The following is a 113,850-nucleotide window of genomic DNA, read 5'->3' as shown; positions in this document are numbered from 1 at the left end:
CGCCAGCGCGGAGCGAGCGGACGTGACCGGCCCGCCCGTCGACCGCGACCTGTGGCCGTCGCTCTTCGGCGAGATCCGTCCGCTGCTCCCCGGCAGCATCGAGGTCGCCGAGACCGACGACGTCTTGGAGTACGGGCACTTCGCGACCGGGATCTGCGTGTCGCTGCGCCTCGCGTCGGCGTGCGTCGTCGTCTCCGCGTCGTCCGAGCTCCTCGATCCGTCGTCGACGTCGGAGCTGATGAGCGAGGTCGCGCACCGCGTCGAGACGCTCGTCGAGCGCCCGGCCGAGCGGATCGACGCGCACTCCGCGGGATCGACGGGTGTCGACCACGCCTACGTCGTCGTCGGCGACGGTGGTGAGCGCCCCACCTCGTCACGCCCGGTGATGCTCGCCGCGCTGCCGTCGTACGACCGGCGCGGGGCGTCCGACACCGCCCCGGTCGGGCGCCGGCGCTGGTTCGGTCGCGACCGCCGCCGCTCCGGCTGAGCCACCGCGGTCAGAGACCTCCCCAGCGGGGCGGGCGCTTGGCCACGAACGCCTCGCGCGCCTCGGCCACGTCACCGGTCGACGAGCACATGATCTGGGTGCGGTTCTCGATGTCGAGGGCGTGGCGCAGCGACGGCGAGTCGATCGTCTGCCACATCGTCTCCTTGGTCATCCAGGTCGCGAACGGCGCGTTCGAGCGGATGAGCCGGGCGGTGTCGAGAGCCCGCTCGACCGGGTCGTCGTCGAGGGCGGAGAGCAACCCGATCCGGTCGGCCTCGTCGGCGTCGAAGATGCGCGCGGTGAGCAGCAGCTCGGCCGACCGGGACGCTCCGACCAGGCGCGGGAGGAAGTAGCTCGTGCCCATGTCGCAGTTGGACACGCCGATGCGCAGGAAGACCGCGCCGAAGGTCGCCGCCGGCGAAGCGGTGCGCACGTCGCACGCGAGCGCCATCGCGAAGCCGCCGCCGACGCACGGGCCGTCCACCGCGGCGATCCACGGCTTGCGCGAGCGGTGGATCCGCTCGTGGAGCGAGGCCAGGTGGTCCTGCCACATGAAGCCCGCGACCGTCGGGCGGACTCCCTCGGCACCGGGCGCGGCGCCCTGCTCCTGGAGGTCGAGACCGGCGCAGAACCCCCGTCCGGCGCCGGTGAGCACCACGGCGCGCAGCTCGCGGTCGAGGTCGACGGCATCGACGATGCGCTCGAGCTCGCCGATCATCGTCGCGTCGATCGCGTTCAGCCGGTCCGGGCGGTCGAGGGTGACGAGCGCGATGCCGTCGTCCACGTCGTCGACGACGACCCTCGTCAGGTCGTCGAGCCCGGCCGGATCGTCACGCAGCGCCATGCGGATCGACCGTAGCGAGGATCCGCCGGCTCAGCGCCAGTGGATCCAGTAGCCGTGGGGGTGGCAGGTGCCGAGGTGCTCGACGCGACGGGTCCCGTCGCGCCAGGTGACCCGGGTGAGCGCGGTCCGCTCGCGATCGCCGAGGTCCGTCGCGTGGGGCAGCTCGGGCGTCTGCGCCGGCGATTCGGCGAGCACCCACGTCAGGTCGATGTCGACGCCGATCCGGTCGAGCGCGCCGACGAACCCGATCCGTCGCGACGGGTCGAGGTAGCTGAGCACCCAGGTCGTGGTGACGACCGGGTGGCCTGCGTCGGCGACCGCCGCGACGACGGGGCCGAGGTCGTCGACGGCGTCGCCTCGCACGACCCGCGGCGGGTGCTCGCGTGCCACGGCGATGGCAGCGCGCAGGCGACGGGAGCGGTCGGCCTGATCCGGCCAGCAGCAGGCCTCGAGCCACCGGGCGTCGTCGGGGTCGGCGAGGTCGACGGGACGGCTGTCGATGCCGACGGCCGTCGCGACCCGCGGGACCTCGTCGACGTCGGGCCCGCCACCGCGGGTGGAGCACGGGATCTCGACCGGGGAGCGGCCGATCGGGGGTCGGTCGTCGAAGCGGTACGCGTAGCGGTCGAGGAGGGTGTTCAGCCCGGCGCTCGTGCCGACGTCGACGTGGCACAGCGCGCCGACGTCGGCGGCGATCGGCGCCATCGCCGCGACGAGGACGGCGCAGCGCCCCACCTCGTTCGTCTGCACCCGTCGCCCCCCGACCAGGTCGAGCACCGCGGCGGACCGCTCGCCGACGAAGGTCCGCAGCACCGGTGCGAGCTCGGGGTCAGCCGGGTCGCGCGGCGACTCGGTGAGGTTCGGGTACCAGGCCGCGAGGGGGTGGTGTGCGTCGCCGAGCACGAGGAAGTGGATCGCGGCCAGCAGCAGCACCGGGGTCCGCTGGCCGACGGGGGCGTGGCCGAGGAGCCCCGCGAGCGCGGCGTCGTCCGCGATCGCCGTGCTCAGCGCCGAGTTCAGCGGTGCGCGCGGCATCGAGGTCTCCGCGAGCGAGCGGAACCGGCGCACGAGCTCGGCGTCGTCCCAGGGGTCGCGCACGTCGCGACAGTAGCGTCGCTGCCCATGGCGCTCGTCGACGACGACCTGATCTCCGACCTCGAGGCGCGCGGCCTCGTCCACGACTCGACCGACCGCGAGCACCTGCGGGCCCGGGTCGCGGAGGGCCCGGTCGGCATCTACTACGGGTGCGATCCCACCGCGGACAGCCTGCACGTGGGCAACCTGATCGGTCTCGTGATGCTGCGCCGCTTCCAGGACGCCGGCCACCGGGCGATCGCGCTCGCCGGTGGCGCGACCGGGATGATCGGCGATCCCAGCGGACGCTCCGAGGAGCGCAACCTGCTCGACGACGCGACGCTCGACCGCAACGTCGCCGCGATCAAGGCCCAGATCGGGCGGGTCGTCGACCTCGACGACCCGGCCCGCGGCGTGCTGGTCGACAACCGCGACTGGACGCAGCCGATCACGATCCTCGACTTCCTGCGCGACGTCGGCAAGCACGTCACGGTGAACCAGATGCTCGCTCGCGAGAGCGTCAAGGTGCGCATCGCCTCCGAGCACGGCATCAGCTTCACCGAGTTCAGCTACATGCTGCTCCAGGCCAACGACTACCTGTGGCTGCACGACCACCTCGACTGCGTCGTGCAGGTCGGGGGGTCCGACCAGTGGGGCAACATCGTCTCCGGCGTCGACCTCGTGCGCCGGACCCGTCGCACGGCGGTCCACGCCTTCTCGTGGCCGCTGCTGACCGCGGCGGACGGCTCGAAGCTCGGCAAGACGACCGGGGCGCGCACCTGGCTCGACGCCGACCGCACGAGCCCGTACGCGCTCCGCCAGCACTGGATGCAGGTCGCGGACGACGACGTGCGTGCGCAGCTGCTGACCTTCTCGCTCCGCCCGGTGGCCGAGATCGAGGCGATCGTCGCCGAGCACCTCGAGGCGCCGCATCGACGGACGGCGCAGCGAACCCTGGCCGATGACGTCGTCGCCCTGGTGCACGGCGCACCGGCCGCGCGCGCGGCCACGGAGGCGGCCGACCTGCTGTTCACGTCCGACCCGACGGGCGCGTCCGAGCCGGCCCTCGAGACGCTGGCCGCGGAGATCGGGATCACGCGCGTCGAGCGGGCCGAGCTCGGCGATCCGGTCCCGCTGCTCGTCGAGACCGGGCTCGCGTCCTCCAACGGTGACGCGCGTCGCAGCCTCGAGCAGGGCGCGGTGGGCGTCAACGGCGACAAGATCGACGCGAACACCCTGCTCAGCGACCTGCAACCGCTCCACGGACGCTTCCTGCTGATGCGCAAGGGGAAGAAGGTCCACCACCTCGTCGAACTTTTTTCCTGAGCGGGTTGTGCGACCAGGGGTGCAGCAGTAACTTGGTTCTCCGCCTCACGGAGGGAGTTCCCACCGGAAAGGCGAGCGGCATCAACGCCCGCTGGAGACATCGTCCCAGCACCGAGCGCATGCCCGAGCTTCGGCTCCTTGAAAACGGAAGAGAAGACAGAACGCCAGTGCGGGCAGTCCGGTCGGCATCCCTCGGGGTGCTGCGAGAGACTGTCTGTCAATTTCGCTGTCGGCCTCCCAGCCGGCAGCAACACGGTAACCGGTCGGGCCCCTCGGGGTTCGACCTCAAAACAGCTGGACGCTCCACGCAACGGGATTTCCACCCGGTGGAGTGCTCATCTGACACTTCGTCGCCGAGTTCGCTCGGCCACGTTTTCGTTGGAGAGTTTGATCCTGGCTCAGGATGAACGCTGGCGGCGTGCTTAACACATGCAAGTCGAACGAAGTCCAAGGAGCTTGCTCCGGAAGACTTAGTGGCGAACGGGTGCGTAACACGTGAGAAACCTGCCCCGGACTTCGGGATAACAGTTGGAAACGACTGCTAATACCGGATACCACCGTCACCTCGCATGGGGAGACGATGAAAGGTCCGCCGGTCCGGGAGGGTCTCACGGCCTATCAGCTAGTTGGAGAGGTAACGGCTCACCAAGGCATCGACGGGTAGCTGGTCTGAGAGGATGATCAGCCACACTGGGACTGAGACACGGCCCAGACTCCTACGGGAGGCAGCAGTGGGGAATCTTGCACAATGGGCGCAAGCCTGATGCAGCAACGCCGCGTGCGGGAAGAAGGCCCTAGGGTTGTAAACCGCTTTCAGGAGGGAAGAAAATGACGGTACCTCCAGAAGAAGGTGCGGCCAACTACGTGCCAGCAGCCGCGGTAACACGTAGGCACCAAGCGTTATCCGGATTTATTGGGCGTAAAGAGCTCGTAGGCGGTTCAGTCAGTCGGGTGTGAAAACTCAAGGCTTAACCTTGAGAGGTCACTCGATACTACTGTGACTAGAGTGCGGTAGGGGAGCGGGGAATTCCTGGTGTAGCGGTGAAATGCGCAGATATCAGGAGGAACACCAGTGGCGAAGGCGCCGCTCTGGGCCGTAACTGACGCTGAGGAGCGAAAGCATGGGTAGCAAACAGGATTAGATACCCTGGTAGTCCATGCCGTAAACGTTGGGCACTAGGTGTGGGTCTCAACCAACGAGATCCGCGCCGTCGCTAACGCATTAAGTGCCCCGCCTGGGGAGTACGGTCGCAAGACTAAAACTCAAAGGAATTGACGGGGGCCCGCACAAGCAGCGGAGCGTGTTGCTTAATTCGATGCAACGCGAAGAACCTTACCTGGGTTTGACATGTAGGGAAAAGCTCTAGAGATAGGGTGTCCTTCGGGGCCTTACACAGGTGGTGCATGGCTGTCGTCAGCTCGTGTCGTGAGATGTTGGGTTAAGTCCCGCAACGAGCGCAACCCTTATCCTGTGTTGCCAGCAAGTAATGTTGGGGACTCGCAGGAGACTGCCGGGGTCAACTCGGAGGAAGGTGGGGATGACGTCAAGTCATCATGCCCCTTATGCCCAGGGCTGCAAACACGCTACAATGGCCGGTACAAAGGGCTGCGATCCCGTGAGGGTGAGCGAATCCCATCAAAGCCGGTCTCAGTTCGGATTGGAGTCTGCAACTCGACTCCATGAAGCCGGAGTTGCTAGTAATCCTGGATCAGCACGCCAGGGTGAATACGTTCCCGGGCCTTGTACACACCGCCCGTCACACCACGAAAGTCGGCAACACCCGAAGCCGGTGGCCCAACCCCTCGGGGAGGGAGCCGTCGAAGGTGGGGTCGGTGATTGGGGTGAAGTCGTAACAAGGTAGCCGTACCGGAAGGTGCGGCTGGATCACCTCCTTTCTAAGGAGTGCTTCGTCTGCCGATGATCAGCACGACGTCTGATCCGGTAGCACGACACACCTGTTGGTGCACTGGTGCGTCTGTCGAACGACCCGAGCACGGGTCGAGGGATTCGGTCCCTCCTCGTGCGACGACGTCCGACGGGCACCGTCTTCTCTTCCGTTTTGAGGGATTCGATCCTTCACGCCGCAGCGAGCGGCCTCGAGCTCCCACCGATCCACGTGATCGGTGGAGTGGCTCTGACGGCATCGCTGATCGGTGGCTCCTTGAGAACTGCAGAGCAAGCACGAGCATCTTTATTGGCCGGCCCGTACGGGTCGGCCCGTAACAACGAGGCGTCTTCGGACGTCTCGCCGAACGAGAAGATAGATCTTGTTCTTTCCAAGCTACAAAGAGCCAACGGTGGATGCCTTGGCACCAAGAACCGATGAAGGACGTGAGTGACTGCGAAAAGCTACGGGGAGCCGTCGACTAGGCCCTGATCCGTAGATGTCCGAATGGGGAAACCCACCACTCGTCATGGAGTGGTACCGCTGTCTGAACACATAGGGCAGCAGGAGGGAACCGGGGGAATTGAAACATCTCAGTACCCCGAGGAAAGGAAAGCAACCGCGACACCCTGAGTAGCGGCGAGCGAAATGGGTAGAGACTAAACCGTGCCAGTGCCAAGCCTGAAGGCGTTGCTGGTGCGGGGTCGAGGGACCAGGAGATACTGCTTCAGAAGTATCACGGGTTACAAGTGCTGCATAGGAGAACGGATCAGGAAAGGTCCGGCCGGAGTGGGTAACAGCCCCGTATCCGAAATGCACGTACTACCCGCCTGTCATCCCAAGTAACGCCGGAACCGTGAAAGCCGGCGTGAATCTGTGGGGACCACCCCATAAGTCTAAGTATTCCTTGGTGACCGATAGTGAACCAGTACCGTGAGGGAAAGGTGAAAAGTACCCCGGGAGGGGAGTGAAATAGTACCTGAAACCGTTGGTTTACAAACAGTCAGAGCGTCGTCGTACTCTTCGGAGTGCGATCGCGATGGCGTGCCTTTTGAAGAATGAGCCTGCGAGTTACGGTGTGTGGCAAGGTTAACCAGAGATGGGAAGCCGGAGCGAAAGCGAGTCTGAATAGGGCGTGAAGTCGCATGCTGTAGACCCGAAGCCAAGTGATCTATCCATGGCCAGGTTGAAGCGGAGGTAAGACTCCGTGGAGGACCGAACCCACGTAAGTTAAAAATTGCGGGGATGAGCTGTGGATAGGGGTGAAAGGCTAATCAAACTTGGCGATAGCTGGTTCTCCTCGAAATGCATTTAGGTGCAGCGTTGCGTGTTCAGTACCGGAGGTAGAGCACTGATTGGGTAAGGGGGCCCACAAGCTTACCAACCCCAGTCAAACTCCGAATGCCGGTACTCCAGAGCGCAGCAGTGAGACCGCGGGGGATGAGCTCCGCTGGTCGAAAGGGAAACAGCCCAGATCATCAGCTAAGGCCCCTAATTCAGGACTAAGTGGAAAACGATGTGGGATTGCACAGACAGCCAGGAGGTTGGCTTAGAAGCAGCCACCCTTGAAAGAGTGCGTAATAGCTCACTGGTCGAGTGATCCTGCGCGGACAATGTAACGGGGCTCAAGTCCTGAGCCGAAGCTATGGGTTCGTACGTTCCTTCGGGACCGTACGAGCGGTAGAGGAGCGTCGATGCAGCTGAGAAGCGGATCCGTGAGGGCACGTGGAGCGGCATCGAGTGAGAATGCAGGCATGAGTAGCGAGAGAGGGGTGAGAAACCCCTCCGCCGAAAGCCCAAGGGTTCCTGGGGAAGGCTAATCCCCCCAGGGTGAGTCGGGAGCTAACACGAGGCCGAGAGGCGTAGTGGATGCACAACTGGTTGATATTCCAGTACCACCGTGACCGCGCCAGGTCCAAGAGTGGCAACGTTGGGGCTGTTCACCTTCGGGTGAGCGAACCGACCGAGCCGCTGGCGGATAGCTGACGGGGGACGCAGGAGGATAGATGAACCCGGGCAATGGTTGTCCCGGGGTAAGCGTGTAGGTGGATCCTTTTGAGAGATCGGATCTCAACACTGAGACGCGATGCCGAGCGACATACTGCGAAGTCATCGATTCCATGCTGCCAAGAAAAGCCCAGCAGTGAGCTGTCACGGTGCCCGTACCCCATACCGACACAGGTGGGCGGGTAGAGAATACCAAGGCGAGCGGGAGAACTGTGGTTAAGGAACTCGGCAAATTGCCTCCGTAACTTCGGAAGAAGGAGGACCCTCTCTGGTGACGACACTTGCTGTCCGAGCTGAGGAGGGTGGCACAGACCAGGGGGTAGCGACTGTTTACCAAAAACACAGCAGGGTGCGAAGCCGTAAGGCGATGTATACCCTGTGACGCCTGCCCAATGCTTGAAGGTCACGGGGAACGGTTAGCTCTTCGGAGCGAAGCTGTGAACCTAAGCCCAAGTGAATGGCGGCCGTAACTATAACGGTCCTAAGGTAGCGAAATTCCTTGTCGGGTAAGTTCCGACCTGCACGAATGGCGTAACGACTTCCCCACTGTCTCAACCACAGACCCGGCGAAATTGAAGTACGAGTAAAGATGCTCGTTAGTTGCGGAAGGACGGAAAGACCCCGTGAACCTTTACTATAACTTGGTATTGAGATTTGACCTGCATTGTGTAGGATAGGTGGGAGACTTGGAAGCATTGGCGCCAGCCCGTGTGGAGTCGCTGTTGAAATACCACCCTGTGTATGTTGAATCTCTCACCTCGATCCGTGATCCGGATCAGGGACAGTTCCAGGCGGGTAGTTTGACTGGGGCGGTCGCCTCCTAAATTGTAACGGAGGCGCCCAAAGGTTCCCTCAGGCTGGTTGGCAATCAGCCGTCGAGTGCAATGGCACAAGGGAGCTTGACTGCGAGACCTACAAGTCGAGCAGGTACGAAAGTAGGGCATAGTGACCCGGCCATCACGTGTGGAAGTGTGGTCGCTCAACGGATAAAAGGTACTCCGGGGATAACAGGCTAATCTTTCCCAAGAGTCCATATCGACGGAAAGGTTTGGCACCTCGATGTCGGCTCATCGCATCCTGGGGCTGAAGCAGGTCCCAAGGGTTGGGCTGTTCGCCCATTAAAGCGGTACGCGAGCTGGGTTCAGAACGTCGTGAGACAGTTCGGTCCCTATCCTCCGCAACCGAAGGAACATTGACACCGGCTGTCCTTAGTACGAGAGGACCGGGACGGACGTAGCTCTAGTGTGTCTGTTGTCTCGCCAGAGGCATCGCAGATTTGCCACCTACGGAAGGGATAACCGCTGAAAGCATCTAAGTGGGAAACCCGGGTGAAGATGAGTGTTCCCATACGGTAAACGTAGTAAGGCCCGTGACGAGACCATCACGTTGATAGGCCGGAGGTGTAAGCGTGGCAACACGCTCAGCCGACCGGTACTAATCGGCCGAGGGCTTGGTTTGAACAATGCTCGTGCTTGCTCTGGAGTCATCAGGGAGTCATCCCTTTGACAACTGATTTGGGTGACCATAGCGACAGGGTCACACCCGTTCCCATCCCGAACACGGAAGTTAAGCCTGTCAGCGCCGATGGTACTTGGGGGTAGACCCCCTGGGAGAGTAGGACGTCGCCCGATCTCGACTCGAGAGCCCCACCTGACCCGTCGGTCAGGTGGGGCTTTCGTCGTTCTCGGCGCACGTGGCGAGTGGCGGCCCCTAGCCTTGACCGCCATGTCTGCAGAGCGCTCCGATCGTCCGTCGTCCGGTGGACGGGGAGGCGGATCGCGCGGGTCGTCCGGTGGTGGCCGCTCGAGCTCCGGGCGAGGCCGGTCCGATGGCCGTCGGCCCGGATCGGGCTCCCCGGGAGGAGCCGGGCGGGATCGAGATCGGTCGGGCCGGCGGCCCGATGGCCGTGACGGGTCGCGCGACTCCTCGGGAGGCGCCGGCGGCCGCAGCTCCGGTGGCGGTCGGCCCGACGGGCGGTCGCGCACCGGCGGGAGGCCGGGCGGAGCTGGCCGCGACGGTCGGTCGCGACCCGGTGATCGCTCCCGCAGCCGCGGCGACAAGTTCTCGCCCAAGTGGAAGGACACGGTCGACGCCCCCCAGACCGAGGCGCAGCGCCGGGCGGCCGAGGTCGACCGGCGGCGCGGGCCGCGCCCGCCCGCCGACCCCGATCGCGATCGCCGGTGGGCCGCCGAACGGGTCACCGAGCAGTGGGTCGACGAGGGTTCCGTGCGTGACGTGGCGTCGGCGGCGGCCGAGCGCGCCGCCACCGCTCCCGTCGAACGGCGCGAGCCGCGCCCGCTCGACCCCGACATCGGTGCCGAGCTCGTCGACGCCCTCGGCACCCAGCGCGGTGCGCGCCTGTCGGAGCGGCTCGCCCAGGCGTCGGAGGCGCTCGACCGCGAGCGCTTCGACGAAGCGCGCCGGCTGGCCGCCGCGATCGCCAAGGAGGCGCCGATGGTGTCGGCGGTCCAGGAGGTCCTCGGTCTCGCTTCGTATCGCCTGGGCCGGTTCAAGCCGGCTGTCGCCGCGCTGCAGAAGGCGCAGGAGCTCAACGAGAACCCCGCCCTGCTCCCGGTGATCGCCGATGCCTACCGGGGTCTGCGACGCTGGACGGCCGTCGAGCGCGTGTGGGACGAGATCAAGGCGGCCTCGCCCGCCCAGGACGTCATGGCCGAGGGGCGGATCGTGATGGCCAACTCACTCGCCGATCGCGGTGACGTCACGGGGGCGATCGCGCTCATGGAGGACGGCCGCACGCCGCCCAAGCGCGTGCGCGACCACCACCTGCGGGAGTGGTACGTGCTCGGTGACCTGCACGATCGCGCCGGTGACACGATCGCCGCGCGGCGGTGGTTCGGGGCGATCGCGCAGACCGCTCCCGACTTCGTCGACGTCGCCGAGCGGCTCCGGGGTCTCGGGCGGTGAGGGCCTCGGCTCACCCGACGACGGCGACCCCGCACTTCCGAGCGAACGTCGTCGCCGTCGTGGCCGGCGAGAAGGGCCGGGTCCTCGCCTTCGAGCGGATCGACCTCCCCGGCGAGTGGCAGCTCCCGCAGGGCGGGATCGATCAGGACGAGACCCCGCAGGTGGCGGTGTGGCGCGAGCTGGAGGAGGAGACGGGCCTCCGTGCCTCCCAGGTGGAGCTCGTCGGCGAGTACCCGGAGTGGACCGCCTACACCTGGCCCGACGGGCCGCGGCGGAACGGTCGACTCGGCCAGGCGCAGCGTTGGTTCTTCTTCGAGGTGCGCGATCGAGACGTCGAGCCCACGCCCGACGGCGTCGAGTTCGGTGCGTGGAAGTGGGTCGAGCGCACGTGGCTGGTCGACCACGTCGTCGAGTTCCGACGGGCGTCGTACCGGCGCGTCCTGCTCGACGAGCGCACGACGTGAACGACGCGACCGACCCCTCCGTTCCGTCGATCGAGTCGACGACCGTTCCGCCGCCCGGAACGGCGAGCGCGACGAGGTGGGGTCGACGTCGATGAGCGGCGACGACCTCTTCGGCGCGGCGGCCGATCGCGCCCGCCTCAGCAGCGCCCCGCTCGCCGCACGCCTGCGGCCGCGCACGCTCGACGACGTCGTCGGCCAGCGCCACCTGGTCGGCCCCGACCGCCCCCTGCGCCGCCTCGTCGAGTCGGACCGGTTGACCTCGGCGCTGCTGTGGGGCCCGCCCGGCACCGGCAAGACCACGCTCGCGCTCGCGGTCGCCGGCACGACCCGGCGCGCCTTCGAGCAGCTCTCGGCGGTCACCGCCGGTGTCAAGGACGTGCGCGAGACGATCGAGCGCGCCCGCCAGCGCCTCGGCGAGCGAGGCCAGGGCACCATCTTGTTCCTCGACGAGATCCACCGCTTCTCCAAGTCCCAGCAGGACGCGCTCCTCCCGTCGGTCGAGGACGGGACGCTCACGATGATCGGGGCGACGACCGAGAACCCGTTCTTCGAGGTCAACCCCCCGTTGCGCAGCCGCTCGACGCTGTTCCGCCTGGAGCCGCTGGAGCCGGGTGACGTCGAGGTGCTCGTGCGTCGGGGTCTCGAGGCCGAGGGGGCGTCGGCGACCGACGAGGCGATCGGTCTGCTCGTCGACCGCTCCGGCGGTGACGGGCGCCAGGTGCTGACCTCGCTCGAGGTGGCGTGCGCGCTGGCTGCGGACGGCCGGGTCGAGCTCGCCCACGTCGAAGCCGCCCTCGGCACGAGCGCCCTGCGCTACGGCCGCGACGACCACTACGACGTCGTGAGCGCGTTCATCAAGTCGATGCGCGGCTCGGATCCCGACGCGGCGGTCTACTGGTTGGCGCGCATGCTCGAGGCCGGCGAGGACGCCCGCTTCATCGCGCGACGACTGGTGATCTTCGCGAGCGAGGACGTCGGGCTCGCCGACGCGACGTCGCTCCAGGTGGCGGTGGCCGCTGCGCACGCCGTCGAGCACGTCGGGCTCCCGGAAGCCCAGCTGAACCTCTCGCAGGCGACGATCCACCTCGCGACGGCCCCGAAGAGCAACCGGGCGGCGCTCGCCGTGTGGAGCGCGCGGGCCGCGGTGCGCGACGGCGCCACCGGTGAGGTCCCCGCCCACCTGCGCGACGCCCACCACCAGGGCGCCGCCGCTCTCGGCCACGGGGAGGGCTACCGGTATCCTCATGACGATGAGTCCGGCCACGTCGATCAGCAGCACCTGCCCGACGCGCTCGTCGGGCGCCGGTGGTACGAGCCGTCCGAGCACGGCGAGGAACGGCGAGTGGCGGAGATGATGGCCCGCCGAACCGCCGGGGTGCGGTCGTGACCGCCGGCGAGCTCGTCGTCGTTCTGGCGGCCGTGCTGCTGAGCATCGGGTTCGCCGCGCTCGTCGTGGTGCTGCTGAGGGTGCTCGACGCGGTGCGCGACCTGCGTGGCGAGGTGGTCGAGATGCGCGAGCAGACGCGCCCGCTGATCGACGAGCTGCGCGAATCGGCCCACGTCGCCCGCCAGGACCTGGAGCGCTTCGACAAGGTGCTGGGATCGGCCGAGGCGATCGGCGACGCGGTCGGATCCACGGTCGCGCGATCCGCCTACTCCTCGCCGGCGATCAAGGCGGCCGGGGTGGCGCGCGGCGCCGGTCGCACCTGGTCGCGCCTGCGCGGCCGGCCCGTCGCCGCCCGCTCGACGCGCGGCGCGGACGTGATCGACGTGCGGCGCGGCCGTGCCGAGATCCCACGGGAAGCCAGGAGGCGCGCGTGATGAAGCGGATCTCGTGGTTCGTGGGCGGGGTGGCGGCCGGCGCGACCGGGGTCGGCTACGCCAGGCGCAAGGTGCGCTCGACCGTCGCGCAGGTGTCGCCGAGCGGGGTCGCCCGATCCGCCGCGACGAAGGCGCGCGGCACCGCCGGCCACGTCGTCGGGGCGGTGCGCGAGGGTCGCGACGCGATGCGCCAGCACGAGGACGAGCTCAAGGCGCGGCGTGACGGGCGCCTCGTGTCGCTCGACGACCACGTCGGCCCCCAGGACCAGGTCTTCGTCGACGGCGTCGAGGTCGACTCGGATCGCGTCGTCGTCCTGCGGCCCCGGTGAGGCACCCGCGTTGAGCAGCGTCGCGCCGGCAGGGACCGTCGACGTCGAAGCGGTGGCCGATCTCGAGGTCGTCGCCGCCGCGCTGCGTGCGCGCATCGACCCCGCCGCGGTCCGCTCCGGTGCGACCGAGACGCGGCTCTACCGACGCGACGCATCGACGATGAGCGGGGCGGCCGCGGTCGTCGTCTTCGCGTCCTCGACCGACGACGTGCGCGCTGCGGTCGAGGTGGCGAACGACCTCGGCGTGCCGTTCGTCGCACGCGGGTCGGGCACCGGGCTCGCCGGCGGGGCCGTGCCCCGGGCGGGCTCGATCGTCATCTCGACGTCGAAGATGGATCGGATCCTGTCCGTCGACCCGGTCAACCGGCAGGCGTGGGTCGAGCCCGGTGTGCTGAACCTCGACCTGTCGCGGCGGATCGCGCACCACGGCGTCCACTTCGCCCCCGATCCCAGCAGCCAGCAGACTTGCTCGATCGGCGGGAACGTCGCGAACAACTCGGGGGGACCGCACTGCCTCGCCGACGGGGTGACGAGCTCCCACGTGCTCGCTCTCGAGGTCGTGCTGCCCGACGGATCGGTGACCGTGCTCGGTGGAGAGGAGCCCGAACCCGACGGCCTCGACCTGCGCGGCGCCTTCGTGGGGTCGGAGGGGATGTTCGGGGTGGCCACGAAGGTGTGCGTCAAGCTCACCCAGGACGCTCCCGACGTCGCCACGATGCTGATGGAGTTCGACTCGGTCGCCGAGGGCGCGCAGCTCGTGAGCGACATCATCGCAGCCGGGATCGTGCCCGCCGCGGTGGAGATGATGGATCAGCTCTGCCTGCGCGCCGTGGAGGCCTGGCTCCACGCGGGGCTCCCCGTCGACGCGGCGGCGGCGCTGCTCGTCGAGTGCGTCGGGGAACCGGGGCAGGTCGCCGACGAGGTCGCGCGCATCGAGGAGCTCGCGGCCGCCGGCGGCGTCGCACGCATCCGCACCGCCGCCGACGAGGCCGAGCGCGCCGTGCTGTGGAAGGGACGCAAGGGCGCATTCGGGGCGGTGGCGCAGGTGAAGCCGAACTACTACCTCCACGACACCGTCGTGCCTCGCGCTCGGCTCGCCGAGGTCATCGAGAAGGTGTACGAGATCACCGAGCGGGCGGGGATCGACGTGATCAACGTCTTCCACGCGGGCGACGGCAACCTCCACCCGCTGCTCGTGTACGACGCGCGCGAGGAGGGGATGGTCGACAAGGTGCACGCCGCGGGGCGCGAGATCGTCCGCTTCTCCGTCGAGGTGGGCGGGGTCCTGTCCGGTGAGCACGGCATCGGCCTCGAGAAGCGCGACATGATGTCGCTGATGTTCTCCGAGGTCGATCTCGCGGCTCAGGAGACCCTGCGCACGGCGTTCGATCCGCGCCTGCTCGCGAACCCCGACAAGGTGCTGCCGAACCCGGCGACCTGCGGCGACGTCCAGGCCGTGCCGCCCGGCGCCTGGATCTGATGGACCGGACGCTCGACGACTTCGCCGCGTCCGTCGGAGCCGCCGGCGACGTGACCGTCGAGGGGACGGCCAGCCGCGGCGGGGGAGTGGTCGACGTCCGCTCGGTGGCGGCGCCGGCGGGGATCGCCCGCGTCGACGCCGCCGAGATGGTGGTCGAGTGCGGGGCGGGGACCCCCGTCACCGACGTCCTGGGGGAGCTCGCCGAGGTGGGCCAGACCGTGTCGGTCCCACCCGGGGGGACGATCGGCGGCGCGCTCGCCGTCGGTGCCAGCGACGTGACCCGGCTCGGCCACGGCCCGATCCGCGACGTCCTGCTGCGGACCCGCTACGTGTCGGCGACCGGACAGGTGACGACGGCGGGCGGCCCGACCGTGAAGAACGTGAGCGGGTTCGACCTGTGCCGGCTCCTGGTCGGATCGCACGGGACGCTCGGGTTCTTCGGGGACTGCATCCTGCGCACCCGTCCCCTCCCGCGCCACTCCGCCTGGTTCGCGACCTCGGGCGAGCCCGCGCGGCTGCTGCGCGACCTGCACCGCCCGGTCAGCGTCCTGTGGGACGGGGCGACGACGTGGGTCCGCCTCGACGGCGACGAGAGCGACGTGGACGCCGCCGCCGGGCGTTGCGACCTGATCGCGGCGGACGGGCCGCCTCCGTCGCCGGGGCCGCACCGCTGGTCGATGCCGCCGGCGGGGATCGACGTCCTGCGCGACGAGCCGGCGGGCTCCTTCCTCGCCGAGGTGGGCGTCGGCGTCGTGCACCACTCGCGCCCCCAGGAGCGACCGGACCCGCTGCCCGAGGTGCGCGCGCTGCACACCCGGATCAAGGAGGGGTTCGACCCCGCCGGACGGCTGAACCCCGGCGTCGACCCCCTGACGGCCCGTCGGCGACGGATGTGACCCGCGCCTTCGTCGACCGGCCCGTCGGCGACCACGCCGCCGCGCGCCGGGTCGCCGTCGCCGCGACCGAGCGGTGGGGCCTCGGGACGCCGACGCCGCTGAGGACGGCGATGAACGCCATCTTCACGGCCGGGGGTGCCGTCGTGCGCGTGTCGGCGCCGAGCGTGCCGGCCGTCGCCTCGATCCACCTCGCCCGGTCGCTCGCCGAGCGGGGGGTGCCGGTGCCGGCACCGGTGCGCGACGACGTGGTCGAGGTGTCCGGTCTCAGCGCGACGGCGTGGGAGCGCGTCGAGGACACGGGACGTCCCGTCGACTGGCACCGGACGGGCGAGGTGGTCCGCGCGGTGCACTCGATCGACCCCGCCGACCTGCCCGACGGGGTGCCGTGCCCGTCGCCGACGGATCTCCCGTGGTGGCGCCACGACGAGATGCTCGACGAGCTGGCCCCCACCCTCGACGCCGCCGCCGTCGACGGCCTGCGTGCGGCGATCGAGCGGCACCGGGGGTGGGGCGACCTCGAGGGGGCCGACCTCGTCACGTGCCACGGTGACGTCCACCCGGGGAACGTGATCATGAGCCCGGACGGGCCCGTGCTGCTCGACTGGGACCTGCTGTGCGTCGCGCCGCGCGGGTGGGACCACGCCCCGCTGATGACGTGGACCGAGAGGTGGGGTGGGCGACCGGGGATCTACGACGAGTACTCCGGCGGGTACGGCTGGTCGGCGCGCGGCGACCGCCACGCCGAGGCGTTCGCCGAGCTGCGGCTCGTCTCGGCCACCCTGATGAGGTGGAAGGCGGCCACGGTCGATCCCGCGGCGCTGGCCGAAGCCGAGCTGCGACTCGCGCACTGGCGCGGTGACCCCGACGCGCGGGTGTGGGGCGCGCAGTAGCCGGCGACCGGCCACCGTGCCGTCTCCGCTCCGTCACGACGTCATCGCCGCACGCGGCGCCGCCCCTGCTTGACTGTGGGATGGTGCCGGAGGGACTGAAGGTCGAGGAATCCCCGACGGGGGCGGGGCGCGGGGTGTTCGCGACCCGCTCGTTCGAGGAGGGCGAGGAGATCGAGCGGTGCCCGATGCTCGTCGCCGAGCCGGATCGCGGCGACGCTCTCGAGTCGGGAGCCGAGGGGTACGTCTTCGGGTGGGCGGACGGCCGCACCGCGCTCGCCCTCGGCTACGGCTCGCTCTACAACCACAGCTACGACCCGAACGCCACGACGCTCGAGACCGGTGACGAGCTGGTGATCACCGCGACGCGCGAGATCCGCGTCGGCGACGAGATCTACATCAACTACATGGGCACGGCGACCGACGGGGTCTGGTTCGACGTCCTGGAGTGAACGGGCCCCCGCCCGATCGGCCGCTCGTGCGGTGCGCCGGCGCCGGGCGTCGGGGATCACGGCCGCGCCGCTCAGCGCGGTTGGCACAGCGGGCAGTGGTACGAGGTGCGGTTCGCGATGTCGAGGCGCACGATCTCCGAGCCGCAGCGCAGGCACCGTTCGCGCTTGTAGACGTAGGTCGCCTCCGAGCGAGGGATCCGCCGGTTGCGCGCGACCCCCGACTCGTCGCGCCCGACGGTGACGATTCGGCCGTCCTTCACCCCCTGGCGCAGCATCCCCGAGATCGTCGCCCACAGCGCCTCGAGCTCGGCGGGGTCGCAGTCGGTCCCCGTCCGCAGCGGGTGGATCCCGCACACGAACAGCGACTCGGCTCGGTACACGTTGCCGACCCCCGCCACGACCGACTGGTCCATCAGCAGGTCGCCGACGCCACGCCGGCTGCGTGAGACCCTCTCGATCATCGCGTCCGGCTTCGACCGCCGACGCAGGGGGTCGGGTCCGAGGCGGGCGATGATCCCCCGACGCACCCCCGGAGGATCGATCGTGCACGCCGTCGGTCCGGCCAGGTCGATCGCCACGTCGTCGGTCGCGAGGCGCATGCGGACCTGCCCGCGCGGCTCGGGCAGGCCGTCGTCCCCGCTGCGCGAGATGCGGTACTTCCCGAACAGCCCGAGGTGGACGTGGCCGATCTCGCGCGAGTCCCAGTGGTAGAAGAGGTGCTTTCCGTAGGCCTCGATCCGTTCGAGGACGTGACCGTCGACGCGCTCGGCATCGGCGGCGAAGCGGCCCTGCGGGCTCGACACGGCCACCTCGCGCCCGACGAGCAGCTTCGAGTGGTCGCGGGCGATGCGGTGGATGGTGTGTCCCTCGGGCACGGCCGTCGACCGTACCGCTCGGGCACCTAGAGTTCGCCCCGTGCTCGAGCTGGACACCGAGAAGCTGTCGGCCTGCGTGTCGTGCGGCCTGTGCCTGCCGCACTGCCCGACGTTCCGGGTCACCGGGGAGGAGGCGTACTCGCCGCGCGGGCGCATCGACGCCATGCGGGGCGTGGTGGACGACGGGCTCGAGATGGACGACGAGTTCGTCGAGTTCATGGAGACCTGCGTGCAGTGCAGGGGCTGCGAGCCCGCGTGCCCGAGCAACGTCGAGTTCGGTTCGCTGATGGAGGCGACGCGCGCCGAGCTGGCTTCCACCGGGCGCTCGACACCGTGGTGGCAACGGCTCGCGCTGCGCGCTCTCGGCCACCACCGCCTGCTGCTGGCGGGCTCGTCCGCGCTGGCGATCGCGCAGCGGGCGCGGCTGGTGCCGAGGCGCCTCGGCCTCGGCGAGCTCCCGGTGCGGCGCCCGCCCGCGCTCACCTCGACCGGTGACGACGTCTGGCTGTTCACCGGGTGCGTGATGGACGCGTGGCAGCGCGGCACCCACCGATCGGCGGCCGCGCTGGTCGGCGCGGTCGGCGCGACGTACCGGGTGCCGGGCGCAGGCGCGTCGTGCTGCGGCGCGCTGCACCTCCACGCCGGGCTGCACGATCGCACCGTCGAGCACGCCCGGCGAGTCATCGAAGCGATGCCCGGTGACGCCCCGGTGCTGGTCGACTCCGCCGGCTGCGGCGCCGTGCTCAAGGAGTACGGCGACCTCGTCGGGACGCAGGAGGCCCGGCGCTTCGCCCGTCGCGTCGTCGACGTCGACGAGTGGCTGGCCGCGCGGGTCGACGACCTCCCCGAGCCCGGCGGGCCGCGGCCGGTCGTGCTCGTCCAGGATCCCTGCCACCTGCGCCACGTCCAGCGCGTCGAGAGCTCGGTGCGCACGCTGCTCGGCCACGTCGCGGACGTCGTCGAGCTCGACGACGACGGGCTGTGCTGCGGGGCGGGTGGCGCGTACTCGGCGCTGCAGCCGGCGATGGCCGGTGACATCCGCGAGCGCAAGTTCGAAGCGATCGACCGCGCCCTGCTGCGGGCGGCGCCGACCGTGATCGCCAGCGCCAACCCGGGGTGCGCGATGCACCTCGCGCGAGGAGCGGCGCAGCGAGGCCTGGGGGTCGCCCACCCGGTCGACGTGGTCGCGGAGTCGCTCGGGCTCGCCCAGCGCTCGTGATCGACGTCGCGCACCTGGCCGAGCGACTCCGCTCGCTCGCCGAGGAGCTCGACGAGATCGCCCTCGACCGACTCCGCGAGGCGTCGGCACACGGAGAGGTCGAGCGACCCCGTGGCGACAAGCGGTTGATGCAGGCGCGTCGAGCGATCGAGAAGGCGGCGCACCTGCTCGACGACGTGGACGCCTGATCCCGCCATCGCGGCCGACGAGTCACGCACGGTGATCGTCGCGGTCTCGATCGCTCGTCTCGACGGATCCGTGATCCGATCGCGGTCGCGGCCCGAACCCCACGCGCCGGGGAACGACCCCGGCGCGGAAGGATCCCACCGATGAAGAAGCTCATGATCTCCACCACGACGGCGCTCGTCGCCGCCATCGGCCTCGGCGGCACCGCCCTGGCTGCTCACGACCAGGTGAAGAACGACAAGGTCGACAAGTACACCTACTCGCTCGATCCCGTCCAGGACCCGAGCATCCCGAACTCGCAGGCCTCGGGGAGCACCACGATCACGGTCCTGCCCAACGGCGACGTCAAGGTCAAGGTCACGGCCACGGGTCTCGCCCCGAACCTGCCCCACCTGATGCACCTCCACGACGTGCTCGGCAGCGCCCCGAGCGACTGCCCCGCCGGCACCCCCGGCGACGTGGTGACGGTGGCCGACGGGCTGCCCGCCTACGGAGCCATCCAGCTCCCGCTCCCGACCCAGGTGGCCGACGCTGGCGGTTCGATCTCCTACAACGCCAAGTTCCCGGCGGACACCCCGCTCGCCACCGACGCGTCGACCACCCTCGGCGACATCGCCGGGACCGCCCAGGTCGTGGTCCACGGCATCGACTTCGACGGCAACGGCGAGTACGCCATCGTGGCCGGCGACCCGTTCGCCTCGCAGGAGTCGTCGATCGTCCCCGGGGCCCCGCTGGAGCTGACCGCTCCCGTGCTCTGCGGCGGCATCGACAACTGACCCCCACCGGTCGGCCACGCCGATCGGACCCCCGCTGCCTCCCGGTCGTGTCCACGACCGGGAGGCGGCGCGCCCGGGCGGCGACGTTCGGACCGGACCGGCGCGTCAGCCGTCGGCGTTGAGCGCCCGGATCAGCGCGAGCAGCTCGACGTAGCCGCGCTTGGTGAACTCGAACGCGATCCGGTCGAGCTCGACGTGGTCGTCGTCGCGCCGTTCCACGCGCGTCGCCTCGATCCGCTCGATCGCCCCTCGGGAGCACAGCCCCGAGAACGTCTCGTTCAGCTCCTCGAGCCGACCGTCGGAGGGCCCTCGACGCATCCGCACCACCAACCGGTCGCCGACGACGCGGATCGAGTGGTAGTTGGAGTAGAAGCGCTCGATCACCTCGCACGCCACCTCGCAGGAGTCGGTGATCGTGTACATCTCGGTGTCGCCGGGCGACACCAGGCCCCGCGCCGCGAGCTGCTCGCGCACCAGCTCGTCGACGCGCTCCCAGAACGGGTCACCCGGCGAGTCCAGCAGGACGATCGGGACCGGCAGGCTCTTGCCCGTCTGCACCAGGGTGAGCAGCTCGAACATCTCGTCGAGGGTCCCGAAGCCGCCGGGGAGGCAGACGAACGCCTGGGACTCCTTGATCAGCATCAGCTTGCGGGTGAAGAAGTACTTCATCGCGACGTGCTTGTCGTCGCCCGCGATGATCGAGTTCGCCCCGCTCTCGAACGGCAGCCGGATCGACACCCCGATCGAGCGGGCGACACCTGCGCCCTCCATCCCGGCCTGCATGATCCCCGGGCCGGCGCCGGTGACGGTCATCCAGCCCCGCGCCGCCAGGATGGACGCCAGGTCGCGGGCCTGGGCGTAGAGCGGATCGTCGGAGGTGGTGCGCGCCGAGCCGAAGATCGACACCTTGGACTCGTCCTTGTAGGGCGCGAACACGCGGTACGCGGCACGCATCTCGGCGAGCGCCGCGGCGGCGATCTTGAGGTCGAGGGTGTCGGGGGCGTCGGACACGAGCCCGATCGCCTCGGAGACGAGCGACTCCGCCAGCCGAACATTCCGGGAAACTCCGAGCTGCTCGACCACCGAACGGGCGGCGGGGTCGATGGGGTCGTGTACACCGGAGGACATGCAGAGGGGACTCTACGAGGCACCGGGCGACGAGGTGGTCGACGACGCACCCGGTGCGACGCCCCCGGACGTCGACGAGCCGGTCGGTCGGGACCCGCGCACCGAGGCCTCCGCGGACGGGGTGCGCCGGCGGACCCGCTGGGCCGGCGTGCTGCTCGGTCTCGTCGCCACCGGCGGGGGACTCGGCGTCGCCGAGCTCGTCGTCGCGCTGGTCCGGGGCTCGGCCTCGCCGCTGGTGCCCGTCGGCCAGGAGTTCATCGACATCACCCCGGCGTGGTTGAAGGACTGGGCGATCCAGGTGTTCGGCACCGGCGACAAGCTCGCCCTCGTCGCCGGAGCGCTGGTGGTGATCCTCGGGCTGGGGTCCGTGGTCGGGATGCTCGCCGTGCGCTCGGCGATGGGCGCCGCGGTCGCGCTCACCGGAGCCATCGGCTTCGTCGGCGCGTGGGCGGTGCTCGTGAGACCGGAGCCGTCGCTCGCCAAGCTGCTCCCCACGACGATCGGCACGGTGGTGTCGCTGCTGGTGCTCCGGTGGCTCGCCCCGATCGCCCGGGCGGCGTGCGGCGCCGGAGGCGGGGGAGCGATCTCGGTGCCGGCCCCCGCCTCGGCTCCCGATCGCCGGCGGTTCCTGACCGGTGCGGCGGGGATCGGCTCGTCGGCCGTCGTGTCGGCCGTCGTCGGACGGATCCTGCGACGTCGGTTCGAGATCGACGACGAGCGATCCACACTCGTGCTGCCCGACGTGGTCGAGCCATCGGCGACCGGCGCCGCCGAGGGATCCTCGCTCGACGTCGACGGGATCACGCCCTTCGTCGTCCCGACGGGCGACTTCTACCGCATCGACACCGCGCTCGTCGTCCCGCAGGTGTCGCGCGACGAGTGGTCGCTGACGATCGGCGGGATGGTCGACCGGCCGCGGACCTACACCTTCGACGACCTCCTCGCTCTGCCGCAGATGGAGCGCCAGGCGACGCTCTCGTGCGTGTCCAACCCGGTCGGCGGCGACCTCGTCGGCAACGCGGTCTGGCAGGGGGTGTCGTTCGCGGACGTGCTGCGCAGCGCCGGGATCCGCGACGGCGCCACCCAGGTCGTGTCGCGCTCCGTCGACGGGTGGACGGCCGGCTCACCGACCGAGGTCATCATGGACGGCCGCGACGCGATGCTCGCGTACGCGATGAACGGCGAACCGCTCCCGGCCGAGCACGGCTACCCGGTGCGCATCGTCGTCCCCGGCCTGTACGGATACGTGTCGGCGACGAAGTGGGTGTCCGAGATCGAGCTGACCCGCTGGGAGGACTTCGACGCGTACTGGGTCCCGCGCGGGTGGTCCAAGACCGGGCCGGTCAAGACGATGGCCCGCATCGACACCCCCCGCACGGGCGCGTCGCGATCGGGTGTCGTCCCCGTCGGCGGGGTGGCGTGGGCGGTCCACGTGGGGATCTCGGCGGTCCAGGTACGCATCGACGGCGGGGAGTGGATCGAAGCGGAGCTCGGAGACGTCCCGTCGCGGGACACGTGGCGCCAGTGGGTCCTGCGGTGGGACACCTCGAGCGTGGCACCGGGCGAGCACGTGGTGGAGGTGCGTGCCCTCGACGGCGACGGGCAGCCCCAGCCCGAGCAGCCGAAGGCGGTCGCACCCGACGGTGCGCAGGGGTACCACCGGATCCGGATCGAGACGAGCTGACCCGGTCGGTCGCGGCGCCGGCGGGTGGCGAGCGGCGGCCGGGGACGACTCAGCCGACGGAGGAGAAGAAGGCCCGGAGCTGGCGGCCGAAGGCGGCGTCGAACTCGTCGTAGAGCGGACGCAACGTCGGCGGAGTCCAGCTCGGCGGGGCGAGCGCGTCGGGCAGTTGCGGTTCGGAGCGCAGGAACCGCACGGCGGCCGCCGCCGCCGTGAACGTCGCCGGCAGCGTGTCGACGTCGCCTGCGTCGATCGCCCGTCGCTGGCGTCGCAGCGCGGCGGCGATCGCCACGGCGTGGCGCTCCAGGTCGTCGAGCGGCCACAGGCGTGCGACCAGGGCGGGCCCGCGGATCCCGGTGAGCGGGCCGACGGTCACGAGCACGCCCCGCTGGTCGGGGGGAGCGAGGTTGGCGGGGCGCATCCAGATGTCCGGTCGCAGCTCGGCCAGGCGCGCGGCGTGCATCGCGTCGCGGAACGCACGCCGCTCGGCCACCGGGCGTCGGTCACCTTCGGCGACGGCGGTGATCCAGGCCCCGTCCCAGGATCGCGTCGGGCTGACCCGCCCCGCGTCCTGCTCGCGCTGGCGGTCGAGGAGGCGGCCGGCGAGCGAGTAGCGCCCGTCGTCGCCGACCAGTTCACCGGCGGCCACCATCCTCGACAGCGAGGTGCGCGTCGTGCCCGAACGGATGCCGAACAGCTCGGCGAGCGCGACGAGCGCACGGACGGGCAGGACCGGAGGGTGGCTCCCGAGGAGGGCGGAGAGCACGACCGAGCGGGCGCCGAGCGGTTCGATCCCCAGCTCGGGGAGCGGGTCGTCCGACGAGGTCGGGCGCACCGGACGATCGAGCGCGTCACCCACGTCGCACGGGCACCCGACGTCGACACATGACATGATCGTTGTTCATGATGGACGAGAAGTGTAACATCAGGGCATGACCGCCGCGACGGCTCCCACGGCTCGCACCCTCGTCCCCACCGCCGACGACCTGCCCGACGTCCTTCCCACCGATCGGCTCAACTCCCGAGGGATGGCGACGCGGGCGTGGCGCCCCGAGCTGCGCCGGATCGCGGACGTGCGCAACGTCGCGACGGTGGCGTGGGCGCTGCTGCTCACCTTCGGCGTCGTCGCGCTGGCGGGTGTGCTCCACACCTGGTGGGCGTACCTCGTGGCGTTCGTGCTGATGGGCGCCGGGCACGCCCGGCTGAACATCCTCGGTCACGAAGCGGCGCACCGGCTGCTGTTCTCCGACCGTCGGGCCAACGATCTCGTGGGGCGCTGGCTCCTCGCCTACCCCAGCTTCCAGGCGATGCTCGCCTACCGTCGTTCGCACTTCGCGCACCACCGCGACGAGCTGGGTCCCGAGGAACCCGACCTCGCGCTCTACTCCGGCTACCCGGTCCCGCCCGACTCTTGGCGGCGCAAGCTCACCCGCGACGCAATCGGCATCAGCGCCTACAAGAACTTCCTTGGCCTGTACCGAGCGGTCCGCTCCGGCGCGCGCGAGGCGCGTCAGATCCTCGCAGTCCACGTCGTCCTGCTCGGCGCCTCGATCGTGGTGATGCGTCCGCTCACGTACGTGGTGTGGGTGCTCTCGTGGTCGACGCTGTGGCGGGTGTCGAACCGCCTCCGATCGATCGCCGAGCACGGCGGCATGGTCCGCTCGAAGGACCGGCGCCTGACCACCCACGTCGTCGAGCAATCCCCGCTGGCGCGCTCGTTCATGGTGCCCTACAACACGGGGTACCACCTGGCGCACCACGTCGACATGGGGGTGCCGTGGCGCAACCTGCCGCGGCTGCACGCCGAGCTCGTCGAGTCCGGCTGGGTCGTCCCCGACATCGTCCACCCCGACTACCCGTCGTTCTGGCGGGCTGCGTCGTCGGGCCACGCGGAGCTGCCCGACGCACCGGGAGCGGGGAGCGGACGGTCGAGCACGCTCAGCGTCTGACCCCTCGCGTCGCACCCGCGATCCGACCCCATCTGCGATGCGACGGGGAGAGGGATCCGGAGGCGCGTCGGGCCGTCAGCGTCGGCGCGAGCCCGAGCGGTTCGAGAACGCGTCCCACAGCTTCTTGAGCAGGGTGACCTTGGCGAACGACGAGAGGAGTCCCATGGACCATTCCTAGCCGAGCGACCCGGCGGTGGGCTCGTCCACCTCGTCGCCCGGCTCTCAGTCGCGCATCTCGGCGGCTTTGCCGGCGAGCGTCTCGATCAGCTCGTCGAACGCCTCGGCGAAGCTCTCGACGCCCTCGCGCTCGAGCTGGGCGGCGACGTCGTCCATGTCGACGCCGACCTCGGCGAGCTGCGACCACACCGCACGTGCCTCGTCGACGCCGCGGTCGACGGTCCGCTCGACCGTCCCGTGGTCGACGAACGCCTCGATGGTCGAGTCGGGGAGGGTGTTGACCGTGTCGGGGCCGATGAGCTCGTCGACGTAGAGCGTGTCGGGGTAGTCGTCGTTCTTCGTCGACGTCGACGCCCACAGCGGGCGCTGGACCCGGGCGCCGCGCTCGGCGAGGGGATCCCAGCGCTCCCCCGAGAACTTCTGCCGGAACAGGTCGTACGCGAGCTTGCCCTGGGCGACGGCGGCCTTCCCGCGCAGCGCGAGCGCGTCGTCGGTGCCGATCTCCTCGAGGCGCGCGTCGACCTCGACGTCGACGCGACTGATGAAGAAGCTCGCCACGCTCGCCACCGACGACAGCTCGGCGTCGGGATCGCCGGCGAACTTCTCGATGCCGGCGATGTACGCCTCGATCACCTGCTCGTAGCGGGGCAGGCTGAAGATCAAGGTCACGTTGACGTTGCGACCCTCGGCGATCATCGCCTCGATCGGGCCGAGGCCCGCCTCGGTCCCGGGGATCTTGACCATCAGGTTGCGCCGATCGATGCGCTGGTGGAGCTCGCGGGCGGCCGATTCGGTCCCGGCCGAGTCGTGAGCGAGATCGGGAGCGACCTCCACGCTGACGAAGCCGTCCGTCCCGTCGGAGTGGTCGTACACCTTCGAGAACACGTCGCAGGCGCCGTGGATGTCCTGCACCACCATCGCCCAGTAGACGTCCTCGGTGGAGGGGTCGTCACCGGACATCTCCCGGAACTGATCGTCGTAGTCGTCCGATCCCGAGATCGCCTTCTGGAAGATCGACGGGTTCGAGGTGAGCCCCCGGACCCCGCCGTCACGGAGCTCGACCAGCTCACCGGAGGTGAGGTAGTCGCGTCGGAGGTTGTCGAGCCAGGGGCTCTGACCCTGCTCGTCGTAGAGGTTCTGCAGTCGGTCGCTCATGAGGTGCTCCAGGGGTGCTCGCTGGTGGTTCCGTCGATCAGATCTCGGGCGTGGGTGACGACGTGGTCGGGGTTGATCCCGAGTCGGTCGAGCACCTCCGCTCCCGGTGCGCTCGCCCCGAAGCGCTCGATGCCGATCGAGTCGTCCGCGTAGCGACCCCACCCGAAGGTGACGCCGGCCTCGACGGACAGCACGGGGACGCCGTCGGGGAAGATCGTGCGCTTGAACGCATCGTCCTGCTCCTCGAAGCGATCGATGCTCGGCATCGACACCACCTGGGCGGCGATCCCGTCCGTCGTCAGTCGCTCCGCGGCCTCCACGCACACCGAGACCTCGCTGCCGGTCCCGACGAGCACCACCTGCGCATCGCCCTGCGCGTCACGCACGATCCCCGCGCCGCGCGCGACGGCCGAGCCGTCGGTCGTGACCGGGATGCCCTGGCGGCTCAGCACGAGCACGGAGGGGCCGTCGTGGCGGACGACGTCGGCCCAGGCGTGGATCGTCTCGTTGCCGTCGGCCGGGCGCACCACGTGCAGCTCGGGGATCGCACGGACGGCGGCGAGCTGCTCCACCGGCTGGTGGGTGGGTCCGTCCTCGCCGACGCCGACGGAGTCGTGGGTGAACACGAAGCAGACCTTCGCCCTCGACAGCGCGGCGAGGCGCATCGGCGGGCGCATGTAGTCGGAGAACACGAAGAACGTCGCGGCCACGGGGAGGACGCCTCCGTGCTGGGCCATGCCGACCGACGCGGCGCCCATCGCGTGCTCGCGGATGCCGTAGTGGAAGTACCGCCCGTCCGGAGCCGAGGCGGTGAACGGATGCGACTCGCCGAGCGACACCCCGTTGCTCCCCTGGAGATCGGCGGAGCCGCTGACCAGGCCCGGGAGGTCGGCGTACGTCGCGTCGATCGCCCTCTGGATCGCCTTGCGGGTCGCGAGCTCCTCACCCTGGTCGTAGCTGGGCAGGTCCTCGTCCCAGCCGTCGAGGCCGGTCGCCTCCCACGACGCGGACCACTCCGGGGTGGACGTCACCGACGACGACGCCTCGCTCCAGGCGTCGTGGGCGCCGAAGCCGCGCTCGGCGGAGTGGGTGCGGTAGGCGTCGACGAGCTCGTCGGGGGCCCAGAACGACTCGTCCGGGATCCCCATCACCTCCTTCGTCCTGGTGACGTCCTGCGCGGTGAACGGGTTGCCGTGCGCCTCGTGGTCGTCCTCCCAGGTGGGGGAGGGGCGCCCGACGTGGGTGCGCAGCACGAGGAACGACGGCTTGTCGGTCTCCTTGGCGGCGTTCAGCGCCTCCTCCAGCGCGTCGAGGTCGTCACCGATGTCGCCGAGCTCGACGACGTCCCAGTCGTATGCCCGGAAGCGCGCGGCCATGTCGATCCCGGTCGCGAGATCGGTCGAGCCGTCGATCGTGATCCGGTTGTCGTCGAAGACGCAGACGAGCCGACCGAGGCCGAGGTGTCCGGCGAGGTCGGCCGCCTCGTGGCTGATCCCCTCCATCATGCAGCCGTCTCCGGCGATCACGAAGGTGTGGTGGTCGATGGCCTCCGCGCCGAAGCGGGCCCGCAGGCCGGCCTCCGCGATCGCCATGCCGACGGCGTTGCCGAAGCCCTGGCCGAGCGGCCCGGTGGTGACCTCGACCCCCGCGGTGTGACCCGCCTCGGGGTGGCCGGGCGTCTTCGACTCGAACGAGCGGAACGCCTCCAGGTCGGAGAGCTCGAGGCCGTACCCGGAGAGGAACAGCATCGAGTACTGCAGGATCGAGGCGTGCCCGTTCGACAGCATGAATCGGTCCCGGTCGGGCCACGCGGGATCGGCCGGGTCGTACTTCATCACCCGGCTGTAGAGCACGTGCGCGAGGGGAGCGAGGGCCATCGCGGTCCCCTGGTGGCCGCTGCTCGCCGCGAGGGGGGCGTCCATCGCCATCCCCCGGATGAGATCGACGGCCTGGCTGTCCTGTTCTCGGGTCAACGTCACGCGCGGACCGTACCCGCGTCCGCGAGCCGCGAACCACGGACCGTCAGGTGGCGCCCGCCTCGCCCGCGACCGGCGGGAGCAGGGTGAACGGGACGACGTGCCACGGATCCCCGTCGACCCGGCAGTGGGCGAACACCTGGCCGTAGTCGTCGAAGTCGAGCTCGCCCTTCACCAACCGGTAGGTGAACTTGCCGGGCTCGACGGTGAACGGGCTGACGTTGCGCGCGACCTGCTCGGACCCCTCGTCGAGGCCACGGCGGAACACGACCTCGAACACCCCGGACCCCGATGCGCCCTCGGGGCAGAAGATCAGCGCGACGAGGTGCGGATCGAGCGTCAACGGCACCGGCGACGGGGCGGCCTGGGAGAACATGATCCCGGTCATGTCGATGCGCGTCGACGGGCCGGGGGCCTGTCGCATCTCGAAGTTCTCGACGAAGACGGCGGCGACGATCTGCATGGCGGTGGAGGGTAGCCACTCGCTCCACCCCACCCGCCGGGCCACGGCCGGTCCACCGCGGGCGCCTGGGCCCGGCTCGCATCCGGCGGACCGGCTCACATCCAGCGGATCGGGATCGCGACGACCACCCGGTACGACCCCGCCACCGGGACCTCGCCGAAGCGGCGCGAGTCGACGGACGCCACCTCGTCGTTGTCCGAGCGGACGCGCATCGTCGTCGAGGTGACGTCGACCGACTCGACCCGCTTGACGAGCCAGAAGCCCGGGCGCCGCGGGTCCTCGACGCAGCGGATCTGACCGACGCGGGCCCGCCGGGAGCGCACCGCGACGAGACCCTGGCCGGCCACGAGGGTCGGTTCCATCGAGCGGTCGGCGACCAGGAAGCGCCGGATGCCGACCCGGCCGGAGCGCAGGCGACGCAGCAGGGAGCGGCCCACGCGCGACACGGCCGCCAGCCTACGGCGACCGTCGGAGCGAGGTTTCGCGGCGGCGCGGCACGGGAACGGTCGCGCGGTTCGCACAACCGCCATCGAAGGAGACCTCCATGCTCTCACACCTGTTCGCTTCCGCGACCGTCGCCCACGCCCACTGCGACCTGTACTGCGGCGTGTACGACCCGGCACAGGCGAAGATCGAGGCCCTGTCCGTGGTCAAGACGGCGAAGAAGTACGCCGACTCCGACGACCAGGAGTTCCGCGCCCGCTGCATCATCATCAAGGAGCAGCGCGCCGAGGAGACCAAGCACCACCTGATGGTGCTGTGGGCCGACTTCTTCGCCCCCCAGCACTTCGAGGAGTTCCCGGAGCTGCACGAGTTGTTCTGGAAGGCGACCCACCAGGCGGGGGAGGCCAAGAAGTCGATGGATCCCGCCGTCGGCGAGCAGCTCGTGACCTACATCGACCAGATCGCCGAGATCTTCTGGAAGACGGACAAGGCGAAGGACATGGGCGTCTACCCTCCCAGCTGAGCCGTCGTCGCACGGCGACGTGACACGACACCGAACCGATGCCCGGGGCCGCCTTGGCCCCGGGCATCGTCGCGCCGGTGGCGCGCACGACGACCGGTAGCGTGAGGCTCCGATGACAGCGCCCGGCGAGCACTCCGACGGCCCGCCGGGGGACGCCGGGGATCCGACCGCACGGATGGTGCGGTCCGCGCTGGCCGTCGCCGACGGTCGGGCGTCGACGCGGGACCAGATCCTGGTCGCGGCGCGGGACTGCTTCGCGCACGGCGGCTACAGCGCCACCTCGCTGAACGACATCGCCGCCGAGGTGGGGATCCGCCGACCGAGCCTGCTGCACCACTTCGCCTCGAAGGAGGCGTTGTACGAGGAGGTCTTCGAGCGGTTGCTCGCCGACTGGTTCTCCCGCCTCGAAGCATCGATCACCGCCCCGTCGAGCGGACTCGAGAAGGTCGAGCAGGTGCTCGACGCCGGGTTCGGGTTCTTCGCGGACAACCCCGCCTACGTCACCCTCATGCGTCGCGAGGCGATCGACGGCGGGAGCCACCTCGCGATGGACCTCGCCGCCGTGTTGCGCCCGATCTTCGACGAGGCGGTCGCGTACTTCGAGCGCGAGATGGCCGCCGGCGTGTTCCGTGACCAGGACGCGGCGCAGATCGTGCTCACCGGCTACGGCGCGCTGCTCAGCTACTTCTCCGACACCCCGTTCCTCGGGGGGCTGCTCGACGAGGACCCGATGGCACCGGCCGCGCTGGCCCGCCGCCGCGACCACGTCATCGAGCTGTTCCGCGCCGCGCTCGAGATCTCGTCGTGAGCGACTTCGACCCCGGGCGAGCGGAGCGCTTCGCGCTGCTCGACAGCGAGACGAACGCCCGGTGGGAGGGGTTCGGCGCATCCGGCGAGACCACCTTCCCGATGCTGCTCGGCGTGCGCGTCGAGGAGGTGCGCGCCGACTACTGCCGGATGCGGCTCCCCTTCCGGACCGAGCTGCTGCAGGCGGCCGGTCTCCTCCACGGGGGGGCGATGGCGTCGCTGCTCGACCACGTCGTCGTCCCGGCGGTGGGCGCCCAGCTCGCGCAGGGCGTCAACTACTCGACGGTCGACATGCACGTCCAGTTCCTCCGCGGCGTCGTCGCCGGCGAGGGCGCCGAGGACGTGGTCGCCGAGGGGTGGGTCGTTCGACGCGGCCGCCGGACCGTGTTCTGCGAGGCGGAGGCCTTCGGCGGGACGACGGGGAAGCTGCTGGCGAAGAGCGTGCTGACCTACGCCGTCTCCGCACCTGCGTCCTGACGGCCCACGCCGTCGCGCCGACCCCTCGCTCGCCCGGACTCGGCGCCGCGCGCCTCGCCCCCGACGCGGCCCCGCCGAGGCCTCGAACCGGTGCCGACGCGCCGGCGGATCGCCGCCGGACCGAGGTGGCGAAACTACGCTGCTGCGCGATGTCGGCTCCCGTGACCCTGTCCGAACGCGCGTCGAAGGCGCTCCTCGCCGAGTACGGGGTGCCGATCGCCGCCGAGCGCGTCGTGACGTCGCCCGACGCAGCCGCCGCCGCCGCCGACGAGCTCGGGTACCCGGTGGTCGCGAAGCTGAACGGCGACGCCATCGCGCACAAGACCGAGCGGGGCCTGGTCAAGCTCGGCCTGGCGGATCGCACGGCGGTGACCGAGGCAGCGCGCGAGCTGCTCGCGGCCGCCCGACCCGACGACGGCGACGTCGACGTGCTGATCGCCCCGATGGTGCGCGGCAACCGCGAGCTGATCGCCGGGGTCCTCCACGACCACCAGTTCGGTGCCACCGTGATGCTCGGCGTGGGCGGGATCCTCGCGGAGGCCGTCGCCGACGTCGTGTTCCGCCCGGCGCCGCTCACCGAGGCGGACGCCGCCGACATGATCGACGGCCTCGCCACCCGGATCCTGCTCGGCGAGTTCCGCGGCGAGTCGGCCGTGGACCGCGACCAGCTCGCCTCCCTGCTCGTGGGGCTGGGGCGCCTCGCGACCGAGCGGGCCGACGTGCGCAGCGTCGACATCAACCCCCTCATCGTCGAGCCGAGCGGCACCCTCGTCGCGGTCGACGGGCTCGTCGAGACCGGCGAGCCGGCGGACGGCCCGGCGGCGCTGCGTCCCCGTCCCGACGACGAGCGGTTCCGCGCGCTCTTCGAGCCGCGAGGAGTCGTGGTCAGCGGCGCGTCGACCCACCCGGGCAAGTTCGGCTTCGTGTCGCTGCACAACCTCTTGTCGAACGGGTATTCCGGGCGCGTCTTCGGGACCAACCTGAAGGAGGAGAGCGTCCTCGGGATCGACACGGTCGCCGACGTCGACTCCCTCCCCGACGGCGAGATCGACCTCGTGTTCGTGTGCACCCCGGCCGCGACCAACCCCGACCTGCTGCGGGCGTGCGCACGCAAGGGGATCTCGGCCGCCTTCCTCACCTCGGCCGGCTACGGCGAGGCGGGGGAGGAGGGACGGCGGGCGCAGCGCGAACTCGTCGAGCTCGCGGACGAGCTGGGGATCCTGCTCGCCGGACCGAACGGCCAGGGGGTCGTGAGCACCCCGGTCGACATGTGCCTCCAGATCGTCGCTCCCTACCCGCCGGCCGGGTCGATCGGCGTCGCGAGCCAGTCCGGCAACTTCGTGTCGAGCTTCCTCAACCACGCCTCCGCGAGCGGCGTCGGCATCAGCCGGGCCGTCTCGGCCGGCAACGCGGCCGCTGTCGGCGTCGCCGACTACCTCGACTTCTACGCCGACGACGAGGCGACCTCGGTCGGCCTCGCCTACCTCGAGGGGGTGACCGACGGGCGCGGGCTGATGGACCGCCTCGCGGCCGCGGCGGCCCGCAAGCCCCTCGTCGTCGTGAAGGGCGGAGCGACCGCCGGGGGCGCCCAGGCCGCGGCGAGCCACACCGGTGCCCTCGCCGCCGATGACAAGGTCTTCGACGGCGAGTGCCGGGCAGCGGGCATCACCCGCGCCGACAGCATCGAATCCGCCTTCGAGGCGGCGGCGACCTTCGCGACCCAGCCTCTCCCGGCCGGCCCGAACGTGGCGGTGCTCACCACCGTCGGCGGCTGGGGGGTGGTCACCGCCGACGCGATCACCCGCGACCGCGACCTCGTGCTGCTCGACCTCCCCGACGACCTGCTCGCCGCGATCGACGACGAGCTCCCCCCGCGGTGGAGCCGGAACAACCCGATCGACTGTGCCGGCGGTGAGACCCGGGACACCATCCCGAAGGTGATGGAGCTCGTCGCCACCCACGACGAGGTCCACTCGATCGTGTACCTCGGGCTCGGGATCCAGTCGAACCAGGCGCGGATGATGCGGCGCGGCCGCTTCTACCCCGATCACGGGCTCGAGCGGATCGTCGAGTACCACGAGCGCCAGGACGCCCGCTTCGCCCAGGCCGCCGCCGAGCTCAGCGATCGCACCGGCAAGCCGATCCTGACCGCCACCGAGCTCGCGGTCACCGACCCGGACAACGCCGGGCCGGCGGCGGTCCGCGCCTCGGGGCGCCTGTGCTACCCCAGCGGCGAGCGGGCGGTGGCAGCGCTCGGGCACCTCCTGCGCCACGTCCGGCACCGCCGGGCCCACGCCACGTGAGCCGTGGAGGCGACCACCGGCGCGGCAGCCGCTCGTCCGGGGCGATGGGCGCGCTCGCCGCCCGCTCGCCACGCCCGAAGCGCCTCGGGGTGGGTCCGGTCCTCGTCCTCGCACTCGTCGCGGCGGTCCCGGCGATCGGGTTGCGCTCCCTCTCCGCCTGGGCCGACGACCGAGCACCCGGCGACGTGGCGCCCGTGCCGATCCCCGTCGTCGACCCGCCACCGCCGCCCGACCCGCTCGTCGAGCCCGTCGCGTCGCTGCGGCGCCTGCCCGGCGCGATCTCCCGCGACCTCAACGTCGAGCGCTTCACCGAGCAGGCCGTCGGGTTCCTCTCGTCGCTCAACGACCGCAGCTGCGCGTCGATCTCCGTCGACGGCGTGCCGATCGGCGGGCGCGGCGCCGACGCGGCCGTTCTCCCGGCGAGCACGCAGAAGCTCGTCGTCGCGGCGGTCGCGCTCGAGGTGCTCGGGGCGGAGCGCACCTTGCGCACCACCGCGCTGGCGGCCGCCGCTCCGTCGGGGGGAGCCCTCGCGGGCGACCTCGTGCTCGTCGGAGGTGGCGACCCGCTGCTGACCTCGGCGTGGTACCCCGTCTCCGACATCGAGACCCGGCCCGTCACGGACGCGACCTCGTTCGACGACCTCGCCGACTCCGTGGTGGCCGCCGGCGTCGAGCGGATCGAGGGCTCGGTGCTGGGTGACGGCGCACGCTACGACGACGAGTACTTCGCGCCGGGGTGGGGGACCGGGGTGGCGGGGCTCGAGGCCGGCCCCTACGACGCCCTGATGGCGAACGACTCGCGGGTCCTCGGGGAGGCGACGAAGGCCGACGACCCGGTCGTCGGCGCGGCGCGCGAGTTCACCCGGCTGCTGCGCGAGCGCGGGGTCGAGGTGGTCGGAGAGCCGGGCTCGGTCGTCGGTGCCGAGCTCCCCGCCGTGGAGATCGCGTCGATCGACTCGGCTCCGCTGACCGACGTGGTCGCCGAGATGCTCACCAACAGCGACAACAACACGGCGGAGATGCTGGTGAAGGAGATCGCCGTGGCGACCGACCCCGAGGCGGCGGCGACCTCGTCCCGCACGGTCGGCCTCGCGGCGATGAGCGAGCAGCTCGACCGCTGGGGGATCGACACCACCGAGGTCGTGCTGGCCGACGGGTCGGGGCTCGCCCTCGACGGCCGACTCACGTGCGATGCCCTCCTCGAGCTGCTCGTGCGCGCCGACGTGGACGGCCCGATCGGTGTCGGGCTGCCCGTGGCCGGCGAGACCGGGACCCTGAGCGACGTGTTCGGCGACGGTCCGGTCGCCGGCCGCTTGCGGGCCAAGACCGGGACGCTGAACAACCCCCCGTTCAACCAGGACCCGCCGGCGGTCAAGGCGCTCGCCGGCTACCTCCCCGTCGAGGGTGGGGGAGCGATCGAGTTCGCGCTGGTGCTCAACGGCCCGACGATCTCCGACCAGAGCGAGTACCGGCCGGTGTGGGACGCCTTCGTCGAGCTCCTCGCGGGATATCCCTCCGGACCGACCCCGGCCGAGCTCGGACCGAGGTGACGGCGCGCCATGATGGGGCCGACATGACCGGCGACCACGAGCGCAGCGACGACGCGGTCGCGCAGCCCGACGTCGGCGGCGACACCAGCGCCGGCGGCGGTTCGGGCGACGGCGGCGCGAGCGACGGCGGTCCCGCGGCCGCACGCCTGCGGTCCGGGTGGGGTGACGACGTCGAGCTGGTCGCGGAGCCGATCCGGTACCCACGTTCCCCGCTCGTCGCGCTGGCGCTGATCGCGCTCGTCCCCGCGATCGGGCTGCTGGTCCTGCACCGGTGGTCCGACACCCGAGCCGACGCACTCGGGTCCGACCGGTCGGCGACCGAGCTGCTCGAGGCTCGACTCGACGGCGACCTCTCCGTCGACGGCGAGCGCGTGGTGCGTGGCGGGGCGGCCGACGCGCCGGCCGAGGTCCGGTCGGCACCGGCCGGCCGGCTGGCGACCGGGCTGCTCGACTTCCGCCGCAGCCCCGACGTGGTCGCGACGGCCGCCGACATCGGCGCGCTGGCGGTCGCCGTCGACCCGGTCCTCACCTTCGTCGACGACCGATCCTGCGCCGCGGTGTCGCTCGACGGGGTTCCCGTCACCTCGACCAACGCGACCCTTCCGGTGATCCCGGCGAGCAACCAGAAGCTGCTCGTCGCGCTCGCGGCCCTGGAGGTGCTCGGCGAGGAGAGCACCTTCACCACCTCCGTGCGCGCGGCGCCCGTGGTCGACGGCGTGGTCGAAGGCGACGTCGTCATCGTGGGCGGCGGCGATCCCCTCCTCACCAGCGACGACTACCCGCGCGACGACCCGCGCCTCGACGTCGCGAACCCGACCTCGTTCGACTCCCTGGCGGACGCCCTGGTCGCGGCGGGGGTGACCCGGGTCCGGGGATCGGTGGTCGGCGACGGGTCGCGCTACGACGACGAGTTCTCGATCGACGAGTGGGGCGAGGGCGTGGCCTCGGTCGACGCCGGGCCCTACGACGCCCTCCTGGTCAACGACGCGCTGGTCCTGGGTCGATCCGAGCGCCAGGAGGACCCGAACGTCGCCGCCGCCCGCGAGCTGACGCGGCTGCTGGAGGACCGTGGCGTCACGGTCGACGGCGGCCCCACCAGGGAGTCGATCTCCGACGACGCGGCGCCGGCGACCGAGGTGATCGCGACGGTCGACTCGGCGCCGCTCGTCGACGTGGTCTCGTCGATGCTGCTGACGAGCGACAACAACACCGCGGAGATGCTGCTCAAGGAGATGGGGGTGGCGACGAGCGGCGAGGGCACCCGTGCGGCGGGTCTCGACGCGATGGTGGCCGCGCTCAACGGCCTCGGGGTCCCGATGGAGGGGGTCAGCGCGCGCGACGGCTCCGGGCTGAGCAGCTTGAACCGCGTCACGTGCGCGGCGGTGCTCGAGGTCGTGCGGCTCGCCGAGGGCGGCCCGATCGACGAGGCCCTCCCCGTCGCCGGTCGCAGCGGCACCCTCACCGACGAGTTCGAGGGCTCGCAGGTGACCGGTCGGCTGCGGGCGAAGACGGGCACCCTCGCGAACGAGCCCGTGGAGGCGGACCCGCCCGCCGTGAAGGCGCTCGCCGGCTACGTCGACCCACCGGAGGGAACCTCCGCCGCGACGATCGAGTTCGTGCTGATCGCGAACGGCGCCGACATCTCCGATCCCGAGGTCTACCGACCGCTGTGGATCGCGATCGGGGAGCGGTTCGCCACCCACCCGGGCGGTCCGGATCGCACGACGCTCGGGCCCCGCTGAGCCTGCGACGCCCGGCGCGCCTACGGTCCAGGCGATGGCCGTGATGGCGATGTTCCCGCTCGGCACCGTGCTCCTCCCGGGAGGGGTGCTGCCCCTGCACGTGTTCGAGGACCGCTACCGGAGGATGGTGATCGACTGCCTCGCCGCGGACGGGACCCCCGAGTTCGGGCAGATCCTGATCACCCACGGCCACGAGGCCGGTGGCGGCGACGAGCGGGCGATGGTCGGGACGGTCGCGCAGATGGTGCAGGTCGAGGCGCTCGACGAGTCGCGCTACGCGCTCGTCGCCGTGGGGACGCGCCGGCTCCGGGTCAACGCGTGGCTGCCCGACGACCCGTACCCGCTCGCCGACGTCGACGACCTCCCCGAGGTGGATCCCGACCCCGACGGACTGGCCGTCGACGTGGCCGCGACCCACGGGAGGGTGCGCGCGGCGCTCGCGCTCGCGGCCGAGCTCGGGGACGTCCACGTCGACCTCGCCGAGAGCGAGATCTCCGACGACCCCCTCGTCGCGACGTACCACCTGGCGGCGCTGGCGCCCATCGGCCCGGCGGACCGCTACCGGCTGCTGCGCGCCGCCGGGCCACGCGAGCGCCTCGACGTCCTCGACGAGGTGCTCGACGACGTCGAAGCGATGCTGAAGTTCCGGCTCTCCTGAGAAAGCCTGATAGAACGCTGGGCGTGGCAGATCGAACCCGTCCCATCGGCGAGACGCGTCCCCTGCGGGACCGACGTGAGGACACCTCCTTCGGGGAGGTGCTCGAGTACGTCAAGCTGTACGCGAAGCAGGAGACCGTGGGTCCGCTGCGCGGCGCCGGTCGCTGGATCGCGTTCGGGGCGGCGGCCGCGGTCGCGATGGGGCTCGGCCTGATGATGATCCTCCTCGGGCTCCTGCGCCTCGTGCAGACCGAGCTCGATCGCCTCGCCCGCGGCTCGCTGTCGTGGGCCCCCTACGCCATCGTCCTCGTGATCACCGTGGCGCTGCTCGCCGTCACGCTGACGCGCATCAAGAAGTCCACCCTGAACAACGAACCGAACTGAGCGGGAGCACCACGATGGCCAAGAACGACTCCACGGCGCGCGACGAGCCGGACGTCTCCGAGGACGATCTGCGAACCAAGCTCCGAGCGCTGCAGAGCGACATCCAGGGCGAGGTGGAGGACCGCAAGACGACGATCGCCTCCGTGGTCGGCGGGGTGGTCGTCGTGCTCGCGATCGCGATGTTCCTGCTCGGCAAGCGCGCGGGCAAGAAGAAGAGCGCCATCGTCGAGATCCGACGGGTCTGATCCCGCCCGTGGCACTCGTCCCCCGCTACCTCCGCCCGGCCCGGGTCATCCGGCGCCGCGCCATCCAGCGCGGCCTGCTCGGCCCCAGCGTGTTCTGGAAGGTCGTCGCGGCGTGGGTCTTCGGCAAGAGCACGATCAAGAGGTTCTTCGGCAAGCAGCCCGAGCCGCTGGGAACCTGGAAGGTCCGCTCCGACGCCTTCGTCAACGTGATCAACGTCGTGCCCCTGTCGTCGCGCGGCAAGCGCCGACGTGGGATCACCCGTGATTCGATGATCGCAGCCGCCCGGCGTGAGGTCAGCGCCGCCCGCCCGGACGCCGAGGTCGTCGTCAAGTCCTAGTCGCCAGCTCCCTGCGTGGCGCTGCGAGGCGCCGGGCCGCCCGCCGCCGACGAGCGGGCGTCGCGGGGCCTAGCCTGTGCCGACGATGCTGGTGAAGATGCGCAACCCGCGCCGTGAGATCGACGTGCGTGGCGACCGGACGGTGAACCACCTGCTCGACGACCTCGAGCTCGTGCGCGAGTCGCACCTGGTGATCTGCAACGGCACCCTCGTCCCCGGCGACGCACGACTGGCCGACGACGACGTCGTCGAGATCCGCCCCGTCATCTCCGGGGGGAGCTGAGCGATGGCCACCTCCGGTTCCAAGTGCCGATCCTGCCGCGCTCCCGCGGTGATCGACCTCCCGCGGCACAACGCCAACTTCTGCGCGGAGCACCTGCTGCAGCTCTGCCGCCGCCAGGTCGACAAGGCGATCCACGACCACGACATGTTCGCCCCCGACGACCGCCTGCTCGTGGCGGTGAGCGGGGGCAAGGACTCGCTCGCGCTGTGGGACATCCTCGTCGAAGCGGGCTACCGGGCCGACGGGCTCTACGTCGGTCTCGGCATCGGTGACTACTCCGACGCCTCGGGCGACCACGTGCGCGCGTTCGCGACCGAGCGCGGGTTGCACCTCGTCGAGGTGGACCTGCGCGAGCAGTACGGCTACGACATCCCCACCGCGTCGCGCGCGACGCGCCGGGTCCCGTGCTCGGCGTGCGGGATGTCCAAGCGCCACCTGTTCGACAAGGCCGCGATCGACGGCGGCTACGACGCCGTCGTCACCGGCCACAACCTCGACGACGAGGCCGCCGTGCTGCTCGGCAACGTGCTGCGCTGGGACGTCGATCACCTGGCGCGCCAGGCCCCGGTCCTGCCGGCGCGCGCCGGGTTCCCCCGCAAGGCCAAGCCGCTCGTGCGCCTCACCGAGCGCGAGACCGCCGCGTGGTGCCTGATCCGCGGGATCGACTACCTGGTCGAGGAGTGCCCCATCGCCGCCGGCAACCGCCACCTGCACCACAAATCGGTGCTCAACGCGATCGAGGAGGAGTCGCCGAGCTCCAAGTCGGCGTTCTACCTCGAGTTCGTCGACAAGATGGCACCCCTGCTGGCCGGGCGCTCGGCCGCCGACGCCGGCGAGCTGACCACCTGCGAGCGCTGCGGAGCGCCGACGACGTCGGAGGTGTGCGCGTTCTGCCGTCTCGTCGCGACCTCGGCGGCGCACGACCCGGTCCCCGTCGAGCTGGTGCTCGGCGGACGGGGTCGGCGGTGAGCGCCCCCTTCGCCGCGGGCGACAAGGCGGTCCTGCTCGACTCGAAGAAGCGCCGCTACCTGGTCGAGCTCGCCGACGACGGCGAGTTCCACAGCCACGCCGGCTTCGTCCGCCACGCCGACGTCATCGGGCAGCCCGAGGGGTGCCGGGTGCGCTCGACGAAGAACGGCGAGTACATCGTGCTGCGCCCCACCCTCGAGGACTTCGTCGTCGAGATGCCCCGTGGCGCCCAGGTGATCTACCCGAAGGACCTCGCGCCGATCTGCATGTTCGCCGACATCGGCCCGGGGGTCCGGGTGTTCGAGAGCGGGGTCGGGTCGGGGGCGCTGTCGACGACGATGCTGCGCTACGGCGCCGACATCGTCGGCTACGAGATCCGTGAGGACTTCGCCAACCGGGCACGCACCAACGTGCGGTCGTTCCTCGGTGAGTCCGTGATGGACCGCTACGACGTCCACGTCCAGAGCAGCTACGACGGCATCGAGGCCGCCCACGGACCCTTCGATCGGGTCGTGCTCGACCTGCCCGAGCCGTGGCAGGTAGTGCCCCACGCCGAGGCGGTCCTGCGTGCCGGGGGGATCCTGGTCGCGTACACCCCGTCGATCACCCAGGCCGCTCGCGCTCGGGAGGCGCTGAAGGGCAAGTGGATCGACGCGCGCACCGTCGAGGTGCTCCACCGGGGGTGGCACATCGAGGGGCAGGCGGTGCGTCCGGATCACCGCATGGTCGCCCACACGGGGTTCCTCAGCGTCGCCCGCTTCCTCGGTCGTCCCTGAGCGCGCCGGGACCGGCGGCGCCGCCGCGTCGACGGGCCGTCGGGCGCGCGCCGGTACCCTGACCGGCGTGCCGGACTGGACGCCCGAGACGTGGCTGGTGGCGGGTGCCCGGCCCCGACGACCCGGCGAACCGCTGAACGTCGCCCCGACCTTCGCGTCGAACTTCACCCTCCCCGGCGACCGCCTGTACAGCCGCAGCCACGGCACCCCCACCTCCGAGGCGCTCGAGGAGCTGCTCGGAGGTCTCGAGGACGGTCGAGCCCTGGTGTTCGCATCGGGGATGGCGGCGGCCTCGATCGTGTTCCAGCGACTCGGCGTCGGAGCGACGATCGCCGTGCCCGCCGAGCCCTACCACGGGGTGGCCGGCATCGTGGCCGAGGGGGAGGCGCAGGGTCGCTGGCGGGTGCTCCGCATCGATCAGGCGGACACCGACGCCTGGCTCGACGCGGTCGCGACGTGCGACCTGGTGTGGCTCGAGACGCCGGAGAACCCGTTGCTGACCGTCGCCGACCTCCCACGGATCTGCGGCGCTCCCCGTCCGTCGTCGACGCTCGTCGTCGTCGACTCGACGTTCGCGACACCCCTGGCGCAGCGCCCGCTCGACCTCGGCGCGGACGTCGTCGTGCACTCGGCGACGAAGTTCATCGGTGGCCACTCGGATCTGGTCGCCGGGGTGCTCGTGACGCGCGACGACGATCTCGTCGAGGAGCTCGCCGAGCGGCGACTGCTCCACGGCGCGACCATCGGCGCGATGGAGGCCTTCCTCACGATCCGGGGTGCGCGCACCCTCGCGCTGCGCGTCCGGCGGGCGCAGGCGACGGCGGGCGAGCTCGCCGAGCGCCTCGACGCCCACCCGCGGGTCGACCGGGTGCGCTACCCCGGCCTGGCATCGCACCCGACGCACCGGATCGCGTCGTCGTTCATGTCCGGGTTCGGCGCGGTGCTGTCGTTCGAGACCGCCGGGGGAGCGGCTCGAGCCGACGAGGTGTGCCGTCGCGTCGAACTGGTCAACCACGCCACGAGCCTCGGCGGGGTGGAGTCGACGATGGAGCGGCGGGCCGCGATCGTCGGCCAGGAGCGCATCCCGGCGGGTCTGATCCGGCTCAGCGTCGGGTGCGAGGACGTCGAGGACCTCTGGTCGGACCTCGACGCCGCACTCGGCTGACACCCCCGAGGCGTCGGGCGATCGAGGCTCCTCAGCAGGGCGGGAGGAGCCCGAGCGAGCCGGCCAGCCCGGCCAGCTGCTGATCCACCGGTGGCCAGCCGGGCCCGTGGCAGGCTCGGTCGAGGTCGACGATGCCGTGGATCCAGGTGTGCACCTGGACGGAGACGGCGGTGGGATCGCGATCGTCGTCGAGCTCGACGAGGACCGCCGACACGAGGTCGACCAGGACCTGGAACGTCGCGGCCGCGACCATCTCGGTCTCGCCCTCGAACTGGGCGTGGTCGGAGAACATCACCCGGTACTGGCCGGAGCGGCGCCGCGCGAAGTCGGCGTAGGCCCGACCGGCGGCGAAGAACTCCTCGAAGGGGTCGGCCTCGTCGTCGTGGGCGTCGTGCAGCGCGGCGGCGAAGTTGTCCCAGCAGTGGCGGACCGCGGCACGCACGAGCTCACCGTGGTCGTCGAAGTGGCGGTACACCGCGGTGGCCGACACCCCGGCCCGGCGTGCGACGGCACGCAACGAGACCGCGTCGACCGAGCCGTGCTCGGCGAGCAGGTCGGCGGCGGCGTCGAGCAGCTCGACGCGCAGGCGGTCGCCCTCGCCGCGTGCGTTGCGCTGGCGCACCGGTGCGACGTGCGCGGTCTCCACGGCCGTCACGGTACCGCCGGGGTCACCGGAGGCGGATCGACCGGACGCGGCCGGGGACGGGGCTCGACGTGCTCGCGAGCCCGCTCAGGGCTCGATGTAGATGCACTCGCCGGGGCACTCCTCGGCGGACTCGACCACGGCGTCGAGCTGACCGTCGGGGAACTCGGCGAGGCCCTCGGCGCCCTGGGGGTTGCCCTTCGCCTCGGCGAAGACCTTGTCCCCCTCCTTGACGTAGGCGAGGCCATCGTCGAGCAGGGTGAAGACGTCGGGTGCGATCTCCTCGCACAGACCGTCGCCGGTGCAGAGATCCTGGTCGATCCAGACCTTCATGTCAGTGGTGGCTCCTCGTTGCTGGTCGACGCGGGTGGCGTGTCGGTGTCGGGTCGCTGGGACGGATGGGGCGATCCGTTCGGGCGGATCTCGGAGGCGATGCGGACGTGCGACGTCGTGCGCCCGCCGGACCGATCTCCGTGGTGGTCTTCGTGGTGATCGCCGTTCGTGGACAGGAGTTTACACGGTGCAGCACGTGCAAACATCGTCGGTCCGTGGCGGTGTACCTTGAGCCCATGTCGACAGACCACGGTGCAACCGAGCGGGCTGAGGTCGAGGCTCTGAGCGAGGAGATCGGCCACCTCCGCCAGCGGCTCGCCGACGCCCCGCGTCGCGTCCGCTCGCTCGAGGAGCGGTTGCTCGAGACGAAGGGCCAGCTCGCCCAGGCCGTCGCGCAGAACGAGAAGCTGTCCTACACCCTGCGCGAAGCGCGCGAGCACATCTCCACCCTGCGCGACGAGGTCGACAAGCTCTCGCAGCCGCCCTCGGCGTACGGCATCGTCGTCGGCAAGAACGACGACGACACCGTCGACGTGCTGACCTCCGGCCGCAAGATGCGCGTCTCGCTGCACCCCGACATCGACCACGAGCTGCTCGACCGCGGCGCCGAGGTCGTCCTCAACGAGAGCTTGAACGTGGTGCTCGCACGCACCCCCGACGTCGGGGGCGAGGTCGTCACCGTCCGCCAGATCATGGACGACGGCGTGCGGGCGCTCGTCGTGGGCCGCGCCGACGAGGAGCGGGTCTGCGAGCTCGCCGACGCGCTGCGCGGGACGGTGATCCGCGCCGGCGACCACCTCCGCCTCGACACCCGCTCGAACCTGCTGCTCGAGAAGCTCGCCCGCCCCGAGGTGGAGGACCTGCTGCTCGAGGAGGTCCCCGACATCGCGTACACCGACATCGGCGGGCTCGACTCCCAGATCGAGGAGATCGCGGACGCCGTCGAGCTGCCGTTCCTGCACCAGGACCTCTTCGCCGAGCACCGCCTCCCCGCCCCGAAGGGGATCCTGCTGTACGGCCCTCCCGGGTGCGGCAAGACCCTCATCGCGAAGGCGGTCGCGAACAGCCTCGCCAAGAAGGTCGCCGACAAGGTGGGCGAGGGGAAGGGCCGCAGCTACTTCATCAACATCAAGGGTCCCGAGCTGCTGAACAAGTACGTCGGCGAGACCGAGCGCCAGATCCGCCTCGTCTTCCAGCGGGCTCGCGAGAAGAGCGACGAGGGCTGGCCGGTGATCGTGTTCTTCGACGAGATGGACTCGATGTTCCGCACGCGCGGCTCGGGGATCAGCTCGGACATGGAGTCGACGATCGTGCCGCAGCTGCTCGCCGAGATCGACGGCGTCGAGGGCCTGACGAACGTCATCGTCATCGGCGCGACCAACCGCGAGGACCTGATCGACCCGGCCATCCTGCGACCGGGTCGCCTCGACGTGAAGATCAAGATCGACCGGCCGAACGCCGAGGCGGCCCGGTCGGTCTTCGCGAACTACCTCTCCGACGAGATCCCGATCGCCGAGGGCTCCTCGGTCCCCGACATGATCGACGCGACGGTGGCCGAGATGTACCGCGACGACGAGGCGAACCGCTTCCTGGAGGTCACCTACCAGAACGGCGACAAGGAGATCCTCTACTACAAGGACTTCGCCTCGGGGGCGATGATCGAGAACATCGTGCGACGGGCGAAGAAGCTCGCGATCAAGCGGGTGATCGGCGGTGGCGCCCGTGGGGTGATGACCCAGGACCTCCTCGACTCGATCAAGCAGGAGTACAAGGAGCACGAGGACCTGCCGAACACGACGAACCCCGACGACTGGGCGAAGATCTCGGGCAAGAAGGGCGAACGCATCGTGTTCATCCGTACCCTCGTGTCGAAGGAGACCGACGACGACGTCGCCGGCGGCAAGGCGATCGAGCGGGTCGCCACCGGCCAGTACCTCTAGGTCGGCGCCGCCGCGGCCACCCCGAATCCGCGGCGCGATCCGACGGCGCACCACCGTGGGGCGAGCCCACGCCGCGGCCGGGTACGGTCGCCGCATGGCTCGCCGCACCCCCGCCCACGACATCGTCCTGTTCGGAGCGACGAGCTTCGTCGGTCAGATCCTGTGCCGCCGCCTGGTGGAGCGCCACGGGACGGACGGGGAGCTGAGCTGGGCGATCGCGGGTCGCGACGCGGTCAAGCTCGACCGGGTCGCGACCGAGACCGGAGCCGACGTCGAGCGGATCGTGGCCGATGCCGCCGACCCCGCGGCGCTCGCGGCGATGTGCGCGGACGCCCGCCTCGTGGTGTCGACCGTCGGGCCCTACGCCCTCCACGGCTCCGAGCTCGTCGCCGCGGTCGTCGAGGCCGGGATCGACTACTGCGACCTCACCGGCGAGCCGCAGTGGATGCAGCGGATGATCGACCGGCACCACGAGCGCGCCGTCGAGACCGGGGCGCGCGTCGTGCACGCGTGCGGGTTCGACTCCGTGCCCTCCGATCTGGGTGTGCGGTTCCTGCAGCAGGCGGCCGTCGAGCGGTTCGGCTCGCCGTGCACCGACGTGCGGATGGGGGTCGTGTCCGCGAGGGGCGGCGCGAGCGGCGGGACGATCGCGTCGATGATGAACATCGTCTCCGAGGTGGCCGACGACCCCGGTCTGCGACGGGTGCTGACCAACCCCTACGCCCTGGCCCCGGCCGGCGAGCGCGAGGGTGTCGACCAGCCGAGCCTCGCCGTGCCGGCGCTCGATCGCGGCCTCGGCTCGTGGACCGCCCCGTTCGTGATGGCCGCCACCAACACCCGTGTCGTGCTGCGCTCCCACGCGCTGGAGGGGTACCCGTGGGGGAGGTCGTTCACCTACGGCGAGTCGATCATGACCGGTTCCGGCCCGATCGGCGGCGCGAAGGCGCTCGCGGTCACCGGCGCGATGGGCGCGGCGATGGGCGCGGCGGCCGGCGCGGCGATGCTCGGGCCGCTGCGCTCCGTCGTCGAGCGGGTGCTGCCCTCGGCCGGCGACGGGCCGTCACCGAGCACGCAGGAGGCCGGCTCCTACGATCTCCGCTTCCACGGGACGACGGCGGCGGGGGAGGGGATCGACGCCCGGGTCACGGGCGACCGCGATCCCGGGTACGGGTCGACCTCGAAGATCCTCGCGGTCGCCGCCACCTCGCTGCTGGACTCCGACGTCGGAGGCGGGTTCTGGACGCCGGCGACCGCTCTCGGCGACGGGTTCGTCGACGAGCTGGTCGAGCGGGCCGGGCTCACCTTCGACATCGTCGATCGCGTCGATTGATCGGACGTGCCCGTCACCGTCGATCGGTGGCGGGATAGGTTGAGGTCATGGCACTGCCGAAGGTGTGCGGCATCGAGACCGAGTACGGGATCACGGTCCGCGGGGCGGAGAACAACCCGGTCTCCGCGTCCTCCCTGCTGATCAACGCCTACCTCGCCGACACCGCACGCGAGCGCGGGCGGGTCGGCTGGGACTTCGAGGACGAGCGACCCGCCAACGACGCGCGCGGCTTCTCCCACGAGGAGGCGATGGCGCCCGAGGTCGAGACCACGCTGGTGAACGCGGTGCTCACGAACGGGGCGCGGTTCTACGTCGACCACGCTCATCCCGAGATCTCGATCCCCGAGGTGCGCACCGCTCGCGAGGCGCTCGTGTGGGACCGGGCGGCCGACGAGATCGTCCGGCGCGCGATGATCGCCGCCCGCTCGGTGCTCGACGTCGGAGCCGAGATCGTGATCCACAAGAACAACTCCGACGGCAAGGGCAACAGCTACGGCTGCCACGAGAACTACCTGCTGGCGCGCGAGCTCCCGTTCGGTCGCATCGCCCGGCAGATCACCTCGCACTTCGTCACGCGCCAGGTGTTCACCGGCGCCGGCAAGGTCGGCTGCGAGCTGCCGGGTCGCCCCCACGACGACATCGCGTACCAACTCAGCCAGCGCGCCGACTTCTTCGAGGAGGAGGTCGGTCTCGAGACGACCCTCAAGCGGCCGATCGTCAACACGCGCGACGAGCCCCACGCCGACCCGCGCAAGTACCGCCGGCTCCACGTGATCGTCGGCGACGCGAACATGAGCGAGGTCGCCACCTACCTCAAGGTGGGGACCACCGCGATCGTCCTGTCGATGATCGAGGACGACGAGCTCGGCGACGACCTCGTGCTCGCGAACCCGGTCCCCGCGATCCGCCAGGTGAGCCACGACCCCACGCTGTCGCGGACCGTCCAGCTCGACGACGGCACCCGCGCGACGGCGCTGGAGGTGCAGTGGGGCCTGCTGGAGCGGGCGCGCAAGTACGAGCAGTCGCACGGGCTCGAGTCGGTCGACGAGGTCGTCGGCGCCGACGTGATGGACCGCTGGGAGCGGGTGCTCACCGCCCTGGAGGCCGACCCCGACTCGGCGGCCCCGGTGGTCGACTGGGTCGCCAAGAAGCGATTGGTCGACGGCTACGCCGAGCGCCACGGGATCGACGCCGCGAGCCCGATGCTCAAGGCGATCGACCTCCAGTACCACGACATGCGCCCCGAGCGCTGCCTGGCGCTGCGGGCCGGGCTCGACGTGATCGCCGACCCGGCCGAGTGCGACGCCGCGACGACCGAGCCGCCGACGTCGACGCGGGCGTACTTCCGGGGACGCTGCCTCGACAAGTTCGCGGACGACATCGTCGCCGCCAACTGGGACTCGATGGTCTTCGACGTCGGGCGCGACCCGCTGCGGCGGGTCCCGATGCTCGAGCCGTTGCGCGGCACCGCGGACCACGTTGCTACCTTGATCGACTCGAGCGAGACGGCGCGAGAGCTGCTCGACCGCCTCGGCGCCGATCACCCGACCCCCGACCCGAACGAGCCAGGAGCATCCTGATGGCAGAGCGTCAACGCAAGCCGAAGCAGACGACGTCGCGCGAGACCGAGGAGGTGGAGGAGGCCGCACCGCCGGTCACCGAGAGCGGTGACAAGCTCAAGGCGGAGCTCGACGGCCTGCTCGACGAGATCGACGAGGTCCTCGAGACGAACGCGGAGGACTTCGTCAAGTCCTACGTCCAGAAGGGCGGGCAGTGAGCGGTGGCGATGCCGTTCTTCCCCCCCGGTGACGACCCCGGCTCCAACTTCCCCGACCTCCTCGGTCGCATCCGGCGCCACGGCGCCGGCGACGTCCACCCGTCCTCGGGTGTCGATGTCGGCGCGTCGCTCGGGGTGCCCCACGCGACGACGTGCGTGGCGCTGCGCTACCAGGACGGCGTCGTCATCGCGGGCGACCGCCGTGCGACGGCGGGCAACCTGATCTCGCACCGGACCATGGAGAAGGTCCTCCCCGCGGATCGGCACAGCGCGGTCGCGATCGCCGGCTCGGCGGGCACCGCGATGGAGATGGTCCGTCTCTTCCAGCTCCAGCTCGAGCACTACGAGAAGGTCGAGGGCCAGGCGCTCAGCCTGGAGGGCAAGGCCAACCAGCTCTCGGCGATGGTCCGCGGCAACCTGCAGGCGGCGATGATGGGGATGGTCGTCGTCCCGATCTTCGCCGGGTACGACCTGCTGCGGGCCACGGGTCGGCTCTGGGACTTCGACGCCACCGGGGGCCGCTACGAGGAGCGCCACCACGTGGCGACCGGCTCGGGCAGCCTCCACGCCGGCACCGTGATCAAGGTCGGGTTCCGTGAGTCGATGAGCCGGTCGGAGGCGATCGATCTCGCCGCGCGGGCGCTGTGGGAGGCGGCCGACGCCGACTCGGCGACGGGCGGTCCCGACCCGCTGCGCGGCATCTACCCGGTCGTCGCCTGGATCGACATCGAGGGTTACGAGCGGGTGCCCGACGACGAGCTCGCCGAGCGCTTCGCCGCCGTCGTGCAGGAGGTGGCGGAGCGATGAGCATGCCGTTCTACGTCGCCCCCGAGCAGATGATGAAGGACCGCGCTGACTACGCGCGCAAGGGCATCGCGCGCGGGCGGGCGCTGGTCGCGATGCGCTACGTCGAGGGGATCGCGATCGTCGCCGAGAACGCCTCGGAGACGTTGCGCAAGGTCAGCGAGATCTACGACCGCATCGCGTTCGCCGGGGTCGGCAAGTACAACGAGTTCGACCAGCTCCGCGTCGCCGGCATCCGCGCCGCCGACCTGAAGGGCTTCCAGTACTCGCGCGACGACGTCGACGCCCGCAGCCTCGCCAACAGCTACGCCCAGATGCTCGGCAACATCTTCACCCACGAGATGAAGCCGATGGAGGTCGAGATCCTCGTCGCCGAGGTCGGACGGGAACCCGCCGGCGACCAGATGTTCCACATCCTCTACGACGGCACGGTCGTCGACGAGCGCGACTTCGCGGCGATCGGCGGGGACGCCGAGGCGATCCGCGCCCGCCTCGCCGAATCGTGGTCCGACGGCCTCGACCTCCACGGCGCGGTGCGCGCCGGGATGGCGGCTCTGTCCGGTGACGAGCGAGAGATCCCCGCCGGCGACCTCGAGGTCGCCGAGCTGTCGCGGGGCGAGGGGCGGCGCTGCTTCCACCGCCTCAGCGAGGACCAGGTCCGGGACCTCGCTCCGACGAACTGACCGGCGGCGCCTCGATCGCTCCGTCGCCGGCTGCCGCCGGCTCGGTGGCGCCTGGCCCCCCGTCCGCCCTCAGCAGGTCTGCGCGCAGACCCGCCAGGAGTTCATCGCCATCTCCCACGTCCCGACGCCGATGCCCGACGGGGGAGACGAGAACCGGAGCTGGGCGACGACGCGCACCTCGGTGGTGCCGTTCTTCTCCGCCCGGGCGGTGAAGGTGAACTTGTCCTGCTGCGGGCTCCCCTGGACCTGGATCACGAAGCCCGAGACGGACGCCGAGGCCGCGGCCAGGAGTCTGGCGACCACGACGCCTCCGCTGAGCTGGGCGACCGCGCTGCTCGCGACCTCGCCGAACTCGACCGTGGTCCTCGGCGCCCACACCTGGCCGTGGACGGCGAGCTGCTTGCCGTTGCCGGGAGCGGAGGCGAGGATCTTGTTCGACCAGTTCAGCGAGCTCGCCGGGAAGGCGGCTCCCGACGACAGGGCGTGGATGCTCACGAAGTCGTAGTCGTGCTGGCGCCGCAGGATCTCGAGCGCGCCGCCGGCCTGCATCGTGAAGCGCGAGTCACCGCTCATGTAGAACGTCGCACCGGTGGCGACGTCCTGGTTGTCGCGGTACGAGTCGCACGCCGGGTTCTCGATCTCCTGCTGGTCACCGGCCACGCCCTGGCGGCCCGCGGTCACCGTGGCGTGCTTCAACCTCATCTCCCCGGTGTTCGCGAAGACGTAGTCACCCGAACGCAGGTAGTTGTTGGCCGCCCAGGCGGGCTCGACCGTGTAGCGCCCCGGCCAGAAGACCCGGCAGGTCCCGAAGTCGGTGTACGCCGGGTTCGTCGGGAGCGACGAGAGGCCGGCGGGGACGGACGGCTCGGTGAACAGCTCGTGCCACTCCTGCTCGGTGCACCACAGGCCGCGGTTGGCGGGGCTGAACGACAGCGCCCCCCACACCGCTGTCGGCGTGCTCGTCGAGAACTGGCCTCCGTGGCTGCACCCGGCATCGGTCGACCACAGGTCCCCGTCGCGGATCTCGAGCGGAGCCGAGATCCCCATCAGCGACGGACGGGCGACGAACGACGGGCCCCCGAAGACCTTGGTCTTGCCGTGGCCGGAGGTGGTGACGAACCCCTTCTCCCCGGCGGGCAGGCCCTCGCCGGTGACGACCACCGCCCAGGAGGTGATGTTCGACAGCGTGCCGTCGACCTTCGCGCAGTTGACCGAGACGTCGACCCCGCTGATCGTGTCGGGGATCTCGATGTCGACGCCCGAGCCGTTGCCGGCGTTGGTCGAGCACAGCAACCCGTTGATCTGCACCTTCTCCAGCACGTGGCGCAACCCGGCCTCCGCCGCGGAGAGGCGGTCGGCGCGGTCCTCGACGACGCGCCCGTAGCGCAGGTTGGCCGAGGTGTACCCGACGAGGCTGATGATCACCGAGGACACCACGACGGTCACGACGAGGGTCAGCGGCAGGATCGCTCCGCCGTCCCTTCGCCCGCGGCAGCGGCGTGGCGGGCGGTCGCCGGTGGCACCGGCACCCCGGGGGGACCGTCGGTGGGGGGTCGTCATGTCGTCACCTGCAGGGTGGTCGAGAGCGTCGCGGTGCCGGCGGGGCCGCGGTACACCGTCATGGGTCGTGCGCCGGCGCTCCACTTGAGCCCGCCGTGGCCGCCATGGACGGTGACGGTGCTGCCGGAGCCGAAGGAGAGGTACACCAGGTCGGTGCCGCCGTCCTCGAGGTTGTTGTCGTAGCCGAGCACCAGATCGTCGCAGTAGCCCGTCGTGGTGATCGTGTAGGTCACCGAGTTCCTCAGGTAGCCGTTGTTCTTCACCTCGACGGAGGTGGCGCTGGGGGTGAGGCTCGTCACGGTGCACGGGTTCAGGTCGACCGTGAGGTCGAGCGTCGAGGTCGCGGTCCCCCCGTTGCCGTCGTCGACCGCGTAGGTCATCGAGAACGGTCCCGGAGCCGAGCCGTCGCTGGCGACGACCAGCTGGGTGCCGTTGACGGCCACGGCGAGGCTCGGGTGGGGGGTCGACGTCGTGACCGTGAGCGGGTCGCCGTCGGGATCCGACGCCGGGAGGTCGATCACCAGATCGGATCCGACGGTGACGACGCCGGTGGCGGGTGCCGCCGTCGGCGGCTGGTTGGGCGTCGCGGAGGCGGCGATCGTGATCGCCATCGTGCCGGTCGCCACCTCCCCCCACGGGTCCATCACCTGGTAGTCGATGTTCGTCGTCGTCCCGACGGCCGACGCGGGGTTGGGCTTGAGCTCCACCGTGAGACCGGAGATGTGCCTCGTCCAGTTCGCGGGGAGGTTCGTGATGGTGAGGGTCAGGCCGTCGCCGTCGGGGTCGGACGCGACGACCCCGATCGGCGTGGACGCGCCATGAGGGATCGTCGCGGCGATCGACGTGGTGGTCGGTGCCTGGTTCGACGGCGGCGTGAGCGCCGCGTTGTACGGCGGGACCGGGGGGAGGGTCTCGTCGAGGTCGTTCGTGCGCATCTCGAGGGTGAAGACGTCGCCGCTGGTCGTCTCGACGTCGAACGTCAGACCGTTGAACACGCCGGAGGAGTCGGCGTGGGGCGCGATCGCGACCGGTGCGCTCCCGGCGGTCCAGGTCGACTCGTCGATCGGGACGAGCGGGTCGGTCATGTCGGCGATCCGTGGGGTCTGACCGGCGGCGCAGGTGTAGCGCACCACGCGGTGGCCGTCGCCGTCGTCCTCGTAGCGGTAGGCGGCGATCCACGTGGTCGTCGTGGTGGTCTCCTCGTCCCACGTCATCCGGACGAGGTTCACGCCGGGGTTCGTCGTCGCGCAGCCGCTCGGGAGGGCGGCGTCGAACTCGAACCCGCCGGCGGGGGTGGAGTTGACGTCCTCGGGCATGAACGCGGTCAGCGTCAGCAGGCCGTTCGCGTCGTCGTTGCGGTCCTCCGCCGCCGGGCTGAGGCGCAGCGCGGTGACGACGATCACCGACAGCGTGGACGCGAGGAGGCCCATGATCGAGATCGCGACGAGGATCTCGACGAGGCTCATGCCGTCGTCGCGCCGCAGGCGACGGGTGCTCGCGGTCGGCGCACCGGCACGTGCCGGGAGCGCGCGGTTCGGGCGTGCGGAGCCCTCGAGCGCGGGGGACGGGCGTCCGGGGATCACGGGGGACACGGGGGTCACGGGGGTCACGGGGGTCATGGGACCTTCACCACCTCGACGGTCTCGATGATCGATCCGTCGGGGCTGCGAACCTGGATCTGGACCTTCTGGCGGTTCTCGTCCGCGTTGCACGGAGCGCCGTACGCGCCCCCGGGGTCCGGGTACTGGACCGGGACGGGGATCTCGATGTCGAAGTCCTTCCAGTCCGGCGGGATGATGTCGGGGTACGTCCGCAGCTCGCTCTGGTAGTGGGCGGCCAGCGCGGTGGGCGTCGTCGTCGTGCAGTCGGTCCACGCCACGTCGTTCACCAGCACCTCGGTCGCCGACTGGAGCCACTCGTGGGCGCGTGCGTGGTCGCGCTCGAGGCGCGATCCGAGGATCGAGACGCCGAGTCCGCCCATCACGGCCACGCCGACCCCTCCCATGATCGCGATCGCCACGACGACCTCGACCAGCGTCGACCCTCGGTCGCCGGGCGCAGCGGCGCCGACGGGCACGGACCGGTCACGACGCGGAGCTCGGGGACGGCTGGTGGTTCCCCTGCTCGGGCTCGACCGCATGGTCCTTCTTCGGTCGGCGCGGGTCGCCGCCACACTCAGCTCTCGGTCAAGATCGGGCGAGGGGAGTGTCCGACGTCGCACGGCCGCCCGCGTTAGGTTCCCCCCATGGAGAGGCGCATCTACGGGCTCGAGAACGAGTACGGGGTGACCTGCACGCTGCGTGGCCAGCGCCGCCTGAGCCCCGACGAGGTGGCGCGGTACCTCTTCCGCCGGGTCGTTTCCTGGGGGCGCAGCTCCAACGTGTTCCTGCAGAACGGCGCCCGGCTCTACCTCGACGTCGGATCGCACCCCGAGTACGCGACCCCCGAGTGCGATTCGATCTACGACGTCGTCGTCCACGACAAGGCGGGGGAACGGATCCTCGAGGAGCTGGTCGAGTCCGCCGAGCAGCGCCTCGCCGAGGAGTCGATCCGGGGCACGATCTACCTGTTCAAGAACAACACCGACTCGGCCGGCAACTCCTACGGCTGCCACGAGAACTACCTCACCCGCCGCGACGACGACCTGGGCCACTACGCCGAGGTGCTGATCCCGTTCCTGGTCAGCCGCCAGATCTACACCGGGGCGGGAAAGGTGCTCCAGACCGCACGGGGGGCGACCTACTCGATCGCGCAGCGCGCCGAGCACATCTGGGAGGGGGTGTCGTCGGCGACGACGCGCAGCCGCCCGATCATCAACACCCGCGACGAGCCCCACGCGGACGCCGAGCGCTACCGCCGCCTCCACGTCATCGTCGGCGACTCGAACATGAGCGAGTACACCGCCTTCGTCAAGGTCGGCGCCGCCGCCTGCATGCTGCGGATGCTCGAGGACCCCCAGGTCGTGCTGCGCGACATGACGCTCGAGAACCCGATCCGCGCGATCCGCGAGATCAGCCACGACACCACCTGCCGCCGCACCGTGCGCCTCGCCAACGGGCGCGAGGTGAGCGCGCTCGACATCCAGCGCGAGTACCTCGACCGGGCGCTGCGCTACGCCGACTCCCACGGCTTCCCCCCGCTCGAGCAGCGTGCCCTGGAGATGTGGGAGCACTGCGTCTCGACGATCGAGAACGACCCGATGAAGCTCGACCGGGAGGTGGACTGGGTGATCAAGCTGAAGCTGCTCGAGGCGTTCCGCGAGCGCCACGACCTCCCCCTCGGCCACCCCCGCGTCCAGCTCCTCGACCTCCAGTACCACGACGTGTCGCGGACGCGCAGCCCGTTCTACAAGCTGCAGGACCGCGGGATGATCGAGCGGGTGTGCACCGACGCCGACATCGACCACGCGATCGACCACCCGCCCCAGACCACCCGGGCGCGGCTGCGCGGCGAGTTCGTCAAGCGCGCCAAGGAGCGCAAGCGGGACTACACCGTCGACTGGGTGCACCTCAAGCTCAACGACCAGGCCCAGCGCACGGTGCTCTGCAAGGACCCGTTCAAGAGCCGTGACGAGCGGGTCGAAAGACTGATCGAGACGCTCTGAGCGGTGACCGGTCGTGGAACGGTCCAGCTTGTACCGTGACGCTGCCGTGACCCTCGACGCCGACACCTCCGATCCCGACTTCGTCGACGACGAGGGCGCTCCTCCGCGCCCGGCGGCGCGGCGCGACGAGCCGACGTCGGGAGCGCGCGCCTTCTTCGACTGGGTCGTGGTCGTCGCCGTGGCCCTCGCCGTCGCGTTCTTGGTGAGGGGCTTCCTGCTCGCGCACTACGAGGTCGAGGGATCGTCGATGGACTCGACCCTGACGACGGGCGACCGGGTGTTCGTGAACAAGCTCTCGTACCGCCTCCACGACCCGAACCGGGGCGACGTCGTCGTGCTCCACCAGATCAACGGGGCTGCCGAGCGAGACCTCATCAAGCGGGTCATCGCGCTCCCCGGTGAGGTCGTCGAGATGGTCGACTGCGTGGTGACGATCACCGAGGTGGGCGCCGAGAGCGAGCGGGTGCTCGACGAGCCGTACCTCGACCCCGATGTCGTGTCGTCGAGCTGCGGTGGGGACTTCGGTCCGGCCGCCGTCCCCGAGGAGCACGTCTTCGTCATGGGCGACAACCGCAGCGGCAGCCAGGACAGCCGCAGCCCGTCGGTCGGGCCGGTGTCCTACGACGACATCGTCGGCCGGGCGTTCGTGGTCTTCTGGCCGCGCTCGGACTGGCGCTGGCTCTGACCCGCCGCGGGTCGATCCGCGCCGCCCCCGCCGGTCACCCCGTCCCCGACTCGCCCACCTCGCGCGACATGACCTCCATCATCGTGTCGGTGTGGTCGCTGTACAGGGCGTCGACCCCCATCCGCACCGCCTCGGTGAGCTGGTGCTCGAACTGGAGGTCCCAGCTGAACGCGAGGACGTCGAAGCGGTGGAACAGCACCACCTGGCCGCCGTTCCAGTCGGTCTGGTGCATGTTCACCGCGTCGATCCCGGCCTCCGCGAGGCGTGCGGCGTGCCGCTCCGGACCGTCCGCGAGGCGCTGCAGGCGGGTCGAGTGGACGAGGCGGAAGTCGGCGAGGTCGTCGCGCCGCTCCACGAGGGGGTCGAGCAGCGGGTCGCAGAGCCAGGTCCGCCGCGCCATGTCGTTGCCGTTGGCGCGCACCGCCTCGACGACCGACGGGTAGGTCGCCGGGTCGCGCACGTCGAGCGACAGGTGGAACGAGTCGCCGCACTCCTCGAACAGCTCGTGCAGGCTCGGCACGTGGTCCGGGAGCCGGGCGCGCTCGACGTCGGCGATCGGCGTCCGTCGCAGCCCCCGCCGCACGACCCCGTCGTGATCGAGGACGGGGACCCCGTCGGAGGTGACCCACACGTCGCTCTCGAGGCCGGTCGCGCCGAGGCGGAGGGCGAGCGAGAAGGCCTCGAGGGTGTTCTCCGGGGCGTGGGCGCGCGCTCCGCGGTGGGCGAACGCGAGTGGCGGATCGAGGTGGGACGGGAGCCGCTGCTGCATCGCGGTCATGATGTCACGGCCGTACACTGGCTCCGTGTTCAACCTGCAGGGCAGCGAGATCATCTTCATCTTGCTGATCGCCCTGGTGGTGCTGGGGCCGGAGAAGCTCCCCGGAGCCGTGCGCAAGGCGACCCAGACGTACAACGAGCTGCGCAAGATGGGGACCGGGTTCCAGACCGAGTTCCGCTCCGCTCTCGACGAACCCATGCGTGAGATGCGCGAGACCGCCGACATGATCCGCGAATCGGCCGATCCGAGCAAGGTGGTCGCCGAGGCCCGCAAGACCGCCGAGTCGGCCCTCGACTCGGAGCGCTCGGCCGAGCACGCGCTCGACGACTCCGCCGAGGACGCCACCGACGGCCCGGGGATCAAGCCGGTCAGCGCGCGGATGCACGACGCCTCGGAGCACTCCGACCCGGCCGAGGAGGAGGGTGGATCCGCGAGCGACGACGTCGACGCCGGCGCGGGCGGCCGGTCCGTCGGTGCGACGGCAGCGTCGACCGACGCGGAGCGCGACGCCGACCCCGGGCACGGCGGCGACGATGCCGAGGCGACCCCCGAGAACGCCGACGAGTTCGCGGATCCGATCGACCTCGACGACGACGACGACGCGGCCGCCCACCGCGGCGCCGGCGAGGTCCGGGGCGGCCCCGGGCGCGCCCCCCACCTGCGACCGGCGCCCCCGTTGGAGGATGCCGAGGAGTCGGGCGGCGCCGCGGAGCGATCTGCGTGACCGCCGCCGCGCACCCCTCGGGGGCGATGACGCTGACCGAGCACCTCGCCGAGCTGCGCGTGCGGATCATCCGCTCCGGACTCGCCGTCGTGATCGGGGCGGTGCTGATCATCGCCTTCTACGACGAGGTGCTGAACTTCCTCGTCCAGCCCTACCGCGACCTGTGCGCGAGCAAGCCCGAGACGTTCTGCGTCGCCGACGAGCAGTTCGACCTGCTGAACGCGTTCGGCCCGACCGAGGGGTTCAGCGCACGCATCCGCATCGGCATGTACGGCGGGATCATCCTGGCGCTCCCCGTGATCCTCTGGCAGATCTGGCGCTTCGTCGTCCCGGCGCTCGAGGCGAAGGAGAAGAAGTACGCGATCCCGTTCGTGCTGTCGTCGGTCGTGCTGTTCGCCGCCGGCGGGACCCTCGCCTACTACACGGTGGGCCGCGCCCTCGAGTTCCTCATCTCGTGGTCGGGCGACGAGGTCAACCAGGTGTTCGCGATCGACAAGTACATCAGCCTCGTCGGGCTCATGATCTTCGCGTTCGGCATCGGGTTCCTGCTCCCGGTGCTGCTCGTGTTCCTGCAACTCGTCAACGCCGTGTCACCGCGCATCCTGCTCGGTGCCTGGCGCTACGCGATCGTCGGGATCTTCTGCCTCGCGGCGGTGATCACGCCGTCGGGCGACCCGATCACGCTGCTGATGCTCGCCGGCCCGATGATCGCCCTCTACTTCGTGTCGGTGCTGATCGGGTACCTGATCGAACGTGGTCGCCGCCGTCGGGGCGCGACCGCGGGCTGAGCGTCCGCCGTCCCCGTGCGCGCCGACCGCGACGACCTCCTCGGGGGGCTCCCGTTCGCCCCCGACCGCTTCCAGGTCGAGGCGTTCGACGCCCTCGACGCAGGTCGGAACGTGGTCGTCGCGGCTCCGACGGGCAGCGGCAAGACCGTCGTCGCCGAGTACGCGATCGCCGCCGATCGCGTCGACGGACGACGCTCGTTCTACACGGCGCCGATCAAGGCGCTGTCGAACCAGAAGTACCGCGACCTGCTCGAGGTCCACGGCGAGGGGTCGGTCGGTCTGCTGACGGGGGACAACGCGATCGACGGCGACGCGCCCATCGTGGTCATGACCACCGAGGTGCTGCGCAACATGATCTACGCGCGACGCAGCCTCGACGACCTGGGCACCGTCGTCGTCGACGAGGTGCACTTCCTCCAGGACACCTACCGCGGCCCGGTCTGGGAGGAGGTCATCATCCACCTCCCCGCCCACGTCCGCCTCGTCGCGCTCTCGGCGACGGTGAGCAACGTCGGCGAGCTCGCCGAGTGGATCACCACGGTGCGCGGCCCGACCGACGCGATCGTCGAGCGAACGCGCCCCGTCGCCCTCGACAACCGCTACCTCGTCGCCGATCGCGACGAGCGGCGCCTCCACCTGATGGAGATGTTCGTCGGCGGCGGCCCCAACCGCGACGCGCTGCGCCTCGACGAGTCCGCGATCCGGCGCGGCGGTCGCCGCCACGATCGCGGCGCGCGGCGCGGCGGCGACGGGGGTCGCCCCCGCGGCGGCGGGCGACGGCTGGCCACCCCCGGGCGCGTCGAGGTGGTGGAGCTGCTCGAGCGCCGCGACCTGCTGCCATCGATCTTCTTCATCTTCAGCCGGGCGCAGTGCGACGAGGCGGCGCGCTCGTGCGTGGACGCCGGGATGTCGCTGAACGGCGTCGAGGACCGTCGCCGCATCGCCGAGATCGTCGACGAGCGGCTCGCGGCGATCGACCCCGACGACCTCGAGGTGCTCGACCACGCCACCTTCCTGCGCCAGCTCGACGCCGGGGTGGCCGCCCACCACGCCGGGATGGTTCCGGCGATGAAGGAGGTGGTCGAGGCGTGCTTCGTCGAGGGCCTGATCAAGGTGGTCTTCGCCACCGAGACCCTCGCCGTGGGGATCAACATGCCCGCCCGATCCGTCGTCGTCGAGAAGCTGACCAAGTTCACCGGTGACCACCACGAGAAGCTCACCCCGGGCCAGTACACGCAGCTGACCGGTCGTGCCGGACGGCGCGGTCTCGACGAGGTGGGCGACGCCGTCGTCCTGTGGTCGCCGTGGGTCCGCTTCGACGAGGCGGCGGAGCTCGCGAGCAGCTCGTCGTTCCACCTCCGCTCCGCGTTCCGCCCGACGTACAACATGGCGGCGAACCTCATCCGCACCCACTCGGCGCCCGAGGCGCACCGCCTGCTCAACCTCTCCTTCGCGCAGTTCCAGGCCGATCGCGACGTCGTGCGGATCGAGGCCCGCCTCGAGCGCAAGCGGGCGGCGCGCACCGAGGCGCGAGCGGAGTCGGTCAGCGAGTACGGCGACGTCGAGGAGTACCGACGGCGTCGGCGCTCCGAGAGCGACGCACGCCGGCAGCGTCGCACGGCGTCGGCGGGCGAGATGCGCGGGGCCCTCGCCCGGTTGCGTCCGGGCGAGATCGTGCGCGTCGCGAAGGGGGAGCACCGTGGGCCCGTCGCGGTGGTCGCCAGCGCCCATCGCAAGGCGGGCGTCAGGCTCACCGCGATCACCAAGGGCGCCGAGGTCCTCCAGCTCACCGCCGACGACTTCGACCGGGTCCCGGAACCGGTCGGTTCGATCCGCCTGCCGCGCAACTTCGGCCCCGAGCGCCGTGACTACCGCCGCGAGGTCGCGAAGCGGCTGCGCACCGCGCGCATCGGCTCGGATCGGTCCGACGGCGGTGACGGTCGCGCCGGCTCGGCGAGCGGGCGCCGCCGGGGGCGCGGCGCCGACGACCTCGCGGTGGCCCGAGATCCCGACCTGCGCGCCCGGGTCGACGCGGCGGCCCGCGTCGAGCGGCTCGACCGCGAGATCGCCGCCCTCGAGGTGCGCGTCTCGGAGAAGAACGCCTCGCTCGGCCAGGAGTTCGACCGGGTGCTCGGCGTGCTCGACACCTACGGGTACGCCCGGGTCGACGATTGGGCGTTGACCGAGCGTGGCGACGTGCTCGCCGGGATCTTCAACGAGTCCGACCTGCTCGTCGCCGAGCTCCTGGCTTCCGGCGTGCTCGACGGTCTCGCCCCCGCGGACCTGGCGGCGGTCGCATCGTGCGTCGTCTACGAGCACCGCAGTCCCGAGCCGCCTCCCGCCCCCTGGTTCTCGTCCACCGAGGTGCGGGGACGCTGGCGCCGGCTCGAGGCGATCAGCGACGACCTGCGGGCCACCGAGCGCTCGGTCGGGCTCGTCGAGCAACGGCCCCCCGATCCGACGTTCGCCGCCATCGCGCACGCCTGGGTGGCGGGGGAGGGGTTCGCCGAGATCGTCGACGGCGAGGACGTCACGGGAGGCGACTTCGTCCGCACGATGAAGCAGCTGATCGACCTGCTGCGCCAGATCGCGTCCGTCGCGCCGGATCCGGCGATCCGCGCTGCGGCGGGCGATGCCGTGGACCGGGCCCGCCGCGGGGTGGTGGTCGACGGGGCGGTCGGGTGAGCATCGGACGGGGTGGCGACTGGGGTGAGCTCGTGGCCCGCCCCGAACGGCTGCGGGTGGCGGCCGACGACGCCGAGGTCGTCCGGATGCTCGGCGATCCCTCGGCGGATCCCGTCGCGCTCGGCGGGGGCGACCTGCACCGAACCGTCGGCGCGAGGGCCCTCGACGGCCGCGACGAGCTGCTGCGCCTCCCCGTCGACCTGGTCGAGGTGGTCGTCGACGACCGGCGCGAGCGCGTGCTGTGCGTCGCCCACGTCGTCGCCCGCCGCCGGTGGCGTCGCGGCGGGGGGTGGCGCGGGCCGGTCCTCGCGGTGATGAACGCCGAGTACCTGGGCGACCTCGACGTCGCCCCTCGGGGGCACCCCGGCGACGGCCGGGTCGAGACGTTCGCGCTCGACCCGTCGACGTCCGTCCGCCAGCGCATCGAGATGCGCCGCCGGGCGCGCGGCGCGACCCACCTCCCGCACCCGTCGATCACGACGCGCTCGGTCCGCTCCGGCGAGTGGACCTTCGACGAACCCCTCGTGGTGGCCGTCGACGGGCGTCCGATCGGTTCGGTGCGCCGTCTCGCGATCACCGTCCTGCCCGACGCCGCGGTCGTCCTGGCCTGAGGTCGCGCCGGCACGAAGGGCGCCCGGGGCGACGGCCGTGTTCCGAGCCGGGTCCCGGGGTCGGTCGGCGACGCACCGTAGAGTCTCTGCCCGTGGCCGTCTACGCACCCGAGTCGTTCACCTCGGACGAGGCCGACGTCCTGCGGCGCTACTTCACCAACCTCGACGGCCCCGTCTTCGCGCTGGTCAACCTCCCCGAGGTGGTCAAGGGCGCCCTCTTCGCCCGCTACAGCCGCAGCCCGAAGTCGCTCCGGCGCCTGTTCCTCGACGAGTTCGTCGGCGATCTCGACATCCGTGGCGACCAATCGATCGACGCGACCGTGGGCCTGGACCGGGCCGAGCAGCTCTACCAGCGGATCTTCGTCGAGTACGGCGACGACTCCGTCGCCCAGCTCGGTGGGGTGCACCTCGCGTGCGAGCAGGCGTCGAACCTGTTGACCAAGGTGCTCGAGTGGGGCCGGCTGATGAGCTACCTCGAGCAGAGCACCCGCTACATCGCGTACGACAGCCGCCTCGGCGGGCGCTACCGCTACCACCGTGACCCGGCCGTGCTCGTCGGTCCGCTCGGGACGCGCTACGTCGGTGACCTCGACCGGATGTTCGACGCGTACAGCCAGTGCGCCGAGCACGTCACCGACCACGTCCGCGCTACGGTGCCGCGCGCTGCCGGCGACTCCGAGTTCGTCTACCGCACGGCGACGCGCGCGAAGGCGCTCGACGCGGTGCGCGGGATGCTCCCGGCAGCCGCCACGTCGAACGTCGGGATCTACGGAACGGGCCAGGCCTTCGAGGCGCTGCTGCTGCGGATGCGCGCCCACCCCCTGCCCGAGGCACGCGACTACTCCGAGCTGATGCTCCACGAGTTGCGCAAGGTGATCCCGAGCTTCCTGCGCCGCGTCGACGTCCCCGAGCGCGGCGGGGCGTGGAGCGAGTACCTCTCCACGACGCGGGAGCGATCGCGAGCGATCGTGGAGGACCTGTTCGGCGGGGCGCCGGTGGAGCCGTCGCGGGAGGTGACCCTCGTCGACTTCGACCCCGACGCCGAGGACAACATCATCGCCGCCATCTGCTATCCGCACGCGACGCTGCCCGAGAGCCAGATCCTCGAGCGCGTCCGGACGTTCGGCGTCGACGAGCGGGTGGCGCTGCTGCGGGCCTACGTCGGCGAGCGGTCCAACCGCCGTCACAAGCCCGGTCGCGCGTTCGAGCGCAGCTTCTACCGCTTCGACGTGCTGAGCGACTACGGAGCCTTCCGCGACATGCAGCGCCACCGGATGCTCACCATCGAGTGGCAGCGGTTGACGCCGAACCACGGCTACGCCCGCCCCGATCTCGTCGACGAGGCGGGCGTCGGAGGGGTGTTCGACGAGTCGATGGAGCGCTCGGCCGCCCTCCACGACGCGCTGTCGGAGGGCTTCGCCGAGCAGGCCCCGTACGCCGTGGCCATGGCGTACCGGATGCGCTACAGCATGCAGTACAACGTCCGTGAGGCGTTCCACATGCTGGAGCTGAGGTCCTCGCCGCAGGGCCACCCCTCGTACCGGCGCGTGGCGCTCGAGATGCACCGCCTGATCGCCGAGCAGGCGGGCCACCACGCGCTCGCCGCCGCGATGGACTTCATGACGACCGAGGCTCCCGAGCTCGAGCGCCTCGAGTCGGAACGCCGTGCGGAGGCCCGCCGGGGATCGTGACGCGTCCGACGGCGGCACCCGAGACGCGGTGACCGTTGTCACAACGGTGGCTTCTCGGCGTGGTCGGGCGCGTTGCGTATGCTCCGCCGGGCATCGGCAGATCACGCCGTGCGAACCGACTGACGAAGCGACGGACATGGCAGACGACGACATCACCGACGACGAGATCGAGGACCCCGATGCCGACGAGGAGTCCGACGACGATCCGGATGCGGACGAGCTCGACGAGGACATCGCCGACGTCGACGGCGATGACGACGACGATGCCGACGGTGATGACGACGACGACGACGACGGCGAGGACGACTCGGCGGACGAGGCGCCCCGCACGAAGCGCAAGAAGAAGGACGACGACGACGATGACGACCTCGTCGACGACGACGACGTCGAGGCCGATCTCGACACGATCCTGAAGGACCGACTGGTCACCACCGACGAGGACGACGACGACGATGACGACGAGCCCGTCGGCGACGACCGGACCGAGGGCGGGGAGCGCCTCCAGCCCAAGCAGCAGAACGAGCAGCTGTGCAGCTCGTGCTTCCTGCTGGTGAAGGCGTCGGCGCCGAACTGCCCCGTCGGTGACGACGACTGCCCGATCTTCACCTGAGGCGATCATGGGAGACGACGACAGGTTCGGTCCGTGGTCCATCGCGACGGTCCGCGCCACCGTCGAGAACGTCGTCTTCGCCCCGCTGAGCCTCGCGATCAAGGTCACCGAGGACGGACCGGACGCCCTCAGGACCGAGATCGACAACGCTCGCGTCGTCGGCCGGATGGCGGTGATGCGGGCCACGAGCACCCTGCGCGAGGCGATCGATTCGGCCTCGACGCCGTCGCCGGGTGCCCCGGTCGAGTCGGTCGACGACGTCGCGACGAGGGGCAGGGGGACGTCGTCGGCCCAGGAGCCGCCCGACGACGGAGCACCGACGGGGGCGACCGACCTCGACGCGATCGACCCCTCCAGCCTCGCACTGCCCGACTACGACAGCCTCCCGGCGATCGACATCGTGGCGAAGCTGGCGACGCTGAGCGCCGACGACCGAGCGCGCATCGAGGCGTACGAGTCGACCCACCGACGTCGCCGCACCGTGCTGGGCAAGCTCGCCCAGCTGGCGGCCGCGTGAGCCGGCGCAGCGCGGATCGGGTCCGATGATCGATCCCGATGTTCGCGAGGTCGACGTCGACGACGCCGACGACGTCGAGCAGCTCGAGCTGCTCGAGGGCGATGCCCGCTCCGCCGTCGACGGCCAGCGCGGTGGCGAGCGGTGGCTGATCGAGCACCCCGAGGTGGGTGACGGGTGGGTGGAGCTCGCGACCGATCACGCCGTCGACGTCCTGGTCGCCCACGTCGGTGACGTGGTGGTCGGCTACATCGTCGCGACCCTCGGCGACGACGACGTCATGCGCGTCGATCAGGTGTGGGTGGATCCCCAGGCCCGCGAGTGCGGCTTCGGCGACGAGCTGCTCGCCACGGCGATCGCCCGTGCGGCGCAGCGGGGCGCCGTCGCGGTGGAGGGGCACGCGCTGCCGGGCGATCGGCACACGAAGAACCTCTACGAGCGCGCCGGGATCGTCGCCCGGCTGATCACGACCTACCGGGAGCTGGAACCGGTCAGCGACCCGTCCACCGCGGAGGCCGCTTCTCGATGAACGCGGTGAGGCCCTCCGCGAGGTCCTCCGACCTCATCACCGTCCCCATCGCCGAGTCGGTCATCCTCCTCAACGCCTCGTCGTCGTGATCCTCGGCGGCGAGCACCACCTGCCGGCTCTCCCACACCGCGAGCGGTGCGTTCTGGGCGATCTGCTCGGCCAGGCGCATCGCCTCGGCGGTCGCCTCGCCCGGTTCGACGAGCCGTGAGACGAGGCCGAGAGCGTGGGCTCGCTCGGCGGGGATCGGCTCGCCGGTGAGGATCGCCTCCATCGCCGCCGACTTGCCGATCGCACGGGGGAGCCGGAACAGACCGCCGGCGCCGGCGACGAGGTTGCGCTTGACCTCGGCGAGGCCGAACGCGGAGCGAGTCGTCGCCACGACGAGGTCGGCGGCGAGGACGATCTCGCACCCGCCCGCGGTCGCGAGCCCGTCGACCGCGACGATGATCGGCTTCTTACGCTCGCGGTAGACGAACCCGGCGAAGTTCCCACGCTCGGTGCTGAGGCGGGCGGCGTCACCGCTGTTGATCGCCTTGAGGTCGGCCCCCGCGCAGAACACCGGCCGCTCCTGGCCCTCGGTGTTGGCCTGGAGCACCCCGACCCAGACATCGTCGTCGGCCTCGAGCTGGTCGACGGCATCCTCCATCGCCTCGGCGACGTCGCCGTTGACGGCGTTGCGGGCATCGGGTCGGTTCAGCGTGATGACGCCGACGCGACCGTCCTTGTCGTAGGTGACCGTGCGTGCGTTCGAGTCCGACATGAGGCGCGACCCTACGGCGACCCGCGGGGTGGGGACGAACCCGCCCGAGCCGTCAGCTCTCGGGTTCGTCGACCGCGTCCGTGCCGGGCGCGCCCGTCGGTGACTCGCCCGTCGGTGACTCGCCCGTCCGTGACTCGCCCGTCGGTGACTCGCCTGTCGGTGACTCGCCCGTCGGTGACTCGCCCGTCGGTGACTCGCCCGTCGGTGACTCGCCTGTCGGTGACTCGCCCGTCGGTGACTCGCCCGTCTCGGTGCGCCGGGTCGATCCCGGCGGCTCCGGCGCATCGACGGGTCCGGTCGCGCCGTCGTCCTCTCCGGGCTCTGCGCGGGTGGTCGCGGGAGGTTCGGTGCGCTCCGCGTCGGGCGGGGACCCGGGGGTCTCCCTGTCCGCCTGGGCCACATCCGGCGACGGTGCGCCCCGACCCCGACCGGGCCCCTGTCCTGCGCCTCGACCCGGGCGCCCCGGACCGGCGTCGTCACGTCGCGCGTCGCGCCCACCCTGGGCGGCGGACTTCTTGCGCTTCGAGTCCTTGCGGGGTCCGGGACGCAGCGGCTTGGGCCGTGGAGCGTCGGCCGGCACCTCGACCCCGAGCAGCTCGGCGAGCTGGGGGAGCAGCGGACCGAGTCGGAGCGCCGTGGCCCGCAGGTCGTCGGTGATCGTCGACGGGGGAGCGGTCGGCGTGACGAGCGCACGCACGGGAGAGAACGCCGCGGCCTCCATCACGGCCGCCCACCGGTCGGGCGGATCGTCCGGGGTGAGGCCGGCGGTCGCTGCTTCGGCGAGCTTGCGCGCCAGCTCGGGCGGGAACATGACCCCGGCCTTCGGCGGTTGAGACGACAGCCGCAGCGCCCGGATCGACCTCCCGACCGTGATCGCGGCGTCGACGTCCTCGAGCCAGAGGCGCAGCTCCTGATCCTGCTTGGTCACCAGGTCGGCCTTGAGCTTGGTCGCGATCTCGCGCGTGGCCTCGTCGCGGGCGACGATCGGGTCGTCGCTCGCGGCGACGACGCTGCGCAGGTCGCGCAGGTCCAGGTTCTCCATCTGGCGACCGGCGGCCTCGGCGCGGTCGAGCCAGTCCGCCACCCTCAGCTTCGGGATCAGGCCCTCGGCCATCTTCAGCACGCTGCCCTCGGGCATCGTCGGTTCTCCGGCTGCGGCGAGGCGCGCGTTCTCCTCGGCCAGCCGGGAGCGGACGGCGGCCATCCCCTGCACGGCGAGCTCGGCGATCGGTCGCTGCTCCTCGGCCACCGACGCGAGCACCTCGTTGCGACGAGCCTTGCCGGGGCGGAGCCGCTTGGGCTTCGGGCGCTGCGGGAGCTCGGGCGGCGGGTCGAAGTGCGGTCGTCGTGGACCTCGGCGACCGTCGCCGCCCCGTCCCTCGCCGCGCCCGCCCCGATCGTCGCCGCGCCCGCCCCGATCGTCGCCGTCTCGTCGGCGACCGTCGCCGCGCCCGCGATCGTCCCGCCGCCCCCGGCCACGCTCGCCGCCACGATCGCGACCTCCGCGGTCACCTCGATCGCGCCGTGCCCGGGTCTCGATGACCGCCTGGAAGTTCTCCTCGGCGGGCAGCATCTCGAGCAGGTCGGGGCCGGACTTCTCCCGGTTGCGCACGACCGAGGTGACCTCGATCCCGTCGAGTCGCTGGTCGACCTCGACCTTGAGCTCGTCCCCGACGGACGCTCCGTCGGGGAGGATCCCCCCGTCGAGCACCCCCTTCGGCACGCGTGCGCCGGCGGCGCGCCACGTCCACGATCCGTCGGCGAGCGCGCTCGTCAGCTCGATGTCCATCCTGCGGGGCATGCGCCCAAAGGTACCGGTTGGTGCGTGGAGAACCGATGTCGATACGGTGCCGCCGTGGCCATCTACGCGCTCGGCGACCAGGAACCCACGATCGACTCGGAAGCGTTCGTGCACCCCGATGCGACGATCATCGGATCGGTGACGATCGGGGCGCGGTCGTCGGTGTGGCCTGGCGCGGTGCTGAGAGGCGACGGGGGCGAGATCAGGATCGGCGAGCGAACGAGCGTGCAGGACAACGCCGTGCTGCACACGACCCCGCGGTGGCCGACGATCGTCGGCGACGACTGCGTCCTCGGCCACCTGATCCACCTGGAGGGGTGCACGATCGAGGACGAGGTGCTGATCGGCAACGCCTCGATGGTGCTCCACCGCTGCGTGATCCGCTCCGGTTCGATCGTGGCCGCGAACGCCGTCGTGCTGAACGACACCGAGGTCCCGAGCGGGGCGATCGCGGTCGGCACGCCCGCCACGATCAAGGAGGGTCGGGCCAAGGTCGAGGAGATCGCGATGGGCTCGCAGGAGTACGTACGGCGCGCGGCGCAGTACCGCACCGACCTCCGTCGTCTCGACTGACGCCGGGCGCGCACCGATCGGGCCAGGGCCGACGCCGCCGCGCCGCGCCCGACGCGACGATGCCGTCGCTCAGCAGGCCGAGACGGCGGGAGCCGTCGGGCCCGCGCCGCCGATCGCCGGCGGGGAGCTGGCCGAGCGAGGCGGGCTCGCTCAGCCGGGCTGCGACGACCTCCCCATCGACCGCCCCACCATCGATGAGGTCGGCAGCGACGGGACGGCCCCCTCGACGGTCGTGGCGAGCGCTCCCGCCGCCGCCCCCCAGCTCACCGCCGATGCGAGGTGGTCGCCGAACGCGAGGCGAGCGGCGAGGTAGCCCCGGAAGGCGTCACCCGCACCGGTCGTGTCCACCGGGTGGGCCGGGTGGGCGTCGACCGCCGTCGTGCCGTCGGGTCGGACCACCTCGACACCGGCGCCGCCCCGCGTGATGACGACGGTCGCGACCCCCGCCTCGATGAGCGCCCCGGATCCACCCAGGACGTCGACCTCGTGCTCGTTGGGCACCACGATCGACCACGGTCCCAGCTCCGTTCGCGTGAGGGGGCGGGCCGGCGCCGGATCGAGGATGGTGATCGTCGCGGAGCCCGCCGACCCGGCCGCCGCCTCGACGACGACGTCCAGCGGGATCTCGAGCTGCGCGAGGAGCACGCGGCCGTGCGGCGGTGCCGACGGCCAGCGGGCGGAGCCGTTCGCCCCGGGCACGATCACGATCGAGTTCTCGCCACCCTCCTCGACCAGGATCATCGCACGCCCGGTGGCGGAGCCCGTCGTGGTCACGAGCCAACGGTCGTCGATCCCCTCCTCGACGACGAGCGTGCGCAGGACGGCTCCCGCATCGTCGTCGCCGACGGACCCGACCAGCGCGACGGACGCGCCCGCCCGTGCCGCGGCGACAGCCTGGTTCAGCCCCTTGCCGCCCGCGTACTCGTGGTGGTCGACGCCGGACACGGTCTCGCCCGGACGAGGCAACCGCTCGGCACGGACGACCAGGTCGACGTTCAGGCTCCCGACGACGACGACATCGAACTCGGCCGCGCGGTCGCCGTCGTGCGCGTCCGACGCGGCGGCGTTCAGCTGGCCCGGGCCCGAACGCCGATCGGAGCGATCAGGCGGTACCCGGCGGCGTGGCGCTCGTCCTCCGACTCACCGCCCCAGAACCCGTACTCGTGGTGCTCTCGTGCGAACTCCATGCAGGGCGACTTCACGACGCAGCTGTCGCAGACCGCCTGAGCGGCGTTCTCGCGCCGTTCCCGAGCCTGCGGCCGCTCGGCCGCCGTCGGGAAGAACAGATGGGTCAACCCCTTGCAGGCGCCATCTCGCATCCAGTCGTCGGCCTCGGCCGACTCGATCTGCAGGTCGATCGTGGTCATGTACTCGTTCCCCTCGAGATCGCTGACCGATGGGGACCGCCCCCGACCCGACACCGGTCATGTGGTGTGCGACCTCGACAGTAGGCGAAATCGACCGGCCAGTCAATAATCAGTCGTCGACATCCGGGATCGCACCGCTGAGCAGGGCGTTCACTCCGTCGGCGAACCTCTCGACGTCGTCCTCGCTGGTGTCCCAGGCCGTCATCCAGCGGACCTGTCGCGCGGTGACGTCCCAGTCCCAGAAGAAGCACCAGTCGCGCAGCGGCGCGATCGCCTCCGACGGCAGGACGGGGAACAGGCTGTTCACTTGCGGCGGCCCGTCCAGCCCGACGCCCTCGATGGTCGCGACCCGCTCGTGCAAGCGGGTCGCCATGTCGTTGGAGCGGGCGCCGAGCGCGATCCACAGATCGTCGTCGAGCAGGGCGTTGAACTGCGCCGCGATGAAGCGCATCTTGGACGGCAGCTGCGTGACCTGCTTGCGCACGTACTCCGAACCGGTCGCCAGACCGGCGTCACGGAAGACGATCGCCTCCGCGCCCAGCGCGCCGTTCTTGGTCCCCCCGAAGCTGATCACGTCGACGCCGGCGTCGACGGTGAAGGCGCGCAGGGCGTCGCGATCTCCACCGAGCGCAGCGGTCGCGTTGGCGATCCGGGCCCCGTCGAGGTGGACGAGCATCCCGTGCCCGTGAGCCGACGCGCACAGCGCCTCGATCTCCGCGACGCTGTACAGCGTGCCGAGCTCGGTCGGTTGCGTGATCGACACGATCCCCGGTTGGACGTGGTGCTGCACCCCACGCAGGTGGGCGACCCCGTCGAGGGCCTCGGGGGTCAGCTTCGCGTCGTGGGCGGGGAGGTCGATCAGCTTGGTGCCGAGGACGCGCTCGGGAGCGCCGGTCTCGTCGGCCTCGATGTGCGACCAGTTGGTGCACACCACCGCGTGGTGGGGCCCGGTCAGCGAGCCCATCATCGTGGCGAGCGCCGCCACGTTGGCTCCCGTGCCGTTGAAGGTCAGGCGGGTGACGACGTCGGCGCCGAACAGGTCGCGGAACCGTCGCTCGCACTCGGCGGTGTGCTCGTCGGCGCCGTAGGCGAGCGCGTGGCCCTCGTTCGCAGCGGTCACCGCCTCGAGGACGGCCGGGTGCGCACCCGCTGCGTTGTCGGACGCGAAGGCGCGCGCCGGAGGGGGAGGGAGCTCGATCACGATCCGAGTCTCGCACCCTCGGGCGCGTTCGAGTCCCACCCGCCCGGTGCGCGCGCCCGGGTCCTCCCCGACCCGGACGGTGCGCGACGTCCACCTCGACATCGACGACGCGCGGACTCCGGTGCGCGCCTCTCGGATCCGGTGCGGGCCGGTCGTCGGTCCCGTCCGGTTCAGGCGTCGCGGCGGGCGCGCATGATCGCCACCTGCTGCTCGTCGCGGTGACGGGCGAGGTCGTCGATCGACGACGTGCCGTAGGACCGCTCGAGCTCGCCCAGCAGGGTCGCCTTCGTCTCGTCGTCGAGGTCGGGGTGCCCGAGCGCGTGCTTCCACATCCCCTCCATGCCCGGCCCGAGGTGCTCGAGGAAGTGCTCGAGGCCACCTGCGCCCCCGCCGAGGTGGAAGGTGAGGAACGGTCCCGCCGCCGCCCATCGGAGCCCGATCGAGTTGGTGACCACCGAATCGAGGTCGTCCATCGCGACGACCCCCTCGGCGACCAGGTGGACGCACTCCTGGAACAGCGCCGACTGCAGCCGGTTCGCGACGAAGCCGGGGACCTCCTTGCGGATCACCAGCGGTTCCTTGCCCAGAGCTCGGTAGAAGGCGACGGCCTCGTCGAGGACCGACGGGTCGGTCTGCTCGCCCGGGACGACCTCGACGAGGGGGACCAGGTGGGGCGGGTTGAACGGGTGGCCGACGACCAGTCGGCCCGGGTCCTCCATGCGCTTGGCCTGGGCGGTCGCCTTGATCCCCGACGTCGACGACAGCAGGAGCGCCGTCTCCGACGCCCGAGCCTCGACCCGCGCCCACAGCTCGCGCTTGAACTCGATGTCCTCGGGACCGTTCTCCTGCACCAGCTCGGCCCCGTCGAGGGCGTCCTCGACGCTGTCGACGAAGCGCAGCCGCGCCGTGAGGTCCTCGGTGGGCAGCCCGAGCCCCGCGAACGCGGGGGTCGCGTCCTCGATCATCGCATGGACGGTGTCGCGCACGTCGTCGGCCGGGTCGCTGACGCGCACCTCGAGCCCGTGGGCCAGGAACAGCGCGGTCCACGACGCGCCGATCGTGCCGGCGCCGATCACCGCGACGGTCTCGCGGCGACGGAGGACGTCGCTGGCCGCGAGCAGCCCGGGGCCGCTCGGCGCGCTCACGATCCGTCCGTCGCAGCTGCGGCCGCGGGCGGGGGTGCGGGCGGGCACGGAGCGGATCGAGTCCTCATGGACGGACCGTAGCAACGTCGCGATGGCGTGCTGGCACGGGCCGTTGAGCGGCTCGGCGCCACGCTCCGCGGCCGAGCGCCCGCGGATCTCCGCCTCCCGGTGCGTCGGGCGCCACGGTCTAGGTTGACGGGTCCACGGAGAGGGGAGTGCGATGGTCGCACCGTTGTCAGGAGTACGTGTCGTCGAGGCGACGAGCTGGATGGCCGCCCCGAGCGCGGCGGCGATCCTCTCCGACATGGGTGCGGACGTGATCAAGGTCGAGCCACCGAGCGGTGACGCCGTGCGCGGCCTGATCCGTCCGCCCAAGGTCGACGGACCGGCCGGCGACATCGACTACTCCTTCACCGTCGACAACCGCGGCAAGCGCTCCATCGCGATCGCGTTCGACACCGACGACGGCGCGGACGTGATGCGGCGCCTGGTCGGCGGCTGCGACGTCTTCGTGTGCAACCTGCTGCCCCACCGCCAGGCGCGCTACGGCTTCGATGCCGGGACCCTGATGGCGCTGAACCCCCGACTCGTCCACGCGACCCTGACCGGGTACGGCCTCGGGGGACCCGACGACGAGCGCCCCGGGTACGACGTGACCACCTTCTTCGGCCGGGGCGCGGTCACCGACTCGATGAGCGAGCCGGGCGGTGACGCTCCCAACCCGCGCCCCGCCCAGGGCGACCACACCACGGGCCTCGCGATGGTCGCCTCGATCCTCGGCGCGCTGCGGCTCGTCGACAGGACCGGTGAGGGCCAGGTCGTCGACGTCAGCCTGCTGGCGACGGCGGCGTGGACCATGGCGACCGACCTGTCGGCCGTGCTGATCGACGGTCGCCAACCGTCCAAGCGCGACCGTCGGCACCTGATCACCCCGCTCGCCAACCGGTTCGAGTGCGCGGGGGAGCGGTGGATCATCCTGAACATGCCCGAACCCCGCTGGTGGCCGAGGTTCTGCGCGGCGATCGGGCGAGAGGACCTGCTCTCGCAGGACCGCTTCGAGACTCCGAAGGACCGCTTCGACAACATGCCCGAGCTGATCGACCTCCTCGACGAGGTCATGGTCTCCAGGTCGCTCGACGAGTGGGGCCGGATCTTCGACGAGCACGGCCTGATCTGGGGGCCGGCGTCGACGATGAAGGAGCTGGCCGACGACGAGCAGGCCCGGGCGATCGGGCTGTTCCCCGAGATCGACCACCCCCTCGGCGCGTTCCGCACCGTCGCGGCTCCGATCGGGATCAGCGGCGCGGACATCGCGCCGCGTGGCCCCGCGCCCGGGCTCGGCGAGCACACCGACGAGATCCTGCGCGACGCGGGGTACGAGGCCGACGAGATCGACGCGCTCGTGCGGTCGGGTGCCGTGGTGCGCGCTCCCGACGGCGACGGCTGAGCGACGCCAGCCCCGCGGGCCCCCGATCGGTCGGGGACGGCACCGTCGGCGCGCCGGGTCAGGCGTCGGCGAGGTAGTCGTGCACCTTCTCCACGCCGGCGAGCGTGAGGTCGGTCATGATGTGGCTGACGTCGACCACCTCGAGCACGGGGAGGTCGGCGAGCGGCGCGAGGACGTGCTCGAACAGCTGCAGCCGGGCGGGGCCGGTCCAGGCGCCCTTCACCTCGACATCGGTGATCTCGGTGCGCACGAGGTCGCACATCACGGGCTCGACGTCGTGGCCACGCACCACCTTGAGCATGAAGGTCGGCACCGTGATCTGGCTGCGGGCCTCGTCGAGGTCGAGCTCGCGGTGCTTGTAGCCCATCGTCGCCGTCGCGACGCGCTCGGAGGTCACGTCGAGGGTGCCGATCAACGCTCCCTCCTCGACGCGCAGGCGCGGCGCGCCGATCGTCTTCGGGTAGGCGCTCAGCTCGCGCCCGGCCGCGGTCGCCGGGAAGTTGTCGAGGTACATCGCGTGCAGGTACTCGCCCTTCTCGTCTCCGAATCGCACCGGGATCGCCTGGCCGCCCTCGGTGTAGGGCCCGTACCCGCCCACGTCGCCCATGTGCATGATCTCGAAGCGGACGAGGGGCTCGTCGATCTGGAGGGGCTCGGGGACGACGGCACGCAGCGCGTCGGGGTCGGTCCGGTACACGATGTTCATGTACTCGCGGTCGATGAACCGGTACCTCCCCGGTGAGTACGCGGGCGCCGTCATCGGGGTGGTGAACCTGCGAGCGACCCGGTCTGCTTCCATCGCCGGAACCTACAGGCCGTGGTCCGACGGGATCGAAGGGCGCAGGGTCGTTCGGGCTCCCGCTCGCCGGTGACGACTACGATCCGGTCGTCCATGGGTCCCACCACCGAGCTCGACCGGGCCGTCAGCGACCGCCTCGCCCAGCACGAGCTGCGCTACACCTCCGGACGGCGAGCGATCGTCGCGGCCCTCCGCCAGATCGGCGGTCCCGTGACCCTGCCGGAGCTGCTCGAGTTCGCCGGTGAGGTCCCGCAGAGCTCGGCGTACCGGAACCTCGCGCTGATGGAGTCCGCCGGCGTGGTGCGCCGGCTCGTGCACGGGGCCGACCACGCCTACTACGAGTTGGCCGAGGAGCTCACCGGCCACCACCACCACCTGATCTGCGAGTCGTGCGGATCGGTCGACGACTTCACCCTCGACGACGATCTCGAAGTCCGCCTCGAGCACGCCTTCGACCGGGCGACGAGGGCCGCCGGCGCACGATCCATGGGACACCTGATCGACGTGTTCGTCGTCTGCGCCGACTGCTCCGCTCGCTCGGAGCGCTGAGCGCCCCCAGCGGGCCACCGTGGACGACGACGCCCGCGACGCACCGGGCCTCAGTGATAGGCGTCGCCGCCGTCGAGCGAGATCGTCCCGCCGCTGAACCCGCCACCGAGGTCCGAGGCGAGGTGGACGGCGAAGGCGGCGATCTCCTCGACCGTCACCGGCCGCTGGAGCGCCGTGTCCTTGACGAAGTGCTCGATCACCGCGCCCACCCCGTCGAGGCCGAGCGACGCGCCGGCGCGCTCGCGCAGCATGTCGGTCTCGACGATGCCGGGGCAGATCGCGTTCACCGTGACCCCGGATCGGCCGACCTCCCGGGCCACCGCCTTGACGAAGCCGTTGATCGCGTGCTTGTTCGCCGAGTACCCCGCCACGTTCGGCTTGCCCTGCTTGCCCTCCACCGACGAGATGGCGATGATCCGACCCCACCCGGCCGGCACCATGTGCCGCAGCGCGCGTCGGGTGAGCCAGAAGGTGTGGTTCAGGTTCAGGTCGAGCTCGTACTGCCACTCCTCGTCGGACATGTCGATGATCGGCGCCGAGTCGCCGATCCCACCGGCGTTCGCGACGGCGATGTCGAGCCGACCGAACCGCTCGATCGCGAAGTCGACGAGCCCCTCGACGGCGCCCCGGTCGGTCGCGCTGCCCGGTCGGAATGCCACGTCGTCGCCGGCGTCCATCTCCGCGAGAGCGCGCTCGCCCTTCTCGGTCGAGCGGCCGTTGATGACGACCTTCGCTCCCTCTGAGACGAACGACTCGGCGATGGCCCGACCGATGCTGCGCGTCGAGGCGGTGACCAGGGCCACCCGGCCGTCCAGACGGCCGCTCACGACGGCTCCATCGTCGAGACGTGACCGTGGTCGCGCAACCCGGCGATGGCGCGATCAGCCATCGTGGCGGCCAGGCGACGAGCCCGTGGCTCGTGGCGATCGCTGACGAGCGGGATCGCGCACGCGATCACCAGGCCGTACAGCATCGCCGCGCCGTACCCGGTGCGCACCTCGTCGTCGGTCCGTTCGACCCCTGCGGCGGCGAGGTCGTCGCGGTAGGCGCCGAGGAGGTCGTCCTCGTGTCGACGTCGGTCGTCGATGGTCAGGCACTGCGACAGGAAGTACGCGAGGTCGAACGCCGGAGGTCCGATCCCGGCGCCTTGCCAGTCGACGATCGAGACGCCGGTCCCGTCGGGCTCGAAGAGCAGGTTGTCGGTCCGCAGATCGCAGTGCAGGAGCGTCGACGGCATCGTGGCGAGCTCCCGCAGCACCCGCTCGACGCGCTGGTCGAGTCCGTCGCCGAGCCGGCGCGCGTCGACATCGAGGTCGGTGATCTCGCACAGCGGCTCCCACCCCGCTCGCGCCATCGCGGTCAGGTTCGTGATGCGGTTCCGACCGTCGAGGCGTGGCAACCAGGGGAAGGCGGCGAGCCGTTCGCTGCCCCACCACCGAGCGTGGACGCGAGCGACGTTGCCGATCACGACCCGGGCCCGGTCGACTCCGATGCCGGAGATCTGATCCACCTCGCCGTCGATCTCGACGAAGTCCTGGACCATCAGGAAGTGCGCCGTGTCGGGGTCGAAGTACGACGCGTGGACGGTCGGGACCGCGACGTCGGTCTCGGCCAGCAGCTCGTCGTAGGTGCGCAGCTCGCGCTCGTGGGTGCCACCGGTGCGTGCCGATGCGAGCGCACCGTCGCGCAGCGCCGCGAACTTCGCGACGACGTGCTCCGGGCCGGTCGACCCGGCTGCGTACTCGACACCTCCGGCGAGCCGCTGCCGGGCGAGAAGATCTACCCGGCGACGGCGGACTTCGACGACCACGACCACGAGCTGTACGACCTGCAGGAGGACCCCTTCGAGCTGGTCAACCTCGCGCAGGACCGCGGCCGGCGCACCGACGTCCGGCGGCGCTTCGACGAATTGCTCGCGATCGAAGCCGAGGCCTACGCCCCGCTCGCTCGCTGAGCTCCGCTCGGGTCGAACCCCACGGGGTGCCACCCGGCGGCGCCGGCGCGCGCTCGTGCGGATGGTGCGACCGGTACCCGGTCGCGTCCACGACCACCGGTGGTCGGCGAGCCACGCCGATCGCCGTGCCGTCCCGGTCCCGGTCCCGGTCCGGGCGCGACGTCAGCGGTGGTGGTCGTCGTCGACGGCGATCGATCCGTCGTCGAGCTCGAGCACGTGGCCCCGGTAGGCCTCGCGGAGGTTCTCGCTGCGGAGCACCTCGGCCGGGAGGCCGTGCGCGACGACGTGCGAGGCGAGCAGCACGACGCGATCGGCGCGCTGGGCCTCGTGCAGGTCGTGGGTCGCGACGATCACCGTCCGCCCGGCCGCTCGCTCGTCGTCGATCGCCCGGCGGATGGTCCGCTCCGACGCGAGGTCCAGACCGGCGACCGGTTCGTCGAGCAGGAGCACCGGGGCGCGCTGGGCGAGCCCCTGGGCGATGAGCACCCGCTGGCGTTGGCCGCCGGACATCTCCGCGAGGTGGCGCGAGGCGAGGTCGGCAACCTCGAGGCGCTCCATCACCTCGTCGACCGCCGCACGCTCATCGGTGCGCAGTCGACCGAGGAGCCGCCGCGAGCTCGCGGCCAGCGCGACGACCTCGCGGGCGGTGACCAGCAGGTGCTCCGAGCCGGGCTGGGACTGCAGCACGTAGGCGACCCGCCGGCCGTCGTCCGGATCGGCTCCGTCGAACGTCACCGTCCCGTCGGCGGGGGGGAGCAGACCGGCGACGACGTGGAGCAGGGTCGACTTGCCGGATCCGTTCGGGCCGACGAGGGCGGTGGATCCGGGCCCCATCGCGAGCGAGTCCACCCGCAGCACGGTGTCGCGCCCGCGCTCGACGCGCACGTGGTCGAGGGTGACCCGGACGCCTCCCGGCGTCGCGGTGCCGGGTGGGGTGGGGGAGTGGGGTGGGCCGGACCTCGACACGGTTGCAGATCTTAGAATGATTCCCATAACCTCGCGGCGTGACGTGCGTTCGGTGGATCTCGTGGTCGATCGCCAGCGTCGTGCTCGCGATCGCGGGGACCGGTTGCGCAGGGTCGGACGTCGGGGGACCGGACGCCGCAGACGGTCGCCCACGGCTCGTCGTGACCACCGACGTCCTCGGCGACGTCGTCGCCAGCGCGGTCGGCGACGCGGCCGCCGTCGAGGTGATCATGCCGCGCGGGGCGGACCCCCACGACTTCGCCCCCTCCGCACGGCAGTCGGAGGCGATGGAGGGCGCCGACCTGCTGATCGTCAACGGTGCCGGGTTCGAGGAGGGGATGGTCGACGTCGTCGACGCGGTCGCTGCCGGCGGGACCCAGGTGTTCACGGTGGCCGACCAGGTCGACCTGATCACCGACGACGACCCCGATCACGGCGACGGGGGCGACGAGGACGACGACGATCACGATCACGGCGGTGCGGACCCGCACCTGTGGACGGACCCGGAGCGGGTCGCGACCGCCCTCGCGGCGTTGGAGCCGGTCGTGGCCGGTCTCGACGGCGTCGACGCCGTGGTGCTCGGCGCGGCGATCGACGTGTACGTGCGGGAGCTGGCGGCGCTGGTCGACGACATGGGCGAGACCCTCGCCGTCGTCGAGGAGGACCGGCGGGTGCTGGTCACGAACCACGAGGTGTTCGCCTACTTCGCCGAGCGGTTCGACTTCGAGGTGGTCGGGGCGATCGTCCCGTCGCTGACGACGAGCGCGGAGCCGTCGGCTGCCGAGGTCGAGGAGCTCGCCGGGGTGATCGAGCAGCGGTCGATCCCCGCGATCTTCGCCGAGACCACGCGGGCCACGCGCCTCGCCGACGCCCTCGCGGCCGAGGTGGGCGGCGGCGTCGAGGTGGTCGAGCTGTTCAGCGAGAGCCTCGGCGAGCCCGGATCCGGCGCCGAGACGTACCTGCGCATGATGCGACGCAACGCCGAGCTGGTGGCCGGGGCGCTCTCGTGACCCGCGCGATGGATCGGCGGGCCGGGTCGGTCGGCGCCGGAGCGTCGTGGAGTGCGAGCGGGGCGACGTGATCGACCTCGTGATCGATGCGTTCGGATCGCAGATCACTCGACGTGCGCTGATGGGGGGGCTGCTGTCCTCGACGATGACCTCGTTGATCGGGACGTGGGTCGTCATCCGCGGTCTCGCCTTCTTCGGCGACGCGATGGCGCACGGGGTGCTGCCCGGGATCGCGCTGGCCGCCGTGTGGGGGTTCGACCTGACCCTCGGCGCGGCGTCGAGCGCCGTGGTGATGGTGCTCGGCATCGACCTCGTGCACCGCACCACGAGGTTGCCCGCCGACACCGGGATCGGGCTCCTGTTCGTCGGGATGCTGGCGCTCGGGGTCGTGATCATCAGTCGGCAGACGTCGTTCGCCGGCGACCTCACCGGGTTCCTCTTCGGAGACGTGCTCGGGGTGCGCGACGGCGAGCTCGTGCTGGGCGTCGTCGCCCTCGCCGTCACGGCGCTGGGTGTGATCGTCGGGCACCGGCCGTTCCTCGCGCTGTCGATCAGCGAGGACAAGGCGGCCACGCTCGGACTGCGCCCCGGTGCCGCACACGTCGCGATGCTGTTCCTGCTCGCCCTCACGGTGGTCGCCAGCTTCCGCGTCGTGGGCACGCTGCTGGTGTTCGGTCTGCTCGTGGCGCCGCCGGCGACCGCGGTGATCCTGGTGCGCCGGGTCCCGACCGCGATGGCCGTCGCCGTCGGGTTCGGGTGGTCGGCGGTCGTGGTCGGGCTCACGGTGAGCTACCACGCCGACACCGCTGCGTCCGCGACGATCGCCGGGGTGGCGGTCGCCCAGTTCTTCGTCGTGCTCCTCGTCACCGAGGTCGTCGGTCTGCTCGGCGGGCGGCGGCGCTCACGCACCGCTGCCTCCGAGGTCGCGCCGGACGCCGGCCGCTGACCGCCGACGCGGCGTGGGTGCCGACGACGGCGCGGCGGCGCCCGCCGGCTCGCTCAGCCGAAGGTGCGCCGGAGCCACTCGGAGAGGATTGGGTCGACGACGCGCAGGATCCCGTCGGTGCGTACGAGGTGCCCGCGGTTCACGAGCGAGGCTCGGGCGTGCTGCGCACCCCCGTTCGAGAGGCCCAGCGAGCTCGCCATCGCCCCGAAGATCCCGTCGCCGCTCGCGACCAGGCGCAGCACCACCTGCTCGCCGCTCGGGAGCGAGGAGAACAGCCGTTCCATCCCCGACGACGACGCCGCGACGACGTCGTCGAGGGCGGCGACGAAGTCCGCGATCGACGCCTCGCCGCCGGAGGGCACCCGTCGCCAGATCGCGTCGGCCAGCTGCATCGTTCGATGGGGGTGGCCGGCGGTCGCGGCGTGCAGGCGACCGGCGATCCCGCCGGAGCGCCGGTCGGTCCGCGAGAAGCCGTCGCGCAGCAGGCGTTCCACCGCCGCGGTGTCCAGCGGTCGGGCCTCGACGAGATCGGCTTGCGCGTAGAACGGTTCGGCGCGATCGGTGAACAGCATCTCCATGACCGACGGCTCGGATCCGGCGAACAGGAGACCGATCCGCTGGAACTCGTGCTGGAGCGCGGTCCGCATGAGCGCCGAGGCTCCGTCGACGCCGACGATCCCGGAGAACTCGTCTACGATCAGCACGACCTCGTCGCGCCCGGACGCCTCCACCAGGAGCTCGAACTGGGTGCGCACCATCACCATCGGATCGGGCCGTTGGGCCGCCGGTCGACGGAACTCGACGCCGAGGACGCCGAGCCTGAGCTCGAAGCCGGCGGCGAGCTCGCGCAGCGGAGCGGCGCCGCTCGCGCCGGCCACGTCGAGGGCGCCGTCGAGGCGGATCGCGAGATCGGCCCACGACGACAGCTCGTAGAGGTCGAGCCACACCGTCGTCACCGCGTCGCCGAGGCGGGCGGCCACGGCGCGCAGCGCGGTCGTCTTGCCGTATCGCCGCGGTCCGAGGAGCGCGGTGACGCGGCGCTCGGTCACCCGTTCGACGAGATCGTCGACGAGCTCGGCGCGTGGCGGGACGCGCCCGGGCTCGAGAGGTCCGTGATGGGGGAACGGCGACAGCTCCACGCCAACGACTCTACTGTTCCACCGTAGCGATCTGGCTCGCACGGCAGCGATCACCCTCGGGCGCGACCTCGGAGGGCGGGCATCACCCGGCACTGGCACGGCCACTAGCATTGCGTCATGACGAAATCGGACGACGCGCACCGTGATCGAGCCGACGAGCGGACGCGGTGCCGGTGGTGTCGGCGCGTCGTGATCCGCACCGCTGGCCCGGGCCGCCCGAGGGAGTTCTGCTCGCAGCGGTGCCGGCAATGGGACTGGGTCTCTCGCCAGCGAGCCGCCGACCTGGCCCTCGGAGCGGACGAGATCGTGATCGATCGCCACGAGCTCGATCGACTGCACGACGATCTGTACGTCCTGGCGTGCGCCGTGGAGGACACCGAGCGCGACCTCGCCGGCGGGGGCGGGAGCACCGTCGCCGACCTGCGGCGGGCGCTCGACTGGCTGCTCGACTCGGCACGGCCGCTCCGGGATCGTGAGCTCTCCGCCCCCGGGTGACGTCGCGCCGACCGGACGCACGCGGCGGTGCGCACGTCGATGATCGAGACGGCTCGAGCCCGCGATCCCGACCGCACCGTCCCACTCACCTGTTTCGTCATGACGATACGTCGACGGCCGTTCCTCCGGCGAGCACCTCGGGGGAGGAGCGAGACTCCGTCGGCGGCCGCGGTCGAGCGGTGATGCACGAGCTGGACCGTGCCGGACCTCCGATCGAACCGTGCCGGGCCGACGCCTCACGGGCGCACCGGGCCCGGCACCGACGACGTGCGCGGGCTCACGGATCGCCACGTCGACGTCGCAGCGGTCGTCGGTTCCATCTCGTTGGCTGGCATGGCTGGCCGGCGTGGCGGGCCGGCGACATGACCGTCCCATGACGAGGTCGACCGCCCGTGGACCGTCAGGGTGAGCACCGTCGACGACGCTCGCACGCCCATAATCCTCGTTATGTCAATTACACGTCATCGAACAGACATGTGCTCGAACTGGCCGTTCGGGTGGGCGTGCTGTGGTGGCAAGCTCCTGAGCTGGGACGACGTCTCTGTTTCGCGACCGCCTGGTGTCGACGACGTGAAGCATGTACCCTCTACCTCCAGTTGAGATTGGAGCTGACGTCCGATCCACCGATCTCTCCGTCATGCCAGGAGGCAACTCGCACATGAGCGCACACCGACACCGCCCCGCGCGTTTCGCCGTCTCGGCTCGACGCTCCCGCTCGCTGCGGGACCTGATCGTGCGTGGCGCCTGCGCCACGGCGGTCGCGACGATGGCATGGACCACGTCGGGAACCACCGTGGGCGCCGCGCCTGCCCAGCTCGTGAGCGCCGCGCTCGACGGCTTGCGCCAGGGCGCCCGCGGCGACGATGTCCGAGCGTTGCAGACGGCGCTCATCTCCGCCGGTGTCGACGTGGCCGGAGGAGCCGACGGGATCTTCGGGCCGGCGACGGCTCGCGCGGTCTCCGCCTTCCAGCGCTCGGCGGGCCTGCCCGTGTCGGGGTCCGTCGACCGTGCCACCGCCGAGGCCCTGACCGGCGGCAGCTCCGCCGGGGCCGCAGTCGCGTCCGGACTCGCGCAGGGTGCGAGCGGATCCGCGGTCCGTGACCTGCAACGTGCGCTGATCCGGCTCGGTGTCTACCTCTCGGACGGGGCCGACGGGGAGTTCGGGCCCGGGACGACCCGTGGTGTCCGTCAGTTCCAGTCGTGGAACGGCCTCACGGTGACCGGGTCCGTCGACGCAGCGACCGCTCGTCGCCTCGGGCTCGGTTCGAGCTCCGCCGGTACGCGGGCGCAGCCGACGCCCACCACGGCGCCGGCGCCCACCGGCTCGGCCTCGAGCTCCTACGCAGGGCTCGCCCGTGGTGCGAGCGGTGCTCTCGTGCGCGAGCTCCAGACCGCTCTGCAGGCGACCGGCCTCGTCCTCGCCGGGGGCGCCGACGGCGACTTCGGTCCCGCGACCGAGCGTGCGCTCAAGGTGTTCCAGCGCGTCAACGGGCGGGCGCAGACAGGGGTCGTCGGTGAGCGCGAAGTGGCGCTGATGGGCCTCGGAGCGTCGACGTCGACCGCGCCGACTCCCCCGCCCGCGAGCGCCAGCCCCTACGTGGGCCTCGCTCGCGGGGCGAGCGGTGCCGCCGTCCAGGCGTTGCAGCGCGCGCTCGTCGCGGCCGGTGTGGATGTGCGCGGGGGCGCCGACGGCGCCTTCGGCCCGGCCACCGAGTCCGCGCTCGCGACCTACCAGGGCTCGGTCGGGCTGAAGGTCACCGGCCGGGTCGACCAACCCACGATCGACAAGCTGGGCTTGGGCACATCCCGTCGACCCGCCCCGTTCGCCTCGACCGGTGGCGGATCGGCTCCGACGGCCGCCCCCTCCCCCACCAACGGCTACGTCGGGTTGTCCGTCGGGTCGCGCGGCCCGTTGGTGGTCGAGCTGCAGAACGCTCTCCAGTCGACCGGGCTCGTCCTGCGGGGCGGGGTCGACGGCGACTTCGGACCGGCCACCAGGTCCGCTCTCGTCTTCTTCCAGAAGGTCAACGGGATGTCCCAGACCGGTGTCGTCACCGAGCGCCAGGCGAACCTGCTCGGGCTCGGCTCCGGCAGCGTCCCCCAGACCCCCGTGGAGCAGACGCCGTCGGGGGCGACGGTGCGCCTCGAGCGCTTCCCCGTGCAGGGCCAGTGCTTCTTCGGCGACACCTGGGGCGCCGCTCGCGGCGGCGGCCGGACCCACGAGGGCGTCGACATCATCGCCGCCCAGGGCAAGTTCCTGTACGCGGTCGTCGACGGCACGGTGTCGAAGATGTACTGGGACCAGCCCGGGCGCCTGTCGGGCAACGGTCTGCGCATCGCCCAGGGCGACGGCACCTACTTCACCTACCTGCACCTGTACGCCTTCGCCCCCGGCCTGGGGCTCGGAACGAAGGTGAAGGCGGGCGACGTGATCGGTTTCGTCGGGACGACGGGGTCGAGCGCCACCCCGCACCTCCACTTCGAGATCCACCCCGGCGGCGGCCGTGCGGTCAACCCCTACCCCTACGTCAAGGCGATCGACGACTGCAACAACACCGACAAGCAGTACCAGGGCACGTTCTCCTGACACGAGAGCACCGGCGGCGGCCCATCGTCGGCCGGTGATCTCCGAGGAGGCGACGGGCGGCTCAGACGCCCGCAGGCGCTTCGGGATCGAGGGCGCGAGCTCGTTCCAGGATCCACGAGGGTGCCTCGTACTCGACGAGAGCGGCGAACAGGCCCGACGCATCGTGCGGCTCCACCTCGTGGGAGGTGCGCACGACGTCGGAGGTCGCGTCGGCGTCCATGACCGTCATCGTAGCACCGGCGTGTCACCCAGGGCGTCCATCTCCCACAGAGCGTGCAGCTCGGGTTCGAGCAGCCGGGCGAACTCGCGCAGCTTGTCGCGCTGCGGGCGTCGGTCGAGGTACTGGAACGAGCCCGCCGGGCCGTTCATCGACAGCACCCCCACCCGCTCGCTGCGCCCGTCGACGACCACGGTGGCCGGCACGGCCACGACCGCGTCGTAGCCGACCACCTTCTGGATGTCGTCGAACGACAGCCCCATGCGCACCTCCTCGGGGAGGCGGCGCCACCGTTCGCGATCCCGGCGAGCCCGGGCCACGTCGGGTCGCGCCAGGTTCAACCCCTCGTCGTTGCCGCTCACCCAGCTCCGGCCGATGACGCCCTTGCCCGGCGTCCACTCGATGTCGGTGGGGGGCCGGGTGTGGAACGCCAGCGACGCGGCCAGGAGGAGCCGTTCGTCCGCGACCCAGTAGGCGTTCACCGACAGCTCGTGCCAGGGAGGCGCGTCGTCGTCGTCGGCGATGCGGCGGAACGCGAACGGGAGGGCGTCACGGATCCGATCCTGGTGCTCGAGCCGTCGCAGGCTGCTGCGGCGCTCGGCCTCGTGGGCGGCCACCGCGTCGCGGCGCCGCTGCCGGGCGAGCGCCCGTGCGACCGGGGCCGCGACCGTGCTCGTCGCGGCGACGATCGAGGCGAGCGCCAGCACCACGAACGCCCATCCGTGGAGGTCGCCCGTGCGCCCCGTCGGGTCGCGCGGCCTCCACACGTCGGCCGGCACGTCCTCCGCGATGACGAACAGCACCGCGCTCGACACCGCCAGAGCGATGCCCACGAGGTACGGCCGAGCGCCGAGGCGCCGCAGCTCACCGAAGCGATCCATGCGTCCGTTCTACTCCGAGGGTGTGACACCGCCGCTCCCCTGCCGGCGCGCGCCGGCAGAACCGCGCGCCGCACTCGGCCGATGAGCCGGAACCGCAGGGCTGACGCTCGGCGACCGGGCGGCGCGACTCGCTCCGGCCCGGCGCCGCACGTCCGCCTCCGAACCGCACGGGGGTCTTCGGTACGTTCGTGGGCAGCGCGATCACGAGGGGAGACGAGATGGATCTACCGGAGCCGACCGACGACCTCGACAGAGCCGAGCGTGATCTCCGCGAGCACGGCATCTGCGCCCTCACCGGTGTCCTCGACCCCGACCTGTCCGTTCGCGTGCGGAACGATCTGTACGCCGCTGCCGACGACGATCGCCGAACCGGGCGCGAGGTCCCCGGGTTCGGGCTCGACGCCGATCGTTCGAACCAGCGGGTCTGGAACGTCCTCAGCCGATCGCCGGTGTTCGTCGAGTTGCTCGAGGATCCGACGGCGTCGCATCTCCTGCGATCGGTCCTCGGATGGCCGATGCTGCTCGGCAACCTGTCGGCCAACATCACCGGGCCGGGGGGTGCGCGAGGCGCGCTGCACGCCGACCAGATCTTCGTCCCCGAACCGTGGCCGGCGGATCCCCAGGGGGCCAACGCGGCATGGGCCCTCGACGACCTGACGACGGCCAACGGGTGCACCTGCTTCGTCCCGGGCAGCCACCGGCGGAACCGCTCCCCGCGTCCCGGCGACGTCGCCGAGGCGGTCCCGATGGAGGCGCCATCGGGTTCGTTGATCGTGTTCGAGAGCCGCCTGTGGCACCGCACCGGGGCGAACACCACGATCGACGAACGACGGGCCGCGGTCTTCGGGTGGTACACCCGCCCCATCTACCGCACCCAGGAGAACTGGTTCCTCTCGCTCGATCCGAGCATCCGGCAGTTCGCCTCCGACGACCTCCTGGTCCTGCTCGGCTACCGGACCGCCGGCCTCGGTCTGGTCAACGGGCTCTCCCCCGCCTGATGCGGCACGACCCACCGGCTGCGTCATCCGTCTCGCCAGGCGGTCCGACACGTCCGGCGCGCTCGGCGGACGCCGCGACATCGACGCCGCTCGGGATCGTGCGCGCGATCGGATCGGTGCCAGGGTGGGCGCCCGCGGGCAGCCGGGAACGGAGGTGACGTGGACGCGCGCGACGACGGCGACATCGAACTGGTGAGGGAGGCGGTGGCGGCCGTGTGCCGCCGCTTCGACGACGACTACTGGGCGGCGTGCGATGCCGAGCACCGCTTCCCGTGGGAGTTCCACGACGCGATGGCGGCGGGAGGCTGGATCGGGATCGCGATCCCCGAGCGCTACGGCGGGGGTGGGCAGGGGATCCGCCACGCCGCTGCGGTGCTCGAGGAGGTGGCGGCATCGGGTGCGTGCATGAACGGCGCATCGGCCATCCACCTCGGGATCTTCGGGATGCACCCGGTCGTCGTGCACGGCACCGAGGAGATGAGGCGGCGGTTCCTCCCCGGCGTCGCCGACGGCACGCTGCACGTCGGGGTGACCGAGCCCGACGCCGGCACCGACACGACCAAGATCACCACCCGCGCCGTGCGCGACGGTGACGTCTACGTGGTGAACGGCCGCAAGGTGTGGACGTCGAAGGCGCTCGAGGCCGACCGCATCCTCCTGCTCACCCGGACCACCCCGCTCGACGAGTGCGAGAAGCCCACCGACGGGATGACCCTCCTCCTCGTCGATCGCCACGCGCCCGGCGTCGCCGCGGTGGCGATCGACAAGATGGGTCGCAACGCGGTCGCTTCGTGCGAGACGACCTACGACGACGTGGAGGTCCCGATCGCCGATCGTGTCGGCGAGGAGGGTCGGGGCTTCCACGCCCTCCTGGCGGGACTCAACGCGGAGCGCATCCTCATCGCCGCCGAAGCGCTGGGGATCGGGCGTGCCGCGCTGCGCCGAGCGGTCGACTACGCGAACGATCGGGTCGTGTTCGATCGCCCGATCGGCAAGAACCAGGGCATCTCCTTCCCGCTCGCCGAAGCGCACGCGAAGCTGCGTGCGGCGGGTCTGATGATCCGCGAGGCCGCGCTGCTGATCGATGCGCAGGAGCCGTGCGGCGAGGAGGCCAACCTGGCGAAGTACCTCGCAGCCGAGGCGGGGTTCTTCGCCGCCGACCGCGCCGTGCAGACGCACGGCGGGTTCGGGTACGCCACCGAGTACCACGTCGAGCGGTACTTCCGCGAGGCCCGCCTCCCCCGGATCGCCCCGATCAGCCAGGAGCTCGTGCTCGCCTACGTCGCGCAGCACGTCCTCGGACTCCCCCGCTCCCACTGACGCCGGGCCGCCGACGCTCGCTCGCTCCGCCTCCCGGGCGCGCACGAGGGCTCGCTACGTTCGCTCGCATGTCGCTGCGCGTGATCGGTGCCGGGCTCCCGCGGACCGGGACGAACTCGATCAAGCTCGCCCTCGAGCGGTTGACCGGAGCGCCCTGCTACCACATGCACGAGGTGTTCGCGAACCAGCACCATCCAGCGCTGTGGTGCCGGGCGCTCGACGGCGAGGTCGCGGTGCTCGACGAGATCCTCGCCGACTACACGTGCGCCGTCGACTGGCCGGTGTCGTCGATGTGGCGCGAGGCCGCCGAGCGGTACCCCGACGCGCCGGTGCTGCTGTCGCTGCGCGACGACGCGGAGACGTGGTGGGGCAGCGTCGACGCCACCGTGTGGGCGGTGATGCGCGGACCTCGAGACGGGGTGGCGAGCCCCGAGTGGTGGGCGATGACCGAGCGCCTGCAGGCTCGCTTCGCGCCGGACTGGGACGACCCAGCGACGGCCCGAGCCGCGTACGAGGAGCACCTCGAGCGGGTCCGCTCGACGATCCCCGCCGACCGCCTGTTCGAGCACCGGCCCGGTGACGGGTGGGGACCGCTGTGCGCGGCGCTCGGTGTCGCGGTGCCCGAGGAGGAGTACCCCCACGTGAACACCCGCGCCGAGTTCGGCTCGCGCCTCGGATCGCGCGGCGATGGCGGTGCCCCCGACCCGTCCTCCTGATCCGTGTCGGACGTGCGGCCGAGACGGCCGGTCGTCGTTCCCGGGGTCGTGGCACCTCGTCGGGGTGCCGTCAGCTCGCGGTGGCGGAGCGGTCGGCACGCAGCGCGGACCGCCGCACCTTGCCGGCGTCGTCGCGCATCGGCGTGTCGACGTACTCGATCGTGCGTGGGATCTTGTACCGGGTCAGCCGCTCCCCGAGGAACTCGAGCAAGTCGGCGCGTGGCACCCGGGCCTCGTCGGCCTGCACGATCGCGTGGACGTCGCTCCCCCGGTCGTCGCTCGGGATCCCGATCACCGCGCACGAGTGCACCTCGGGGTGCTCGCCGATCGCCGCCTCGACCTCGGCCGGGTAGATGTTCGCTCCCCCGCTGAGGATCATGTCGGCGACCCGGTCGCCGAGGTACAGGTACCCGTCGGCGTCGAACCAGCCCATGTCGCCGAGCGACTCCCACCCTCCCTCCAGCGTCCTCGGCTCGGCCCCGACGTAGAGGTAGGTGGGGTCGTCGCGGGTGGAGCGCATCCACACCTCGCCCTCCTCCCCCGCCGGCAGCTCCTCTCCGTCGGCGTCGCACACCTTCATCTCACCCGTGCTCACGCGCCCGACCGAGCCGCGGTGGTCGAGCCACTCGGCGCCCGTGATGATCGTGACGGCCTGGCCCTCGGTCCCGGCGTACAGCTCGTGGATCACGTCCGGGCCGAGCCAGTCGATGTAGGCCTCCTTCAGCCAGGGCGGGCAGGGCTCGGCGAGGTGCCACAGGACGCGCAGCGACGACAGGTCGTACCCGAGGCGCACGTCGTCGTCGAGGCGCAGGATGCGCTTCATCATCGTGGGCACCACGTATACGACGTCACCGTGGTGGCGCTCGATCGCGGCGAGGGTGGCCTCGGCGTCGAACCGCTCGAGCAGCACCACGTGGCTGCCGACGAGCAGCGCGTTGCACGACCAGACCCCGGGACCGTTGTGGTACAGCGGACCGGGCATCACGAGGCAGCCGTCCGGCTCGAAGCCGAAGCGGATCGGGGCGTCGTCGTCCCACGTCGCCGGATCCCCTGACACGATCAGCTTCGGACGTCCCGTCGAGCCACCCGACGTCGGCGCCTTCCACGCGGGCGACGTCACGTCCGGGAGCGGTTCGGTCCCGAACTCGGCGCCGGGGACGTGGCCGTGCTCGAGACGCACGACGGAGTCGTCGAGCAGCGACGCCGACTGCGACGGAGCACCGATGACGACCTTCGAGCCGGCCAGCTCGACGATCGCGGCGAGCTCGCGCGGGGGCAGCTTGGCGGACACCGGCTGCGGGACCGCCCCGACGTCCCAGCAGGCGACGTAGGCCACGAACCACTCGACCGAGTTCGGCGAGGCGATCGTGACGAAGTCCCCCGCCGAGACCCCGAGCGACGCGATCTCGTGCGCCTGGCGGGTCGCGGCGTCGACGAGCTCGCTGCGGCTGAGGGTGCGCTCGCCGCACGTCACGGCCGGCGCGTCGGGTCGCTCGCGCGCCAGCGCTCGGAGGCGAGCCGGGAACGACATCGTGGCCATCGTGCAGGTGTAGCAGGGTGCGTGCCACCGGCGACGAGGCGTCCGGCGTGGTGCGCGGTGAGCGAGGTCGACCTCGTCGGGTCCCGGCGCACGATGGGAGACTCGCCCCATGTGGAGCATCGGGTCGGTCGAGGTCACCGAGGTCGCGGAGCTGACGACGACGTCGTCGGCGCACTGGCTGCTCCCCGACGCTCGCCCCGAGCGGATCGTCGAGATCGACTGGCTGCAGCCGCGCTACGCCACCGCCGAGGGCAAGGTGCACATGACCATCCGGGCGCTCGTCGTCGTCGACGGGGATCGACGGATCCTCGTCGACACCTGCCTCGGCAACGACAAGCAGCGCGACGTGCCGGCGTGGAACGAGCGCACCGGCCCGTTCCTCGACGACCTGTCGGCCGCCGGGTTCCCTCCGGAGTCGATCGACACCGTGCTGTGCACCCACCTCCACGTGGACCACGTCGGGTGGAACACCCGCCTGGTCGACGGCGAGTGGGTCCCGACCTTCCCGAACGCGCGCTACGTGTTCGCTCGATCGGAGTGGGATTACTGGAGCGGGGAGTCCGACCCGATGGACGACGTGCTGCGCGCCGACTCGATCCAACCGGTGATCGACGCTGGTGTCGTCGACCTGGTCGACGGTGAGCACCGCCTCACCGACCACGTCCGCCTCGTCCCGACCCCGGGCCACACCCCGGGCCACGTCTCGGTGGTGATCGAGTCGGGCTCCGACCGTGCCGTGATCACGGGCGACCTCGCGCACACGGTGTGCCAGGCGGCGCACCCGGAGTGGTCCAGCAACTTCGATGTCGACCCCGGGGCCGCCGAGCAGACGCGTCGCAGGTTCTTCGCCGAGCACGCGGACACCGACGTCGTCGTGCTCGGCACCCACTGGGAGCCGTGCGCGAACCGGGTGATCTCCGATGGCGAGGTGTGGCGCGTCGAGCCCTGGTGATCGGCAGCGCTGGACGACGCGACCCGTCCGACACGGGGGCGGCGAGCGGGCCGTGATCGCGTGCTGCGATCGTGGCCCGCTCGGATCGCTCAGATGTACACGCCCCCGGCGTCGACGATCACGTGCGCCTCGGCCGAGGTGTAGAGGCAGGTGCGACCGCGAGCGTCGGCGACGGCGGTCACGTGGTTGGCGATCGTGTCGCCGGCCTCGTAGTTGACGTTCGAGACCTCCGGACGACCTTCCTCGCACGGGAACACGGTGACGTAGCCGCGCTCGGTGGGCTGCGTGACGGTCACGTTGAGGGCCGCGGCCCGCGCTCCCGCCACGCCGTCGGGACCGCCCAGGTCGATCTCGATGACCTCCCCCGCCCCTGCCTTGGTGGTCGTGCGGGTGTCGAGCAGGCGCTGGAGCGCACCGGTGACGAGGTTGGTCGTCTGGCCGGTGTCGACGATCCCGTCGAGGTCGACCACGACGTGGGTCGTCACCGAGGCCACGACGCAGACCGATCCCCGAGCCGAGAGCTCCGCGAACGCGAGGTTGGCGGTGACCCGGCCGGCTCGGAAGTTCACGTTCGACGTCGTCGGAGGCGTCTCGTCGCACGGGAACACGCTGAGGTAGCCGGCCCCCTCGGCTCGAGCGACAGCGACGTTCAGCAGCGCGGCCACGGCGCTGTCGACGTCGGCACCGTGGGCGGCGAGGTCGATCTCGAGCACGTCGCCGGCCACCAGCTTCGCTCCGCTTCGGGTGTCGACGACACGCCGAGGTGCGATCGGGGCGATCCGGTTGACCGCCTGGCCACCGAACGCTCCGTTGAGGTCGACGATGAGGTCGACGTCGGCGTGGCTGTAGATGCAGATCTCCCGCGTCGTCGACGTGTCGACCACGACGACGTTGGCGACGGTCTGCCCGGCGTCGTAGTTCAGCACCGATGCGACCGGCATCTCGGCGTCGCAACCGAACACCGTCAGGTAGCCGGCATCGGACGGACGGACGGCGCCGACGTTGAGGACGGCTGCGTCGCTCCCGGCCGGGAGGCCCCACGCCTCGTCGAGGCCGAGGCGGTAGGTGTCACCGGCGGCGAGTCGCTGCGCGCCCCGCGTGTCGAGCACCCGGCGCTGGCGGATCGGGGTGTAGCCGCCGTCGTCGGGCACCACGGTGGGCCGGCCCGAGAAGTCGGCGACCACGCTGCGCTTGACGTCGACGGCGGTCTCGTCCTCCGAGACGCCGCGGATCTCGATGTCGTAGTCCTCGACGTCGACGGGTGCGGAGACCTCCACGCTCACCTTGCCGGATGCGTCCGCGGTGACCGTCTCGACGATCGTGCCGCCGATGACGACGTCGACGCTGGAGCCCGGCTTGAAACCACCGCCGGTCAGGACCATCGGCGAACCGCCGTCACGAGCCGGCGGAACGATGTCGACCGAGGTGTCGGGCGTCGGCCCGACCTTGGGGGCGATGGTGCCGGTGAAGCGACGGGTGATGGCGGTGCCGACACCGTTGGAGATGGAGATGGTGAAGTCGTAGCGGCCCGACGTGGTCGGTGCGCCGGTGATGGCACCGGTGGCCGGATCGAGGCGTAGGCCCGCCGGCAGGGCGCCGGTCGACACGGCGAACCGGGGAGCCGGGGAGCCGGCCACCTTCGGCGCGACGTCGATGGCCTCGCCGACCTCCAGCGTGGAGAGCTCCGTCTCGAGGGCGGCCACGTCGGTCAGCTTCGGCGCGACGTCTCGAGGGGCGACGGTGCCGAACAGGCGGCGGGTGACGGCGGTGCCGACTCCGTTCGAGATGGTGATGGCGACGTCGTAGGGCCCGGCGGTGGTGGGGGTGCCGGTGATCGCTCCGGTGCTCGCGTCGAGGCGCAGCCCGGCGGGGAGGTCGCCCTTCGTCACGGCGAACCTGGGTGCGGGCGTGCCCGATGCGGTGAGCCCGTCGTCGTAGGCGACGCCGACCTTCATCGAGGCGAGGGTGACGTCGACGAACGTCGGTGCCACGTCCCTCGCAGCGACGGTGCCCGCGAAGCGGCGGGTGACGGCGGTGCCGATCCCGTTGGAGATGGAGATGGTGAAGTCGTAGGCGCCCGCGGTGGTCGGGGTGCCGGTGACCGCTCCGGTGGTGGGGTCGAGGGTCAGCCCGGCCGGCAGGGTGCCGGTGACCGCGAACGTCGGCGCCGGGATCCCCGACGCGGTCAGCCCGTCGTCGTAGGCGACGCCGACCTTCATCGAGGCGAGGGTGACGTCGACGAAGCTCGGTGCGACGCCTGCGGGATCGATGGTGCCGGTGAAGCGGCGGGTGACGGCGGTGCCGACCCCGTTGGACGCCGAGACGGTGAAGTCGTAGGCGCCCGCGGTGGTCGGGGTGCCGGAGATCTCACCGGTGGTCGGGTCGAGGGAGAGCCCGTCCGGAAGGGTGCCGGTGACGGCGAACGTCGGCGCCGGGACCCCCGACGCGAGCGGGCCGGTGGCGACAGCGCCGTCCACTCGGAGATCGAGCGTCGTCGTGGCATCGAACACGGGGGCCGATGCGGGGTCGCAGGAGAAGCCGGTGCGCGCTGCCGAGGTGGCCGACGTCGTGCCGACGGAGTTGGTCTTCGTCACCCGGTAGGTCAACGTGCTGGCCGGATCGGCGACGAGCACGCAGCTCGAGCCGGTGACGCCGGGGATCGGCGAGCCGTTCGACAGGAAGGTGCCGACGGAGCTGGTGACGGCGCTGCCGCCGTCTCCCCAGGAGCCGTCGGTCGCCGTGACGATCGAACCGTCCGTCGTCCCGCCCTGGACCAGGGGCACGCCGGAGTTGGACGGGGCGGTCGCTGCGCTCAGGATCTTGAACGAGCGCGTCACGCTCGACGCGGGGACGTAGTCGACGCCGTCACCGGGGTGGTCGGCGATGATCGAGCACGTCCCGGACGCGACGAGCCGGACGTCGGCTCCCGAGACGGTGCAGGTCGCCGGGGTGATCGAGGCGTACGTCACGGGCCCGCCCGGGGCGACCGCCGTGGCCGCGAGCGTGACGTCTCCGGACCCGATCAGCCGGTCGCCGGGCTGGTCGAACGTGATCGGGTTCGAGAGACCGACCCGCACGACGCCGTCGACGTACATCACGGAGCCGACCGCGAACCCGCCGGTCCCGTCGTAGGTGCCGTTGACGAAGCGGAACCGGTAGGTGCCGGTGTGGGGGACCTCGCCGCTCGCGGTGATCCAGCTCTGGTTCCGTCCACGGCCGTAGGTCAGCAGGCGGTGCGAAGCGGCGCTCCCGTAGTCGTAGACCCCCGGAGAGGTCTCGGCGACCTCGACCAGGTAGGCGTAGATCTCGTAGTCGTCCGACTGCCGCGTGGCGGACCAGTCGAAGGCGACCGACTGGCCGTCACCGGCCTGGAACGGCGCCGAGTACACCTGCGGTCCGAAGACGCCGCAGTACGTCGTCTTCCCGTCGAAGACGTTGCCGCTCGCGCAGCTGCCGTTCGAACGCAGCTCGGTCACCCCGGAGCGCGACGCCCAGGTCACCCCCGTCGAGGACGCCGTGGTGAGCGAGGCGGTGCGCTCGTCGCTCTCGGAGACGTAGGCGGGCGTGGACGCGACGTAGTTCGCATCGGTGACGAAGGTGTAGGGGTCGCCGGTCCGCGAGTCGGTGCCGGTCATGGTGTACGGGCCGATCCCGGCGATCGTGACCGGCTTGCGCTGCGAGCGGCTCGCCAGCTCGCCGAGCGTGACACGACCCTCCTGGACGGTCTCCAGCGCGATCGTCTGGAGCGCACCGGCGGCTGCGGTGCTCGGTGGGGCGACGGCGAGCGAACCCGCGCCGATGGTGGCGGCGATCGCGAACGCGAGCGATCGGGAGCGTCGAGACGGACGAGACATGGCGGATCCTCCTGGAGGGCCGTGCGCAGGTCGCTCGGCGATCGCTCCTCTTCGGGACCCGCGGAGGTGGACTTGAGGGTTTCCTGCGGATCGGGTCGCGAGGCGCCGATCGGCTCGTGGTGCGTTCCGTCACGTCCCGAGGTGGTGTCGGCTGCTCGATCACGGGCGCGGTACGGTCGGGACACAACCGAATCGCCGTCGCCCTCGATCGGGAGAGCTGATCCGTCAGCGCCGAAGGAGCAACCACCCCGGAATCTCTCAGGCCCCCGGACCGATCGAGGCAGGCACGCTGGAAAGAGACCGGAACGAGCCGGTCCGCCCACGGTGAAAGGCCCGTCGAGACGTGCTCGACGGGCTGAACCTCTCAGGCAGAACGACAGCGGGGGCCGACCGATCCCCCCGGAGGCCCCCCGATGCCCACCCCCCTCTCCGAGCTCGTCGAGACCGACGAGTTCGTCCGACGACACGTCGGACCGTCGCCGAGCGACGTCGAGGAGATGCTCGCGACCCTCGGCCTCGACTCGCTCGGCGCCCTCATCGATCAGACGGTGCCCGACTCGATCCGCTCGCGCACGCCGCTCGACCTCCCCCCGGCGGTCCCCGAGCACGAAGCGATCCGTCGCCTCCGCGCCATCGCCGACGGGAACCGGGTGGTCACCAGCCTGATCGGGATGGGGTACCACCCGACGATCACCCCGCCCGTGATCGCCCGCAACGTGCTCGAGAACCCGGCCTGGTACACGGCGTACACGCCGTACCAGGCCGAGATCAGCCAGGGCCGGCTGGAGGCGATCCTGAACTTCCAGACGGTCGTCACCGAGCTCACCGGGCTCCCGGTGGCGAACGCCTCGCTGCTCGACGAGGCCACGGCGGCGGCCGAGGCGATGACGATGGCGCGACGTCGCTCGAGCGTGCCGTCGCCGAGGTTCTTCGTCCACGTCGACACCCACCCGCAGACGTTGGCGGTCCTGCGCACCCGCGCCGAGCCCGTCGGCATCGAGCTCGTCGTCGGAGGCGTCGACGATCTCGGATCGCCGGACGCGACGGACGAGGTGGACGGCGACGGCGCGGGGCTGTTCGGGGCGCTGTTCAGCCTGCCGACCTCGACCGGCGCGATCGTCGACTGGAGCGAGGCCATCGAGCGGGTCCACGCTCTCGGCGGCCTGGCCGTGATCGCGACCGACCCGCTCGCCTGCGTGCTGATGCGCTCCCCCGCCGAGCTCGGCGCCGACATCGCCGTCGGCTCCGCGCAGCGCTTCGGCGTCCCCATGGGCTTCGGGGGACCCCACGCCGCGTTCATCGCCGCCCGTGAGGACGCGGCGCGGGCGATGCCGGGACGCATCGTCGGCGTCAGCGTCGACACCGAGGGCCGGCCGGCGCTGCGGTTGGCGCTGCAGACCCGCGAGCAGCACATCCGGCGCGAGAAGGCGACCTCGAACATCTGCACCGCCCAGGTGCTGCTGGCCAACGTGGCCGGGATGTACGCGGTGTGGCACGGCGCCGACGGCCTGCGCCGCATCGCGGAGCGGGTGCAGCGCCTCACCTCGATCGCGGCGGCCGGTCTGCGCGGGGGCGGGTCGACGCTGCGCCACGGCACCTGGTTCGACACCGTGACCGTCGAGCACGTCGATCCCACGGACGCCGACGCGGCGGTGGCCGCCGCCCTCGACGCGGGCTTCAACATCCGCCGCGTCGACGCGACCTCGGTCGGCGTGTCCTTCGACGAGACGAGCACCCTGAGCGACGTGGAAGCGGTCGTGCGCGCCCTGGGCGGATCGCCGGTGGCCTCACCCGACGAGGCGCCCGATGGCCTGAGCCCCGGGGATCGGCGAGCGGGCGAGCTGTTGACCCAGTCGGTGTTCGATCGCTACCACTCCGAGCACGAGATGCTGCGCTACCTGCGGCGACTCGCCGGCAAGGACCTCGCCCTCGACCGCACGATGATCCCCCTCGGCTCGTGCACGATGAAGCTCAACGCCACCTCCGAGATGCTCCCGATGACGTGGCCCGAGTTCGCCGACCTGCACCCCTTCGCCCCGGCGGAGCAGACCGCCGGCTACCGGCGCCTGATCGACGATCTCGAGGGGCGCCTGGCGACCATCACGGGGTACGACGCGATCAGCCTCCAACCCAACGCCGGGAGCCAGGGGGAGCTGGCCGGGTTGCTCGCGATCCGAGCCCACCACCGGGCGAACGGCGACGACGAGCGGACGATCTGCCTCATCCCCGAGAGCGCGCACGGGACCAACGCCGCGAGCGCCGTGATGGCCGGCTTCGACGTGGTGGTCGTCGCGTGCGACGACGCCGGGGACGTCGACCTCGACGACGTCCGCACCCGCATCGACGAGCACGGCGACCGCCTCGGCGCGATCATGATCACCTACCCGTCGACCCACGGCGTGTTCGAGGTCGCGGTGAGCGAGCTGTGCGCGCTGATCCACGACGCCGGTGGGCAGGTGTACGTCGACGGGGCGAACCTCAACGCGCTGGTCGGCCTCGCCCGGCCCGGGCGGTTCGGCGCCGATGTGAGTCACCTCAACCTCCACAAGACGTTCACCATCCCCCACGGCGGGGGCGGACCCGGGGTGGGCCCGATCGGGGTGCGCGCCCACCTCGCCCCCTACCTCCCAGGCCACCCGCTCGATCCGGATCCGGCGGCCGGTGCGGTGTCGGCTGCGCCGCAGGGCTCGGCGGGCATCCTGGCGATCCCGTGGATGTACATCGAGATGATGGGCGGTGACGGCCTCACCCGGGCCACGACGGTCGCGATCCTCTCGGCGAACTACCTCGCCGAGCGGCTCGACGAGCACGTGGACGTGCTGTACCGCGGGGCCGGCGGCCGGGTCGGCCACGAGTGCGTCATCGACCTCCGCCCGATCGCGAAGGAGACGGGGGTCACCGTCGACGACGTCGCGAAGCGGTTGATGGATCACGGGTTCCACGCCCCGACGATGAGCTTCCCCGTGGCCGGGACGCTGATGATCGAACCGACCGAATCGGAGACCCTGCGTGAGCTGGACCGCTTCGTCGACGCGATGGCGGCGATCCGCGCCGAGATCGAGCGCGTGCGGTGCGGCGAGTGGGAGCTCGACGCCAGCCCCCTGCGCCACGCCCCGCACACCGCCGAGGACCTCGTCGGCGAGTGGGGGCGCGCCTACCCGCGCGAGCTCGGCGCCTTCCCGAGCGGTTCGACGCGCACCTCGAAGTACTTCCCCCCGGTGTCGCGCATCGACGGCGCGGCGGGGGACCGCAACCTGATGTGCACCTGCGAACCGCTCGAAGCCCTGGCCGCACGGAGCGCGAAGTAGGTTGGCCCGATGGCCGAGCAAGACCCGTTCTCGCAGATGTTCAGCGTGCTGTCGGCGCCGCTCTCCGCGACGATCCAGTCGTTCGAGCAGTTCCGCAAGGGCGTCGAGCAGTTCCAGCGCGGGGTGGACAACTTCAACCGCACGATGGAGAACCTGAACGAGACCTCCGAGCGGATCAACCGCCTGCTGTCCGACGTCGAGGAGCCGTTGCGGGCGGCCGTCCCCCAGGTGACGCGCACCGTGAAGGCCGCCGACGAGATGATGAAGGTCGTCTCCGGCCCGGCGATCGCGGTCGCCCCCGGGCTGAAGGTGCTGGCGGAGACGCTGAACAACCCGGCCATGCGCCAGATGCCGAACCAGCTCGCTCAGATGAACGAGGTGCTCGCCGACGTCACCGCACGACTGCAGCCGCTGGGCCAGCTCGCGGAGTCCGCCGGGGGCCTGTTCGGCGGCTTCAAGATCCCCGGTTTCGGCGCCCCGGGCAAGACCGCCGCCGCCACCGCCCCGACGACCGCGTCGGCGCAGCAGCCGACGGCCGAGGAGCCGGCGGCGCCGAAGAAGGCGGCGCGCAAGAAGGCGGCGGCGCGCAAGAAGACCGCGTCCGAGAAGAGGTCCGGCTCGGCGTCGACGTGACGTTCGCCGCGGTGGGCGGTCACTCCCCCGCCAGGTGGCGGGCCAGTTCGACGAAGTCGTCGACCTCCACGTCGGCGGGCGGGTAGCAGTCGGCGTAGGTCGAGCCCGGCCGCCGCACGTACGCCGTGCGCATGCCCACGGCGCGTGCGCCCGCGAGATCCCAGTCGTGGGTCGCGACCATCCACGTCGACCCGAGCGGCCGATCGAGCAGCTGGGCGACGTGTCGGTACGGCGCCGCATCGGGCTTGAACGACCCCACCTCCTCGACCGACACGATCAGGTCGAACCGACCGGCGAGACCGGCTCCGCCGATCTGCGACCGTGCCTGCTCGGCGTCGCTGTTCGTCAGCGCGACGGTCGACCACCCGAGCGCCCGGAGGCGTTCGAGGCCGGGAGCGACGTCGGGGTGCGCCTCGAGGCGCCCGAAGGCATCGACGACATCGCCCCACGAGCCGTCCGGGACGGTGCGTGACGAGGTGCGGGCGACGGCGTCGAACGCGGACTCGGCGAGCGTCGTGAACCCGACCGTGCCCTCGGTGACGTTCGAGGCCATCGCGAGCTGGAGCAGGCGCTGGAACCACACCACGAATCCGCCCTCTGCGCCGAGGTGTTCGTCGACGACCTCGCGGACCGGGGAGAGGTCGAGCGCCGTCTCGTTGATGTCGAGCACGGCGACGGGTCGGAGCGCGGTGTCGTCCATGGCCGAGCCGTACCCGCTCGGTGGCCCGATCATCGTGGTCGGTCCTCCCGAACCGGCCCGCTCCCCTGGCTCGCGACCCGGTTCAGGGAAGGGGTGCGCCGTGGACGGGCTCGTCGCCCGGTGCGATGCCGCGCCGTGGGAAGTCGTCGCGGTTCCACTCCATCACGAGGGCGCGCGCCACCCCGGCGACGGGGATCGCGAGCACGGCACCAATGAGGCCGGCGACCGCGCCGCCGAGCAGGGCTGCGCCGAGCGCCGCGAGAGCGCTGATGTCGACCGCGTGGCCGACGATCGTCGGCTGGATCACGTTGTTCTCCAGCGCCTGGTAGAGCACGAACACGACCAGCACGGTGAGGCCGATCGCCGTCCCCTGGAGGAGCGAGAGCACGAGCAGCGGCGCCCACCCGATCAGCGCGCCGACCTGGGGGATGAAGTTCCACCCGAACGCCCAGAACGCCAGGAAGACGCCGAGCGGGACGCCGAACACCAGCGCGAGGGTCCCGATCAGCACCCCGTTCATCGCCGCGACCAGCGCGGATCCGGCGACGTAGCCGGCGAGCGCCGCGGTGCCGGCCCGCCCCAGCCGCTCGCACTGGCGCCGGAACCGGGCCGGGACCCGCCGATCGACCGCAGCGATCAACCGTGGACCGTCGAGCAGCCCGGTCAGCGCGACCACGACCACCCAGAACGCGCCGACGATCCCACCTCCGACGATCCCGACGGCACGCCCGGTGATCGGCGAGCGCGTCACCACGTCGGGGGCGTCGTCGATGAAGTCGTCGATCCGCTCGGCCAGCTCCAGCTCGGCGAGTCGGTCCCCGATCAGCGGCAGGTCCTCCAGCGAGCTCACCAGCGACGGGATCTCGTCGTCGAGTCGGTCCCCCGTCCCGATCGAGCCGCCCGCCGACCCGACGAGAGCGACGACGCCGATCGCCACGACGATCGCCCCGGTGATGACCACCGCCGACCGGGGGATCCCGACGCGGCGCGCGATCCACGACACCGGCTGGTCGAGCCCGATGGCGATCAGGATGCCGACGACGGCCCAGACGAGGATCGGCCCGACGCGTGCGATCGAGAGCTGGAGCGCGAACGCGAACACGATCAGCGCGGTCACCCGCAGGGCGGTGCCGCGGGTGAGCTGGAGCAGCAGCCGGTCGTCCCCGGTGAGCGACGGCGACGACCCCTCGTTCGCGCCACGTGAGGCCGGGCGCGGGCTGAGCCGGATCCCGCCGACGGGGGCGCGATCGTCGCTCTCGTCGTCCACACCGGCAGCCCGGATCTCCGACCAGTCGTGGCGGGCCACGGTCACCACGGCGACGGCGACGAACATCCCGATCGCCGCGCCCGGCAGGCCCGCGGCGCTCAACCCGGCTGCGATCCCGACCGCCACCAGGAACGACCCCGGATCGACCTCGACCCGCACGACACGTGACCGCAGCAGGGAGGTCGCGACGATCCCGGCCAGGGCGACCGCGGCGACCAGCGCCGTCGTCTGCGGCGAGCGGTCGACGGCGGCGACGACCACGAGCGGCAACCACCCGACGATCCCGCCGAGGAGCGGCACGACCGACAGCAGCGCCGCCCACACCCCGAGCAGCACCACCCCCGGCAGACCGAAGCCGACGGCGACGGCGGACGTCGCGAGGCCGACCACGACCCCGGCCGCCGCCGCTCGGCGGAGGTACGCCGTCGCCTGCGTGACGACGTCGCGCCACACCTCACGCAGCAACCGCCGCCGTTCGCGGTGCGAGCTCCAGGTCATCGCGATGTCGACCAACCGGCTCCCCTGCAGGGTGAGGAAGGCGCTCAGCACGACCGTGATCGCCAGCTCGGAGAGACGGGTCGCGATGCCGGCGACGTCGCTCTCCCCCGTGACCGCGCCGGTCCCCCACGATTCGGCCGCGTCCGACAGGCGCTCGTCGATCCGGGTGCGGCCGAGGAACGTCGTCCCGCCGCTCGCCTCCAGTTCGTCGATCTGCTCCGCGGTGTACGTCTCGAGCGAGGAGGCCTCCGTGCGGATCTGCCCGATCACGAACGCGGTGCAGCCGGCCAGGGCGACCAGCACCACCAGGTGCAGGACGACGGTCGCTGCGACCCGTCCGATCGCGCGCGCCACCGTCGCGACGAGCGGGGCGAGCAGCGATGACAGCAGCGCCGCGAAGATCGCGAGCATCAGGAGCTGCTGCGCCCGATCGATGGTCGTCAGGATGAACACCGTCACGACCACGAGGACGGCGAAGCCGAGCAGCGCCGTGAGCGGGATGTCGACGTCGTACACGGGCCGCTCGTTCGAGAGCGGATCGGTCGTCCCCTCCTGGGGGGCGCTTTCGGCCATGCGGTAGTCAACCATGTCCGACGCGGACCGCTCCACGACGTGGACGCGCGGTCACGTGGGCGGGCAGGTGGCGGCGACCACGACGAGCGTGCGCCGGTGCGGCGCTCAGACGAACGGGGGGCTCGTGACGTGCCCGGGGAGGGGGCGACCCCGGACGTCGAGCTCGACGGCGTCACCCTCGCCGATCGTGGCGTCGATCAGCGCGAGAGCGATCGCGTGGCCGAGGATCGGTGAGAAGTTCCCGCTCGTGACCGTCCCGACCGGGATCCCGCTCGCGACGACGGTCGACCCCGCCCGGGCGGGGCGCCGACCGTCCAGCGCGATGCCGACGAGATGACGCCCGACGCCCGACGCGCGCTCGGCGAGGGCGGCCTCTCGCCCCGTGAAGTCGGGCTTGTCCCAGGCGACCACCCATCCCAGCCCGGCCTGGAGCGAGGTGATGCCCGGGCCGAGCTCCTGGCCGTGCAACGGGAGCCCTGCCTCGAGCCGGAGGGTGTCGCGCGCACCCAGGCCGGCCGGGGTGGCGCCGCCACCGACGAGCGCGTCCCAGAGATCGCCCGCGGCATCGATCGGGACCGCGATCTCGATCCCCGGCTCACCGGTGTACCCCGTCCCGGCGACCACGCACGACGTGCCACCCCAGCCGACGTGCTCCACCCGGAAGCGACCGACCGCAGCGGCGTCGGGCACCACCTCGGCGGCCAGCGCGAGCGCCTCGGGGCCCTGCAGCGCGATCACCGCCCGGGTCGTGGTCGTGTCGTCGCCGCCGATCGCGGTGAGCACGCGTTCGGTGTTCGAGGCGTTCGGCATCACGTCGAAGACGTCACCGGTGCCGTCGACGCGCTCGTGGCGAGGGTGCCACCACACGATGATGTCGTCGAGCACCGAGGCGTCGTGCGCGTCGAGCAGGTGGGTGTACTGCGCTCGACCGGGCGCGATCCTGCCCAGGTCGTTGGTCAGCGTGGTCTGCAGCCGGTCGAGCGCTCCGGCGCCCTCGACCCGCACCGTCCCGAGGTGGGAGACGTCGAACACGGCGGCGGCCGACCGGCACGCGACGTGCTCGGCGATCGTGCCGGTCGGGTACGCGATCGGCATCCGCCACCCGCCGAAGTCGACCATCGTGGCGTGGAGCGCCTCGTGCCGGTCGGCGAGCGGCGACCGCCGCTCGCTCATCCGGTCCGTCGGACGACCGCGCCGGGTTCGGGCGTCGCCGGTACGACCGGGTCGGGTCGCAGGTCGTCCTCGAGCTCGCTCTTCACTCCCCCCATCGACAGCACGTTGAGCACACCCTGCCCGCGCTGGAGCACGTCGATCAGCTGACCGTCGTCGTACAGGTTGACGCTGCCGCCATCGATCACGATGTGGGCCGAGGCGATGTCGGTCGTGACGTGCTCGCGGAGGTACTCGAAGACCTTGCGCACCTGTTCGAGCTTGATCCCGGCGTCGAGCAGCTTCTTGATGGCCTTCAGCTCGAGCAGGTCGTTGTAGGAGTACTTGCGGCGGCTCCCGCTCCCCTCCGCATCCGCGATCGACGGTCGGATCAGGTCGGTGCGCGCCCAGTAGTCGAGCTGGCGGTAGGTGATCCCCACCACCTTGGCCGATCGCGTCCCGCTGAACCCCTCGTCGGGGATGGCGGCCGCGGCCTCGCGCGCTTCGTCGTCCGGAGCCTCGCCCATGGTCAACCCTTCCTGGTGCGCTCGTGCGCTGTCTGCGGGCGGCGAGCCCGTCCGCGTCGACACGGACGTAGTTACGGCCGTGTGGGGAAGCCGAACGTTACGACGCCCCCGGACCACCTGTCAACCTGCGGTCGAGGGTTCACGGCGGGTGCCGGGGGCCCCACCGGGCGCGAGCGGTGTCAGACGAAGTCGTCGGGATCGACGGATTCGAGGAAGTCCTTGAACTCGTCGATGATCTCGGCCGCGTCCTCCTCGGGTTCCTCCGGAGGATCCTGGCCGTGCTCCGCGATCAGCTCGTCGCCGGCGAACAGCGGCGCACCGCACCGGACGGCGAGGGCGATCGCGTCGGACGGCCGGGACGACAGCACCTTGTCGCCGGCGGCGGAGGTGAGGTGCACCTCGGCGTAGAACGTCCGCTCGACGATCTCGGTGACCACGATGCGCTCGATCGAGGCGCCCAGCTCGTCGAGCGCGGTGAGGAAGAGATCGTGGGTGAACGGGCGCGGCGGCTCGATGCCCTCCAGCGCGTAGTGGATCGCCGTCGCCTCGGGACTCCCGATGTAGATCGGGAGCAGACGGTGACGGCCGCTCTGCTCACGCAGCAGCACCATCGGGGTGTTCGCCGGGACTTCGACCCGGACTCCGACCAGTTCGACGGGGACCACGATCCGATCGTATCGCGTCGAGGCTCCCGGTGACCGGCGTGGGGCGGTCGGCGTCAACGATCGAGGTGCTGGCGCAGCAGCGTGCGCATCATCGCGGCGCGCAGCTGGCCTCCGTGGGTGGAGAGCTCGGTGAGCTGCGCGATCGCGTGCTCGTTCGCCTGCGGGTTGCGCTGGCGCAGCAGGGGTTGGATGATCTGCTCGAACAACCCCGCCTCGCGATCGGCCGCGACCTTCCAGCCGCGCAGGTGGCGGGCGTCGAGCCCGAGGTCGAAGAACCGCTTCGCGATGCGTGCGATCTCGAGCGCGTCCTCGTCGTAGGAGCCTCCGGCGCCCGGTCCGAGCACGCCGTACGACTCGAGTTGCTCGAGCTGGTCGGCGCCGAGGCCCGACATCGAGCGCAGCTCGGACGAGTCGAGCACCACGCCGGGGGCCAGCAGACCACCGCTGTCGTCGCGCCCGGGCGTCGGCGTGGTGGCGGGGGCGGCGTCGCGTGGCGATCCCGATGACGCAGAGGCCGCGACGGGCGAGCTCGAGCTCTCGACCGATCGGGTCGCGGCCGGGTGCCGCGACGTGCCGAGGGTCCCGTCGGATGCAGGGCGCTGCTCGTCGGGCAGCTCGGTCGGGCGGGAGTTGTCGTTCGTGGGGTCGATCTCTCCGGTGTCGAGTCGGTCCTTGATCACCTTGAGCGGCAGGAAGTTGTCCTTCTGCTCGCGCAGGATGCAGCGCAGCAGCTCGACGTCCGCGTCGTAGAACTTGCGGTAGCCCGACGCGGTTCGCTCCGGTTCGATCAGGCCCTGGCTCTCGAGGAACCGGATCTTGGAGATGGTGACGTCGGGGAACTCCTCGAGCAGCAGCGACAGCACCTCGCCGATCGACAGGTGGCTGGGTGACGTCGCCGTGGGAGAGGTGCGGGCCGGGTGCTGGTCAGGCATCGGTCCGCTCGAAGAAGACGAGTCGGAACTTGCCGACCTGGAGCTCGTCGCCGTGGCGCAGCGCCACCTGGTCGATCCGCTCCTGGTTGACGTAGGTGCCGTTGAGCGATCCGGCGTCGGTCGCCACGTAGCCGTCGGGCGTCCGCTCGATGTCGACGTGGCGACGCGACACCGTGATGTCGTCGAGGCTGATCTCGCTGTCGGGGTGTCGCCCGAGGCGGGTGAGGTCGCGCTCGAGGTGGAAGCGGTCACCGGCCTGCTCGCCCGCCCGGACGATCAGGACTCCGACCTCCACCGGGAGCTCGCCGACGGGGACGACGAGGTCGTCGTCGGATCCGGGAGCGTCCTGGAGCGGGTCGATGCGCGTGAGGTTGATCGTGCGGTCGTCGAGCGTGTCGAGCGGGGAACCGCAGCTCGAGCAGAAGGCGCTCGTCGGCGGGTTGCGGTGACCGCACTGGTTGCAGAAGACGTACTCGCTCATCGTGGAACCGTCACCCCTCCGTGAGCTGCTCGTACCCGCCGGCGTCGAGCAGCTCCTCGTACTCCGACGGAACGGACATCTCGATCGTGCAGATCCAGCCGTCGCCGTAGGGGTCGGAGTTGAGCAGCTCGGGCTCGTTCTCCAGCCGCTCGTTGATCGAGGTGATCGTCCCGGTCACGGGTGCGTAGACGTCGCTCACCGACTTGGTGCTCTCCACCTCGGTGAACGTCTCGCTCGCGGCGACCGGGAGCCCCACGTCGGGAGCCTCGACGAACACCACGTCGCCGAGGGCATCCTGCGCGTAGTCGGTGATGCCGATCGTGACCACGTCACCTCCGGACTCGCGACGGATCCACTCGTGGTCGGAGGAGTAGCGGAGGTCGGTGGGGATGTTCATCGAGTCGTTCGCTTCTCGTGGAGGGTGAGGGTCTGCGCGCGCCCGGCGGTGATCCCGGCGCGGACCTGTGGAACATAGTTGATCGCGGTCCACCAGCTGATGACGAGTCCCGGGATGCCGATGACCCACGCGAGCACCTCGAAGAACGGCGCCTCCCAGACGTCGGTCGAGCCGATCAGGAAGCTCGGGACGGCCCCCATCAGCATGAACGTGGCGACCTTGCCCCACCAGGTCACGCCGAAGCGCTGCATCTTCAGGAACAGCGTGGAGAACGCCATCACGACGCCCACGATCAGCTCGCGCGCGAGCACGGCGAGCGCGAACCAGAGCGGGATCGACCCGTCGACGATGATCGCGGTCACCGCGACCAGGAACAGCAGCCGGTCGACGACGGGATCGAAGATCTTCCCGAACTCGCTGCCCTGGTCGAAGCGCCGTGCGACGTAGCCGTCGATCCAGTCGGTGCTGCCGAGCCCGGCGAGCAGCCAGGCGGCGCCGGCGCGGTTCTCCTGGCCGAACAGCAGGTAGAGGAAGAGCGGGAGGCACAGCAGGCGGATCAGGGTGAACAGGTTGGGCCACGTCCACAGGCGATCGAAGACCCCCTCGACGACGGGCTCGGTCGCCGGTCCGGCGGTCGCGTCGGGCTGGCTCACTCCGGCCAGCGTACGCGTCGGCCGCGGTCGATCCGGCATGATCGGGAGGTGGCCACCATCTTCTCGAAGATCATCGACGGCGAGATCCCCGGCACGTTCGTGCACCGCGACGACCTCTGCGTCGCGTTCCTGTCGATCAACCCGATGGCGCCGGGCCACGTCCTGGTCGTCCCGGTGGAGGAGGTCGATCACTGGATCGACGCCTCGCCCGAGCTCTCGGCGCACCTGTTCGCCGTGTCGCACCGGATCGCGACGGCCCAGCACGCGGCGTTCGGGTGCGAACGGGTGGGGATGATCATCGCCGGGTACGAGGTCCCGCATGCCCACGTCCACCTGGTGCCGACGAACGAGATGAGCGAGCTGAGCTTCGCGAACGCCGCGGCGTCGGTCGCGCACGACGACCTCGAGTCGTGGGCGCAGCGCATCCGCGACGAGCTCTGACGCGCCGACCGCCACCGACCCGTCGGGCGCCCGTCGCACGTGGGGTCCGACCCCCATCGGCGGCGCGACCCGGTCAGGCGGGTTCGACGAGGTGGGCGGCGTTGTTGCGCACGTCGTTGACGTCGGTGGTGACGGGGTGCATCTCGAGCACCCCGTCGTGGCGAGCCGCGAACAGGTCCTTCACGGTGTCGACGTCGCGGTTGTCGGGATCGAGCCACTGCGCCCAGCGGTCGCGCGGCACGATCACCGGCATCCGGTCGTGGATCGCCGACATCGTCTCGTTCGCGCTGGTGGTGAGCACGGTCGCCGACTGCAGCCAGCGCCCGTCCGGGTCGTCGCGGTCCTTCCACAGCGTCCACAGCCCGGCCACGGCCAGCGGGTCGTCGTCGACGCACGAGATGAAGAACGGTCGCTTGACCGGCGCGCCCTTCGCGGTGCGCGGGCCGTCGGGGTCGCCGGCGGCCCACTCGTAGAACCCGTCCATCGGGATCAGCAGGCGGCGCTCGTGGAACAGCTTCGAGAACGACCGCTTCTCGTCGAGCGTCTCGGAGCGGGCGTTGATCATGCGCGACGCGATCTTGCGGTCCTTCGCCCAGCTCGGGATCAGACCCCAGTGGAAGGCGCGCAGCGCCGGCCCGGCGGTGTCGTCGCGGTCGACGACCACCCCGTAGACGTCGTGGGTCGGCGCGACGTTGTAGTTCTCGCCCAGCCCGTCGACCTCGAGCGCCGCCGCGAAGTGGTTCGCGATCTCCTCGGGCGGGCTCGCGGCGACGAAGCGTCCGCACATCTCAGCGGCCCCCCGTGGCCACCGTGACGAGGTCGCGCGCGAGGTCGGCGACGGAGTCGTCGCGCAACCGGTACCACACCCACCGCCCGCGCTTGTCGCCTTCGACGAAGCCCGCCTCGGCGAGGACGCGCAGGTGGTGCGACACCGTGGGCTGCGAGCGGCCCAGGGGCTCCACGAAGTCGCACGCGCACACCTCGCCGTCGTCGGACCCCGCGAGGATCGACAGGATCCGCAGGCGCACCGGGTCGGCGAGCGCCGAGACGCGCCCGGCCATCACGATCGATTCGTCGGCGTCCATCGCCTCGCCTCCGGTCTCGCGGCACCGCCGTCGGGCGACGTCGGGTCGAGCGACGTCGGTGCGATCGAGGCGATCGACGAGGATGCGGTCGAGGACGGGGTCGGTTCTGACATGCTGGCGGTGATCGATCGGCTCGTGACGTTTCGTCCGGCTCGTCAACCGTACCGGGGATCGACGCCGCAGAATGGACGAGCTCCCCACCCCGATCGCCCCTCCCCCGGTCGACCTCGGCCGTCGCCTCGTCGCCGAGGGCATCGGGAGCGCCCTGCTCGTGGTCGCCGTCATCGGGTCGGGGATCACGGCCGAGACGCTCTCGCCCGACGACGTCGGGCTGCAGCTCCTGGAGAACGCCGCGGCCACCGCCGGGGCGCTGATCGGGTTGATCGTGATGTTCGCGACTGTGTCCGGAGCGCACTTCAACCCCGCGGTGACGCTCGTCGAGCGCCTCCTCTCGACGATGTCGACCCGCGACGCCGCCGCCTACGCGCTCGTCCAGGTGGTCGGCGGCTGCATCGGCGCGATCCTGGCGAACGCGATGTTCACCGCGCGGACCGGGCTCGGGTGGGTGTCGGTGTCGACCCGGTCGCGCGACTCGGGTGGCGAGCTGCTGGCCGAGGTCGTGGCGACCATCGGGTTGATCCTCGTGATCCACGGCGCCGTGCGACACGCCCGCCCCCACGTCGTGGCGGTCGCCGTCGGGGTGTGGATCGGCGGGGCCTACTTCTTCACCTCCTCGACGAGCTTCGCCAACCCGATGATCGCGGTGGCGCGCACCCTGTCGGACACCTTCGCGGGGATCGCGCCGGCGTCGGCGCCGGGGTTCGTCGCCGCTCAGGTCGTCGGAGCGCTGGTGGCCACGGCGCTCGTGCGGTACCTGTTCGCGCCGACCCGACGCTGACCCGTGCGGGCACCGGCGTGGCGGTCGGCCCGGGCGTGGAGGCGTCGGCGTGACATGATCGATCGATGTCGAGGTTCACGGTCGATCAGCCACTCCGCTTCGGGATCTTCCTGCCGCCGATGCACCTCACGGGCACCAACCCGACGCTCGCGCTGCACCGCGACCTGGAGCTCGTCGAGCTGCTCGACCGCCTTGGGTACCACGAAGCGTGGATCGGGGAGCACCACTCCGGTGGCTCGGAGCTGATCGCCAGCCCCGAGCTGTTCATCGCGGCGGCCGCCGAGCGCACCCGGCACATCAAGCTGGGGACCGGGGTCAACTCGCTCCCCTACCACCACCCGTTCGTGCTCGCCGACCGCATCGTCATGCTGGACCACCTCACCCGTGGGCGGATGATGTTCGGTGCGGGACCGGGGCAGCTGACCTCGGACGCGGCCATGCTCGGGATCGACCCGGCCGATCAGCGGCAGCGGATGCACGAGGCGTTCGACGTGATGATGCGGTTGTTCTCCGGCGAGACCGTCACCGAGCGGACCGAGTGGTTCACCTGCGAGGAGGCGGTCCTCCAGGTCCGCCCGTACAGCGACTTCGACGTGGCCCTCGTGTCGAGCGTGTCGCCGTCGGGATCGAAGCTCGCCGGCCGCCACGGCGTCGGCCTGATGTCGATCGCGGCGACCGAGCCGGCCGGGTTCGGGGTGCTCGACTACAACTTCCAGGTCTGGCAGGAGGAGGCGGCGCTGCACGGCCACGACGCCCCGCGCCACGACTGGCGCCTGATGGGCCCGATGCACGTCGCCGAGACCGTGGAGCAGGCGAAGGAGAACTGCCGCCACGGCCTGCAGTGGGTGTTCGACTACCTCAGCCACATCCTGCCGATGGGCGACCCGGACGACCCGCCGCCGCCGTCGGGCTACGACGCGTTCGTCGACCACCTCAACGAGACGGGGCGGATGGTGATCGGCACCCCGGAGATGGCGGTCGCGCAGATCGAGCGTCTGCAGGCCAAGACGGGCGGCTTCGGGTGCTACATGATGATGGGCGCCGACTTCGCCGACTGGCCGGCGACGAAGCGCAGCTACGAGCTGTTCGCCCACGAGGTGATGCCCCACTTCGACGGCCAGGCCGCCGCCGTCCAGGCGAGCTACGACGCGATCGTCGGGGCCGGGTCGCGCTGGGTCGACGCCACCCTCGGTGCCCAACTCACCGAGATCGGTCGCTACGAGGAGGAGCGCGCCGCTCGTTGATCGCGGCGAGCTCCTCGTGCCCGTGCGAGTTCGTCGGTCGATGTCGCAGCGGTCTGGACCGTTCCGCCCGTGACGCACGGGATCACGCTCGGCGACCGCTCCCCGACCGCCCGCGCCGCGGTCTCCTCCCCGACCTCGTCGGCGTGGTGACGTCCCCACGGGTGAGCCCACGGCCACGCGCGGCTCGGTGCTCGACGAGGTCGGTGCGGACGTCCGCCCGAACGTGTCCGCGACCGGCATCGGTAGGTTTCCGCTGGTGAGTCGGTTCGTGGGGGGTGGCGGGCCGACGCAGCTCGCGCGGATCGGGTTCGCGTTCGTGGTGTGCGCCGCGGTGGTCGGCGATCTGTCGCTGGCCGGGCTCACCGTGGAGGTGCCGTCGGCGTGGACGCTGGCGGGTCTGGTGGGGTTGTCGATCTCCGGACTCGTCGCCGTGCTTCGCTCCGATCGGGCCGTGGTCGCCGGGGCCGGTGCTTCTGTGGCGTCGGTCGTGGTGACCCTGTCGTACGTCGGGGTCGACGGTCGCCTCACGTTCCTCACCGACGCCGTCGTGCTCCCGGCGGTGGTCTTCGTGCTGCTCTCGGCCGGTGGGGCGCCCGCCCGGGTGGTCGCCGTGTGCGCGGCGCTGGCCGGCCTGTCGATCGGGGCCCGCCAGGCCAGGCCGGCGAACCAGATCATCTTGACGATGGTCGTGTTCATCGGACTGGCGGGCGCCGCGGTCGCCGTCGCGTACCTGCGGTCGCTCGATCGAGAACGGCGGGCCCGGGTCGCACTCGAGCGGCAGGCCGAACGTCTCGCCCTCGCCCGGGAGATCCACGACGTGGTCGGGCACCACGTGACCGGGATGATCGTCCTCGCTCAGGGTCGACGCTTCAGCGGCCGGCCCGATCCGTCGACGGCGGGCGGACCTGTCGACTCCACGCTCGTCGAGATCGAGGCGGCGGGCCACGAGACGATGCGGTCCGTTCGACATTTGGTCCAGGCGCTGCGGAACGAGGATGCGGACACCGTCGCGACGTGGGATGACCTCGAGCGCCTGGTGGCCGATGCGCGGTCGTCCCATCCGGGGATGGACCTGCGGCTCGTCGACGAGGTCCTCGATCCGGCTGCGTCGGAGGCGGTGTGGGTCGCGATGCGAGTGCTCCGCGAGGCCGTGACGAACGCCCGGCGCCACGGCGTCGCCGACGGCAGCGATCGCGGGTCGCTCCGGCGGACCGAGGACGGGATCCACGTCACCCTCGAGAACGGGATCGCGCCCGGGGATCGTGGTGAGGGGTTCGGTCTGCCCGGGATGCGTGAGCGGATCCAGTCGATCGGAGGGACGTTCTCGGCCGGCCCGTCGGAACCCGGTCGATGGAGGGTGGCCGCGACGATCCCCGCTGACCCGGCGGTTCGCCGATGACGACGACGACCGTCGACCACGCCGAGCGATCGCCGCTGCGGGTGCTGCTCGCCGATGACCAGTCGATGGTCCGCGCCGGGTTCTCGATGATCATCGAGAGCCAGGCCGACATGACCGTCGTCGGCGAGGCCGCCGACGGCGAGCGGTGCGTCGCGCTGGCTGCCCGGCTGCGCCCGGACGTCGTCGTGATGGACATCCGCATGCCGGTGCTCGACGGGCTCGCCGCGACACGGGCGCTCGCCGGTCCTGATGCGGTCGATCCGGTCAAGGTGGTGATCGCCACGACGTTCGACGACGACGAGTACGTCGTGACGGCCTTGCGCAACGGCGCGGTCGGGTTCATCCTGAAGGACGCAGGACCCGAGATGCTGCTGCACGCCGTCCGTGCCGCTGCGAGCGGCGAAGCCATGATCTCGCCGGCGATCACCGTGCGCTACCTCGACAGGTTCGTCGGCACGGATCGGCAGCCGTCGGCTCCGAACCCGCTGTCGGTCCGCGAGGTCGACGTCGCCCGGGCGACGGCGAGAGGGCTGACCAACCGTGAGATCGCCACGGAGCTCTTCGTGTCACCGTCGACCGTCAAGTCCCATCTCGAGAGCATCCAGGTGAAGCTGGGTCTGCGCAACCGCGTGGAGATCGCGATCTGGGTGCACGAGCACCTGCCCGTCGTCGACTGACGGTCGACACGTCGTGGCGGGGGTCGGCCGTCCGGGGGAGGTGGCGTCTCGTACGGTTCCGCCGTTCGCCCCATGTGCGCCGGTCGTGCGTCGCGCACACTCGACCACGTGCGACTCGCCTCGGTCCCCACCTTCGCCTCCTCCGGCGGGCGCCTCCCCCGGCGCATCCGATCGCCGTTCCGGACCGCGACGAGCACATCCGGCGATCGACGACCGTGGCCGATGGTGGTCGGGACCGCCGTCGGCGCGGGTGCGCTGCTCGGTCCGCTCGACCTGGCCGGCCAGGTGCACAGTCCGTACCCGTGGGCCGACCTCTTCAACTCCCCCGCCGTCTGGGCCGCAGCCGCGTTCGCGTTCGGCGCCTGGTCCCGCTCGCAGCACCTCGCGTCGATCGTGATGGTGCTGGTGGCCGTCGAGACGTACTACTTCGCCGACGTCGTGGTCCGGGGCGCCGACCGGTCCAACCTGACGTCACCCACCGCGGGGTTCTGGCTGGCGCTCGGCGTCGGCGCGGGGCTCGTCTTCGGGACCGCCGGATCCTGGATGCGGTCCTCGGTCGTCGGGAAGCGTCGCGTGGCGGCAGCGCTCCTGCCCGCGGTCTACGCGAGCGAAGCGGTCCTGCGGATCGTTCGCCACGTCACGGTCCCTCCCGGCGCAGGTTCCGACGACGAGCTCTCCGATGCCGCGATCCTGGCGGCGATCGCACTCGTCTCGCTCGCCATCGCGCTCCGACGACGAGACCGTCACGAGCGATGGCGGGTCGTCGCTGTCGCGACAGCGTTCACGGCAGCCGGATCCCTGGCCTACGTGATGATGTCCACCTGATCCTCGTCGCCGAACCGCGATCCGCCCGACGCTCGACCGACACCGCCGTGGTGACGAGCGAACGGGGGTGCGCGTCCTGCTGCGCCTGCCCGAGCCCGCGGGGACGGCCTGCGACTCGGCGCGGTGCCCACGTCACCCGGTGCGGGTGATCGTCGACCTTCGGCCGTCTCGAAGGTGCGTGACGGCGCCCGGGGGATCACCGTGACGGCACCGGTGCTGTCGACGCCTGCGCCCGAGCGGCGACCGAGACGACGTGCTCACGGAACTCCGGCGGTTCGACGATGGTGCAGGCGGCGACGAGGTTCGTGACGATGTGGGTGGGCCACTCGAAGGTGTCGGCGTCCATCGTGAGTCGACATCGATCGCGGCTCACGACGTCGACCTCGGCCCACGTTCCGTAGGCCTCTCGGACGTCGTCGGCCGGCAGGTCGATCTCGATCACCACTCGATGCACGGGGTGGTCGGCGCTCATGTCGAAGCGCACGTACTCGGCGAGGTCGGCGGCGGGCGGCGGGCGGGGGGTGAAGTGGTTGCGTCCGGGAACGGGAGCGTCGATGCGGTCGATGCGGAAGGTGCGCCATCCTCCCCGATCGGTGTCGTGCGCGACGAGGTACCAGCGCGTGCCGAGCGCGACGAGTCCGCACGGTTCGACGTAGCGGGTCGTCTCCGAGCCGTCCGCTGCGACGTAGTCGAAGCCGAGACGCACTCGGTCGCGCGCCGCCGCCGCGACGGCGTCGAGAACCGACAGCCGTGGCGAGTCGTCGTGCCGCGACGAGGTCGGTGCGGTCGTGGAGCGGACGGTCTCGGCTCGCCTGCGCTGGTCGGGACCGAGCATGGCGAGCACCTTGGTCAGCGCGCCCAGCGATGCCTCGGCCAGCTCGGTCGCTCCGCACGCCGCGGAGTGCAGCGCGGCGGCGAGCGCGGTCGCCTCGTCGTCGCCGAGGAGGAGCAGCGTGGCGCCGGTGCCGGCGCCGAGTCGGTAGCCGCCGTCGACGCCCCGGTCGGAGTCGACGGTGTAGCCCAGATCACGCAGCCGCTCGACGTCTCGTCGCAGCGTGCGTTCGGAGATCTCCAGCTGCGATGCCAGCTCGGGGCCGGGCCAGTACCGCCGTCGCTGGAGGAGCGTCAGCAACCGGAGGGTCCGTGCGGCGGTGTCGGCCATGTCCGCACGGTACTTCCCATTGCGGCCGGGAACTGACCGCTATGTCGTGCACGATGAGCTCACCGACCATCGACGATGCACAGGAGAGACGACATGACGATCACCACCACCACCCACCTCAACTTCCGTGGAGATGCCCGCCGGGCACTCGAGTTCTACCGATCCGTGTTCGGCGGCGAGCTCACCGCGTTCACGTACGAAGACGCCCGCAGCGTCGGCGACCCCGCGGACGCCGACCGGATCATGTGGGGCCAGGTCGTCTCGGAGGCCGGCTTCCGGATCATGGCCTACGACGTCCCGTCGGACCGACCGTTCGAGCGGGGGGACGGTTCGTTCTTCGTGTCCGTGCGCGCAGGGTCCGCCGACGAGATCACCGACCTGTGGAACGAGCTGTCCGGCGGCTCCGAGGTCGTCGTCGACCTCGCACCCGCCGGATGGGCACCTCTCTACGGGATGCTCAAGGACGAGTTCGGCGTCGTCTGGGTCCTCGACGTCACCGCCCCGGACAGCGGTTCCTGAGAACTCGGGCGCCCGAAGGCGTCGGCACAGCCCGCTCGTCGACGGTCGACCGGCGGCGCCGGTGGCGAGTTCGGCGACGACCCGTGAGGTGGAGGATCGCGGACCGCGACGCTCACGAGCGGTCCTCCCCCGGCGGGACCACCGCCCGGCTGCGTGCCGTCACGGGCGACGGCCGTACCGCTAGCGTCGAGCTCGAAGGATGCGTCACGCATCCCTCCCGACGAGGGGCGCACCGTACCGGCTGGAACGACGGGCGCAGGAGGATCGTCATGGCCTGGGTCGTTCTGATCATCGCAGGACTCTTCGAAGTCGCGTGGGCGAGCCTGCTGGACTCGACCAAGGGGTTCACCCGACTGTGGCCGACCGTCGGCTTCGTCGTCACGCTCGGCGTCAGCATGTACCTCTTGAGCGTCGCGACGCGCACGATCCCCGTCGGTACCGGCTACGCGGTGTGGGTCGGGATCGGTGCCGTCGGAGCGTTCCTCGTCGGTGTCCTCGTCAAGGGCGACGAGGCCGGTGTCGGCCAGACCGTGGCGATCGTGGCGTTGGTGACGTCGATCGCCGCGGTGAAGCTGACGGCCCCCTGACACTGTCCTCCCTGCCGGGTGTCACCCATGCCGGGGTGACCCGCGGATCACGGGTGTCGGATCGTGCGGCCGTCGTGGTCTCGAGGTCGGGGCTGAGGTCGCCGACGGTCGAGGGGCGGGCTGGGTGGTGGAACGCCGCGATCCACCGGAGCATCGCGTGGGCGGGAGCGTCGCACGCCCGCATGGCCGGAGCGCTCAGCGGGTACCGGCTCCCTCGACGGGACGACGAGACGACGAGACGACGAGAACCGAGGAGCGGAATCCATGAGAGCTGTCGTGTACCAGGAGCCGTACAAGGTGGCCGTCGAAGACGTCGACGACCCCAGGATCGAGGACCCCACCGATGTCGTCATCAAGATCACGACCGCGGCGATCTGCGGATCGGATCTCCACATGTACGAGGGTCGCACCGCCGCCGAGTCGGGCATCGTGTTCGGTCACGAGAACATGGGCATCGTCGAAGAGGTCGGTGATGCCGTCGCGTCGGTGAAGGTCGGCGACCGGGTGGTGCTGCCGTTCAACGTCGCGTGCGGCTTCTGCGTCAACTGCCAGCTGCACAACAAGACGGGCTTCTGCCTCACCGTGAACGAGGGCTTCG

110 protein-coding genes, 3 rRNA genes and 2 riboswitches (1 of these 115 cut by a window edge) are annotated in these 113,850 nt (G+C 71.3%); of the genes, 71 read left to right on the top strand and 42 right to left on the bottom strand.

Translation table 11 applies throughout. The features are described from left to right. Positions 1-22: 22 nt before the first annotated feature. Entirely contained in the window at positions 23-487 is a 465-nt protein-coding gene (locus ACOOHC_RS10505) for a hypothetical protein (RefSeq protein WP_420450354.1), read from the top strand. Between the two features lie 10 nt (positions 488-497). On the opposite strand, the gene ACOOHC_RS10500 is transcribed toward ACOOHC_RS10505, so the two are convergent. Both ACOOHC_RS10500 and ACOOHC_RS10495 read right to left on the bottom strand, forming a co-directional pair. Beyond that, the gene (locus tag ACOOHC_RS10500; RefSeq protein ID WP_420450353.1) at positions 498-1,331 is read right to left on the bottom strand and encodes an enoyl-CoA hydratase/isomerase family protein; all 834 of its coding nucleotides are present in this window, start codon (positions 1,329-1,331) and stop codon (positions 498-500) included. Positions 1,332-1,361: 30 nt separating this feature from the next. After that, on the bottom strand, positions 1,362-2,429 hold the full coding sequence (locus tag ACOOHC_RS10495; protein WP_420450352.1) for a DUF2332 domain-containing protein: 1,068 nt from the start codon (positions 2,427-2,429) through the stop codon (positions 1,362-1,364). A gap of 24 nt (positions 2,430-2,453) precedes the next feature. Between ACOOHC_RS10495 and tyrS the strand changes: the two genes are divergently transcribed. From tyrS to ACOOHC_RS10430, 13 genes are all read left to right on the top strand, one after another. Further along, entirely contained in the window at positions 2,454-3,731 is a 1,278-nt protein-coding gene (gene tyrS / locus ACOOHC_RS10490; RefSeq protein ID WP_420450351.1) for a tyrosine--tRNA ligase, read from the top strand. A gap of 375 nt (positions 3,732-4,106) precedes the next feature. Next, a 16S ribosomal RNA gene (locus tag ACOOHC_RS10485) occupies positions 4,107-5,627 on the top strand. 379 nt (positions 5,628-6,006) lie between these two features. Continuing rightward, positions 6,007-9,082, top strand: a 23S ribosomal RNA gene (locus tag ACOOHC_RS10480). A 56-nt stretch (positions 9,083-9,138) separates the two neighbouring features. Then, positions 9,139-9,255, top strand: a 5S ribosomal RNA gene (rrf, locus tag ACOOHC_RS10475). The 16S, 23S and 5S rRNA genes sit together here, the layout of an rRNA operon. Before the next feature lie 595 nt (positions 9,256-9,850). Further along, positions 9,851-10,549 carry a hypothetical protein gene (locus tag ACOOHC_RS10470; protein ID WP_420450350.1) on the top strand — a complete coding sequence of 233 codons (699 nt, stop codon included), beginning with the start codon at positions 9,851-9,853 and terminating at the stop codon, positions 10,547-10,549. Further along, a complete protein-coding gene (locus tag ACOOHC_RS10465) occupies positions 10,546-11,013 on the top strand; it encodes an NUDIX domain-containing protein (protein WP_420450349.1) in 468 nt (155 codons plus the stop codon). Before ACOOHC_RS10470 ends, ACOOHC_RS10465 begins: the two co-directional genes overlap by 4 nt. Before the next feature lie 91 nt (positions 11,014-11,104). Next, positions 11,105-12,400, top strand: a complete 1,296-nt coding sequence (locus tag ACOOHC_RS10460; RefSeq protein WP_420450348.1) for a replication-associated recombination protein A — start codon at positions 11,105-11,107, stop codon at positions 12,398-12,400. After that, complete coding sequence (locus tag ACOOHC_RS10455) at positions 12,397-12,834, top strand: hypothetical protein (RefSeq protein WP_420450347.1); 438 nt, start codon at positions 12,397-12,399, stop codon at positions 12,832-12,834. The genes ACOOHC_RS10460 and ACOOHC_RS10455 overlap by 4 nt, the downstream gene beginning before the upstream one ends. Next, complete coding sequence (locus ACOOHC_RS10450; protein ID WP_420450346.1) at positions 12,834-13,163, top strand: hypothetical protein; 330 nt, start codon at positions 12,834-12,836, stop codon at positions 13,161-13,163. The genes ACOOHC_RS10455 and ACOOHC_RS10450 overlap by 1 nt, the downstream gene beginning before the upstream one ends. Positions 13,164-13,173: 10 nt before the next feature. Continuing rightward, positions 13,174-14,643, top strand: a complete 1,470-nt coding sequence (locus tag ACOOHC_RS10445) for an FAD-binding oxidoreductase (protein WP_420450345.1) — start codon at positions 13,174-13,176, stop codon at positions 14,641-14,643. Then, the gene (locus tag ACOOHC_RS10440; RefSeq protein WP_420450344.1) at positions 14,643-15,539 is read left to right on the top strand and encodes an FAD-binding protein; all 897 of its coding nucleotides are present in this window, start codon (positions 14,643-14,645) and stop codon (positions 15,537-15,539) included. Before ACOOHC_RS10445 ends, ACOOHC_RS10440 begins: the two co-directional genes overlap by 1 nt. Continuing rightward, entirely contained in the window at positions 15,536-16,429 is an 894-nt protein-coding gene (locus ACOOHC_RS10435) for a phosphotransferase enzyme family protein (RefSeq protein WP_420450343.1), read from the top strand. Before ACOOHC_RS10440 ends, ACOOHC_RS10435 begins: the two co-directional genes overlap by 4 nt. An 83-nt stretch (positions 16,430-16,512) precedes the next feature. Continuing rightward, a complete protein-coding gene (locus tag ACOOHC_RS10430) occupies positions 16,513-16,878 on the top strand; it encodes an SET domain-containing protein-lysine N-methyltransferase (RefSeq protein WP_420450342.1) in 366 nt (121 codons plus the stop codon). A gap of 71 nt (positions 16,879-16,949) precedes the next feature. Here the strand turns inward: ACOOHC_RS10430 and ACOOHC_RS10425 are convergent, their stop codons facing one another. After that, on the bottom strand, positions 16,950-17,753 hold the full coding sequence (locus ACOOHC_RS10425; RefSeq protein WP_420450341.1) for an Fpg/Nei family DNA glycosylase: 804 nt from the start codon (positions 17,751-17,753) through the stop codon (positions 16,950-16,952). Positions 17,754-17,793: 40 nt separating this feature from the next. Here ACOOHC_RS10425 and ACOOHC_RS10420 point away from each other — a divergent pair, with 40 nt between their 5' ends. The 3 genes from ACOOHC_RS10420 to ACOOHC_RS10410 all read left to right on the top strand — a co-directional run bounded on the left by ACOOHC_RS10420 (position 17,794) and on the right by ACOOHC_RS10410 (position 19,934). Further along, a complete protein-coding gene (locus ACOOHC_RS10420; protein ID WP_420450340.1) occupies positions 17,794-18,972 on the top strand; it encodes a (Fe-S)-binding protein in 1,179 nt (392 codons plus the stop codon). Then, positions 18,969-19,160 (top strand): hypothetical protein, encoded by a 192-nt coding sequence (locus ACOOHC_RS10415; RefSeq protein ID WP_420450339.1) that lies wholly within the window; start codon positions 18,969-18,971, stop codon positions 19,158-19,160. Before ACOOHC_RS10420 ends, ACOOHC_RS10415 begins: the two co-directional genes overlap by 4 nt. Positions 19,161-19,301: 141 nt before the next feature. Continuing rightward, on the top strand, positions 19,302-19,934 hold the full coding sequence (locus ACOOHC_RS10410) for a hypothetical protein (protein ID WP_420450338.1): 633 nt from the start codon (positions 19,302-19,304) through the stop codon (positions 19,932-19,934). A 105-nt stretch (positions 19,935-20,039) separates the two neighbouring features. Here ACOOHC_RS10410 and ACOOHC_RS10405 read toward each other — a convergent pair whose 3' ends face one another. Continuing rightward, on the bottom strand, positions 20,040-21,062 hold the full coding sequence (locus tag ACOOHC_RS10405) for a TIGR00730 family Rossman fold protein (RefSeq protein ID WP_420450337.1): 1,023 nt from the start codon (positions 21,060-21,062) through the stop codon (positions 20,040-20,042). Here ACOOHC_RS10405 and ACOOHC_RS10400 point away from each other — a divergent pair. Next, entirely contained in the window at positions 21,061-22,746 is a 1,686-nt protein-coding gene (locus tag ACOOHC_RS10400; RefSeq protein WP_420450336.1) for a molybdopterin-dependent oxidoreductase, read from the top strand. The two genes, ACOOHC_RS10405 and ACOOHC_RS10400, sit on opposite strands and share 2 nt — an antisense overlap. Before the next feature lie 49 nt (positions 22,747-22,795). On the opposite strand, the gene ACOOHC_RS10395 is transcribed toward ACOOHC_RS10400, so the two are convergent. Continuing rightward, positions 22,796-23,635, bottom strand: coding sequence for a PaaX domain-containing protein, C- domain protein (locus tag ACOOHC_RS10395; protein ID WP_420450335.1), 840 nt, complete (start codon positions 23,633-23,635; stop codon positions 22,796-22,798). 40 nt (positions 23,636-23,675) lie between these two features. Between ACOOHC_RS10395 and ACOOHC_RS10390 the strand changes: the two genes are divergently transcribed. Then, positions 23,676-24,692: a fatty acid desaturase family protein gene (locus tag ACOOHC_RS10390; protein ID WP_420450334.1), complete on the top strand. Its 1,017-nt coding sequence runs from the start codon at positions 23,676-23,678 to the stop codon at positions 24,690-24,692. Positions 24,693-24,914: 222 nt separating this feature from the next. On the opposite strand, the gene tal is transcribed toward ACOOHC_RS10390, so the two are convergent. From tal to ACOOHC_RS10370, 4 genes are all read right to left on the bottom strand, one after another. Beyond that, positions 24,915-26,024: a transaldolase gene (gene tal, locus ACOOHC_RS10385; RefSeq protein ID WP_420450333.1), complete on the bottom strand. Its 1,110-nt coding sequence runs from the start codon at positions 26,022-26,024 to the stop codon at positions 24,915-24,917. After that, positions 26,021-28,003 carry a transketolase gene (gene tkt / locus ACOOHC_RS10380; RefSeq protein WP_420450332.1) on the bottom strand — a complete coding sequence of 661 codons (1,983 nt, stop codon included), beginning with the start codon at positions 28,001-28,003 and terminating at the stop codon, positions 26,021-26,023. The genes tal and tkt overlap by 4 nt, the downstream gene beginning before the upstream one ends. A 43-nt stretch (positions 28,004-28,046) precedes the next feature. Next, positions 28,047-28,463, bottom strand: coding sequence for a hypothetical protein (locus ACOOHC_RS10375; protein ID WP_420450331.1), 417 nt, complete (start codon positions 28,461-28,463; stop codon positions 28,047-28,049). A 95-nt stretch (positions 28,464-28,558) separates the two neighbouring features. Continuing rightward, complete coding sequence (locus ACOOHC_RS10370) at positions 28,559-28,909, bottom strand: S26 family signal peptidase (RefSeq protein WP_420450330.1); 351 nt, start codon at positions 28,907-28,909, stop codon at positions 28,559-28,561. Between the two features lie 98 nt (positions 28,910-29,007). Here ACOOHC_RS10370 and sodN point away from each other — a divergent pair, with 98 nt between their 5' ends. The 14 genes from sodN (at position 29,008) to ACOOHC_RS10300 (ending at position 41,126) form a co-directional block, all read left to right on the top strand. Beyond that, positions 29,008-29,430, top strand: coding sequence for a superoxide dismutase, Ni (gene sodN, locus ACOOHC_RS10365; protein WP_420450329.1), 423 nt, complete (start codon positions 29,008-29,010; stop codon positions 29,428-29,430). A gap of 112 nt (positions 29,431-29,542) precedes the next feature. Further along, a complete protein-coding gene (locus ACOOHC_RS10360) occupies positions 29,543-30,238 on the top strand; it encodes a TetR/AcrR family transcriptional regulator (protein ID WP_420450328.1) in 696 nt (231 codons plus the stop codon). Continuing rightward, positions 30,235-30,714, top strand: a complete 480-nt coding sequence (locus ACOOHC_RS10355; protein ID WP_420450327.1) for a PaaI family thioesterase — start codon at positions 30,235-30,237, stop codon at positions 30,712-30,714. Before ACOOHC_RS10360 ends, ACOOHC_RS10355 begins: the two co-directional genes overlap by 4 nt. Before the next feature lie 149 nt (positions 30,715-30,863). Further along, the gene (locus ACOOHC_RS10350; RefSeq protein WP_420450326.1) at positions 30,864-33,017 is read left to right on the top strand and encodes an acetate--CoA ligase family protein; all 2,154 of its coding nucleotides are present in this window, start codon (positions 30,864-30,866) and stop codon (positions 33,015-33,017) included. 44 nt (positions 33,018-33,061) lie between these two features. Beyond that, the gene (locus ACOOHC_RS10345; RefSeq protein WP_420450325.1) at positions 33,062-34,567 is read left to right on the top strand and encodes a D-alanyl-D-alanine carboxypeptidase/D-alanyl-D-alanine-endopeptidase; all 1,506 of its coding nucleotides are present in this window, start codon (positions 33,062-33,064) and stop codon (positions 34,565-34,567) included. Between the two features lie 23 nt (positions 34,568-34,590). Further along, on the top strand, positions 34,591-36,309 hold the full coding sequence (locus ACOOHC_RS10340; RefSeq protein WP_420450324.1) for a D-alanyl-D-alanine carboxypeptidase/D-alanyl-D-alanine-endopeptidase: 1,719 nt from the start codon (positions 34,591-34,593) through the stop codon (positions 36,307-36,309). Between the two features lie 34 nt (positions 36,310-36,343). Continuing rightward, a complete protein-coding gene (locus tag ACOOHC_RS10335; RefSeq protein WP_420450323.1) occupies positions 36,344-36,967 on the top strand; it encodes an LON peptidase substrate-binding domain-containing protein in 624 nt (207 codons plus the stop codon). A gap of 23 nt (positions 36,968-36,990) precedes the next feature. Beyond that, positions 36,991-37,350: a hypothetical protein gene (locus ACOOHC_RS10330; RefSeq protein WP_420450322.1), complete on the top strand. Its 360-nt coding sequence runs from the start codon at positions 36,991-36,993 to the stop codon at positions 37,348-37,350. A gap of 14 nt (positions 37,351-37,364) precedes the next feature. Beyond that, complete coding sequence (locus ACOOHC_RS10325; protein WP_420450321.1) at positions 37,365-37,595, top strand: hypothetical protein; 231 nt, start codon at positions 37,365-37,367, stop codon at positions 37,593-37,595. An 8-nt stretch (positions 37,596-37,603) separates the two neighbouring features. Continuing rightward, positions 37,604-37,933 carry a hypothetical protein gene (locus ACOOHC_RS10320; RefSeq protein ID WP_420450320.1) on the top strand — a complete coding sequence of 110 codons (330 nt, stop codon included), beginning with the start codon at positions 37,604-37,606 and terminating at the stop codon, positions 37,931-37,933. A gap of 85 nt (positions 37,934-38,018) precedes the next feature. Further along, positions 38,019-38,216 (top strand): MoaD/ThiS family protein, encoded by a 198-nt coding sequence (locus tag ACOOHC_RS10315; protein WP_420450319.1) that lies wholly within the window; start codon positions 38,019-38,021, stop codon positions 38,214-38,216. A gap of 48 nt (positions 38,217-38,264) precedes the next feature. After that, positions 38,265-39,185: an ATP-binding protein gene (locus ACOOHC_RS10310; RefSeq protein ID WP_420450318.1), complete on the top strand. Its 921-nt coding sequence runs from the start codon at positions 38,265-38,267 to the stop codon at positions 39,183-39,185. Further along, positions 39,182-39,961 carry a tRNA (adenine-N1)-methyltransferase gene (locus tag ACOOHC_RS10305; RefSeq protein WP_420450317.1) on the top strand — a complete coding sequence of 260 codons (780 nt, stop codon included), beginning with the start codon at positions 39,182-39,184 and terminating at the stop codon, positions 39,959-39,961. Before ACOOHC_RS10310 ends, ACOOHC_RS10305 begins: the two co-directional genes overlap by 4 nt. A 67-nt stretch (positions 39,962-40,028) precedes the next feature. Next, positions 40,029-41,126, top strand: coding sequence for a trans-sulfuration enzyme family protein (locus ACOOHC_RS10300; protein WP_420450316.1), 1,098 nt, complete (start codon positions 40,029-40,031; stop codon positions 41,124-41,126). A 31-nt stretch (positions 41,127-41,157) separates the two neighbouring features. Here ACOOHC_RS10300 and ACOOHC_RS10295 read toward each other — a convergent pair whose 3' ends face one another. After that, positions 41,158-41,772, bottom strand: a complete 615-nt coding sequence (locus ACOOHC_RS10295; RefSeq protein WP_420450315.1) for a TetR/AcrR family transcriptional regulator — start codon at positions 41,770-41,772, stop codon at positions 41,158-41,160. A gap of 84 nt (positions 41,773-41,856) precedes the next feature. Continuing rightward, the gene (locus ACOOHC_RS10290; protein WP_420450314.1) at positions 41,857-42,102 is read right to left on the bottom strand and encodes a ferredoxin; all 246 of its coding nucleotides are present in this window, start codon (positions 42,100-42,102) and stop codon (positions 41,857-41,859) included. Between the two features lie 236 nt (positions 42,103-42,338). On the opposite strand from ACOOHC_RS10290, the gene arc reads away from it, so the two are divergent. The 6 genes from arc (at position 42,339) to prcA (ending at position 48,636) form a co-directional block, all read left to right on the top strand. After that, entirely contained in the window at positions 42,339-44,042 is a 1,704-nt protein-coding gene (arc, locus tag ACOOHC_RS10285) for a proteasome ATPase (RefSeq protein WP_420450313.1), read from the top strand. Between the two features lie 94 nt (positions 44,043-44,136). Continuing rightward, positions 44,137-45,372 (top strand): saccharopine dehydrogenase family protein, encoded by a 1,236-nt coding sequence (locus tag ACOOHC_RS10280; RefSeq protein ID WP_420450312.1) that lies wholly within the window; start codon positions 44,137-44,139, stop codon positions 45,370-45,372. 47 nt (positions 45,373-45,419) lie between these two features. Beyond that, the gene (dop, locus tag ACOOHC_RS10275) at positions 45,420-46,952 is read left to right on the top strand and encodes a depupylase/deamidase Dop (protein ID WP_420450311.1); all 1,533 of its coding nucleotides are present in this window, start codon (positions 45,420-45,422) and stop codon (positions 46,950-46,952) included. Beyond that, positions 46,952-47,149, top strand: a complete 198-nt coding sequence (locus ACOOHC_RS10270; protein WP_420450310.1) for a ubiquitin-like protein Pup — start codon at positions 46,952-46,954, stop codon at positions 47,147-47,149. Before dop ends, ACOOHC_RS10270 begins: the two co-directional genes overlap by 1 nt. A gap of 9 nt (positions 47,150-47,158) precedes the next feature. After that, positions 47,159-47,956: a proteasome subunit beta gene (gene prcB, locus ACOOHC_RS10265; RefSeq protein ID WP_420450309.1), complete on the top strand. Its 798-nt coding sequence runs from the start codon at positions 47,159-47,161 to the stop codon at positions 47,954-47,956. Continuing rightward, positions 47,953-48,636, top strand: a complete 684-nt coding sequence (gene prcA, locus ACOOHC_RS10260; RefSeq protein ID WP_420450308.1) for a proteasome subunit alpha — start codon at positions 47,953-47,955, stop codon at positions 48,634-48,636. Before prcB ends, prcA begins: the two co-directional genes overlap by 4 nt. 69 nt (positions 48,637-48,705) lie before the next feature. On the opposite strand, the gene ACOOHC_RS10255 is transcribed toward prcA, so the two are convergent. The 3 genes from ACOOHC_RS10255 to ACOOHC_RS10245 all read right to left on the bottom strand — a co-directional run bounded on the left by ACOOHC_RS10255 (position 48,706) and on the right by ACOOHC_RS10245 (position 52,273). Continuing rightward, positions 48,706-50,082 carry a hypothetical protein gene (locus tag ACOOHC_RS10255; protein ID WP_420450307.1) on the bottom strand — a complete coding sequence of 459 codons (1,377 nt, stop codon included), beginning with the start codon at positions 50,080-50,082 and terminating at the stop codon, positions 48,706-48,708. Between the two features lie 110 nt (positions 50,083-50,192). Next, complete coding sequence (locus tag ACOOHC_RS10250) at positions 50,193-51,806, bottom strand: Ig-like domain-containing protein (RefSeq protein ID WP_420450306.1); 1,614 nt, start codon at positions 51,804-51,806, stop codon at positions 50,193-50,195. Positions 51,807-51,811: 5 nt separating this feature from the next. Further along, positions 51,812-52,273 carry a type IV pilus modification PilV family protein gene (locus ACOOHC_RS10245; protein WP_420450305.1) on the bottom strand — a complete coding sequence of 154 codons (462 nt, stop codon included), beginning with the start codon at positions 52,271-52,273 and terminating at the stop codon, positions 51,812-51,814. A gap of 168 nt (positions 52,274-52,441) precedes the next feature. Here ACOOHC_RS10245 and pafA point away from each other — a divergent pair, with 168 nt between their 5' ends. Further along, the gene (gene pafA / locus ACOOHC_RS10240; protein WP_420450304.1) at positions 52,442-53,800 is read left to right on the top strand and encodes a Pup--protein ligase; all 1,359 of its coding nucleotides are present in this window, start codon (positions 52,442-52,444) and stop codon (positions 53,798-53,800) included. Between the two features lie 46 nt (positions 53,801-53,846). Next, positions 53,847-54,485 (top strand): signal peptidase I, encoded by a 639-nt coding sequence (gene lepB / locus ACOOHC_RS10235; RefSeq protein ID WP_420450303.1) that lies wholly within the window; start codon positions 53,847-53,849, stop codon positions 54,483-54,485. Between the two features lie 34 nt (positions 54,486-54,519). On the opposite strand, the gene ACOOHC_RS10230 is transcribed toward lepB, so the two are convergent. Then, positions 54,520-55,263 carry a glycerophosphodiester phosphodiesterase gene (locus tag ACOOHC_RS10230; protein ID WP_420450302.1) on the bottom strand — a complete coding sequence of 248 codons (744 nt, stop codon included), beginning with the start codon at positions 55,261-55,263 and terminating at the stop codon, positions 54,520-54,522. Positions 55,264-55,288: 25 nt separating this feature from the next. On the opposite strand from ACOOHC_RS10230, the gene ACOOHC_RS10225 reads away from it, so the two are divergent. The 8 genes from ACOOHC_RS10225 (at position 55,289) to ACOOHC_RS10190 (ending at position 63,415) form a co-directional block, all read left to right on the top strand. Beyond that, entirely contained in the window at positions 55,289-55,987 is a 699-nt protein-coding gene (locus ACOOHC_RS10225; RefSeq protein ID WP_420450301.1) for a twin-arginine translocase TatA/TatE family subunit, read from the top strand. Next, the gene (gene tatC / locus ACOOHC_RS10220) at positions 55,984-56,775 is read left to right on the top strand and encodes a twin-arginine translocase subunit TatC (RefSeq protein ID WP_420450300.1); all 792 of its coding nucleotides are present in this window, start codon (positions 55,984-55,986) and stop codon (positions 56,773-56,775) included. The genes ACOOHC_RS10225 and tatC overlap by 4 nt, the downstream gene beginning before the upstream one ends. A 15-nt stretch (positions 56,776-56,790) precedes the next feature. Then, positions 56,791-59,460: a DEAD/DEAH box helicase gene (locus tag ACOOHC_RS10215; RefSeq protein ID WP_420450299.1), complete on the top strand. Its 2,670-nt coding sequence runs from the start codon at positions 56,791-56,793 to the stop codon at positions 59,458-59,460. Then, on the top strand, positions 59,457-60,071 hold the full coding sequence (locus tag ACOOHC_RS10210; RefSeq protein ID WP_420450298.1) for a hypothetical protein: 615 nt from the start codon (positions 59,457-59,459) through the stop codon (positions 60,069-60,071). The genes ACOOHC_RS10215 and ACOOHC_RS10210 overlap by 4 nt, the downstream gene beginning before the upstream one ends. A 92-nt stretch (positions 60,072-60,163) precedes the next feature. Continuing rightward, positions 60,164-61,762: an FAD-dependent thymidylate synthase gene (locus ACOOHC_RS10205; protein ID WP_420450297.1), complete on the top strand. Its 1,599-nt coding sequence runs from the start codon at positions 60,164-60,166 to the stop codon at positions 61,760-61,762. 28 nt (positions 61,763-61,790) lie between these two features. After that, a complete protein-coding gene (locus ACOOHC_RS10200) occupies positions 61,791-62,372 on the top strand; it encodes a hypothetical protein (RefSeq protein WP_420450296.1) in 582 nt (193 codons plus the stop codon). A 7-nt stretch (positions 62,373-62,379) separates the two neighbouring features. Further along, complete coding sequence (locus ACOOHC_RS10195) at positions 62,380-62,889, top strand: hypothetical protein (RefSeq protein ID WP_420450295.1); 510 nt, start codon at positions 62,380-62,382, stop codon at positions 62,887-62,889. Positions 62,890-62,914: 25 nt separating this feature from the next. Beyond that, positions 62,915-63,415: a GNAT family N-acetyltransferase gene (locus tag ACOOHC_RS10190; protein WP_420450294.1), complete on the top strand. Its 501-nt coding sequence runs from the start codon at positions 62,915-62,917 to the stop codon at positions 63,413-63,415. Here ACOOHC_RS10190 and ACOOHC_RS10185 read toward each other — a convergent pair. Both ACOOHC_RS10185 and ACOOHC_RS10180 read right to left on the bottom strand, forming a co-directional pair. Continuing rightward, the gene (locus tag ACOOHC_RS10185; protein ID WP_420450293.1) at positions 63,378-64,175 is read right to left on the bottom strand and encodes a crotonase/enoyl-CoA hydratase family protein; all 798 of its coding nucleotides are present in this window, start codon (positions 64,173-64,175) and stop codon (positions 63,378-63,380) included. The two genes, ACOOHC_RS10190 and ACOOHC_RS10185, sit on opposite strands and share 38 nt — an antisense overlap. Positions 64,176-64,227: 52 nt before the next feature. Next, entirely contained in the window at positions 64,228-65,976 is a 1,749-nt protein-coding gene (locus tag ACOOHC_RS10180; protein ID WP_420450292.1) for a hypothetical protein, read from the bottom strand. A 54-nt stretch (positions 65,977-66,030) separates the two neighbouring features. On the opposite strand from ACOOHC_RS10180, the gene ACOOHC_RS10175 reads away from it, so the two are divergent. Next, positions 66,031-66,549 (top strand): gamma carbonic anhydrase family protein, encoded by a 519-nt coding sequence (locus ACOOHC_RS10175; protein WP_420450291.1) that lies wholly within the window; start codon positions 66,031-66,033, stop codon positions 66,547-66,549. A gap of 150 nt (positions 66,550-66,699) precedes the next feature. Here the strand turns inward: ACOOHC_RS10175 and ACOOHC_RS10170 are convergent, their stop codons facing one another. The 4 genes from ACOOHC_RS10170 to ACOOHC_RS10155 all read right to left on the bottom strand — a co-directional run bounded on the left by ACOOHC_RS10170 (position 66,700) and on the right by ACOOHC_RS10155 (position 70,262). After that, the gene (locus ACOOHC_RS10170) at positions 66,700-67,620 is read right to left on the bottom strand and encodes a ribokinase (protein WP_420453789.1); all 921 of its coding nucleotides are present in this window, start codon (positions 67,618-67,620) and stop codon (positions 66,700-66,702) included. Continuing rightward, on the bottom strand, positions 67,617-67,916 hold the full coding sequence (locus tag ACOOHC_RS10165; RefSeq protein ID WP_420450290.1) for a WhiB family transcriptional regulator: 300 nt from the start codon (positions 67,914-67,916) through the stop codon (positions 67,617-67,619). Before ACOOHC_RS10165 ends, ACOOHC_RS10170 begins: the two co-directional genes overlap by 4 nt. A gap of 109 nt (positions 67,917-68,025) precedes the next feature. Beyond that, positions 68,026-69,117, bottom strand: a complete 1,092-nt coding sequence (locus tag ACOOHC_RS10160; protein WP_420450289.1) for a threonine aldolase family protein — start codon at positions 69,115-69,117, stop codon at positions 68,026-68,028. Between the two features lie 170 nt (positions 69,118-69,287). Next, positions 69,288-70,262 (bottom strand): 3-hydroxyacyl-CoA dehydrogenase NAD-binding domain-containing protein, encoded by a 975-nt coding sequence (locus tag ACOOHC_RS10155; RefSeq protein WP_420450288.1) that lies wholly within the window; start codon positions 70,260-70,262, stop codon positions 69,288-69,290. Positions 70,263-70,494: 232 nt separating this feature from the next. Here ACOOHC_RS10155 and ACOOHC_RS10150 point away from each other — a divergent pair, with 232 nt between their 5' ends. Next, positions 70,495-71,709 carry a CaiB/BaiF CoA transferase family protein gene (locus ACOOHC_RS10150; RefSeq protein WP_420450287.1) on the top strand — a complete coding sequence of 405 codons (1,215 nt, stop codon included), beginning with the start codon at positions 70,495-70,497 and terminating at the stop codon, positions 71,707-71,709. A 58-nt stretch (positions 71,710-71,767) separates the two neighbouring features. On the opposite strand, the gene ACOOHC_RS10145 is transcribed toward ACOOHC_RS10150, so the two are convergent. Then, positions 71,768-72,508, bottom strand: a complete 741-nt coding sequence (locus ACOOHC_RS10145) for an acetoacetate decarboxylase (RefSeq protein WP_420450286.1) — start codon at positions 72,506-72,508, stop codon at positions 71,768-71,770. 93 nt (positions 72,509-72,601) lie between these two features. Between ACOOHC_RS10145 and ACOOHC_RS10140 the strand changes: the two genes are divergently transcribed. Then, positions 72,602-73,057: a Fur family transcriptional regulator gene (locus tag ACOOHC_RS10140; RefSeq protein WP_420450285.1), complete on the top strand. Its 456-nt coding sequence runs from the start codon at positions 72,602-72,604 to the stop codon at positions 73,055-73,057. 50 nt (positions 73,058-73,107) lie between these two features. Here the strand turns inward: ACOOHC_RS10140 and ACOOHC_RS10135 are convergent, their stop codons facing one another. The 3 genes from ACOOHC_RS10135 to ACOOHC_RS10125 all read right to left on the bottom strand — a co-directional run bounded on the left by ACOOHC_RS10135 (position 73,108) and on the right by ACOOHC_RS10125 (position 75,977). Continuing rightward, positions 73,108-73,884 (bottom strand): SDR family NAD(P)-dependent oxidoreductase, encoded by a 777-nt coding sequence (locus tag ACOOHC_RS10135; RefSeq protein WP_420450284.1) that lies wholly within the window; start codon positions 73,882-73,884, stop codon positions 73,108-73,110. Beyond that, positions 73,881-74,867 (bottom strand): aminoglycoside phosphotransferase family protein, encoded by a 987-nt coding sequence (locus tag ACOOHC_RS10130; protein WP_420450283.1) that lies wholly within the window; start codon positions 74,865-74,867, stop codon positions 73,881-73,883. Before ACOOHC_RS10130 ends, ACOOHC_RS10135 begins: the two co-directional genes overlap by 4 nt. Before the next feature lie 306 nt (positions 74,868-75,173). Beyond that, the gene (locus ACOOHC_RS10125; RefSeq protein ID WP_420450282.1) at positions 75,174-75,977 is read right to left on the bottom strand and encodes a metal ABC transporter ATP-binding protein; all 804 of its coding nucleotides are present in this window, start codon (positions 75,975-75,977) and stop codon (positions 75,174-75,176) included. Between the two features lie 161 nt (positions 75,978-76,138). On the opposite strand from ACOOHC_RS10125, the gene ACOOHC_RS10120 reads away from it, so the two are divergent. Together ACOOHC_RS10120 and aztB are read left to right on the top strand one after the other, a co-directional pair. Then, positions 76,139-76,987 carry a metal ABC transporter solute-binding protein, Zn/Mn family gene (locus ACOOHC_RS10120; RefSeq protein ID WP_420450281.1) on the top strand — a complete coding sequence of 283 codons (849 nt, stop codon included), beginning with the start codon at positions 76,139-76,141 and terminating at the stop codon, positions 76,985-76,987. 70 nt (positions 76,988-77,057) lie between these two features. Next, a complete protein-coding gene (gene aztB, locus ACOOHC_RS10115; protein WP_420453788.1) occupies positions 77,058-77,933 on the top strand; it encodes a zinc ABC transporter permease AztB in 876 nt (291 codons plus the stop codon). Positions 77,934-77,986: 53 nt separating this feature from the next. On the opposite strand, the gene ACOOHC_RS10110 is transcribed toward aztB, so the two are convergent. Continuing rightward, a complete protein-coding gene (locus ACOOHC_RS10110; RefSeq protein WP_420450280.1) occupies positions 77,987-79,072 on the bottom strand; it encodes an AAA family ATPase in 1,086 nt (361 codons plus the stop codon). A 117-nt stretch (positions 79,073-79,189) separates the two neighbouring features. On the opposite strand from ACOOHC_RS10110, the gene ACOOHC_RS10105 reads away from it, so the two are divergent. Together ACOOHC_RS10105 and ACOOHC_RS10100 are read left to right on the top strand one after the other, a co-directional pair. Beyond that, on the top strand, positions 79,190-79,567 hold the full coding sequence (locus tag ACOOHC_RS10105; RefSeq protein ID WP_420450279.1) for a hypothetical protein: 378 nt from the start codon (positions 79,190-79,192) through the stop codon (positions 79,565-79,567). A 766-nt stretch (positions 79,568-80,333) separates the two neighbouring features. Next, positions 80,334-82,154, top strand: a complete 1,821-nt coding sequence (locus ACOOHC_RS10100; RefSeq protein WP_420450278.1) for a peptidoglycan-binding protein — start codon at positions 80,334-80,336, stop codon at positions 82,152-82,154. Positions 82,155-82,215: 61 nt separating this feature from the next. Here ACOOHC_RS10100 and ACOOHC_RS10095 read toward each other — a convergent pair whose 3' ends face one another. Further along, on the bottom strand, positions 82,216-82,374 hold the full coding sequence (locus ACOOHC_RS10095) for a hypothetical protein (protein WP_420450277.1): 159 nt from the start codon (positions 82,372-82,374) through the stop codon (positions 82,216-82,218). Between the two features lie 5 nt (positions 82,375-82,379). After that, positions 82,380-83,252 carry a hypothetical protein gene (locus ACOOHC_RS10090; RefSeq protein ID WP_420450276.1) on the bottom strand — a complete coding sequence of 291 codons (873 nt, stop codon included), beginning with the start codon at positions 83,250-83,252 and terminating at the stop codon, positions 82,380-82,382. A 218-nt stretch (positions 83,253-83,470) separates the two neighbouring features. On the opposite strand from ACOOHC_RS10090, the gene ACOOHC_RS10085 reads away from it, so the two are divergent. From ACOOHC_RS10085 to ACOOHC_RS10075, 3 genes are all read left to right on the top strand, one after another. Then, positions 83,471-84,250 (top strand): phytanoyl-CoA dioxygenase family protein, encoded by a 780-nt coding sequence (locus tag ACOOHC_RS10085; RefSeq protein ID WP_420450275.1) that lies wholly within the window; start codon positions 83,471-83,473, stop codon positions 84,248-84,250. Between the two features lie 159 nt (positions 84,251-84,409). Further along, the gene (locus tag ACOOHC_RS10080; RefSeq protein ID WP_420450274.1) at positions 84,410-85,570 is read left to right on the top strand and encodes an acyl-CoA dehydrogenase family protein; all 1,161 of its coding nucleotides are present in this window, start codon (positions 84,410-84,412) and stop codon (positions 85,568-85,570) included. A 68-nt stretch (positions 85,571-85,638) separates the two neighbouring features. Next, positions 85,639-86,286, top strand: coding sequence for a sulfotransferase family protein (locus tag ACOOHC_RS10075; protein WP_420450273.1), 648 nt, complete (start codon positions 85,639-85,641; stop codon positions 86,284-86,286). Between the two features lie 70 nt (positions 86,287-86,356). Here the strand turns inward: ACOOHC_RS10075 and ACOOHC_RS10070 are convergent, their stop codons facing one another. Beyond that, a complete protein-coding gene (locus tag ACOOHC_RS10070) occupies positions 86,357-87,826 on the bottom strand; it encodes an AMP-binding protein (protein WP_420450272.1) in 1,470 nt (489 codons plus the stop codon). Positions 87,827-87,935: 109 nt separating this feature from the next. On the opposite strand from ACOOHC_RS10070, the gene ACOOHC_RS10065 reads away from it, so the two are divergent. Beyond that, positions 87,936-88,778: an MBL fold metallo-hydrolase gene (locus tag ACOOHC_RS10065; protein ID WP_420450271.1), complete on the top strand. Its 843-nt coding sequence runs from the start codon at positions 87,936-87,938 to the stop codon at positions 88,776-88,778. Positions 88,779-88,867: 89 nt separating this feature from the next. Here ACOOHC_RS10065 and ACOOHC_RS10060 read toward each other — a convergent pair whose 3' ends face one another. Further along, entirely contained in the window at positions 88,868-92,632 is a 3,765-nt protein-coding gene (locus ACOOHC_RS10060; RefSeq protein WP_420450270.1) for a putative Ig domain-containing protein, read from the bottom strand. 199 nt (positions 92,633-92,831) lie between these two features. Further along, positions 92,832-92,916, top strand: a riboswitch (glycine riboswitch). Position 92,917: 1 nt separating this feature from the next. Then, positions 92,918-93,016: riboswitch (glycine riboswitch) on the top strand. A 29-nt stretch (positions 93,017-93,045) separates the two neighbouring features. On the opposite strand from ACOOHC_RS10060, the gene gcvP reads away from it, so the two are divergent. Both gcvP and ACOOHC_RS10050 read left to right on the top strand, forming a co-directional pair. Beyond that, complete coding sequence (gene gcvP, locus ACOOHC_RS10055) at positions 93,046-95,940, top strand: aminomethyl-transferring glycine dehydrogenase (protein ID WP_420450269.1); 2,895 nt, start codon at positions 93,046-93,048, stop codon at positions 95,938-95,940. A gap of 9 nt (positions 95,941-95,949) precedes the next feature. After that, the gene (locus tag ACOOHC_RS10050) at positions 95,950-96,573 is read left to right on the top strand and encodes a hypothetical protein (RefSeq protein ID WP_420450268.1); all 624 of its coding nucleotides are present in this window, start codon (positions 95,950-95,952) and stop codon (positions 96,571-96,573) included. Positions 96,574-96,592: 19 nt separating this feature from the next. On the opposite strand, the gene ACOOHC_RS10045 is transcribed toward ACOOHC_RS10050, so the two are convergent. The 9 genes from ACOOHC_RS10045 to ACOOHC_RS10005 form a co-directional block, all read right to left on the bottom strand. Next, positions 96,593-97,273, bottom strand: coding sequence for an HAD family hydrolase (locus ACOOHC_RS10045; protein ID WP_420450267.1), 681 nt, complete (start codon positions 97,271-97,273; stop codon positions 96,593-96,595). Positions 97,274-97,355: 82 nt separating this feature from the next. Continuing rightward, positions 97,356-99,611 carry an AI-2E family transporter gene (locus tag ACOOHC_RS10040; RefSeq protein WP_420450266.1) on the bottom strand — a complete coding sequence of 752 codons (2,256 nt, stop codon included), beginning with the start codon at positions 99,609-99,611 and terminating at the stop codon, positions 97,356-97,358. A 105-nt stretch (positions 99,612-99,716) separates the two neighbouring features. Continuing rightward, complete coding sequence (gene gcvT / locus ACOOHC_RS10035; RefSeq protein ID WP_420450265.1) at positions 99,717-100,784, bottom strand: glycine cleavage system aminomethyltransferase GcvT; 1,068 nt, start codon at positions 100,782-100,784, stop codon at positions 99,717-99,719. Beyond that, complete coding sequence (locus ACOOHC_RS10030; protein WP_420450264.1) at positions 100,781-101,287, bottom strand: MerR family transcriptional regulator; 507 nt, start codon at positions 101,285-101,287, stop codon at positions 100,781-100,783. The genes gcvT and ACOOHC_RS10030 overlap by 4 nt, the downstream gene beginning before the upstream one ends. 179 nt (positions 101,288-101,466) lie before the next feature. Continuing rightward, entirely contained in the window at positions 101,467-101,952 is a 486-nt protein-coding gene (locus ACOOHC_RS10025) for a bifunctional nuclease family protein (RefSeq protein WP_420450263.1), read from the bottom strand. A gap of 53 nt (positions 101,953-102,005) precedes the next feature. Continuing rightward, a complete protein-coding gene (locus tag ACOOHC_RS10020) occupies positions 102,006-102,884 on the bottom strand; it encodes a MerR family transcriptional regulator (RefSeq protein WP_420450262.1) in 879 nt (292 codons plus the stop codon). Beyond that, positions 102,877-103,365, bottom strand: coding sequence for an FHA domain-containing protein (locus ACOOHC_RS10015; RefSeq protein WP_420450261.1), 489 nt, complete (start codon positions 103,363-103,365; stop codon positions 102,877-102,879). Before ACOOHC_RS10015 ends, ACOOHC_RS10020 begins: the two co-directional genes overlap by 8 nt. Positions 103,366-103,375: 10 nt before the next feature. Next, positions 103,376-103,762, bottom strand: a complete 387-nt coding sequence (gcvH, locus tag ACOOHC_RS10010; protein ID WP_420450260.1) for a glycine cleavage system protein GcvH — start codon at positions 103,760-103,762, stop codon at positions 103,376-103,378. Then, positions 103,759-104,415 (bottom strand): CDP-alcohol phosphatidyltransferase family protein, encoded by a 657-nt coding sequence (locus tag ACOOHC_RS10005; RefSeq protein ID WP_420450259.1) that lies wholly within the window; start codon positions 104,413-104,415, stop codon positions 103,759-103,761. Before ACOOHC_RS10005 ends, gcvH begins: the two co-directional genes overlap by 4 nt. 48 nt (positions 104,416-104,463) lie before the next feature. Here ACOOHC_RS10005 and ACOOHC_RS10000 point away from each other — a divergent pair, with 48 nt between their 5' ends. Continuing rightward, positions 104,464-104,856: an HIT family protein gene (locus tag ACOOHC_RS10000; RefSeq protein ID WP_420450258.1), complete on the top strand. Its 393-nt coding sequence runs from the start codon at positions 104,464-104,466 to the stop codon at positions 104,854-104,856. 73 nt (positions 104,857-104,929) lie between these two features. Here ACOOHC_RS10000 and ACOOHC_RS09995 read toward each other — a convergent pair whose 3' ends face one another. After that, complete coding sequence (locus ACOOHC_RS09995; RefSeq protein WP_420450257.1) at positions 104,930-105,643, bottom strand: SOS response-associated peptidase; 714 nt, start codon at positions 105,641-105,643, stop codon at positions 104,930-104,932. A 1-nt stretch (position 105,644) separates the two neighbouring features. After that, positions 105,645-105,941 (bottom strand): ArsR/SmtB family transcription factor, encoded by a 297-nt coding sequence (locus tag ACOOHC_RS09990; protein WP_420450256.1) that lies wholly within the window; start codon positions 105,939-105,941, stop codon positions 105,645-105,647. Positions 105,942-106,125: 184 nt separating this feature from the next. Here ACOOHC_RS09990 and ACOOHC_RS09985 point away from each other — a divergent pair, with 184 nt between their 5' ends. From ACOOHC_RS09985 to ACOOHC_RS09965, 5 genes are all read left to right on the top strand, one after another. Continuing rightward, complete coding sequence (locus ACOOHC_RS09985) at positions 106,126-106,839, top strand: aquaporin (RefSeq protein WP_420450255.1); 714 nt, start codon at positions 106,126-106,128, stop codon at positions 106,837-106,839. A 65-nt stretch (positions 106,840-106,904) separates the two neighbouring features. Then, complete coding sequence (locus tag ACOOHC_RS09980) at positions 106,905-108,083, top strand: LLM class flavin-dependent oxidoreductase (RefSeq protein ID WP_420450254.1); 1,179 nt, start codon at positions 106,905-106,907, stop codon at positions 108,081-108,083. A 256-nt stretch (positions 108,084-108,339) separates the two neighbouring features. After that, positions 108,340-109,482, top strand: coding sequence for a sensor histidine kinase (locus ACOOHC_RS09975; protein WP_420450253.1), 1,143 nt, complete (start codon positions 108,340-108,342; stop codon positions 109,480-109,482). Next, positions 109,479-110,159 carry a response regulator gene (locus tag ACOOHC_RS09970; protein WP_420450252.1) on the top strand — a complete coding sequence of 227 codons (681 nt, stop codon included), beginning with the start codon at positions 109,479-109,481 and terminating at the stop codon, positions 110,157-110,159. Before ACOOHC_RS09975 ends, ACOOHC_RS09970 begins: the two co-directional genes overlap by 4 nt. A gap of 108 nt (positions 110,160-110,267) precedes the next feature. Beyond that, complete coding sequence (locus ACOOHC_RS09965; RefSeq protein WP_420450251.1) at positions 110,268-110,984, top strand: DUF6518 family protein; 717 nt, start codon at positions 110,268-110,270, stop codon at positions 110,982-110,984. A gap of 196 nt (positions 110,985-111,180) precedes the next feature. Here ACOOHC_RS09965 and ACOOHC_RS09960 read toward each other — a convergent pair whose 3' ends face one another. Then, on the bottom strand, positions 111,181-112,146 hold the full coding sequence (locus ACOOHC_RS09960) for a helix-turn-helix transcriptional regulator (protein ID WP_420450250.1): 966 nt from the start codon (positions 112,144-112,146) through the stop codon (positions 111,181-111,183). Between the two features lie 93 nt (positions 112,147-112,239). Between ACOOHC_RS09960 and ACOOHC_RS09955 the strand changes: the two genes are divergently transcribed. From ACOOHC_RS09955 to ACOOHC_RS09945, 3 genes are all read left to right on the top strand, one after another. After that, entirely contained in the window at positions 112,240-112,665 is a 426-nt protein-coding gene (locus tag ACOOHC_RS09955; protein WP_420450249.1) for a VOC family protein, read from the top strand. A gap of 269 nt (positions 112,666-112,934) precedes the next feature. Continuing rightward, positions 112,935-113,252 carry a DMT family transporter gene (locus ACOOHC_RS09950; RefSeq protein WP_420450248.1) on the top strand — a complete coding sequence of 106 codons (318 nt, stop codon included), beginning with the start codon at positions 112,935-112,937 and terminating at the stop codon, positions 113,250-113,252. 264 nt (positions 113,253-113,516) lie between these two features. After that, positions 113,517-113,850, top strand: the 5' end (the start) of a protein-coding gene (locus ACOOHC_RS09945; protein ID WP_420450247.1) for a glutathione-independent formaldehyde dehydrogenase. It continues 806 nt past the right edge of the window; only the first 334 of its 1,140 coding nucleotides appear in the window; the start codon lies at positions 113,517-113,519; its stop codon lies beyond the right edge, outside the window.

Source organism: Ilumatobacter sp. (assembly GCF_965215205.1).
In the GTDB taxonomy this organism is placed as follows: domain Bacteria; phylum Actinomycetota; class Acidimicrobiia; order Acidimicrobiales; family Ilumatobacteraceae; genus Ilumatobacter_A.
This window is presented reverse-complemented; position numbering and strand designations above follow the sequence as displayed.

Bases quoted from the DNA above. Each gene is read 5' to 3' on its own strand.
- ACOOHC_RS10190 (WP_420450294.1), top strand. From the start codon at position 62,915: ATGATCGATCCCGATGTTCGCGAGGTCGACGTCGACGACGCCGACGAC.
- ACOOHC_RS10280 (WP_420450312.1), top strand. From the start codon at position 44,137: ATGGCTCGCCGCACCCCCGCCCACGACATCGTCCTGTTCGGAGCGACG.
- ACOOHC_RS10325 (WP_420450321.1), top strand. From the start codon at position 37,365: ATGGCCAAGAACGACTCCACGGCGCGCGACGAGCCGGACGTCTCCGAG.
- ACOOHC_RS10060 (WP_420450270.1), bottom strand. From the start codon at position 92,632: ATGTCTCGTCCGTCTCGACGCTCCCGATCGCTCGCGTTCGCGATCGCC.
- ACOOHC_RS10390 (WP_420450334.1), top strand. From the start codon at position 23,676: ATGACCGCCGCGACGGCTCCCACGGCTCGCACCCTCGTCCCCACCGCC.
- ACOOHC_RS10050 (WP_420450268.1), top strand. From the start codon at position 95,950: ATGGCCGAGCAAGACCCGTTCTCGCAGATGTTCAGCGTGCTGTCGGCG.
- ACOOHC_RS10270 (WP_420450310.1), top strand. From the start codon at position 46,952: ATGGCAGAGCGTCAACGCAAGCCGAAGCAGACGACGTCGCGCGAGACC.
- ACOOHC_RS10095 (WP_420450277.1), bottom strand. From the start codon at position 82,374: ATGGACGCCGACGCGACCTCCGACGTCGTGCGCACCTCCCACGAGGTG.
- ACOOHC_RS09985 (WP_420450255.1), top strand. From the start codon at position 106,126: ATGGACGAGCTCCCCACCCCGATCGCCCCTCCCCCGGTCGACCTCGGC.
- ACOOHC_RS10410 (WP_420450338.1), top strand. From the start codon at position 19,302: ATGAAGAAGCTCATGATCTCCACCACGACGGCGCTCGTCGCCGCCATC.
- ACOOHC_RS10195 (WP_420450295.1), top strand. From the start codon at position 62,380: ATGGGAGACGACGACAGGTTCGGTCCGTGGTCCATCGCGACGGTCCGC.
- ACOOHC_RS10185 (WP_420450293.1), bottom strand. From the start codon at position 64,175: ATGTCGGACTCGAACGCACGCACGGTCACCTACGACAAGGACGGTCGC.
- ACOOHC_RS10395 (WP_420450335.1), bottom strand. From the start codon at position 23,635: ATGTCATGTGTCGACGTCGGGTGCCCGTGCGACGTGGGTGACGCGCTC.
- ACOOHC_RS10340 (WP_420450324.1), top strand. From the start codon at position 34,591: ATGACCGGCGACCACGAGCGCAGCGACGACGCGGTCGCGCAGCCCGAC.
- ACOOHC_RS10040 (WP_420450266.1), bottom strand. From the start codon at position 99,611: ATGGCCGAAAGCGCCCCCCAGGAGGGGACGACCGATCCGCTCTCGAAC.
- ACOOHC_RS10440 (WP_420450344.1), top strand. From the start codon at position 14,643: ATGGACCGGACGCTCGACGACTTCGCCGCGTCCGTCGGAGCCGCCGGC.
- prcB (WP_420450309.1), top strand. From the start codon at position 47,159: ATGCCGTTCTTCCCCCCCGGTGACGACCCCGGCTCCAACTTCCCCGAC.
- ACOOHC_RS10030 (WP_420450264.1), bottom strand. From the start codon at position 101,287: ATGGGCGAGGCTCCGGACGACGAAGCGCGCGAGGCCGCGGCCGCCATC.
- ACOOHC_RS10090 (WP_420450276.1), bottom strand. From the start codon at position 83,252: ATGGATCGCTTCGGTGAGCTGCGGCGCCTCGGCGCTCGGCCGTACCTC.
- ACOOHC_RS10290 (WP_420450314.1), bottom strand. From the start codon at position 42,102: ATGAAGGTCTGGATCGACCAGGATCTCTGCACCGGCGACGGTCTGTGC.
- ACOOHC_RS09995 (WP_420450257.1), bottom strand. From the start codon at position 105,643: ATGTGCGGACGCTTCGTCGCCGCGAGCCCGCCCGAGGAGATCGCGAAC.
- ACOOHC_RS10045 (WP_420450267.1), bottom strand. From the start codon at position 97,273: ATGGACGACACCGCGCTCCGACCCGTCGCCGTGCTCGACATCAACGAG.
- arc (WP_420450313.1), top strand. From the start codon at position 42,339: ATGTCGACAGACCACGGTGCAACCGAGCGGGCTGAGGTCGAGGCTCTG.
- sodN (WP_420450329.1), top strand. From the start codon at position 29,008: ATGCTCTCACACCTGTTCGCTTCCGCGACCGTCGCCCACGCCCACTGC.
- ACOOHC_RS09955 (WP_420450249.1), top strand. From the start codon at position 112,240: ATGACGATCACCACCACCACCCACCTCAACTTCCGTGGAGATGCCCGC.
- ACOOHC_RS10105 (WP_420450279.1), top strand. From the start codon at position 79,190: ATGACGAAATCGGACGACGCGCACCGTGATCGAGCCGACGAGCGGACG.
- tyrS (WP_420450351.1), top strand. From the start codon at position 2,454: ATGGCGCTCGTCGACGACGACCTGATCTCCGACCTCGAGGCGCGCGGC.
- ACOOHC_RS10085 (WP_420450275.1), top strand. From the start codon at position 83,471: ATGGATCTACCGGAGCCGACCGACGACCTCGACAGAGCCGAGCGTGAT.
- ACOOHC_RS10015 (WP_420450261.1), bottom strand. From the start codon at position 103,365: ATGAGCGAGTACGTCTTCTGCAACCAGTGCGGTCACCGCAACCCGCCG.
- ACOOHC_RS10335 (WP_420450323.1), top strand. From the start codon at position 36,344: ATGGCCGTGATGGCGATGTTCCCGCTCGGCACCGTGCTCCTCCCGGGA.
- ACOOHC_RS10230 (WP_420450302.1), bottom strand. From the start codon at position 55,263: ATGACCGCGATGCAGCAGCGGCTCCCGTCCCACCTCGATCCGCCACTC.
- ACOOHC_RS10375 (WP_420450331.1), bottom strand. From the start codon at position 28,463: ATGCAGATCGTCGCCGCCGTCTTCGTCGAGAACTTCGAGATGCGACAG.
- ACOOHC_RS10360 (WP_420450328.1), top strand. From the start codon at position 29,543: ATGACAGCGCCCGGCGAGCACTCCGACGGCCCGCCGGGGGACGCCGGG.
- prcA (WP_420450308.1), top strand. From the start codon at position 47,953: ATGAGCATGCCGTTCTACGTCGCCCCCGAGCAGATGATGAAGGACCGC.
- ACOOHC_RS10020 (WP_420450262.1), bottom strand. From the start codon at position 102,884: ATGCCTGACCAGCACCCGGCCCGCACCTCTCCCACGGCGACGTCACCC.
- ACOOHC_RS10350 (WP_420450326.1), top strand. From the start codon at position 30,864: ATGTCGGCTCCCGTGACCCTGTCCGAACGCGCGTCGAAGGCGCTCCTC.
- ACOOHC_RS10500 (WP_420450353.1), bottom strand. From the start codon at position 1,331: ATGGCGCTGCGTGACGATCCGGCCGGGCTCGACGACCTGACGAGGGTC.
- ACOOHC_RS09950 (WP_420450248.1), top strand. From the start codon at position 112,935: ATGGCCTGGGTCGTTCTGATCATCGCAGGACTCTTCGAAGTCGCGTGG.
- gcvT (WP_420450265.1), bottom strand. From the start codon at position 100,784: ATGAGCGAGCGGCGGTCGCCGCTCGCCGACCGGCACGAGGCGCTCCAC.
- ACOOHC_RS10345 (WP_420450325.1), top strand. From the start codon at position 33,062: ATGGGCGCGCTCGCCGCCCGCTCGCCACGCCCGAAGCGCCTCGGGGTG.
- ACOOHC_RS10180 (WP_420450292.1), bottom strand. From the start codon at position 65,976: ATGCCCCGCAGGATGGACATCGAGCTGACGAGCGCGCTCGCCGACGGA.
- ACOOHC_RS09970 (WP_420450252.1), top strand. From the start codon at position 109,479: ATGACGACGACGACCGTCGACCACGCCGAGCGATCGCCGCTGCGGGTG.
- ACOOHC_RS09980 (WP_420450254.1), top strand. From the start codon at position 106,905: ATGTCGAGGTTCACGGTCGATCAGCCACTCCGCTTCGGGATCTTCCTG.
- tal (WP_420450333.1), bottom strand. From the start codon at position 26,024: ATGAGCGACCGACTGCAGAACCTCTACGACGAGCAGGGTCAGAGCCCC.
- gcvH (WP_420450260.1), bottom strand. From the start codon at position 103,762: ATGAACATCCCCACCGACCTCCGCTACTCCTCCGACCACGAGTGGATC.
- ACOOHC_RS10165 (WP_420450290.1), bottom strand. From the start codon at position 67,916: ATGACCACGATCGACCTGCAGATCGAGTCGGCCGAGGCCGACGACTGG.
- ACOOHC_RS10140 (WP_420450285.1), top strand. From the start codon at position 72,602: ATGGGTCCCACCACCGAGCTCGACCGGGCCGTCAGCGACCGCCTCGCC.
- ACOOHC_RS09990 (WP_420450256.1), bottom strand. From the start codon at position 105,941: ATGGACGCCGACGAATCGATCGTGATGGCCGGGCGCGTCTCGGCGCTC.
- ACOOHC_RS09960 (WP_420450250.1), bottom strand. From the start codon at position 112,146: ATGGCCGACACCGCCGCACGGACCCTCCGGTTGCTGACGCTCCTCCAG.
- ACOOHC_RS10075 (WP_420450273.1), top strand. From the start codon at position 85,639: ATGTCGCTGCGCGTGATCGGTGCCGGGCTCCCGCGGACCGGGACGAAC.
- dop (WP_420450311.1), top strand. From the start codon at position 45,420: ATGGCACTGCCGAAGGTGTGCGGCATCGAGACCGAGTACGGGATCACG.
- ACOOHC_RS10460 (WP_420450348.1), top strand. From the start codon at position 11,105: ATGAGCGGCGACGACCTCTTCGGCGCGGCGGCCGATCGCGCCCGCCTC.
- ACOOHC_RS10145 (WP_420450286.1), bottom strand. From the start codon at position 72,508: ATGGAAGCAGACCGGGTCGCTCGCAGGTTCACCACCCCGATGACGGCG.
- pafA (WP_420450304.1), top strand. From the start codon at position 52,442: ATGGAGAGGCGCATCTACGGGCTCGAGAACGAGTACGGGGTGACCTGC.
- ACOOHC_RS10315 (WP_420450319.1), top strand. From the start codon at position 38,019: ATGCTGGTGAAGATGCGCAACCCGCGCCGTGAGATCGACGTGCGTGGC.
- ACOOHC_RS10070 (WP_420450272.1), bottom strand. From the start codon at position 87,826: ATGGCCACGATGTCGTTCCCGGCTCGCCTCCGAGCGCTGGCGCGCGAG.
- ACOOHC_RS10100 (WP_420450278.1), top strand. From the start codon at position 80,334: ATGGCATGGACCACGTCGGGAACCACCGTGGGCGCCGCGCCTGCCCAG.
- gcvP (WP_420450269.1), top strand. From the start codon at position 93,046: ATGCCCACCCCCCTCTCCGAGCTCGTCGAGACCGACGAGTTCGTCCGA.
- ACOOHC_RS10400 (WP_420450336.1), top strand. From the start codon at position 21,061: ATGCAGAGGGGACTCTACGAGGCACCGGGCGACGAGGTGGTCGACGAC.
- ACOOHC_RS10450 (WP_420450346.1), top strand. From the start codon at position 12,834: ATGAAGCGGATCTCGTGGTTCGTGGGCGGGGTGGCGGCCGGCGCGACC.
- ACOOHC_RS10405 (WP_420450337.1), bottom strand. From the start codon at position 21,062: ATGTCCTCCGGTGTACACGACCCCATCGACCCCGCCGCCCGTTCGGTG.
- ACOOHC_RS10065 (WP_420450271.1), top strand. From the start codon at position 87,936: ATGTGGAGCATCGGGTCGGTCGAGGTCACCGAGGTCGCGGAGCTGACG.